General features: G+C 70.3%; 99 protein-coding genes and 1 pseudogene (1 of these 100 running past the window's edge). 47 read left to right on the top strand and 53 right to left on the bottom strand.

The window, feature by feature from the left end; translation table 11 throughout:
- Positions 1-140: 140 nt before the first annotated feature.
- From AB0H43_RS31655 to AB0H43_RS31665, 3 genes are all read right to left on the bottom strand, one after another.
- The gene (locus AB0H43_RS31655; protein WP_360005370.1) at positions 141-1289 is read right to left on the bottom strand and encodes a S53 family peptidase; all 1149 of its coding nucleotides are present in this window, start codon (positions 1287-1289) and stop codon (positions 141-143) included.
- 366 nt (positions 1290-1655) lie between these two features.
- A complete protein-coding gene (locus AB0H43_RS31660) occupies positions 1656-4892 on the bottom strand; it encodes a lamin tail domain-containing protein (RefSeq protein ID WP_360005683.1) in 3237 nt (1078 codons plus the stop codon).
- Positions 4893-5254: 362 nt separating this feature from the next.
- Positions 5255-5794 (bottom strand): histidine phosphatase family protein, encoded by a 540-nt coding sequence (locus AB0H43_RS31665; protein ID WP_360005371.1) that lies wholly within the window; start codon positions 5792-5794, stop codon positions 5255-5257.
- A gap of 46 nt (positions 5795-5840) precedes the next feature.
- Here AB0H43_RS31665 and AB0H43_RS31670 point away from each other — a divergent pair, with 46 nt between their 5' ends.
- A complete protein-coding gene (locus AB0H43_RS31670) occupies positions 5841-6236 on the top strand; it encodes a hypothetical protein (RefSeq protein WP_360005373.1) in 396 nt (131 codons plus the stop codon).
- On the opposite strand, the gene AB0H43_RS31675 is transcribed toward AB0H43_RS31670, so the two are convergent.
- Positions 6233-7033 carry an SPFH domain-containing protein gene (locus AB0H43_RS31675; RefSeq protein ID WP_360005375.1) on the bottom strand — a complete coding sequence of 267 codons (801 nt, stop codon included), beginning with the start codon at positions 7031-7033 and terminating at the stop codon, positions 6233-6235. The two genes, AB0H43_RS31670 and AB0H43_RS31675, sit on opposite strands and share 4 nt — an antisense overlap.
- Positions 7026-8399 carry an NfeD family protein gene (locus AB0H43_RS31680; protein ID WP_360005377.1) on the bottom strand — a complete coding sequence of 458 codons (1374 nt, stop codon included), beginning with the start codon at positions 8397-8399 and terminating at the stop codon, positions 7026-7028. The genes AB0H43_RS31675 and AB0H43_RS31680 overlap by 8 nt, the downstream gene beginning before the upstream one ends.
- Positions 8400-8676: 277 nt before the next feature.
- On the opposite strand from AB0H43_RS31680, the gene pstS reads away from it, so the two are divergent.
- The 5 genes from pstS to AB0H43_RS31705 all read left to right on the top strand — a co-directional run bounded on the left by pstS (position 8677) and on the right by AB0H43_RS31705 (position 13508).
- Positions 8677-9774, top strand: coding sequence for a phosphate ABC transporter substrate-binding protein PstS (gene pstS, locus AB0H43_RS31685; RefSeq protein WP_360005379.1), 1098 nt, complete (start codon positions 8677-8679; stop codon positions 9772-9774).
- 127 nt (positions 9775-9901) lie between these two features.
- Positions 9902-10960, top strand: a complete 1059-nt coding sequence (gene pstC / locus AB0H43_RS31690; RefSeq protein ID WP_360005381.1) for a phosphate ABC transporter permease subunit PstC — start codon at positions 9902-9904, stop codon at positions 10958-10960.
- On the top strand, positions 10957-12030 hold the full coding sequence (gene pstA / locus AB0H43_RS31695) for a phosphate ABC transporter permease PstA (RefSeq protein WP_360005383.1): 1074 nt from the start codon (positions 10957-10959) through the stop codon (positions 12028-12030). The genes pstC and pstA overlap by 4 nt, the downstream gene beginning before the upstream one ends.
- A 32-nt stretch (positions 12031-12062) precedes the next feature.
- Positions 12063-12839, top strand: a complete 777-nt coding sequence (pstB, locus tag AB0H43_RS31700; protein ID WP_360005385.1) for a phosphate ABC transporter ATP-binding protein PstB — start codon at positions 12063-12065, stop codon at positions 12837-12839.
- Between the two features lie 9 nt (positions 12840-12848).
- A complete protein-coding gene (locus AB0H43_RS31705; protein ID WP_360005387.1) occupies positions 12849-13508 on the top strand; it encodes a response regulator transcription factor in 660 nt (219 codons plus the stop codon).
- Between the two features lie 13 nt (positions 13509-13521).
- Here AB0H43_RS31705 and AB0H43_RS31710 read toward each other — a convergent pair whose 3' ends face one another.
- Positions 13522-14373 (bottom strand): NAD(P)H-binding protein, encoded by an 852-nt coding sequence (locus AB0H43_RS31710; protein WP_360005388.1) that lies wholly within the window; start codon positions 14371-14373, stop codon positions 13522-13524.
- A 47-nt stretch (positions 14374-14420) separates the two neighbouring features.
- Between AB0H43_RS31710 and AB0H43_RS31715 the strand changes: the two genes are divergently transcribed.
- Positions 14421-14846 (top strand): helix-turn-helix domain-containing protein, encoded by a 426-nt coding sequence (locus AB0H43_RS31715; protein ID WP_360005390.1) that lies wholly within the window; start codon positions 14421-14423, stop codon positions 14844-14846.
- Here AB0H43_RS31715 and AB0H43_RS31720 read toward each other — a convergent pair.
- Complete coding sequence (locus AB0H43_RS31720; RefSeq protein ID WP_360005392.1) at positions 14836-15606, bottom strand: fused MFS/spermidine synthase; 771 nt, start codon at positions 15604-15606, stop codon at positions 14836-14838. The two genes, AB0H43_RS31715 and AB0H43_RS31720, sit on opposite strands and share 11 nt — an antisense overlap.
- A gap of 39 nt (positions 15607-15645) precedes the next feature.
- Positions 15646-16068, bottom strand: a complete 423-nt coding sequence (locus AB0H43_RS31725) for a DUF350 domain-containing protein (RefSeq protein ID WP_360005393.1) — start codon at positions 16066-16068, stop codon at positions 15646-15648.
- A gap of 116 nt (positions 16069-16184) precedes the next feature.
- On the opposite strand from AB0H43_RS31725, the gene AB0H43_RS31730 reads away from it, so the two are divergent.
- Genes AB0H43_RS31730 through AB0H43_RS31740 form a run of 3 tightly spaced genes read left to right on the top strand, consistent with a single transcriptional unit; the run spans position 16185 to position 18608 of the window.
- Positions 16185-16484: a hypothetical protein gene (locus AB0H43_RS31730; protein WP_360005395.1), complete on the top strand. Its 300-nt coding sequence runs from the start codon at positions 16185-16187 to the stop codon at positions 16482-16484.
- Complete coding sequence (locus AB0H43_RS31735) at positions 16484-17659, top strand: glutathionylspermidine synthase family protein (RefSeq protein ID WP_360005397.1); 1176 nt, start codon at positions 16484-16486, stop codon at positions 17657-17659. The genes AB0H43_RS31730 and AB0H43_RS31735 overlap by 1 nt, the downstream gene beginning before the upstream one ends.
- 58 nt (positions 17660-17717) lie before the next feature.
- Positions 17718-18608 carry a GNAT family N-acetyltransferase gene (locus tag AB0H43_RS31740; RefSeq protein WP_360005398.1) on the top strand — a complete coding sequence of 297 codons (891 nt, stop codon included), beginning with the start codon at positions 17718-17720 and terminating at the stop codon, positions 18606-18608.
- On the opposite strand, the gene AB0H43_RS31745 is transcribed toward AB0H43_RS31740, so the two are convergent.
- Together AB0H43_RS31745 and AB0H43_RS31750 are read right to left on the bottom strand one after the other, a co-directional pair.
- Positions 18603-19232 carry a hypothetical protein gene (locus tag AB0H43_RS31745; protein ID WP_360005400.1) on the bottom strand — a complete coding sequence of 210 codons (630 nt, stop codon included), beginning with the start codon at positions 19230-19232 and terminating at the stop codon, positions 18603-18605. The two genes, AB0H43_RS31740 and AB0H43_RS31745, sit on opposite strands and share 6 nt — an antisense overlap.
- Positions 19233-19377: 145 nt before the next feature.
- Positions 19378-20349, bottom strand: coding sequence for a DMT family transporter (locus tag AB0H43_RS31750; RefSeq protein ID WP_360005402.1), 972 nt, complete (start codon positions 20347-20349; stop codon positions 19378-19380).
- A 72-nt stretch (positions 20350-20421) separates the two neighbouring features.
- Here AB0H43_RS31750 and AB0H43_RS31755 point away from each other — a divergent pair, with 72 nt between their 5' ends.
- From AB0H43_RS31755 to AB0H43_RS31770, 4 genes are all read left to right on the top strand, one after another.
- The gene (locus AB0H43_RS31755) at positions 20422-20988 is read left to right on the top strand and encodes a CGNR zinc finger domain-containing protein (protein ID WP_360005404.1); all 567 of its coding nucleotides are present in this window, start codon (positions 20422-20424) and stop codon (positions 20986-20988) included.
- Between the two features lie 192 nt (positions 20989-21180).
- Complete coding sequence (locus tag AB0H43_RS31760; protein ID WP_360005406.1) at positions 21181-22104, top strand: hypothetical protein; 924 nt, start codon at positions 21181-21183, stop codon at positions 22102-22104.
- 67 nt (positions 22105-22171) lie between these two features.
- Positions 22172-23575: a CHAT domain-containing protein gene (locus AB0H43_RS31765; protein ID WP_360005408.1), complete on the top strand. Its 1404-nt coding sequence runs from the start codon at positions 22172-22174 to the stop codon at positions 23573-23575.
- Complete coding sequence (locus AB0H43_RS31770; protein ID WP_360005410.1) at positions 23556-29453, top strand: tetratricopeptide repeat protein; 5898 nt, start codon at positions 23556-23558, stop codon at positions 29451-29453. The genes AB0H43_RS31765 and AB0H43_RS31770 overlap by 20 nt, the downstream gene beginning before the upstream one ends.
- A gap of 225 nt (positions 29454-29678) precedes the next feature.
- Here the strand turns inward: AB0H43_RS31770 and AB0H43_RS31775 are convergent, their stop codons facing one another.
- Positions 29679-30320, bottom strand: a complete 642-nt coding sequence (locus AB0H43_RS31775) for a GNAT family protein (protein WP_360005412.1) — start codon at positions 30318-30320, stop codon at positions 29679-29681.
- 135 nt (positions 30321-30455) lie between these two features.
- Here AB0H43_RS31775 and AB0H43_RS31780 point away from each other — a divergent pair, with 135 nt between their 5' ends.
- The 3 genes from AB0H43_RS31780 (at position 30456) to AB0H43_RS31790 (ending at position 35860) form a co-directional block, all read left to right on the top strand.
- Positions 30456-31655, top strand: a complete 1200-nt coding sequence (locus AB0H43_RS31780; RefSeq protein ID WP_360005414.1) for an MFS transporter — start codon at positions 30456-30458, stop codon at positions 31653-31655.
- 76 nt (positions 31656-31731) lie between these two features.
- The gene (locus tag AB0H43_RS31785; protein WP_360005416.1) at positions 31732-32316 is read left to right on the top strand and encodes a hypothetical protein; all 585 of its coding nucleotides are present in this window, start codon (positions 31732-31734) and stop codon (positions 32314-32316) included.
- Between the two features lie 52 nt (positions 32317-32368).
- Positions 32369-35860: an ABC transporter ATP-binding protein gene (locus AB0H43_RS31790; protein ID WP_360005418.1), complete on the top strand. Its 3492-nt coding sequence runs from the start codon at positions 32369-32371 to the stop codon at positions 35858-35860.
- A 107-nt stretch (positions 35861-35967) separates the two neighbouring features.
- On the opposite strand, the gene AB0H43_RS31795 is transcribed toward AB0H43_RS31790, so the two are convergent.
- The 3 genes from AB0H43_RS31795 to AB0H43_RS31805 are packed head-to-tail and all read right to left on the bottom strand — an operon-like array spanning position 35968 to position 39056.
- On the bottom strand, positions 35968-37107 hold the full coding sequence (locus AB0H43_RS31795) for a glycosyltransferase (protein ID WP_360005419.1): 1140 nt from the start codon (positions 37105-37107) through the stop codon (positions 35968-35970).
- Positions 37104-38024 carry a UbiA prenyltransferase family protein gene (locus tag AB0H43_RS31800; protein WP_360005421.1) on the bottom strand — a complete coding sequence of 307 codons (921 nt, stop codon included), beginning with the start codon at positions 38022-38024 and terminating at the stop codon, positions 37104-37106. The genes AB0H43_RS31795 and AB0H43_RS31800 overlap by 4 nt, the downstream gene beginning before the upstream one ends.
- Positions 38025-38036: 12 nt before the next feature.
- Complete coding sequence (locus AB0H43_RS31805; RefSeq protein ID WP_360005423.1) at positions 38037-39056, bottom strand: NAD-dependent epimerase/dehydratase family protein; 1020 nt, start codon at positions 39054-39056, stop codon at positions 38037-38039.
- Positions 39057-39141: 85 nt separating this feature from the next.
- Here AB0H43_RS31805 and AB0H43_RS31810 point away from each other — a divergent pair, with 85 nt between their 5' ends.
- The 3 genes from AB0H43_RS31810 to AB0H43_RS31820 all read left to right on the top strand — a co-directional run bounded on the left by AB0H43_RS31810 (position 39142) and on the right by AB0H43_RS31820 (position 42654).
- Positions 39142-40305 (top strand): endonuclease/exonuclease/phosphatase family protein, encoded by a 1164-nt coding sequence (locus AB0H43_RS31810; RefSeq protein WP_360005425.1) that lies wholly within the window; start codon positions 39142-39144, stop codon positions 40303-40305.
- A 5-nt stretch (positions 40306-40310) separates the two neighbouring features.
- On the top strand, positions 40311-41315 hold the full coding sequence (locus AB0H43_RS31815; RefSeq protein ID WP_360005426.1) for a glycosyltransferase: 1005 nt from the start codon (positions 40311-40313) through the stop codon (positions 41313-41315).
- Between the two features lie 106 nt (positions 41316-41421).
- A complete protein-coding gene (locus AB0H43_RS31820; RefSeq protein WP_360005428.1) occupies positions 41422-42654 on the top strand; it encodes a BTAD domain-containing putative transcriptional regulator in 1233 nt (410 codons plus the stop codon).
- A gap of 37 nt (positions 42655-42691) precedes the next feature.
- Here the strand turns inward: AB0H43_RS31820 and AB0H43_RS31825 are convergent, their stop codons facing one another.
- The 11 genes and pseudogenes from AB0H43_RS31825 to AB0H43_RS31875 all read right to left on the bottom strand — a co-directional run bounded on the left by AB0H43_RS31825 (position 42692) and on the right by AB0H43_RS31875 (position 56235).
- Complete coding sequence (locus AB0H43_RS31825) at positions 42692-43597, bottom strand: SDR family NAD(P)-dependent oxidoreductase (protein ID WP_360005430.1); 906 nt, start codon at positions 43595-43597, stop codon at positions 42692-42694.
- A gap of 15 nt (positions 43598-43612) precedes the next feature.
- The gene (locus AB0H43_RS31830; RefSeq protein ID WP_360005432.1) at positions 43613-44623 is read right to left on the bottom strand and encodes a glycosyltransferase family A protein; all 1011 of its coding nucleotides are present in this window, start codon (positions 44621-44623) and stop codon (positions 43613-43615) included.
- 2 nt (positions 44624-44625) lie between these two features.
- Positions 44626-45564 (bottom strand): lysylphosphatidylglycerol synthase domain-containing protein, encoded by a 939-nt coding sequence (locus tag AB0H43_RS31835; protein WP_360005434.1) that lies wholly within the window; start codon positions 45562-45564, stop codon positions 44626-44628.
- Positions 45565-45713: 149 nt separating this feature from the next.
- Positions 45714-46562, bottom strand: a complete 849-nt coding sequence (locus AB0H43_RS31840; RefSeq protein WP_360005436.1) for a peptidoglycan-binding domain-containing protein — start codon at positions 46560-46562, stop codon at positions 45714-45716.
- A gap of 81 nt (positions 46563-46643) precedes the next feature.
- Positions 46644-49118 (bottom strand): polysaccharide lyase family 8 super-sandwich domain-containing protein, encoded by a 2475-nt coding sequence (locus tag AB0H43_RS31845; protein WP_360005438.1) that lies wholly within the window; start codon positions 49116-49118, stop codon positions 46644-46646.
- 119 nt (positions 49119-49237) lie between these two features.
- The gene (locus tag AB0H43_RS31850; RefSeq protein ID WP_360005440.1) at positions 49238-50401 is read right to left on the bottom strand and encodes a threonine synthase; all 1164 of its coding nucleotides are present in this window, start codon (positions 50399-50401) and stop codon (positions 49238-49240) included.
- A gap of 10 nt (positions 50402-50411) precedes the next feature.
- A complete protein-coding gene (locus AB0H43_RS31855; protein WP_360005441.1) occupies positions 50412-52409 on the bottom strand; it encodes a glycogen debranching N-terminal domain-containing protein in 1998 nt (665 codons plus the stop codon).
- 21 nt (positions 52410-52430) lie between these two features.
- Positions 52431-53480: a glucose 1-dehydrogenase gene (locus tag AB0H43_RS31860; RefSeq protein ID WP_360005443.1), complete on the bottom strand. Its 1050-nt coding sequence runs from the start codon at positions 53478-53480 to the stop codon at positions 52431-52433.
- A 260-nt stretch (positions 53481-53740) separates the two neighbouring features.
- Entirely contained in the window at positions 53741-54970 is a 1230-nt protein-coding gene (locus tag AB0H43_RS31865) for a PQQ-binding-like beta-propeller repeat protein (RefSeq protein ID WP_360005685.1), read from the bottom strand.
- A gap of 162 nt (positions 54971-55132) precedes the next feature.
- Positions 55133-55579, bottom strand: a pseudogene (locus tag AB0H43_RS31870) (SigE family RNA polymerase sigma factor); the annotation flags it as partial.
- Positions 55580-55653: 74 nt separating this feature from the next.
- The gene (locus AB0H43_RS31875; RefSeq protein WP_360005445.1) at positions 55654-56235 is read right to left on the bottom strand and encodes a helix-turn-helix domain-containing protein; all 582 of its coding nucleotides are present in this window, start codon (positions 56233-56235) and stop codon (positions 55654-55656) included.
- Positions 56236-56469: 234 nt separating this feature from the next.
- Here AB0H43_RS31875 and AB0H43_RS31880 point away from each other — a divergent pair, with 234 nt between their 5' ends.
- The gene (locus AB0H43_RS31880) at positions 56470-58695 is read left to right on the top strand and encodes an MMPL family transporter (protein ID WP_360005447.1); all 2226 of its coding nucleotides are present in this window, start codon (positions 56470-56472) and stop codon (positions 58693-58695) included.
- Between the two features lie 45 nt (positions 58696-58740).
- Here AB0H43_RS31880 and AB0H43_RS31885 read toward each other — a convergent pair whose 3' ends face one another.
- Positions 58741-59448 (bottom strand): FadR/GntR family transcriptional regulator, encoded by a 708-nt coding sequence (locus tag AB0H43_RS31885; RefSeq protein WP_360005449.1) that lies wholly within the window; start codon positions 59446-59448, stop codon positions 58741-58743.
- Positions 59449-59525: 77 nt separating this feature from the next.
- Here AB0H43_RS31885 and AB0H43_RS31890 point away from each other — a divergent pair, with 77 nt between their 5' ends.
- From AB0H43_RS31890 to AB0H43_RS31905, 4 genes are all read left to right on the top strand, one after another.
- Positions 59526-60248: an SDR family oxidoreductase gene (locus AB0H43_RS31890; RefSeq protein WP_360005451.1), complete on the top strand. Its 723-nt coding sequence runs from the start codon at positions 59526-59528 to the stop codon at positions 60246-60248.
- 20 nt (positions 60249-60268) lie between these two features.
- Positions 60269-61414, top strand: coding sequence for a galactonate dehydratase (gene dgoD / locus AB0H43_RS31895; RefSeq protein WP_360005453.1), 1146 nt, complete (start codon positions 60269-60271; stop codon positions 61412-61414).
- A gap of 210 nt (positions 61415-61624) precedes the next feature.
- Complete coding sequence (locus AB0H43_RS31900) at positions 61625-62908, top strand: cellulose-binding domain-containing protein (protein WP_360005454.1); 1284 nt, start codon at positions 61625-61627, stop codon at positions 62906-62908.
- Positions 62909-62964: 56 nt separating this feature from the next.
- Entirely contained in the window at positions 62965-63366 is a 402-nt protein-coding gene (locus AB0H43_RS31905) for a VOC family protein (protein WP_360005455.1), read from the top strand.
- On the opposite strand, the gene AB0H43_RS31910 is transcribed toward AB0H43_RS31905, so the two are convergent.
- Entirely contained in the window at positions 63367-63954 is a 588-nt protein-coding gene (locus AB0H43_RS31910) for an NADPH-dependent FMN reductase (protein ID WP_360005457.1), read from the bottom strand.
- 246 nt (positions 63955-64200) lie between these two features.
- Here AB0H43_RS31910 and AB0H43_RS31915 point away from each other — a divergent pair, with 246 nt between their 5' ends.
- Together AB0H43_RS31915 and AB0H43_RS31920 are read left to right on the top strand one after the other, a co-directional pair.
- The gene (locus AB0H43_RS31915) at positions 64201-65217 is read left to right on the top strand and encodes an LPXTG cell wall anchor domain-containing protein (RefSeq protein WP_360005458.1); all 1017 of its coding nucleotides are present in this window, start codon (positions 64201-64203) and stop codon (positions 65215-65217) included.
- A gap of 66 nt (positions 65218-65283) precedes the next feature.
- Entirely contained in the window at positions 65284-65748 is a 465-nt protein-coding gene (locus AB0H43_RS31920) for a GNAT family N-acetyltransferase (RefSeq protein ID WP_360005460.1), read from the top strand.
- A 42-nt stretch (positions 65749-65790) separates the two neighbouring features.
- Here AB0H43_RS31920 and katG read toward each other — a convergent pair whose 3' ends face one another.
- Positions 65791-68004 carry a catalase/peroxidase HPI gene (katG, locus tag AB0H43_RS31925; RefSeq protein ID WP_360005462.1) on the bottom strand — a complete coding sequence of 738 codons (2214 nt, stop codon included), beginning with the start codon at positions 68002-68004 and terminating at the stop codon, positions 65791-65793.
- A gap of 188 nt (positions 68005-68192) precedes the next feature.
- The gene (locus AB0H43_RS31930) at positions 68193-69527 is read right to left on the bottom strand and encodes an FAD-binding oxidoreductase (protein WP_360005464.1); all 1335 of its coding nucleotides are present in this window, start codon (positions 69525-69527) and stop codon (positions 68193-68195) included.
- Between the two features lie 162 nt (positions 69528-69689).
- Between AB0H43_RS31930 and AB0H43_RS31935 the strand changes: the two genes are divergently transcribed.
- Both AB0H43_RS31935 and AB0H43_RS31940 read left to right on the top strand, forming a co-directional pair.
- Positions 69690-70733 (top strand): MerR family transcriptional regulator, encoded by a 1044-nt coding sequence (locus AB0H43_RS31935; RefSeq protein WP_360005466.1) that lies wholly within the window; start codon positions 69690-69692, stop codon positions 70731-70733.
- 229 nt (positions 70734-70962) lie between these two features.
- On the top strand, positions 70963-72528 hold the full coding sequence (locus AB0H43_RS31940) for a ricin-type beta-trefoil lectin domain protein (protein ID WP_360005468.1): 1566 nt from the start codon (positions 70963-70965) through the stop codon (positions 72526-72528).
- 72 nt (positions 72529-72600) lie between these two features.
- On the opposite strand, the gene AB0H43_RS31945 is transcribed toward AB0H43_RS31940, so the two are convergent.
- Complete coding sequence (locus tag AB0H43_RS31945) at positions 72601-73410, bottom strand: NAD(P)H-binding protein (protein ID WP_360005470.1); 810 nt, start codon at positions 73408-73410, stop codon at positions 72601-72603.
- 176 nt (positions 73411-73586) lie between these two features.
- Here AB0H43_RS31945 and AB0H43_RS31950 point away from each other — a divergent pair, with 176 nt between their 5' ends.
- The 4 genes from AB0H43_RS31950 to AB0H43_RS31965 all read left to right on the top strand — a co-directional run bounded on the left by AB0H43_RS31950 (position 73587) and on the right by AB0H43_RS31965 (position 75854).
- Positions 73587-74105: a hypothetical protein gene (locus tag AB0H43_RS31950; protein ID WP_360005472.1), complete on the top strand. Its 519-nt coding sequence runs from the start codon at positions 73587-73589 to the stop codon at positions 74103-74105.
- A gap of 86 nt (positions 74106-74191) precedes the next feature.
- On the top strand, positions 74192-74326 hold the full coding sequence (locus AB0H43_RS31955; RefSeq protein WP_360005474.1) for a hypothetical protein: 135 nt from the start codon (positions 74192-74194) through the stop codon (positions 74324-74326).
- Positions 74327-74403: 77 nt separating this feature from the next.
- Positions 74404-75201 carry a histidine kinase gene (locus tag AB0H43_RS31960; protein ID WP_360005476.1) on the top strand — a complete coding sequence of 266 codons (798 nt, stop codon included), beginning with the start codon at positions 74404-74406 and terminating at the stop codon, positions 75199-75201.
- Positions 75198-75854: a response regulator transcription factor gene (locus AB0H43_RS31965; RefSeq protein WP_360005478.1), complete on the top strand. Its 657-nt coding sequence runs from the start codon at positions 75198-75200 to the stop codon at positions 75852-75854. Before AB0H43_RS31960 ends, AB0H43_RS31965 begins: the two co-directional genes overlap by 4 nt.
- A gap of 12 nt (positions 75855-75866) precedes the next feature.
- On the opposite strand, the gene AB0H43_RS31970 is transcribed toward AB0H43_RS31965, so the two are convergent.
- Both AB0H43_RS31970 and AB0H43_RS31975 read right to left on the bottom strand, forming a co-directional pair.
- Positions 75867-78614, bottom strand: a complete 2748-nt coding sequence (locus AB0H43_RS31970; protein ID WP_360005479.1) for an AbfB domain-containing protein — start codon at positions 78612-78614, stop codon at positions 75867-75869.
- 95 nt (positions 78615-78709) lie between these two features.
- Complete coding sequence (locus AB0H43_RS31975) at positions 78710-80707, bottom strand: beta-1,3-glucanase family protein (RefSeq protein WP_360005480.1); 1998 nt, start codon at positions 80705-80707, stop codon at positions 78710-78712.
- A gap of 364 nt (positions 80708-81071) precedes the next feature.
- Here AB0H43_RS31975 and AB0H43_RS31980 point away from each other — a divergent pair, with 364 nt between their 5' ends.
- From AB0H43_RS31980 to AB0H43_RS31995, 4 genes are read left to right on the top strand one after another with little or no spacing between them, the layout of a single operon-like run.
- Entirely contained in the window at positions 81072-82004 is a 933-nt protein-coding gene (locus AB0H43_RS31980) for an ABC transporter ATP-binding protein (protein ID WP_360005481.1), read from the top strand.
- Positions 82001-82735: an ABC transporter permease gene (locus AB0H43_RS31985; protein ID WP_360005483.1), complete on the top strand. Its 735-nt coding sequence runs from the start codon at positions 82001-82003 to the stop codon at positions 82733-82735. The genes AB0H43_RS31980 and AB0H43_RS31985 overlap by 4 nt, the downstream gene beginning before the upstream one ends.
- A 16-nt stretch (positions 82736-82751) precedes the next feature.
- The gene (locus AB0H43_RS31990; RefSeq protein WP_360005485.1) at positions 82752-83828 is read left to right on the top strand and encodes a histidine kinase; all 1077 of its coding nucleotides are present in this window, start codon (positions 82752-82754) and stop codon (positions 83826-83828) included.
- Positions 83825-84430, top strand: a complete 606-nt coding sequence (locus tag AB0H43_RS31995; RefSeq protein ID WP_360005487.1) for a response regulator transcription factor — start codon at positions 83825-83827, stop codon at positions 84428-84430. The genes AB0H43_RS31990 and AB0H43_RS31995 overlap by 4 nt, the downstream gene beginning before the upstream one ends.
- A 70-nt stretch (positions 84431-84500) precedes the next feature.
- Here the strand turns inward: AB0H43_RS31995 and AB0H43_RS32000 are convergent, their stop codons facing one another.
- On the bottom strand, positions 84501-84707 hold the full coding sequence (locus AB0H43_RS32000) for a hypothetical protein (RefSeq protein WP_360005489.1): 207 nt from the start codon (positions 84705-84707) through the stop codon (positions 84501-84503).
- Positions 84708-85139: 432 nt separating this feature from the next.
- Positions 85140-85607 (bottom strand): peptidase inhibitor family I36 protein, encoded by a 468-nt coding sequence (locus AB0H43_RS32005; protein ID WP_360005491.1) that lies wholly within the window; start codon positions 85605-85607, stop codon positions 85140-85142.
- Between the two features lie 395 nt (positions 85608-86002).
- Here AB0H43_RS32005 and AB0H43_RS32010 point away from each other — a divergent pair, with 395 nt between their 5' ends.
- Positions 86003-86539: a sigma-70 family RNA polymerase sigma factor gene (locus tag AB0H43_RS32010; RefSeq protein WP_360005492.1), complete on the top strand. Its 537-nt coding sequence runs from the start codon at positions 86003-86005 to the stop codon at positions 86537-86539.
- Entirely contained in the window at positions 86529-87590 is a 1062-nt protein-coding gene (locus AB0H43_RS32015) for a hypothetical protein (RefSeq protein ID WP_360005494.1), read from the top strand. Before AB0H43_RS32010 ends, AB0H43_RS32015 begins: the two co-directional genes overlap by 11 nt.
- Positions 87591-87604: 14 nt before the next feature.
- Here AB0H43_RS32015 and AB0H43_RS32020 read toward each other — a convergent pair whose 3' ends face one another.
- The 3 genes from AB0H43_RS32020 to AB0H43_RS32030 all read right to left on the bottom strand — a co-directional run bounded on the left by AB0H43_RS32020 (position 87605) and on the right by AB0H43_RS32030 (position 90765).
- A complete protein-coding gene (locus tag AB0H43_RS32020; protein ID WP_360005496.1) occupies positions 87605-88816 on the bottom strand; it encodes a glycosyltransferase in 1212 nt (403 codons plus the stop codon).
- A gap of 388 nt (positions 88817-89204) precedes the next feature.
- Positions 89205-90098, bottom strand: coding sequence for a serine hydrolase domain-containing protein (locus tag AB0H43_RS32025; RefSeq protein WP_360005498.1), 894 nt, complete (start codon positions 90096-90098; stop codon positions 89205-89207).
- A gap of 25 nt (positions 90099-90123) precedes the next feature.
- A complete protein-coding gene (locus tag AB0H43_RS32030) occupies positions 90124-90765 on the bottom strand; it encodes a class I SAM-dependent methyltransferase (RefSeq protein ID WP_360005500.1) in 642 nt (213 codons plus the stop codon).
- Positions 90766-90855: 90 nt separating this feature from the next.
- On the opposite strand from AB0H43_RS32030, the gene AB0H43_RS32035 reads away from it, so the two are divergent.
- Together AB0H43_RS32035 and AB0H43_RS32040 are read left to right on the top strand one after the other, a co-directional pair.
- Positions 90856-91461, top strand: a complete 606-nt coding sequence (locus AB0H43_RS32035; RefSeq protein WP_360005502.1) for an AraC family transcriptional regulator — start codon at positions 90856-90858, stop codon at positions 91459-91461.
- A gap of 122 nt (positions 91462-91583) precedes the next feature.
- Complete coding sequence (locus AB0H43_RS32040) at positions 91584-91970, top strand: RidA family protein (protein WP_360005504.1); 387 nt, start codon at positions 91584-91586, stop codon at positions 91968-91970.
- On the opposite strand, the gene AB0H43_RS32045 is transcribed toward AB0H43_RS32040, so the two are convergent.
- Entirely contained in the window at positions 91971-93143 is a 1173-nt protein-coding gene (locus AB0H43_RS32045; protein WP_360005506.1) for an ROK family protein, read from the bottom strand. It abuts the gene before it with no gap.
- Between the two features lie 157 nt (positions 93144-93300).
- Between AB0H43_RS32045 and AB0H43_RS32050 the strand changes: the two genes are divergently transcribed.
- Positions 93301-94524 (top strand): MFS transporter, encoded by a 1224-nt coding sequence (locus AB0H43_RS32050; RefSeq protein ID WP_360005508.1) that lies wholly within the window; start codon positions 93301-93303, stop codon positions 94522-94524.
- Between the two features lie 66 nt (positions 94525-94590).
- On the opposite strand, the gene AB0H43_RS32055 is transcribed toward AB0H43_RS32050, so the two are convergent.
- The 3 genes from AB0H43_RS32055 to AB0H43_RS32065 are packed head-to-tail and all read right to left on the bottom strand — an operon-like array spanning position 94591 to position 98821.
- The gene (locus AB0H43_RS32055; RefSeq protein WP_360005510.1) at positions 94591-97047 is read right to left on the bottom strand and encodes a hypothetical protein; all 2457 of its coding nucleotides are present in this window, start codon (positions 97045-97047) and stop codon (positions 94591-94593) included.
- A complete protein-coding gene (locus AB0H43_RS32060; protein ID WP_360005512.1) occupies positions 97044-98372 on the bottom strand; it encodes an SWIM zinc finger family protein in 1329 nt (442 codons plus the stop codon). Before AB0H43_RS32060 ends, AB0H43_RS32055 begins: the two co-directional genes overlap by 4 nt.
- Before the next feature lie 53 nt (positions 98373-98425).
- A complete protein-coding gene (locus AB0H43_RS32065; RefSeq protein ID WP_360005514.1) occupies positions 98426-98821 on the bottom strand; it encodes a VOC family protein in 396 nt (131 codons plus the stop codon).
- Between the two features lie 59 nt (positions 98822-98880).
- Between AB0H43_RS32065 and AB0H43_RS32070 the strand changes: the two genes are divergently transcribed.
- From AB0H43_RS32070 to AB0H43_RS32080, 3 genes are all read left to right on the top strand, one after another.
- Positions 98881-99309 carry a MarR family transcriptional regulator gene (locus AB0H43_RS32070; protein WP_360005516.1) on the top strand — a complete coding sequence of 143 codons (429 nt, stop codon included), beginning with the start codon at positions 98881-98883 and terminating at the stop codon, positions 99307-99309.
- 107 nt (positions 99310-99416) lie between these two features.
- A complete protein-coding gene (locus AB0H43_RS32075) occupies positions 99417-100760 on the top strand; it encodes an MFS transporter (RefSeq protein ID WP_360005518.1) in 1344 nt (447 codons plus the stop codon).
- On the top strand, positions 100757-102514 hold the full coding sequence (locus AB0H43_RS32080; RefSeq protein WP_360005520.1) for a sugar-binding domain-containing protein: 1758 nt from the start codon (positions 100757-100759) through the stop codon (positions 102512-102514). Before AB0H43_RS32075 ends, AB0H43_RS32080 begins: the two co-directional genes overlap by 4 nt.
- 59 nt (positions 102515-102573) lie before the next feature.
- On the opposite strand, the gene AB0H43_RS32085 is transcribed toward AB0H43_RS32080, so the two are convergent.
- Positions 102574-103551 carry a DUF2804 domain-containing protein gene (locus tag AB0H43_RS32085; protein WP_360005522.1) on the bottom strand — a complete coding sequence of 326 codons (978 nt, stop codon included), beginning with the start codon at positions 103549-103551 and terminating at the stop codon, positions 102574-102576.
- 175 nt (positions 103552-103726) lie between these two features.
- Here AB0H43_RS32085 and AB0H43_RS32090 point away from each other — a divergent pair, with 175 nt between their 5' ends.
- Entirely contained in the window at positions 103727-104992 is a 1266-nt protein-coding gene (locus tag AB0H43_RS32090) for a phospholipase D-like domain-containing protein (protein ID WP_360005524.1), read from the top strand.
- A gap of 11 nt (positions 104993-105003) precedes the next feature.
- Positions 105004-105282: a hypothetical protein gene (locus AB0H43_RS32095; RefSeq protein WP_360005526.1), complete on the top strand. Its 279-nt coding sequence runs from the start codon at positions 105004-105006 to the stop codon at positions 105280-105282.
- 6 nt (positions 105283-105288) lie between these two features.
- Here AB0H43_RS32095 and AB0H43_RS32100 read toward each other — a convergent pair whose 3' ends face one another.
- The 11 genes from AB0H43_RS32100 to AB0H43_RS32150 all read right to left on the bottom strand — a co-directional run.
- A complete protein-coding gene (locus tag AB0H43_RS32100) occupies positions 105289-105663 on the bottom strand; it encodes an SHOCT domain-containing protein (RefSeq protein ID WP_360005528.1) in 375 nt (124 codons plus the stop codon).
- 11 nt (positions 105664-105674) lie between these two features.
- Complete coding sequence (locus AB0H43_RS32105) at positions 105675-106793, bottom strand: aminopeptidase P family protein (RefSeq protein WP_360005530.1); 1119 nt, start codon at positions 106791-106793, stop codon at positions 105675-105677.
- Positions 106794-106822: 29 nt separating this feature from the next.
- The gene (locus AB0H43_RS32110; protein ID WP_360005532.1) at positions 106823-107110 is read right to left on the bottom strand and encodes an SHOCT domain-containing protein; all 288 of its coding nucleotides are present in this window, start codon (positions 107108-107110) and stop codon (positions 106823-106825) included.
- Positions 107111-107139: 29 nt separating this feature from the next.
- Positions 107140-107568, bottom strand: a complete 429-nt coding sequence (locus AB0H43_RS32115; protein ID WP_360005534.1) for a DUF6325 family protein — start codon at positions 107566-107568, stop codon at positions 107140-107142.
- A 6-nt stretch (positions 107569-107574) separates the two neighbouring features.
- Positions 107575-108939, bottom strand: a complete 1365-nt coding sequence (locus AB0H43_RS32120) for a dipeptidase (protein WP_360005536.1) — start codon at positions 108937-108939, stop codon at positions 107575-107577.
- Positions 108936-109379: a hypothetical protein gene (locus tag AB0H43_RS32125; protein WP_360005538.1), complete on the bottom strand. Its 444-nt coding sequence runs from the start codon at positions 109377-109379 to the stop codon at positions 108936-108938. The genes AB0H43_RS32120 and AB0H43_RS32125 overlap by 4 nt, the downstream gene beginning before the upstream one ends.
- Positions 109376-110839, bottom strand: a complete 1464-nt coding sequence (locus AB0H43_RS32130) for an APC family permease (protein WP_360005540.1) — start codon at positions 110837-110839, stop codon at positions 109376-109378. The genes AB0H43_RS32125 and AB0H43_RS32130 overlap by 4 nt, the downstream gene beginning before the upstream one ends.
- A gap of 63 nt (positions 110840-110902) precedes the next feature.
- Positions 110903-111175 (bottom strand): hypothetical protein, encoded by a 273-nt coding sequence (locus tag AB0H43_RS32135; RefSeq protein ID WP_360005541.1) that lies wholly within the window; start codon positions 111173-111175, stop codon positions 110903-110905.
- Positions 111172-111360 (bottom strand): hypothetical protein, encoded by a 189-nt coding sequence (locus AB0H43_RS32140; protein ID WP_360005543.1) that lies wholly within the window; start codon positions 111358-111360, stop codon positions 111172-111174. The genes AB0H43_RS32135 and AB0H43_RS32140 overlap by 4 nt, the downstream gene beginning before the upstream one ends.
- A gap of 225 nt (positions 111361-111585) precedes the next feature.
- Positions 111586-114135, bottom strand: a complete 2550-nt coding sequence (locus tag AB0H43_RS32145; RefSeq protein ID WP_360005545.1) for a LuxR C-terminal-related transcriptional regulator — start codon at positions 114133-114135, stop codon at positions 111586-111588.
- 126 nt (positions 114136-114261) lie between these two features.
- A protein-coding gene (locus AB0H43_RS32150; protein WP_360005546.1) for an MFS transporter crosses the window boundary here: on the bottom strand, positions 114262-114804 show its final stretch. 966 nt of this gene lie beyond the right edge of the window; the window shows 543 of its 1509 coding nt (coding positions 967-1509); its start codon lies beyond the right edge, outside the window; its stop codon occupies positions 114262-114264.

Consider the following 114804-nt stretch of genomic DNA (forward strand, 5'->3'; position numbering starts at 1 on the left):
CGCTCTTGTAGGGGGTTGTTGGCGACCCTGGGTGTTGTGTCCTACAGGTTGATTGTTATGCTCGGCTGTTTGGGGCGCGGGGGGGGGGGGGGGGGGGGGCGGGGGGCCCCCCCCCCCCCCGCCTGGGGAGGAGTGAGGACTTAGAAGCCGCCGACACCGTTCGGCGTGCCGACGCCGGTCGGGCCGTCCCAGCCGGCACGGGCGTTGCACCACTGCGACGTCGGGCAGCTGCCGTTGCTGCCGGAGGTGACGTCGAAGAAGTTCGCGCTGCCCGCGTGCTGGTACGGGTAGTTCGGCGTCGTGCTCGTGCCGTTGCCGGCCAGGGCGTAGACGCTGGCGATGATCGGGGCGGAGACGCTGGTGCCGCCGAAGATGTACCAGGAGCCGTTGTACATGACCGAGACGCCGGTGTTCGGGTCGGCGACCGCCGAGACGTCGGCCTCGGCCCGCTTGGCGCACCCGGTGTTGAAGGTGGACTGCGCCGACAATGCGGTGTTGTACGCCGAGCAGCCCGAGCCGGCTCCGCTCCACACCGTCTCCGAGCTGCGTACGCCGCCGCTCATGACGAGGTGGGTGCCGCCGACCGCGGTGACGTACTGCGACGTGGCCGGGTAGGACGCGCCGTAGCCGTTGTCACCGGAGCTGGCCGTGATCGGAACGCCCGGGTGGTTGAAGTACGACCCGTACGTCGAGTCGGCCGCGTCGCCGCCGCCCCAGCTGTTGCTGACGACGGTCGCGTGCGTGGCGGCGTAGTTCACCGCGGTGCCGAGGTTGGCGAACGAGTTGGTCTTCGCCTCGACGAGCAGGATCTTGCAGTTCGGGCAGATCGCGGAGGCCATGTCCAGGTCCAGCGAGATCTCCTGGGCCCAGCCGGTGTTACGGCGCGGGTAGCTGGTGCCGCCGGTCTGGTCGACCTTCTTGAAGCAGCCGTTGGCCGTGGTGCACGCCGGCAGGCCGTAGGTCGACCGGTAGGTGGCCAGGTCAGCCTCGGCGGTCGGGTCGTCGTACGCGTCGACGATGGCGATCGTCTGGCTGGACGAGCCCGAGCCGGTCAGGTTGTACGCGGACCGCAGGTCGCTCGGCCCGTAACCGGCCGGCACCGCGGCCGGGGTGACGTCGGTACGCACCCAGGCGTGGCAGGTCGCCGTGCCGGGAGCGGCGGCGGCGCAGACCTTGGCCGACCGGTGGTCGAGGGCGACCGGGGAGGGCGCCGCTTGAGCGGATGGGGAGAGTGCACAGGCGATCGCCGCGGTGAACAGCGACGCCAGCGCCGTACGCATAATGCGCATACAGGGCCTCCGTGAGTTGGGGGATGACGGATTCATATCCGTCGGTCGGATGCCCTGTACAGAGTGATCATCGGGGTGGCCCGTTCGGCTGATGCCTTGTCGCGGTAGCTGCCCTCCGAGCCGTCAGCGGGCCTGGCCATCCGGCCCAATCGGGGGAGGTCGGCGCTGTGTGGTCGTCGCATGCGGGGGGCGACGGAATCCGCAGCGAGATCGGCTCAGACCGTCCTGAAAGGACGAACTGATGACGGAACTGTCATCTGCCTACGGAGGGCTCACAAACAGATCAGGGATCTCGGTCGAATCTTGACCCAAGATTCGACCGAGATCCCTGATCCAGCGCACAAAAGCAGCGTGACGAGCGCAGACTCAGTCGTCGTCGCGGATGGTGCCCACGGCCACCGAGTCGGTGTAGACGACCGAGGGCAGCCCGGTCACGAACAGACCGAGCTTCTCCGTGCCTTCCTTGCGCTTGTCCGCCACGACCGGCACGGTCACCGTCCACGTCGTCTGACCGGCGGCCACGACCGAACACGACAGCACCGGGTCGAAGTCGTTGGACGGCGACGCGGTGATCCCGTACGCCACCGCGCACAGCGGCAGTGGCTGCGACAGCGGCCGGCTGAGCTGGACGGTGAACGTCATCGGCGTACGGTCGCTGCCGGTCCCGGTGCCTTCGGTGATCGTCACGTCGGCGACGGTCAGCCGGGCCCGCGACGCGAACAGCGCCACCTGCGGGTCGTGGTCGCTGACCCCGTGCGCGCCGTCACCGTCGAAGTCGACCGGGTACCCGGCGTTGACGTGCGCCGCCCGCATCTGGATCAGGTCGTCGTAGAGCGGACCGGTGACCCACAGGTGATCGAGGGTCTGCGCCTGTCCTTCGAATTCGTACGAGTACGCCGACGCCGGCACGTCCGCCGCCAGCACCTCCCACAGGTTGTAGAGCCCGGCGTCGTAGAGCGCCTTCAGCTGGTCCGACGGGGTGTCGGAGTCCGACGTCGCGATCGGGTCGTCCGGGCGCGGGAAGACGTTCAGATCGCCGCCGTAGACGACCCGGGCCGCCGGGTCGTCGGCCTGGATGGCCTGCACGATCGCCGCCCCGTACGCGGCCTGCTCGGCCCGCTGGCCGACCCGGGCGTCCGGGGTGGACGAGTAGTGGTTGCTGACCGCCCACAACGTGAAGCCCTCAGCCGACGACGGAGTGGACGAAGGCCGCGCGGCGACGGTGAATCGAGCCACCTGCGGCGCCCGGGTGTAGACGTTCGAGCCGTCCACGCCCGTCGAGGTGTCCACGTCCGACGGCAGCTGTGCGTTCAGCGCCTTCGGGTTGGACGTGTCGGCGTTGTACGCCAGATCCGGAGCGCGGTAGACCACGCCCGGCGTGGACGTCAGCACCGACGCCGGAGCCGCCAGCGACAGCCGGTCGGTGCGGTAGAGGAACGCCGAGGTGATACCGCGCGCGTCGGCCCCGTTCCGGTCGTACGCGGTGTCGTAAGCAGGGCCGCCCGCTGCGGCGATCGCGAGCGCGAGGTCCTGCAGGGTGTCCGGCTTGCCGTCGGCGTTGTTCGTGTCGCCGCACGTCAGCGCGCCGTCAGTGATCGAGCAGATGTCCTGGTCCTCGGCCTCCTGGATGAGCAGCAGGTCGGGGGAGTGCAGGTCACCCGTGATCTGCGCGGCCAGGCCCGACAGGTGGTGCTCGTACGCGGCCTGCGACTCGGGGACGTAGTCGAACGGCGGGCTGACCCCGGGGCAGCCGGAGTTTCCGGTGAAGTCACAGCCGTCGAACGGGTCGTCGCGGTAGTCGTAGAGGTTCTCCACGTTGTAGGTGGCGACCGCGAACTCCTCGTCCCGGTCGGCCGCCCGCGGCGCGGCCAGACCCGCCGGGTCCGGGCCGTCGGTGAACGCGATCGCGTCGGGCTGGATGGAGTACTTCTCGAAGTTGTACATCAGCCCGCCGACCGCGTCGGACTGCACGAGGTCGAAGTCGCTCGCCGGGGGCACCAGCGTCGTGTTGTCGTGGGCGGCGTACTTCACGCCGAGGCTGCCGACGAGGATCCGGTTGCCGTTGCCGTCGTCGAAGAAGTGCAGCGGGTCGTTGTCCATCGGGTGCGCGTCCCGGTAGACCCGGCGGGTGTACGGGTCCGCCCGCGACATCAGCGGGTCGTCCCGGTCGATCAGCCAGATCTCGGAGTCCATGGTGGACCGGAAGACGTCGCGCGCCCCGGTGACGGCGCTCCCGGCGCGTACGCGCAGCTGCTCGCTCTCGTGCCGCTCCCAGAAGCGGTCGGCGGCGGCCGAGTCGGCGGGCGGCCTGGCGTCGGTGACCGCGACCTGGTCGCGGACGTCGACCCCGGAGACGATCTTGCTGACCAGCGAGGCCGAGCTGAGCTGGGTCATGAAGAAGTACTCGGAGACGCGCGCGCGGATCACGACCTCGTCCCCCACGACCGGGACGTAGCCGCCGATCAGCGAGGTGAACGAGCCCATGAACACGAAGATGCCGTCGGAGCTGGTGTCGTCGCCGTCGGTGTCGGTCTTGCGCGACTGCAGGAAGAACCCGTTCTGGTCGGCGCCGGCCGACGTCCGCGCGAGGGTGCGCTGCGTGATCACGCCTCGGATGTCGTAGAGCGTCGAGCTCGTGCCGTTTCCGCTGGCCGGGGCGAAGGGCGAACGGTCCGTGCGCGGGTTCTCCGCGTCGCCGGTCGAGCCCTGGATCTCGCCCACGGTGTACACCTTGGTCACGGTGACGGTGAACGTGCAGGTCGCGGTGGTCCCGCTCGCGTCGGTCGAGGTCACGGTCACCGCGTAGGAACCCGCGGGCACGTCGCTGCTCACCGTGATCGTGGCGCTCGCGCTGCCGCCGACCTCACTGGCCGGGGTCAGACTTGTACGCACAACGCTGCCGGCGGCCGGCGTGGGGTTCACGGCGACGGCCAGGTCGGTGATCTGGTCGTCGGCGTCCACGGCGGTGACGACCCGTTCCCCGCCCTGGCCCTGGCTGACGGTGAGCGTCCCGCCGCAGGACAGCGTCGCGGGCTGGTCGCCGCTGCCGTCCACGGCGTGCGCCCCGAGCCCGTCGAAGGTGTCGGTGGCGTAGCCGGTCCACTGGGCGGCCGGGTCGAACGCGTCGCCGGGGTCGACGTCACCGGCGACGACGGTCGCGTTGCGCCGCAGCGTGTTGTCGGCCGTGCTGGTCAGGCCGGTGCCCCACTCGGTGCCGGGGTCGACGCCGATCTGGCCGATCGAGTCCACCACGGTCGTGCCCTTACGCAGGACGATCGCGTCGTCTCCGTTGTAGAGCGACGCGGTGGTGGTCTGGTCGGCGGTCGCGAGGATCGTCGCCGACGCTGAGGCGGCGGCCAGGACGAACACGTCGCCGTTAGCCACCGTGCCGGTAAGGTTGATCGTCGCGCCGGCGGTCGTCGCGCCGTTGAAGTAGATCTGCACGTTGTACGCGCCGGCGGCCAGGTCGATCGCCGATCCTGTGCCGTTGAAGAATTCGAGGGCCTTGTTGTTCGAACTGCCCTCGACGTATTCCGAGAGGAACAGGTCGGTGGGGGTGGCCGCCTGAGCCGGGGCCGGGATCACGGCCAGGCTCAGCGCTATGGCCGCTCCGGCCGCGGCGCGGCTGAGCAGGGCGCGTCTTGTGCGCACGGGGGGTCCTCCAGTGGACGCGGGGGTAACTTTCAGAATCTAAAGCGACACCGCGGGTGAGTCCAGTGGGGAACAGTCGACGCGTGCGTTTCCTCCGGATGAATCGAACGCGCCCATCGCCTCGATTCGCCCTGGTCACACTGTGGACGCTGCCCTGAAGGCAGCTCAGGCGTTCATGATCGTTGCGCCGGCCAAGCGGTTTCCGGCGGCGAAATGTCCGCTGAAACGACTTGGCTGACGCAATGATCATGCGCAGCCGGGCGCAATGATCATGCGCAGCCGACGCAAAGATCATGCGCAGCCGGCGCCGGTCGTCAGTCGGCGCGGGCGGTGTGAGTCCCCTTCAGCGGGGCCGTCACCCCGGCCCGCCATTCCTCGGGCAGCTCGTGCACCGCGATCCCGCTGGTACGCAGCCCGTCGGAGTCGGCCTGCCCGGCCTGGTCCAGCACGGCGGACAGCTGGGAGATCGTCGGGTTGTGCCCGATCAGCAGGATGGTGTGGTTGCCGGGCTCCTTGGCGGCCGTCGCGATGAGGTCGAGGGCGTCGGCGACTTCACCGTCATACAGTTCCCGTTCGTACTGCACCTTCGGCGCGCCCGCGCCGCCCAGCGCGATCGCCACCGAGTGCCAGGTCTGCCGCGTCCGTCTCGCCGGCGAGCAGAGCACCAGGTCGGGAACGTGTCCGCTGGCCAGCAGCCAGGCTCCGGCCGCGGCGGCGTCGGCGTGACCTCGATCGGTCAGGGGCCGGTCGGTGTCGGCGATCCCGGTGGGGCGATCGGCCTTGGCATGGCGCAGGAGCACGAGCGTGCGGGCGGTCATGCCGCTCAGCTTGCCCCAGCCGAACGGGGTACGCATCCGGAAAACGCCAAATCGACGGCCTTGTCTTGGGAAGATGACCGGTGTGGGGGATCGCACGCTCGCCGTGGTGGTCAAGATCGATCGTATCGAGCCCTGGCTCGACGACGCCTTCCTGGACCTGACCACCCTCTGCGACCTGGGTACGGAGTTGGCCGTGACCGGCAACCGAGCCGGTTACCTGGGTTCGCGGCGGCTGCGTTTCCCCGTCCGCTTCCTGTTTCATCAGGTCGCAGACTGGGAGGTCGACGACCCCGAGGGCATCCGCGGGATGCTGGTCGACGATCTGCGCTTCGAGCCCGACCTCGGCGGCATCGTGCTGACCGGTCCGCTGCCGGGACGGCTCTACGTGCGTACGCCGTGCCGGGTGGTCACCGTGCAGACGTCGGCTTCGCCGCTGCGGCCGCCGTCCTGGCGATGCGTGACACCCCGGCATTTCTAGGCTCCGGACGCGGTGCCGGGTCCGGTGCCGTCGGCCTCCGGTGGTCGGTATACCGCGTCGGCCAGCCGCAGGAGCTCCATCGGCACGGGGAAGATCAAGGTCGAGTTTCGTTCGGCGCTGACCTCGACCATGGTGCCGAGGATGCGCAGCTGCAGGGCGGCAGGGTGGGCGCCGAGCAGTTCAGCCGCCCGGGCAAGGTCTGCGGCGGCCTGGTACTCGCCCTGGGCGTGGATGACCTTGCCGCGACGTTCCCTTTCCGCCTCGGCTTGGATGGCCATCGCCCGGCGCAGGGTGTCGGGCAGTTCGACGTCCTTGATCTCGACGAGGGTGACCTTCACACCCCACGGTTCGGTCACGTCGTCGACGATCCGCCGCAGGCGCTGGTTGATCTCGTCGCGCTTGGTGAGCAGCTCGTCGAGGTCGACCTGGCCCAGGATGCTCCGCAACGTGGTCTGGGCGATCTGGAAGGTGGCGTCCACGAAGTTCTCGATCGCCACGACGGACCGCACCGGATCGATCACGTAAAAGTAGGTGACGGCGTTGACCCGGACCGTCACGTTGTCCCGGGTGATGACGTCCTGCGGCGGGATCTCCTTGACGACGATGCGCAGCGACACTCGGACGACCCGGTCGACGATCGGGATGATGAAGAACAATCCCGGGCCTTTGACGCCGATGACCCGGCCCAGCCGGAAGATCACCCCTCGGTCGTACTCCGGATAGACCTTGACCGCGGCGAAGAAGAGGATCAGTACCACAGCCAGGGCGATGATCCAGGGAATGAGCGCATCAGACATCGGGCTTCTCCTCTGTGACAGAGCCTCGCGACTCGGTTGGCCCGGGCTGCTCCACGGAACCGAGCGGTTCCACGACGAGCGTCAAGCCGTCCACGGCGACCACCCGGACGGGCTGGCCGGCCGGTAAGGGCTCATCGCCCGCCGGTTTGCCGGCCGGGGTGACGGCCCACCACGTCCCCTCCAGGAAGACGTCTCCTTGCGCGGCCACCGTCGCCGTCGCCCCGACCATCGCGGACGCGCCGGTGACGGGGGGAGCTCGCCGGGCGCGCCAGGTCAGCCGGCCCGCGAGCAGGGAGCCGAGCCCGATCACGACGGCGGTGGGGAGGAACACCAGCGGATCGACCCGGACCGAACCCTCGAAAAGGAATGCCCCGGCCAGCGCGAGCGATATCGTGCCGCCCACAGCGAACACGCCGACGCCGGGGGCGTACAGCTCAGCGGCGAACAAAGCGGCCGCGAGGAGCAGCAAGGCCAGCCCGGCGACCGAGACCGGCAGGACACTCAACGCGAAGAAGCCGAGGATCAGCAGAATGACGCCCGTGATGCCGCTGACCGCGTGTCCCGGGTACGCGAACTCGTAGATGAGCGCGAGCGTGCCGAGGGAGAGGAAGAGGAAGGCCAGGTTGGGGTCGGCCAAGAGCTGCAGGAGCTTGCGGGTGAGGCTCATGGTGCTCTCGACCGTGGTCGCGTCGGCGGTGTGCAGGGTCCTCGTCTCGCCGCCGGCCACGGTCACCGTCCGGCCGTGGAGTTTGTTCAGCAGATCGGCCTGATCGGTCGCGATGAGGTCGATCGCGCCGAGTTTCAGCGCTTCGGTCGCCGGCTCCGCCCGGCCCTCCCGGACGGTGTCGACGGCGAAATCGACATCCCGGCCCCGCTGCGTCGCGATCGACTCGGCGTACGCCGCCGCGTCGTTGATCACCTTGTCGGAGGCCTTTTCGCCGGTCTGGGCGTCGATCGGGGTCGCGGCCCCGATGGTGGTGCCGGGGGCCATGGCGGCGATGTTCGCCGAGAACGTGATGATCGCCCCGGCCGAGGCCGCTCGGGCGCCCGACGGGGAGACGTAGACGACCACCGGCACGTGCGCGCCCAGGAATGCCTGGACGACCTCGCGCATCGAGGTGTCGAGGCCGCCGGGGGTGTCGATCTCCACTATCAGCGCCTGATAGTCGCCGCGCTCGGCCTGGTGCACCGCGTCGGCGAGGTGGCCGGCGACAACGGGCGTGATGGCACCGTCGACCCGGGTTACCAGCACACTGTCGGCTGGGCTCGGCGCAGCACGTGCAGCCGCGGCTGACGTGACGAGAGCCGCCATCGTCAGCAGCACGAACAGTGCCGCCGCGAACCCATTGCGCCTGACCGCGACCATGGTCGTCTACCGCCACACGGCCTTCCTCCCTCTGATCCTCCTCCGGCCCGGGAACGCTCACAAGCGGGCATGCATCGCTTGACGTGAACAAAACGGACTAATTTCCGCTGGTCATGTCACCTTCGGCCGTTCACCTGTTCACCCTTCGTTCACCCATGTCGGGGTGACCGGCTACCTGCCGCGCCTACGTTGACCGCAGTCGGAAATCAAAGAACTCCGGCCGGTCCCCGCCCCACCTCGGCGGAGTGCGGTCGGCAACCCCTCGAAAGGGACAGACGTGAAGCTCAAGCGGCACGGCATCCTCGCCGGTGTCATGCTGACCGCGACGCTCGCGCTTGCGGCATGTGGCAGTGACAACAACTCGGGCACTCCGAGCAACACCTCTTCGTCCGCTTCTGGCGACTGCGCCACGGGCAAGCTCACCGCCCAGGGCTCCTCGGCGCAGAAGAACGCCATGGAGCAGTGGGTCAAGGACTACCAGGCCAAGTGCTCCGGCGCGACCGTCGACTACCAGGGCACCAGCTCCGGCGCGGGCATCACCGCGTTCACCGGTGGCCTGGCCGACTTCGCGGGCAGCGACTCGGCCCTCAAGGACGAGGAGCAGCCGAAGGCCGACGCGCGCTGCGCGACCGGCAAGGCGATCCACCTGCCGTTGGTGATCGGCCCGATCGCGATCGTCACCAACGTCCAGGGTGTGAGCGACATCCAGCTGAGCCCCGCCACCCTGGCGGGCATCTTCGCCGGCAAGATCACCACCTGGAACGCGGCGGAGATCAAGGCGGACAACCCGTCGGCGACCCTGCCGGCCACCAAGATCCTGGCGGTGCACCGCAACGAGTCGTCGGGCACCACCGACAACTTCACCAAGTACCTGTCCAAGGCCGCCGCCGACGTGTGGACCTACTCCAACGCCAAGGAGTGGAAGGCCCCGGGCGGCCAGGGTGAGAAGGGCTCGGACGGCGTGAGCGCCGCTGTCAAGAGCAAGGACGGCGCCATCGGCTACGTCGAGTGGTCCTTCGCCGAGGCCAACGGCCTGAACAAGGCGAAGATCAAGAACGCCGCCGGCGAGTACACCGCGCTGACCAGCGAGTCGGCCGGCAAGACCATCGCCGGAGCCGAGGTCAAGGGCACCGGCAACGACCTCAAGCTGTCGATCGACTACAACACCAAGACCGCGGGCGCGTACCCGATCGTCCTGGTGACCTACGAGATCGTCTGCGAGAAGGGCACCGCCGCCGACAAGGTCACGCTGCTGAAGTCCTTCCTCAAGTACGCCGCCGGCGACGGCCAGACCAAGCTCACCCAGCTGGGCTACGCGGCCCTGCCGACCGAGGTCCAGACCAAGGTCCAGGCCTCGATCGCCGCTCTGAGCTGACGCACCACCGCACCACCGCCCGGCGGGAGGTCTCCTCACACCTCCCGCCGGGCACACCGCGTAGCAGGACCGCCCACGAACCGACACCCTCGTCAGGCGCCACCCGAGAGTGATGAGACGAACGACTATGAACCCTCCAACCCTGGGCTCGCACCGGCAGGATCAGCAAGATCCGCAGCCGGGTCCGCCCGAGAAGGCCGCGGTCACCAGCCACCGCGTGTCCGGCGCGCGGGACACCGCCGCGGTGAACCTGGGCCGCCGTCGCCGGTTCGGGGGCGGTGAGGGCGTCTTCCGCTCGCTGTCCACCGGCTCCGGCCTCATGGTGCTCGTCATCATCGCCGCGATCGCGATCTTCCTGATCGCCAAGGCGATCCCGGCGATCCGGACGGACACCGTCAACTTCCTCACCGAGAAGACCTGGTTCCCCGACAGCACGCCGTCGGTGTTCGGCATCGCCGCGCTGGCCTGGGGCACCATCGTCACCGCCGCGATCGCGCTGCTGATCGCCGTGCCGATCGCGCTCGGCATCGCGCTGTGCCTGTCGCACTACGCGCCGCGGCGCGTCGCCACCGCCCTGGGCTTCCTCATCGACCTGCTCGCCGCCGTGCCCAGCATCGTCTTCGGCCTGTGGGGCCGCGAATACCTGGCCGGTCCCGTCAGCGACCTGTCCGAATGGCTGCACAAGTACCTGGGCTTCCTGCCGTTCTTCGCCAGCGAAGGCCCCTACGGCAAATCGCCGCTGCTCGGCTCGATCGTGCTGGCCATCATGGTCCTGCCGATCGTCACCTCGCTGTCGCGCGAAGTCTTCAGCCAGACGCCGAAGATGAACGAGGAAGCCGCGCTGGCCCTCGGCGCGACCAAGTGGGAGATGATCCGCACCGCGGTGCTGCCCTACGGGCGCCCCGGCATCATCGCCTCGGTCATGCTCGGCCTGGGCCGCGCGCTCGGCGAGACCATCGCCCTGGCGATGACGTTGAGCGCGGCCTTCAACGTGTCGTTCGACATCATCGGCGTCGGCGGCAACTCGATCGCGGCCAACATCGCCAACCGTTTCGGCGAGGCGGGCGACACCGGCCGGGGCGCACTGATCGCCTCCGGCCTGGTGCTGTTCACGATCACCCTCGTCGTCAACATGATCGCCCGCGCGATCATCTACCGCCGTCGTGAGTTCCGGAGCGCGCTATGACCACCCTGTCCGCGCCGGTCACGGGCCTGCGGGCCCGCCGGCTCCCGAAGTGGGCGCCCTGGGCGGTCGCCGCCGGCTCCGTGCTGCTCAGCTACCTCATCGTGTACGCCGGCGGCCTGCTCGGCGGCGGCATCGTGCTGACCGCGATCGCGTCCGTCGTGCTGTACCTGCTCCTGCTGTGGCTGGCGGCCCGGCAGGTCGAGGGCGGCCGGGCGGCCCGCAACCGGCTGGCCAGCTCCCTGATCTACTCCGCGTTCATCCTCGCCCTGCTGCCCCTGGTGTCGGTGGCGTGGACGCTGGTCAACAAGGGCGTCGAGCGGCTGGACGGCGACTTCTTCGGCCACTCGATGAACGGCATCACCGCCTTCGACGCCAACGGCGGCGCGTACCACGCGATCATCGGCACCCTGGAGCAGGCCGGCATCGCCACCCTGATCACCGTGCCGCTCGGCGTCGGCGCCGCCATCTACATCGTCGAGTACGGCCGGGGCCGGCTGGCCGCCGCGATCCGGTTCTTCGTCGACGTCATGACCGGCATCCCGTCCATCGTGGCCGGTCTGTTCGTCCTGGCCTTCTGGGTGTACGTGGTGTACCCGCTGTACAGCCCGGACGGCAAGCCGGGCTACTCCGGGCTCGCCGCCTCGCTGGCGCTCAGCGTGCTGATGCTGCCGACGATCACCCGCTCGACCGAGGAGATGCTGCGCCTGGTGCCCGACGCGCTCCGCGAAGGCTCCTATGCCCTGGGCATCCCGAAATGGAAGACGATCATGCGGGTCGTCCTGCCGACCGCGCTGCCCGGCATCGTCACCGGCGTCATGCTGGCCATCGCCCGAGCCTGCGGCGAAACCGCCCCGGTCCTGCTCGTCGCGGGCGGCTTCAACTCGATCAACATGAACCCGTTCGTCGGCAACCAGTCGTCGCTGGCGATCTACATCTGGGACCAGGCCGGCTCGGCCAGCAAGTACGCACCCGCCCGAGCCTGGGCCGCCGCCCTGACCCTGGTCGGTCTCGTACTCGCCCTGACCATCGCGGCGAAGCTGCTGGCCCGCCGTAGCAAGCTCGAGCGCTGAGCGCGCCGACGAGGACTCGAAGGAAAAGGACAATGGCGAAGCGCATCGAAGCGGTCGGGGTGACCGCGTACTACGGACAGTTCAAGGCCATCGAGGACATCACGATGACCATCGAGCCCCGATCGGTCACCGCCCTCATCGGCCCGTCGGGCTGCGGCAAGTCGACCTTCCTGCGATCGATCAACCGCATGCACGAGGTGCTGCCCGGCGCCCGGGTCGAAGGCCGGCTCACCATGGACGGCCAGGACATCTACGACCGGGCCGTCGACGTCACCGCGGTACGCCGCTCGATCGGCATGGTGTTCCAGCGCCCCAACCCGTTCCCCACCATGTCGATCTACGACAACGTGGTCGCCGGGCTGCGCCTGAACGGCCTGCGCAAGAAGAACGCCCTCGACGACGCCTGCGAGAAGGCGCTCAAGCACGCCAACCTGTGGGACGAGGTCAAGAACCGGCTCAACAAGCCGGGCGCAGGCCTGTCCGGCGGTCAGCAGCAGCGCCTGTGCATCGCCCGGACGATCGCCGTCGAACCGCAGGTCGTCCTCATGGACGAGCCGTGCTCCGCGCTCGACCCGATCTCCACCGGCGCCATCGAAGACCTCATCTTCGAGCTGAAGAACGACTACACGATCATCATCGTCACCCACAACATGCAGCAGGCCGCCCGCGTCAGCGACCGCACCGCGTTCTTCTCGATCTCGCAGACCGGCGACCCGGGCCGCCTCATCGAGTACGACGTCACCTCCAAGATCTTCACCAACCCGGGAGAGAAGCGGACCGAGGACTACATCACCGGTCGCTTCGGGTGACCTGTGGTCGTGCTGCTGGTCGCTGATCCCGATCCGGAGGTCGCCTCCCGGGTCGCAGACGAGCTGGGTGATCACGCCATTCGCGCGATCACCTGCTCGGACGGGGCTGAGGCCCTGCTCATCGCCGGTGCCGAGCACCCGGACGCGGTCCTCGCCGCGACCGCGCTGCCCACCATCGGCGGCGCCGCGTTCGTGCGTACGCTCGCGTCGCGGACCGGCATCCCGGTCGTGCTCGGCGTGTCCGACGGCGACGGCCCGGCCGCGGCCGAAGCCCTCGCCGCCGGTGCTGCCGCCTGCGTCGCCCGGCCCTACCGCATCGGCGAACTGCTGCCGATGCTGCTCGCCTTACGCCCCATGCCTGCCGAAGGACCCCTGCTGCAGGTCGGCGAACTGCAACTCGACCCCGGCAGCCTCACCGTGCAGCTACGCGGGCAACCCGTACGCATCCCGATGCGGGAGCTGCGGCTGCTGCAACTGCTGATGTCCAACGCCGACAAGGTGGTGACCCGCGAACAGATCCACGACGCGGTGTGGGGCGGCGTCCAGAACTCCAACACTGTCACCGTGCATGTGCAGCGGCTGCGTCAACGGCTCGGGGACGACCAGCACGACCCGAAAATGATCCTGACCATCCGCGGCGTCGGCTACCGCCTCGTGCCACCGGCCTAGCCGCACCCGCTGGCTAGGGGCGTAGGGCCGCTTGCGGCTGCCCGGCGATGGCGGGCCGGGTCGCCGACGCGGCCGCCACCGCCATCGTCAGCGGATCCTGGACCGGCCGCCCGAGCAGGTCGGCCAGGTCCGGGCCGGGCTCGGCCAGGAAGCCGTGGCGTACGCCGGTCGCGATCGAGGCGATCATCGGCGGCTGGAACGGCAGCAGCTCCGGCAGCCCGAGCAGCCGCCGGCGCAGTTCGCCCAGGTCGATCGTCCGATGCGGCACCCCGAGCCGGTAGGCCACCTGGGCAGCCGTGATGGGCGTACCGACGAGATCGTAGGTGCGACCGGCGTGGCGAGCCGGATCGGCGGCGACGATCGCGGCCGCCTCCGCCAGATCCGCCCGGGTGACCGCCGCCAGCGCCCCGTCCCCGTACGCCGACTCCACCCCGTCGCCCGCCCACATCAGCAGCGCACCGAACAGCTCGGCGTACAAGCCGTTACGCAAGATCGTCCACGGTACGCCGCTCGCCTGGACCAGCCGCTCGGTCGCCCGATGGGCCAAGGCGAACCCGAGGTGGTCCCCGGCGCCGGTCAGGCTGGTGTAGACGAGGTGCTGCACCCGGTCGCGGGCCGCCGCCGCGACTGCCGTCGCGTGCCGGTCGACGACCTGGTCGTCCTCGGCGTACCCGGCGGAGACCAGCACCAGCGTCGCCACTCCCGTCAGGTCCAGTGTGGAAGGATCGTCGAAGTCGACGCGTCGCATCCCAGCACCCGGCGTACGGCTTCCGCCCGTCGCCGCGACGCCACGGGCGTGCAACGCTGCAAGGGTGGCCCGGCCGAGATTCCCGCTCGCCCCGGTCACCAAGATCGTGTCAGTCATGCCCCGATCCTGAGATCCCCGCACACCGGCGACAAGGAGGCAGTTTCATGTCACCCACGCACACCGCGGTAACCACCCTGGTGGCCGACCTCGAACCGTGCGGGCATGAGGACCACCCGGACTGCGGCATCCGCGACGTGCTGGCGCGCCTCGGCGACAAGTGGTCGGTGCTGGTGATCGTCGAACTCGCCGGCGGGCCGCGCCGCTTCCGGGAACTCCAGCGCGCCATCCACGGCATCTCCCAGCGCATGCTCACCCTGTCGGTACGCCGACTGGAGCGCGACGGTCTGGTGGTGCGCACGGTCTACCCGACCGTCCCCGCACAGGTCGATTACCGGCTGACCGATCTCGGCGCGAGCCTGACCCACCTCGTCCGGCAGCTCACCGACTGGTCGGCGGCGCACAAGGAAGTCATCGCCGAAGCCCGCGACGCCTACGACCGCACCCACCCCGGCAACGAGCTCAGCGGTTAGGCATTTCTCCGGCCAGGAACCGGCTCAACTCCTTGCCCCGCTTGACGACGAGGTCATACGGGTCGTCCTCGGGCAGCTCCGTCAGCTGCCGCAGATCCCGGTCCGAGCCCACGAGGAGGAAGTTTCCGCGTACCTGCTCGGCGAAGACGTCCTCCTCCGCGGCGGCCACCACGTCACCGAACGCGTCGCGGACCGCCTGGATCAGGCCGCGCAGGAAGATGAGCGGCCGGCCGTCGATCACGTTGGCGAGGTAGACCCCGCCCGGTGCGAGAGCGGCCGCCGCCAGCTTCACGAACTGGGCGTTCGTCACATGCCGGGGGACCGCCGAACCGGTGAAGACATCCGCGATGATCAGGTCGTATTCCTGCGGCGGAGCAGCCGCCAGCGCGTCCCGGGCGTCGCCGATCGTCACGGTGATCCCCGAGTCCGGATGCAACGGAAGCTTCTCGGCGACCAGATCGGCCAGCAGCGGATCGATCTCGACGACCGTCTGCTCGCTGCCCGGTCGCAGCAGCGACAGACAGCGCGGCAGACTCAGCCCGCCCCCGCCCAGGTGCAGTACGCGCAACGGCCCAGCCGGCAACAGCAGCTCGATCATCTTCAGCGACCGGCGTACGTAGTCGAACGCGATCATCACCGGATCGGCGAGGTTCACGTGCGACTGTGGCATCCCGTTGACGACCAGCGTCCAGGCGTCCGGCTCGTCGGGATCCTCGACGAGTTCGACGACCCCGGTCTCGATGACGTAGACATCCCCCACGCCGCCAGCTTAGGCGGCCGAGCTTGGAAGATCGCCGCGCTAGGAGATCGCGGCGCAGACGATCGCGGCGATCGCCGCGTTGGACGCCGCGCTCACCCACACCGCCGGGTGCGGCTCGGGATCGACGATCATCTCGCCCAGCTTGCCCGGCGTCAGCAGATCGAGCAGCCAGAACGCGCCCGCCATGAGCAGCAGCCCCAGGGTGCCGTAGACGGCGGTCGACACCAGCCCGACCCAGAACTCGGCGTACGTGGTCAAGATCGAGGTGAACGCGATCGCGCCCACCCCGACCAGAGCCGAGGCCAGGAACAGCGCCGCGTTGCGGTTGCGCTCGCTCCAGATCTGGTGGCGCAGCGGCCCTGGCGTCAACCAGTCGACCAGCAGAAACCCGCCGAGCAACAGCAGTACGCCGACCGCGGTGAACGCGACCGAACCGACCAGACCGTCGAGCACATCACTCATGGCGCGGAAGACTAGCTGACCTGCGCAACCCTTGCGGGGGCCGGGTATCGTCGCCGCTCATGACCAACAGCGCGGGGAGGAAGCGCCGCCGCAGACGACGGCGCGGGAAGGTGCAGATGAACGCGCCCACGCCGGTGAAGAACGCCCAGCCGCAGCGGAAGTTCAAGTCCAAGCACGTCGCGTACGGCGTGATCGGCGTCGTCGTGCTGGGTTGCTGCGGCTTCGCCATCTACCGCGACAACCGACGCGACTGTGTCGACCCCAGCACGATGCAGCGCATCGACTCCAGCTACTGCCGCTCCGGCGGGCACGGACGCTGGTACTACGGCGGCCACGGCGGAGGCGGCACCGGCAAGGTCACCGGCGGATCGTTCACGCGCGGCGGCTTCGGCGGGCACTTCGGCGGCGGAAGCTGATGCGCCGAGTCACCACCCAACCCCGGCCGGACTGGCAGCGCATCGTCGAAGAGCAGGGACTGCACTACGCGGTGCTGCCCGACGAGTCCGGCCGGCCCACCGCCTACTGGGACGAGTCGGCGTACTACGAGTTCACCCTGGCCGAGGTCGAGCGGCTGGAAGAGGTCGTCGCCGAGCTGCACCAGATGTGCCTCGACGCGGTCGAGCACGTCGTCGCCACCGCCCGGTACGCCGACTACGGCATCACCGACCCCCGCGTCGTGCAGCTGATCGAGCGGTCCTGGCGGGAGCGCGACCGCGAGATCAGCCTCTACGGCCGGTTCGACCTGCGCTACGACGGCTCCGGCCCGGCGCGGCTGCTGGAGTACAACGCGGACACCCCGACGTCGCTGCTGGAAGCAGCCGGCCCGCAGTGGTTCTGGCTCGAGGACCGGTTTCCCGACGCCGACCAGTGGAACTCGCTGCACGAGCGGCTCGTCGACGTCTGGCGCAAGCACCCGATCTCCGGACCGCTGCACTTCGCGTTCACCACCGCCGACGAGATCGGCGAGGACTACGTCACCGTCAGCTACCTGCAGGAATGCGCGGAGCTGGCCGGGCACCACACCGTCTGCCTGCCCATGGAGGAGATCGGCTGGGACCCCCGCCGCCTCGGCCGGGGCGGCCGCTTCGTCGACGAGCAGGACCGCGAGATCAAGACGATCTTCAAGCTCTACCCGTGGGAGTGGCTGGTCGGCGACCAGTTCGGCGGCCACCTGCTCGACCTCGCGCTGTCCGGTCACGGCCCCCGCTGGGTCGAGCCCGCCTGGAAGATGCTGCTGTCGAACAAAGCGCTGCTCGCCATCCTCTGGGAACGCCACCCCGGGCACCCCAACCTGCTGCCCGCGTACCTCGACGGGCCGCGTGACCTGGTCATTCACGGCTACGTCGCTAAGCCGCTGCTCGGCCGGGAAGGCGCGGGTGTGCAGATCGTCACACCCGGTTTCACCATCGGCGAGGCGGCCGACGGGCCCCAGTGCTACCAAGCCTTCTACGCGCTCCCCGAGTTCGACGGCGTACGGCCGGTGCTGGGCGCGTGGGTGGTCGACGGCGAGCCCGCCGGGCTCGGGATCCGCGAGACGTCCGGCCTGATCACCGACACCGGTGCCAGGTTCGTCCCACATGTCATTCTGTAAATCGGGTTGGCCAAAAATGGTTTCACAGGCCAACGGGCCGACCGCTACGGTGCGTCGCGTGGGCAGCTTGACGATCCGCGAAGTGTCCGCCGATGCCGACTACGAGGCGTGGCGCTCGGTCCGCCTGGCGGTCTACCCCTACGAGCGTACGGCGACGCTGGCGGAGCTGAAGTCGCGTGCCTCCGCGGAACGGCAGCTCTTCGTCGTCGAGCGCGACGGCGTACTCGTCGCCGCGGGTGGCCTGATCCCGTCGAGCATCGGCGGCACCGGCTCGGTCGCACCCTGGGTACTGCCCGAGTACCGGCGGCAGGGCATCGGCGCCGAAGTGCTGGCGTACCTGGTCGGGGAGGCACGCCGCCGGGGCTTCCCGGCCGCCTCCGGCAACGCCGACGACGCCGGGTCGGCCGCTTTCGCCGAGCGCTACGGTTTCGTCGAAGTCGATCGCCAGGTGGAGCAGGTGCGCGCCGTCGGCGACGAACCGGCGCCGGTCGCACCGCTGGGCGTATCCCTGGTGACCGTGGCTGAGCGGCCGGAACTGTGGCGCGAAGCCTATGAGCCGCTGGGTCTGCCCGGGGTCGCGGACATGGCGGTGAGCGCGCCGATGAAGGTGACGCTGCCCGAGTGGGAGGACGAGTGGCTGGGCGAGCCGAGCGCGACGTTCATTGCGATCGACGACGCCACCGGCGACCTGATCGGCACCGCGGGCCTGATCCTCGACGCCGACCAGACCGACCGCGCCGAGAACGCCTTCACGACCGTCCGCCGCGACTGGCGTGGGCGGGGCGTGGCCTCGGCCGTCAAACGCGCGACCCTGCACTGGGCCGCGACCGGAGGTCTGCGCGAGATCTACACCTGGACGCAGCGCGGCAACGCCGACATGCGACGGCTGAACGAGCACCTCGGCTACGTGACCCGGACCATCAGCGTCCGGCTGGAGCAGCCACTATGACGGTGAGTGGATGACCTGGCGCGGTACGCCGGCCTTGGCCGCGCCCGGTCGCCACACCCGCCCGTTGGCGTAGACGATCCGGAACCCCAGGTACGCCGCCAGCGGCGCCCACTGCCGTGACCCGATGCGCAGCTCGGTCGCGTTGTGCCGCTGGCCGGTGGCCAGCACGTCGAGCAGCACCGTCTCGAACGCGGCCGACTCGACCCAGTCGACCTGGCGGGAGAAGCCGCACATGAGCGCCGCCCCGGTCGCGCGCAGGAACGTGTGCAGTTTCGCCTCCGACCCCTGCATCACCGAGCAGCTGCCGAAATAGAGACGCTTGCCCGCGCACTTGCCGGCGAGCTGGTCGGCGATCTCGTCCAGCTCGACGCTGTGCCAGTCGGTCAGGCACAGCCGGCCGGGCTCCCCGTGCATCGCGAAGAAGCCCACCGTGTAGTCCGAGTATTGCCGCAGCGTCCAGCGGTCGAGGAAGTAGGTCAGCTCGTCGGGGGCGGCTACGTCCTTGTGGATGAATCGGATGCCACGATGCCGTTCGAGCAGCTCCAGCGTCGATCGGACCGAGCTGCGGTCCCGCAGGTCGCGATGCCACTGTCCCTCGACGCAGAAGATCCCGCCTTGTGGCATCCGCAGCCCCCTCCCCAGCCGGCCCGATTCAGCGAACCTACCGGCTGGGTCTGACACCGGGGAACCCCTCAGCCCCCGCCCACTTCCCGTTGATCATGGAGTTAACCGTGGTATCGGCGGTGTGCCGCGACCGGAAACTCCATGATCAACGAGGCAGCGCGTCGACGAGGTCGGGCGTGTCGGCGGGTTCGGCGATCGCGGGGGCGGGCGGGGTCCGCTCGCCGAGCCGGACCAGCGCGACACCTGCCACGATCAGTACGCCGCCGAGCAGCTGGACGACGGTCGGCAGCTCATCGAGGATCAGCCAGGCGAACAGCACCGCGAACAGCACCTCGGTGAGCCCGACGAAGGAGGACAGCCGAGCGCCCAGGACGCGGGCGGCCCCGATGCCGGTCACGTACGCGAACGCGGCGGCGATCAGCGACAGCCCCAGGATCGGCACGATCCAGCTGACCACGCGGCCGGCGAAGGTGACGTCGCCGAAGGTCGCGTGCAGCGGCAGTACGCCGACCCCGCCGAGCACCAGCAGGACGACCGAGCCGAGGCCCATCCCGCCGGCGGCGAGCGCGACCGAGGGCAGCTGTTCGTCCACCCGCGCGGAGAGCACGAAGTACGCCGCCAGCCCGACCGCCGCGGCCAGCCCCCACAGCACGCCGACGGCGCTGATGCCGTCGCCGCTGGTCAGGTTGAGCACGAGGACGAGTCCGGCGAGGGCGGCGACCGCCCCGGCGACGGTGAGCCGGGTCGGCCGCTGGCCGTGCACCGCCCACATCCAGAAGACGACCAGGATGATGCCGAGGTACTCCAGCAGCAGCGCGACGCCGATCGGCACGTATTGAACGGCGTTGAAGAAGCAGACCTGGGCGCCGCCGACGGCCAGGATGCCGAACAGGCCGATCGCCCGCAGGTTACGCAGCAGCACGTGGCCTTTGCCGCGCAGCGCGAAGGCGGTCGGCACGGCCAGGACCAGGGCGGCGATGCCCACGCGAGCCGCGACGGCGGCCTCGGACGACCAGCCCGCGTCGATCAGCGACCGGGCGAACGTGCCGGACGTGCCGAAGGTCGCGGCGGAGAGCAGGGCCAGCCCGAGGCCGGCGGTGGTGGCACGCTGTGCCATGTCGACCACCTCTGTAATAACTCAACGTGCGTTACACTCATGACAGTAGGCCTCCACCAGAAATGAGTCAAGATGCTGTTTACTCATGACACGGAAGTGGCGCTCGGCGCCGCCGCCGCCCTGGTGAACACGGTCGACGCCGACGGCGTCAGCGACGAGAAGCTGCCCGACCTGGCCGCCCTCGACGAGTTCTTCGTGGCGTACGGGTGGAGCGGGGGGCGTACGCACACCCAGGCCGAACTGCAGCTCGTGCGGGATCTCCGGCCCCGGCTGCGGCACATGTGGACCCTGGCCATCGACGGGCGGACCGAAGAGTTCGTCGACATCATCAACGCGATGCTCCGCGAGACCAACGCCCTGCCGCAGCTCGTCAAGCACGACAACTGGGACTACCACCTGCACGCGACCCCGTCCGACGCCCCGCTGGCCGACCGGATGGCCGTCGAGGCGGCGATGGCCTTCATCGACGTCGTGCGTTCGGGTGAGCTCAGCCGGCTACGTATCTGCGAATACCAGAACTGCGGCGACGTCTACGTGGACCTGTCGAAGAACCGGTCCAAGCGGTTCTGCGACGGCGGCTGCGGGAACCGGGCGGCCGTCAGCGCGTACCGGGCGCGCAAAGCCGCCGCCCGCTCCTAGCCCGCGCTGCTCCCGAGCTGACGTCCGCGCTGGATCAGGGTTCCGGGCCGAATCTTGACCCAAGATTCGACCGAGAACCCTGATCCAGCGCCGAACCGTTGCGCCCAGGGGTGATCGGTCGGATAGGTGCTAGTCGGAGGGGGACGGCTGCGTCGATACTGGACACTCGCCGATCGATCGAGAATGGTGATCATGACGAGTGACGATCTCGACTTCAGCGCCGATCTCACCGACGACCGAACAGCGGTGCTGCTCGACGCGGCGCGCCGAGTCGACGCCCTGTCCGGTCACCTCGGGGCCAAGGGGGACGCCGACGACGAGTTCGGCGACCTGCTGCGGGCGCTGAACGAGGACTCCGTCGAGTTCGGCTCGTTCCCCGACGTGCTGCCGGTGCCCATTCTCGACCTGCCCAACGCCGACCGCACCTCGGCCGCTTGGCGGGCGGCGCTGGAGGAGGGCTACACCTTCTGGTGGATCCGGCTGCCGATCCTGCTGTTTCCCCGGCGCGGCTGGGGGTTCACCCGGCTGGAGATGCGGGTCGACTTCAACCCGGACGAACCCGATCCGCGCCGCCGGCCGCGTGCCTTCGACATCCTGCCGAACCGGCGGTTCGACACGATCGTGTCGGCGGGTGGCGAATTCCACGTCGGGGTCGGCGCGGACGCGAAACTCGCCGTGAAGGTCCCGACCATCCCCCTGGACGCTCTCGGCGCGCTGGCCGGCGTACCGCTGCCGCTGTCGGCCGGGGCGAAGGCGCAGGCCGACGCCGGGGCCTCCGTCAACGTCGCCCTCGCGCCGGTGCGCTTCCGGATGACGGCGGCCCGCGTCAACCACACCGCTGAAGGGCTGGAGAAGGTGTTCTGGCGACTGGACGGCGCCGAGTTCTTCGCCGAGGACCCGCCGCAACTCGTGATCATCCTCCAGGTGCCCCGGGGTGTGGAGACGGTGCAGATGCGGGCGGTCATGCGGGCGTACCGGCGGTTCACGTTCTTTCCGGCCGGGCTGCAGGCGATGATCCGCGAGCTGCCGTCGGCGCTGCGGGCGTTCTTCACCCAGGGCGCGCCGGTCGGTGACACCCGCAGCTACGACCTGAGCCCCGTGGTGAGGGCGTCATGAGCGGCCATCGGCCGATCATCGGCTGGCTCAGCCTTCATACCAGCGGCGGCCGCCGGTCGGTGATCGCATGACGGACTTGGCGGTCGAGGAGTTCGCCATCCAGGTCGGCGACCGCCGGGTCCAGGCCGAATGGCGGCGGGGCGGCTACCGCCAGTCCGTCGTCGGCGAACTGGAGATCGACGACCTGCGGCGGCGTACCGTCGAGGTGTTCGTGGACCTGTTGCGCAGCAACCGGTTGATCAACGTGCACGAGCTGAAGCTGCTCGGCGAGCACCTGTTCGTGACGCTGTTCGGCTCGCGCCGGGACGACAACGGGCCGGGCGCGTTGCTGCGCCGGGCCATCAAAGGCGACCCGTACGCCGACAACGGCCAGCGCCGCCTGCTGCGTGTCGTGCTGGAGATGGGCGCCGGGGCCGAGCTTCTCGCGTCGTGGCCCTGGGAATACCTCTACGTCCCGCTGGACCGCGAGGATCCCGACACCGGGTTCTTCCTCGGCGAGAGCACCAACTTCATGCTCACCCGCAAGCTTCCGCTGGCGGTGTCCGCCCGCATGATCCAGGTACGCCCACCGCTGCGGGTGCTGTTCGTGGTGCTCGCTCCGGACGACGTGACCGAGACCGACATCGAGTACGAGGCGGTCCTGGAAACCCTGATGGACCTGCGTGACCTCGGCGGTGAGGCCCGGATCGACCTGCGGGTGCTGACTCAGCGGCACGCGCACGACGGGCGGGCGTTCCCGCCGAACGAGGACCTGCCGGTCCAGACGACCTGGCGCTCGTTCCTCAACACCGTCGAGCAGTTCGACCCCCAGGTCGTCCACGTGATCTCGCACGGCCGCTACATCGACGGCGCCGACGGTCGCCCGCGTGGGCAGATGGCCTTCCCGGACGAGAACAACAAGGCGCTCTGGATCGACGACCGCGACCTGGCCAACCAGCTCAGCCTCAGCGCGTCCGGGCTGCGCCTGGTCTTCCTGCAGGCCTGCGAGTCGGCGGCGACGTCGGCCAGCGGCTACCACGTCATCTCCGGGCTGGCCCAGTCGCTGGCCCAGAAGAACATCCCGGCCGTCATCGCGATGCACTACCAGGTCCAACTCCGGCTGGCCAACCAGTTCGCCCGCGCCTTCTACCAGGCCCTGGTCGACCGGCGGCCGATCGAGGTCGCCATGCATCACGCCCGCCGCGAGCTGTATCTCAGCGGCATGATGGGCGAGTCGCAGCAGCGTGCCGGGTTCGGCCTGCCCGTGCTGTATCTGCGCGAATCCGGTCCGCTGCTGACCCCGGCGCTCGTGCCGGTCTCCGCCTCGGCCGGCGGCAGCGGTCCCCGGGTCGCCGAACCGTCCGGACCGCCGGGCGAGTCCCCCGGATCGCAGCAGGGCACCGCCCCGTCATGGGAGCAGCCCGGCCGGCCCGTCGTCGACAACTTCCCGGGAAGCGGAAGGTGGAGCACCGGTGAGCAGTCCCTCGCCTGAGGCGCCGGCCCGTCCCGCCGGCAGCCCGCCCCCGGCGATCGTGCCGATCCTGCTGACCCTGGGCCGGGCATTGACCGAACACGGCCGCCGTGACGAGGCGGTCGAGGCGTTGCGCCGCGCCATCGCCGAGCAGGAGGACAAGCCCGACGAGGTGTTCGCCGCGCTCATCGAGGCCCTCCTCGCCCACGGCGAACGGTCCGAGGCGCTGCGGCTCGCGTTCGACCGGCTCGGCTCTGCCCCGAGCGGGGTGGTCCGCGTTTTGCCCGCCCTCGTTCCGCTGCTGCGCCCGACGCTGCTGCGCCCGCTGGCCGACGTGGTCACCGCCGACTTCTCCAACCTGATCGACGCGGCGCCGGGCGACGGCGCGCTGTCGCCAGAAGGCCGGCGGCGACTGCTCGCCTTCGTCGTACGCGCCCAGCTGACCCTGCCCGACGTCGAGCGGGCCGGGCTGCTGCTCGATCAGGCGGCCGACGTCGTCCAGGAGGACGCCGACCTGCTGACCCTGCTGGGCGAGACCCGGCTGCGGCAACGGGACCTGGACACCGCGCTGACGGCGTTCCTGGCGGCCCGGGAGACCACCCCGGACGCCACGATCGACCTGCAGGTGGCCCACGTCTACGAACAACTCGGCCGTCCGGAGCAAGCGCTGGAGCACATCGCCGCCGCCCTCGCCGGGGGAGTGGACACCGAAGAGCCGTACGCCCTGCGGACCCTGGTGCGGCTGCACCAGCAGGACCCGGACGCCGCCGCGCGCGACTACGACGAAGCCGTACGCCGATCCCCGGACTCGGTCGGGACCGCCCGCGCCGGAGCCTGCCTCTACCTGGCCGCCAACGACTACGACAGCGCCCTGGCCGCCACCGACGCCGGGCTGGCCCGCAATCCCGACGACGCGACCCTGTCGTTCCTGCGCTTTCAATCCATTGTGGAATCGGGCGACCACAGCGACATCGAACGCCGCATCGCCCGGTTCGCTCAGCGGATGGCCCCGGCCGACCTGGCCGAGAACATCGACCGCAGCGCCCGCGTACGCCGCCCCGACGATCCGGCCGTCCACTACTTCCTCGGCGTCCTCTACCAGGCGCTGGGGCAGCCGGCCGACGGACTGCGCGCCGTCGACACCGCGATCGACCTGCTGGGGACGTCGCAGGGCGAATGGCAGGCCCTGGAGCTGCCCGCCCGGCGGCTGCGCGCGCTGATGCTGCGCGACGTGCTGCCCACCGAGGCCGGCGCGGAATACGAGCGGGCGGCGCTGCTCGCCTTCGACTCCGGCGACTCCGAAGCCGCCGCCGAACTCATGGCGACCGCCGACGGGCTGCACGACCTCACCCCCGGCGCCCGGTGGACCTTCGCCGACGCGTTGCAGGTCCTCGCGTACGCCCCGGAGCGGCGCGGCCAGGTCGACCCTGACCGCCTGACCCAGGCCCTCGACGTGTGGCACGAGGCCTACCGCCGGGGACTGCCCACACTGGACTACGCCTGGGCGTACATCTCCCGGGCCCGGATGAGCCTGATGCAGGCCAAGATCGAGACCGAGCGCCTGCCCCGCGTCCTCGAGGCCGTGGTGTGGCTGCAGTGCTACGACACGCTGTTCGCCGGGACGGAGGCGTACTTCGACACCTTCGGCACCGCCTGCTCCCTGCTCGGCGCCTACGGCGTACGAGCTGAGCTGACCTTCGCCGCCGCGCGCCCGCCGATGACCGACCGCTACATCCCCGACGGCAACCTGCTCAGCACCACCGCCGCGAACAGCGGCGACCTGGAGCTGATGGCCTCCGTCGTCGCGGAGGTGGAAAGCCGCGCGCGCCTGGAGCTGTTGCGCGGCGACCACGTCGCCGCGCTGGCCGCCCTGAACGAGGCGACCGGCGAGCAGCGGCAGACCGCCTTCCACCTGTGGCTGCGCGCCATGGTGGAGTGGCAGGCCGGCGACCTCACGGCGCTGGAGCAGACCCTGGCGACCACGCCGGTCCCCGAAGCCTGGGAGGGCATCAGCGTCTGGCTGCACCTGCTCGGCGGCGATCCGCAGCGGGCGCTGCAGCTCGTGGACGGGCTGGACGACGAGCGCAGCTGGAGTTCGGACACCGAGTTCGAGCGCGCGCTGTGCCTGATCGCGCTCGGCGCGCCAAGCGCGGCCGAGGCCGAGGAGACGGCGCTGCGATACGCCCGCACCGACCGATCCTTTGAAGACGTCCACAATCTGCCGCCGCTGGCGGGCATCCTCGGGCTGCGGTATCCGGCCGCCGAGGCCGCGTTCAGCCGGATCGCCGCGGCCGTCGCCGACCGCGACGAGACCTTCTGGCCGCTGACGGCGGAAGCCGACACCGCCTACCTCGCCGCGCTTCCCGCGCCGCCGTGGGCCGAGGTCGCCGCGCAGGCGCTGCGCGCCCGGGTCGCGATCAGCCGGGCCGACTGGGCCGGTGCGACGGCGGCGTTCACCTCCCTCATCCCGCACCTCGACCGCTTCCCCGAGGTGGAGTCCGGCTTCGCCTGGATCACCACCGAACTGCGCGCCACGACCCCGTCCGACGAGCTGCTCGAGCAGGTCGGCGCGGCGGTCGCCGAGATCACCGCTCGGCCCTCGCGGCGCGCGGGCATGTTCCTGCCCGAGATGGACCTGGGCGATCTGCATCTGCTTGCCGGCCGGCCCGACCGCGCCGAGGCCTTCTACCAGGCCCAGCTCACCCGGCCCATCGACGCCGATCAGCGCGGATCGGTGCTGTCCCGGCTGCACCTGCTCGCCGTGGAGGACGGCCGCCCGGAAGCCGAACAGCTGCTCGCGCAGGCTCTCGACGAGTTCCGGCCCGGCGGCGGCCTCAGCTTCGCGATGGTCACCAACAATCTCAATCCACTGGTACGCACAGCGCCGACGTGGCAGCGACTGCTGTCCGCCTGGGCGCCCCCGGACGGGGCGGACGACGGCGAACGATTCCGCCTGCACCTCGTCGGCCGCTACTCGTACGGCCTGATGCTGAAGAACACCGACCAGCCCGCGGCGGCCGAACCGATCCTGCGGGGCGTGCTGGCCGACGAACGCCGGGTGTACGGCCCCGACGCGCCCGACGTCCAGACGACCGGCCACGTCCTCGCCGGCACCCTCGCCGCGCTCGGCCGCTGGGCCGAGGCGGAGGAGCTGTTCCGGGAGGTCGTCGCGACCCGGAAGCGCGTGCTCGGCCCGGCCGACCCGGCGACCCTCAGCTCCGGGCACGAACTGGGCTGGGTGCTGAGCAACGAAGGCCGGCCGGACGCCGCCGAAGAGGTCTACCGCGACGTCCTGGCTCAGAAACGCGAAGCGCTCGGCCTGGCCGACCCGTCCACCCTGGTCACCTGGCACAACCTGGCCGGCGTCCTGGCGAGCCAGGAGCGCTGGCAGGCCTCGCTCGACGAGTACGAGCAAGTCGTCGCCGCCCGCGAAGCCGTCTTCGGGCCCGACGACCCCGTCACCGTCTCCTCGCGGTTCGAGGTGGCCTGGGTGCTCTACAAACTCGGCCGGTACGCCGAATCCGAAGCCGAATACCGGCGGGTGATCGACCACCGGACCGCCCTGCTCGGACCGGACGACCCGGCGACCCTGACGCCTCGCTACGAACTCGGCGAACTCCTCCGCGCCTCCGGCGACACCGAGCGGGCGCTGGCCGAATTCCGGGCGGTCGCCGAAGCCCGTCGCCGGACCCTCGGCGAAGCCGACGCCGCCACGATCAACGCCCGCTACGAGACCGCCGCACTGCTCTACGAGTCCGGTGACTCCGCCGGGGCCGAGGAGATCTATCGGGACGTCCTGGCGATCGAACGGCACAGCCTCGGCGTGGACGACCCGTCCACCCTGGTCACCTGGCACAACCTCGCCGGGGCGATCGCCCGCCAAGGCCGGTGGGCCGAAGCCGAGCAGGAGTTCCAAGGCGTCGCCGAGGCGCGTACGCGGACTCTCGGGCCGGAGCATCCACACACGCTGGCCACCCGGCACGAGATCGCCCGGCTGCGCGGAGAGGTCGGCGACATCGCCGCGGCCGAAGCGGAGTACCGGGAAGTCCTGGCGGCCAAACGCCGAGTCCTCGGCGACGACGATCCGAGCACCCTCATCACCTGGGACAACCTGGCGATGCTGCTGTCCTCGGTCGGCCGGTTCGACGAGGCCGAGGCGACCTTCCGCGAAGTGCTGCCGCTGCACATCCGATCGCGCGGCGAGGACCATGAACGCACCCTCGTCTGCCGCGACGAATGGGGCTGGGCGCTCTACAAGAACCAACGGTTCGACGAAGCCGCCGAGCAGTACCGCATCGTGATCGACCGGCGTACCGCCGTGCTCGGGGCGACCCATCCGGCCACCGTGTCCGCGCGAACCGCGTACGCCGTGATCCGCCGCGACGCCGGTGACCTCGAGACAGCCGAGGCCGAACTGCAGTCGGTGCTGGACGAGCTGACCGGCGTCCATGGCCCGAACCGGCCAGAGGTCGTCGCAGCCCGGTCGACGCTGGCCTGGCTGCTGGTGACCTCCGTGTCGGCCGAGCGGGGCATCGCGCTGCTCACTGACAGCGTCGACGGCCTGCTGACCGAACGCGACCCGGCCGACCCGGAAGTCGTGGCCGCCCGGATCGACCTCGCCGACGCCCTCGTCGAAACCGACCGCGTCGACGACGCCGTGACCCAGTACCAAGCCGCCCTCGCGGCCCAGCGGGACGCGCTCGGCGACGACCATCCCGCCGTGCTGACCACCTGGTCGGCGTACGGCAACCTGCTCACCGAGGCCGAACGGTGGACGGCGGCCGTCCCCGAACTCGACCAGCTCGCCGACGCGTACGCCCGGACCCTCGGCCCGGCCGACGACACCACCCTTGTCGCGCGGCGCAAAGCGGCCTGGGCGCACTACCGGACCGACGACTTCGCCGGGGCGGCGACGGCGTACCGGACGCTGGCCGCCGACGAAGCCGCCGCCCTCGGCGAGCAGCACCCGGCCACCCTCGCCAGCCGCCTCAACGCGGCCGTACTAAGGGGCCGCGCCGGCGACCGGGACGGAGCCATCGACGACCTCCGGGACATCCTGACCTACCGGGACGAGGTACTCGGCTCCGACGACCAGGAGACCCGGTACGCCCGCGACGAACTGGCCTCCATGCTCACCGACGCCGACCGGTACGCCGAAGCCGCGGCCGAACGCCGCAAGCTGCTCGAAGCCGAGATCTCGGCGCTGGGCGAAACCAGCCCGGAGGTCCTCGACACCCGGCGTACCCTCGCCTACCACTACCGGGTGCTCGGCGACTTCGACGCAGCGCTCGCCGAACTGGCCGTGCTCGTCACAGCATCGGACGCGACGACCGGACCGGACTCGCCGAACACCCTGGCCGCCCGCTACAACGTCGCCGAATGCCTGGCCGCCGCCGGCCGGTACGCCGAGGCCGAAGCCGAATTCGAGCAAGTCCTCGCAGGCGAACGAGAGGCGATCGGGCTCGACGACCCCAGCTACTACGTCACCCTCGCCAGCCTCGGCTCGGTCTACCTCGAACTCGACCGGTACGCCGAAGCCGAAGCGGCGTACCGGTCGGTGACCGACAACCGGGCGCGACTGCTCGGCGCAGACCACCCCGCGACCCTCGGCGCCCGCTACCAGCTCGCGGGCTGCCTCGCCGCCCTCGACCGGTACGCCGAAGCCGAAACCGAACTCCGCAGCATCCTCGCGACGCAACGCGACACCCTCGGCGACGACGACCCGGCCGTCTACGTGACCTGGGAAGGACTCGGCGACCTCCTGGTCATCCAAGACCGGGTCGCCGACGCCGCCGACGTCTACCGGCTCGTCCTCGAAGCCCGGACACGGCTCCTCGGCCCGGACGCGCCCGAAACCGTACGCATCCGCGACGAACTCGCCGACCTCGACCTCCCCTGACCGCCCCGCGCCAGGGTTCCGCCGCCGTTCGCGTCGCCGCATCGCTGGGCCGCCGCATCGCTGGGCCGCCGCATCGCTGGGTCGCCGCATCGCTGGGCTGCCGCTCGCGTTATCCCGGATAACGCGGCCTTGCGGCGCCCAATAGGGGACGTTATCCGGGATAACGCGAGGGAGCCGGATAACGCGGGGAGCCGGATGACGCGAGGGAGCCGGATAACGCGATGATCATGCGGCGGAGGACTCCGACGAGACGAAGCGGGCGAGGCGCGCTTCCATGGTGGACCGCACGGCCGGCCATTCCTCGGGCACGACGGAGAACACCGCCGAGTCCCGCAACCGGCCCTTCTCTCCGGGCGCCCACGACTGCGACCAGTTCCGCAGGACGCCCTCGAAGTGCAGCCCGAGCTTCTCCAGGGCCGCCCGGGAACGGGCATTCCGGGCGTCCGTCTTGAGGTCGACGCGCGCGACGTCCCAGGTCTCGAAGGCGTACGCGAACAGCAGCAGTTTCGCCTCGACGTTGATGCCCGTGCCCTGAGCGGACGCGGCCAGCCAGGTGAACCCGACCTCGATGGCGGCCAGCCGGTCGCCGCCCGGCCACAGCCGGGGATCCCAGTACGCCGTGCATCCGACCGCCCGCCCGGTGGCCGTCGACACCTGCGCGAACGGCGCGAGCAGCCCCGAGTCCCGCCGGCCGAGCTGCGCCGCGATGTATTCCGGCACCTCCGACGTGGTAGGCACCCACGTGAAGCCGTACGACGCGCGGTCGACGGTCGCGGCCGCGGCGAGGTCGTCTGCGTGCCGCTGGTCCAACGGCTCCAGCCGGACGAGCCGGCCTTGCAAAGTGGGACTACCAAGATCGAAGCTCACGCTGCTAGTGTGCCTGACGTGACTTCCGGCCCGCACTAGTGACGGCGCGCACCTGACGCCGCCCTCACTCGTGTCTATTTTCCGGGAGTCTTTTCCATGTCCGCCGTTCGTGCGGGCACGTCTTACCGTGCCGTCTTGTCCAGGCCGCGGGTGCTGCGGCTGTTCCTGCCCGCGACCGTGGGCCGTCTCGCGTACGGCATCCTGCCGCTCGCGCTCTTCTTCACCGTCGCCCAGGCCACCGGCTCGCTCGGGTCCGCGGGACTCACCGCCGCGGCCCTCAACCTGACCGTCGTGCTCGGCGGCCCAGGTCGGGCGCGGCTCGTCGACCGGTTCGGCCGCCGCGTCCTGCCTGCTTTGGCCGGCTTGTACGCCGTGAGCACCGCCCTGCTCGTGTGGGCCGCCTCGGCGCACGCGCCCACGCCGATCCTGCTCGCGGCGGCTGCCCTGGTCGGGGCGTGCCCGCCGCCGCTCGGGCCGACGATGCGTACCGTGTGGGCGGATCTGATGCCGGAGGGGCCGCTGCGCCTGCGAGCGCTCAGCCTCGACGCGGTCGTCGAGGAAGTGCTGTTCACGGCGGGTCCGCTGATCACGGGGGTGGCGATCGCGGTCGCCGATCCCCGGATGGCCTTGGCGCTCGCCCTCCTGTTGATGATCATCGGATCGGCCGTCTTCGGCTTCGGCCCCGCCACCTCCCGTACGCCGACCATCGCCGATGCGGCGGACACTCCGGCGGAGACGGGCGCGGGTCTGCTGCGGTCGCCGGGTTTCCGGCCGATGCTGTTCACCCTGGCCGGGCTGTTCGCCGCGCTGGGCCTGGTCGACGTGGCGGTGCCGGTGACGGCTGCGAACGCGGGCACCCCGGCGTCGGCGGGCTGGCTGATGGCCGGGATGTCGGCCGGGAGCGCCGTCGGCGGGCTGCTGTTCGGGCGGCGTACCTGGGCGACGCCGTTCGCCCGGCTGCTGCCGAGGGCGGCCCTGGCGCTGGCGGCGTTGGTCGCCGGGCTGATCCTGCTCAGTCCATTGTGGGTGCTGGCGGTCGGGCTGATCGTGACCGGGCTGCTGCTGTCACCCGGCCTGATCATGGCGTACGCCCTCGCCGACGACCTGGCTCCGGCCGGTGCCCGGACACGGGCGTCGGTCTGGGTCAACACGGCGGGCAACGCGGGCATCACGATGGGGACGGCGGTGGCCGGAGCGTTGGCCGATCACGTGCCCGCCCAGCTCCTGTACGCCGTCGCAGCGCTCGTGCTGCTCGGCACGGCGACCCTGCCGGGTCGCCGCCTCGCCCGCACCGCCGACCCCGGGATCGCCCCTCCGGCCGTCGCGACCTCGTGATCGGACCGTGCACCCGGATGTGCCATGATCATGCGTGACCGCCCTCGACTGTCCACAGTGTGCACAGCATGATCAGGTGCAGACCGTCCGTTCTCTTTACGAGTCGCAGTCCGGCACGTATTCCGGAGTGTCGACCGGGGTGACGAGCGGCGTGGGCTTCGCCGGCGGCCGGGCCGTCCCGGTCGTCGGCCGAACGGTCACCCACACGTCCGGCCGCACCAGCACCCTGCTGGCGGACACGCTGGCACCGCCGCCCGTCCCCGCGATGCCGCCGCAGCGGGGCGGGGTGCTGATCGGATTCGCCCTCGCCGCCCCGGTCCTCGCCGGATGCCTCACCGTCCCGCTGCTCGCCGGCGGGGCCGACCACGCCGTACGCACCGCCGTGATCTTCTGGGCGGCGATCGGCGGCCCGTTCCTCATCGTCGCGGTGGCGCTCATCATCCACCGGATCACCTCCCGGCAGCGGGCGCGGCAGGCGTACAACGCCTACTCGGCGATCTATCCGTCGCAGTCGGCGGTGTGGAACGCCGCCTTCTTCTGCCGCCGGTGCAACCTCGCCTTCCTCCCGCCAGGCGCGCTCGGGGTGCCCGGTCGCCATCAGACGGTCGCCCCCCAGTTCCAATACATGGTCACCGCGGTGGCGGCCCAGCTCCGCGGGTGATCTTGCCTAAAACCGGTTGAGGAGCCGGCCACAGCTCGGCCAAGCTGGGAAGATGCGCCTCTTCCGGGACCTGTGGTCCGCCTCACCCCGTCGGGCCCTGGTCGTGGTGGTGCTGGTGGCGCTGGGCGCTGCCGGGCAGGCCGTGGGCGCCGCCATCGCCGGTCCCGTGCTGCTTTACCGGTCGGGTGTCCTGTTCACCCTGCTCGCGGTCGCCCTCGTGCTCGCGGTGCTCAGCGATCTGGTGATCAGCCTGCTCATGGCCCGATTGACGGCGGACTGGTCGGCCCGCGTACGCCGGCAGCTGTGCCAGGTGGCGTTCGGGCAGGATCTGCCCACCTTGGAAGGCACTCCGGTCGGTGAGCTGCTCGACCGCATCGACAGCGATGTGAACCAGGTCGCGTCGTCGGTCCGGGGGCAGGGCATCCGTATCGGGCAGGGTGTGGCGGTCGCCGTGCTGTCCGTCGTGATCTCGGTGTTCGTGTGGTGGCCGGCCGGTCTGGCGATGGTGCTCGTGTCGGCCTTCGTCGTCTGGAAGTTGCGCAAACCCGCCCAGAAGATCACTCCGGCGCGGATGGCGGAGGAGGAGGCCTGGTCGGATCTGGCCGCCGTGATGGAGGAGTCCATTCACGGGCAGGACGACGTGCGGACCACATTGGCCCGCCCGTACGTGATGCGGCTGTTCGCCCGGCGGGCCAAGGTCGTCCTCGAACGTGGTCGCCGAGTGTGGCGGGGGACCGCCGAGATGACCGCCATCGCCGCGATCACCACCCGGGTCTGCATCGCCCTGGTGGTCCTCGGCGGCGTGTGGGCGCTGGCCGGCGACCGGGTCGACAGTGCCCGGCTGACCGCGATCTGGCTGCTCGCCCTGGCCTTCGGCGGCACGGTCGAGCACGTCAGCCGGATGGTGCCCGAACTCCAGTACGCGCTCGGCGCGTGGAACCGTGTCGTGCTGCTGCGCGAATCGGCGCAGGAGCCGGTGGGCGGGCAGCCGCCGACCGCGGGCCACCTGGAAGTACGCGACCTGACCTTCCGGTACGCGCACGGCGACGACCGTCCGCCCGCGTTGCACGACGTGAACCTGACCTTCGCCCCGGGCCGGTCGTACGCGCTCATCGGGCGTACCGGGTCGGGCAAGTCGACCCTGGCCAAGGTGCTCACCCGGGCGGTCGCGCTGCCCCGGGGCACGGTGCTGCTGTCCGGGACGGATCTGCTCGACCTCGACGTCGAACAGCTGCGCCGCTGGATCGCCGTGGTGCCGCAGCGCACCGACATCCTCGCCGGGACGCTGGCGGAGAACATCGCCTTGTTCGACCCCGAGCTGCTGCCTCACGCCGGTGACGCCATCCGGCAGCTCGAACTGCAGGACTGGGTGACCGACCTGCCGGACGGGCTGGAGACCCGCCTCGGTGACGGCGGTTACGTGCTGTCGGCCGGGCAGGAGCAGCTGGTCGCGTTCGCCCGCATCCTCGTCCGTGATCCGCAGGTCGTCATCCTCGACGAGGCCACCGCCCGCCTCGACCCGGTGACCGAGGGCCGGGTGCAACGGGCGACCGAACGCCTGCTGCGCGACCGGATCGGCATCGTCATCGCGCATCGGCTGTCCTCGGTGCGGCACTGCGACGAGGTCGTCATTCTCGCCGACGGGGTGGTCGTCGAGGCGGGCCCGCTGCAGGAGTCGGCGCGCTTCGCCGAGCTGCTCGCGACCAGCATCGAGGCCGCCTCCGAGTCCGTCGCGGCCGCCGCGCACAGCACCGCAGGCACCGGCGGTGGGGTCGCGCTCGCCGAGCGGCCGGAGCCCGCCATCGTGGCGGCCGTCCCGGCCGAGCCGGTCAAACGGGAGGCGAAGACCGATCCGCCGCCGCTGCCCAAGCAGCCCAAGGCGCGTACGCTCGGCCAGATCGTCCGGCTGACGGTCAACGATCCCAAGTTCGGCCTGACGTCGCTGGCCATCTTCATGGCGATGATCGTGTTCGGCCTCGACGGCTCGGCGCTGCCGTGGCTGTGGAGCGACCTCGTGGACGGCGACGGCGGCCTGCTCTGGCCGGCCGTCGGCATCGTCTCGGCGTTGCTGCTGACCGCCCCGATGCCCTACGTCGTGAACCGCTGGTATCCCGAGTGGTGGGTCCGGCAGATGCTGCGGATCAGCCAGCGTCTGGTGTACGGGCAGACCGGCCCGCGCCGGGTCAGCAACCACACCCCGGCCGAGGTCGTCGCGCAGGCGGGCGACACCGAACGCGTCGTGTTCCTCGCGGACAACGTGGTCGACCAGTGGATCTCGCTGACGACGGTCGCCGCGATGACGCTGATCTCCGGGTCGTTGGTCCCCGGCGCGTTCTTCCTCGGCACGATGGTGTTCAGCGGACTCGCGGCGACCCTGTTCGGACCGAAGCTGGCCAGCTCGGCCAAGAACACGGTCGCGGCGCGGGCGGCCTTCGCCACCGCGCTCGTGTCGTCGCTCACCGCTGCGCGTACCGTCAAGTTGGCGGGCGCGACCCGGCCGGTCCTGGACCATCTCGCGCGGCTGGACACGGCGCGCAGCGATCGTCAGCGGCGGGAGATCGCCGTGCAGGTCTGGGCCCGCTCGACCCCGGCGATCCTGAGTGGACTGTTGCCGATCGGCGCGTGGGCGATGTATCTGGGTGGATCGCTGTCCTCGGGTGCGACCCTCGTCGCGGTGTCCACACTGGGCTCGGCCCGGTGGTTCGCGTGGACGACGGCCTCCCTGATCTCGTCGCTGCCCTCGGCCCGGGTGTGGACCAAGCGGACGGTGTCGATGGCCGGCATCGGCGACTACACCAAGGCGGTCGACGGCGTCGACCTGTCGGCGGGCACCGCGCCCGCCCCGGAACCGGCGCCCCGTACGCCGCTGCAGCGCCTGGAGTTGTCCCGGTTCACGGCGGTGCACGAGGACGGCACGATCGCGGTGCACGACGTCGATCTGACGGTCGACCGGGGCGAACTCGTCCTCGTCGTCGGCCCGGTCGGCTCCGGCAAGTCGTCGCTGCTGCGGGCGCTGGCCGGCATCGTGCACCACACCGGCGTCCTGCGGTGGAACGGTGAGCCGATCACGCGGCCGGAGCTGTTCCTGCGACCCAACCAGGTCGGCTATGTGGCGCAGCTACCGCGCGTCCTGTCCGGGTCGGTCGCCGACAACATCCAGCTCGGCCACGACCTGGAAGCGCAGGCGGCGGTCACCACCGCGCAGCTGGATCACGACCTGGCATCGGCCGGGCTCGGGCTGATCATCGGGCACAAGGGCACGCGCCTGTCCGGCGGTCAGCTGCAGCGGCTGGCGCTGGCCCGCGCGCTCGCTCCGCGTACGGAGCTGCTCGTCGCCGACGACGTCTCCTCGGCGTTGGACGTGACCACCGAACTCGCCCTGTGGCGGGCGCTCCGCGACCGGGGCATCACGGTGATCGGCTCGACGTCGAAGCGGGCGGCGCTGGCGCAGGCGGACAAGGTCGTCGTGATCATCGACGGGGCAGTCCGCGCGCGGGGTTCGTGGGCGCACCTCGAACGCTCGTGGGGCCACCTCGCCGGCTAGCCCTCTTCGCATGATCATTGCGTCAGCCATGCTGTATCAACGGACATTTCGCAGAGCGAAACAGCATGGCTGGCGCAATGATCACGGCGCGGGCGCCGGCGGAGTGATCACGGCGCGGGAGCGGGCGCGGGAGCAGCCGCGACCGAGTCGAACAGGGCCGCGTACCGGTCGAGGCAGCCCGCCAGCCCGAACAGGTCCCGCGCCCGCGAAGCGCCCTCAGCGCGCCGCGACGAAGGCCAGGTCAGCACATCGAGCAGTGCGGTCAGCAGATGCGAGGGCGACCGTGGTGGCACCACGAGCCCCATCCCGGTGGCGACGACGGGATACCGGCCGCCGGGCAGGTCGGTGGTGACCGATGGTACGCCGCACATCATCGCCTCGGCTTGTGCGATTCCGAAGGACTCCGCGACCGAGGGCAGGGCGAAGGCGTCGATCGAGGCGTAGAAGTCGGCGATCTGCTGCCCTCGGAGCAGGCCGAGGATGCGGATGCGGGGATCGCGGTCGGCAGCCGCCCGGATGCGGTCGATCACCGAGGTCCCGGCGACGGTCAGGTAGTCGCCGCCGATGAGCAAGCGGGCCTCCGGATCGCCGATCTGATCGAACGCCGAAAGCAGGTACTCCAGGCCTTTGTCGGCGACGATCCGGCCGAGGAAGCCGATGTGCGGCCCGCCGGTCTCCCGATAGGAGGGTCGCCCGCCGGACCGGTCGAGACATGGCGCCGAGATCGCCTCCCGCCGGGCCGTCTCCAGCACCGGCCACAGCTGCGAATGGGCCGCCTGGTCGTCACTGTTGACGACGACCGCCGCCGAGCGGCGTAGGGCGTACCGGGCGGAGACGGCCACGGCGGCGGTGGCGGCCCGCGCCACGAGCCCCGGTGGCAGCCACAGATCGATGTGGTACGTCGACACGATCGGCGTCGGCAGGCGAGTGGCGATCAGTCCCGCCTCCAGCATCGGCAGGTGCAGGTGCAGCACCCGGGATCGGCGGGCGATCCGGCGTACGGTCGCCGGGAAGGACGGGCTGACCAGCCCCCGGTTGATCGTCGCGGTCACCGGAGTCCGGTACACGTCCACACCGGACAATACTTCGCGCGGCGGCGAGGACGGGTCGTGCTGCGCCGCGACGACGGCGACCCGCCGGCCCCGGGCGGCGAGCCCTTCGGCGACGACCCGAGCGACCTCGGTCAGCCCACTGACATAGGGCGTGTAGTAGTTCACGGCGACGCAGACGTCGTAGTCGAGAGTCACAGCGCGCTCGCGAGCAGGACGGCGGCCAGCGAGGCGGCCCAAAGCCCGGCGCCGGCCCGCATCGGCCCGTCCCGGACGAGGTCGACGACCGGGTCGCCGCCGGACCGGTCGACCATCACCATCTGGAGGTAGCGGTAGATCGTGAAGGTGGCGAACGGGAACGTCACGACCGTCGCGATCGCCCCGTACGGCGAGGCCAGCCCCCACAGGAAGGCGACGTAACCGGCGAGCGCCACGACGAGGTTGACCACGACCACGTGATCCAGGAACGGCACCGAGTACGCCGACAGCGCCGACCGGTGCGCGTCGCCGACCACCGCCAGCTCGTGCCGCCGCTTGCCCAGCGACAACGCCACGCAGGCGCAGTAGACGCAGATCAGCAGGAACGGGCCGACGGGCAGCCCGGCCGCGATCGTCCCGGCGAGCGCGCGCAGGACGAATCCGGCCGCCACCACGGAGACGTCGACGAGCGGCTGGTGCTTCAACGCCAGGCTGTACCAGACGTTGACCGCGACGTACGCCCCGACGACCCCCGCCACCACCAAGGGCAGCAGCGTCAGCAGAGCCGTGGTGACGACGGCGAGCACGACCAGCAGGAAGGTCGCCGCCCGGACGGTCACCCGGCCGCTGGCCAGCGCCCGCAGGCGTTTCACCGGATGCAGCCGATCGGCTTCCCGGTCCCGGAGATCGTTCAGCACGTACACGGTGGACGAGGCCGCCAGGAACGCGGCCAGCGTCAGGCCGAGCGGTGCCGCATGCGTGGCCGTGATCAGTGGCGCGGTGATCAGGGGAGCGGCCACCACGGGGGCGCCCTTGATCCAGTGCCGGGGCCGCAGCAGGGACAGCAGCGGCCGCCAGCGGAACCGAACGGGTGGTTCGAGCGCCGTGGACGCCGGGCTCTCCAGGGTCTGCACCATGAGCCGCTCCTCTTAGAACAACGCCTTCGCCAGCCGGAGGGCGCCCTGCCGCCAGGGGTCTCGATGGGTGGTCCCCGTCGCGCGGCGGCCGGCTCCGGCCGTGCCACGCCACCAGGCGTACGTCTTGAGCAGCGCCTCGGAGTTGCTCACCCGGGGCACGAAGCCGAGCTGATCGACCGCCTTGTCGATCGAGACGTACGAGTCCCGCCGAAGCTTGTGCACCAGCCGCGCGTACACCGGCGAGAGATGAAGCGCCGCGAGCGCCCGCAGGACCGCCACGGCCGGGCCGACCGGCACGGTGACCACGCGGCGACCGTGACCGGCCGCGTCCAGCACCGCCTGGAAGTCCTCGCGCAACGTGCCGAACCGTGCCGCGCCGATGTTGAACGTGTCGTCCACAACGGACTCCGGCCGCTCGCAGACCAGCCGCACGGCGACGCACAGGTCGTCCACGTCGAGCATCTGCGTGCGGACGTTCCCCCCGCCGAGCAGCGGAAAGTGACGGCCCTCGTCGGCCCACTCGAACAGCATCGAGAACAGGCCAAGCCGTTCCGGGCCGAGGAAGGTCTTGGGGCGCAGGATCGGCGTGCACAGCCCTTCGGCTCGCGCGCGCAGCACGATCAGTTCGGCTTCGAGCTTGGCCGCCGAGTAGGCGTCCACCGGCCGGCACGGATAGTCCTCCGGCGTCGGGCAGAGCTGGGGCAGACCGTAGACGGCGGTCGAGGAGATGTGCACCAGCCGCCCGACCCCGGCCCGCTGCGCCGCCGCGACGACGGACGCCGTACCGTCCACGTCGACCGAGCGGATCTCGGCCGAACGGTTGCTCGGCAACGCGGCCGCCGAATGGATCACGATGTCGGCCTGCCGGAACGCCCGCTCCATCGCCTCGGTGTCGCGAACATCGGCGTGGACGAAGTCGGCGCCCACGGTCAACGGCCGGATGTCCACACCGGTCCAGCTGACCCCGGGCCACGGCCGCGACAGCAAGGCCGTGCCCAGCATCCCGGCCGCGCCGGTGACAACGATCCGCACCCGTCCGACGGTAATGATCGATCTTTGCCGCGTTCTTGTCCGCGAGGGCAAGCTTCCGGCAAGGTGCGCCCGCGAAACTGGGCTCGTGCCTAGCTTTGTGGTCGCTCCCGTCGAGAAACCGGCGGCGTCCGCGCTTCCGCCGCGTCCGCGACGTTCTTGGCGGGTACGCCTGACGGGGCTGGTCTGCGTCGGCTGGCTGGTGTTCGTGGTGGCCCACCGCGTGCTGAGCGGCCGGGCGTACTGGTGGGGGCCGGCGGATCTCGCGCCCCCGTTCGTCTTCGCGGCCGTCCCGATCCTGCTGATCCTGCTCGCGGCGGTCACTCGGCGACGGCTGCTCATCGCCGTGGCACTGTGCGGCCTGATCCTCGGCTACGACTACGCGGGGATCAACGCGGCGACCCTGTGGCATTCGCGTCCCGCCGCCGGGCCGGGCGCGATCACCCTGGTCACCTGGAACACGGAGTACTGGGATCAGGACCTCGAACCCGGCGGCCCGCACCCGACCGGAGCCTTCTACAAGTTCCTGCGGTCCCTCGACGCCGACGTCTACCTCCTGCAGGAGTACGCCCACGTCGACCTCACCCGCGCCGACACGTTCTCGCAGGCGCTGGCGATCGACCAGACCGACCTGCTCCGGCAATGGTTCCCCGGCTACGAGATCGTCCTCGCCGGACGGGATCTGACGCTGAGCCGGCTGCCCGTCGTCGGCCATCACTGGCTCGACTCGATACCTTGGATGCCGGAGGATTTGCGTCCCGTACCGCCGGGGCTGGCCGACCGCCCGCTGTTCTACCAGTCCCAGACGCTGCGTACGGACATCGTGGTGGGCGGGCACGTCGTCTCGTTCTACAACTCGCACATCTACCAGCCGCCGCAGCGCATTTTCCGGCTGCGCTCCGATCCCGACAAGAGCATGTTCGCGATCGACCGGTTCAACTTCGAGATCCGCCGGGCGAGCTACCGGGCGCTCGCCGAGGACATCACCGCGAATCCGAACCGTGTCGTGCTCGGTGGTGACTTCAACACCTCGCCCGCGATGAATCTGCTGCAGACGCTGCCGGACCGGCTCGTCGACCAGTCCCCGGCGCTGGGCTCGCTCTACCCGGCGACCTGGCCGGTCGGCTCGGCGAAGTGGCGGCTGGACTGGCTGTTCACCACGGCCGACGTCGACGTGTCCGCGTACGACCTGCTCGACCCGAAGGGCTTCTCGGACCACAAGGCCCAGCGCGTCGTGCTGTCGGCCGGGTGAACCCGATGCCGCCGCTGGTCTCTGTCATCGTGCCCTGCCACAACAGCCGCAAGACCCTCGCGTTGTGCGTCGAGGCCGCGCTGACCCAGACGTACGCCGAGATCGAGGTGATCGTCGTGGACGACGCGAGCACCGACGACTCGGCCGCGATCGCCGAAGGACTCGGCGCGACCGTGGTGCGGATGCCGGTCAACGGGGGAGCCGGGCTAGCTCGCAACCGGGGCATGGCCGCCGCCCGCGGTGACATCCTGTTCTTCGCCGACTCCGACGTCGCGCTCGCCCCGGACGCCGTCGAGCAGGCCGTACGCATGTTCGCCGAGCACCCCGAGTACGCCGCGGTCTGGGGCGTCTACGGCGACCGCCCGCTCGTCGACGACGGCATCGTGGAACGCGTACAGGTGCTCACCGGACACTATCGGCAGTCCCGGCTCGACGTCGTCCACACCGGACATTTCGCGGTCGGCGCCCTGCGCCGGGAGGTCGTCGACCGCCTCGGCGGCTTCGACGAGCGCCTGGTCGGGCAGTGGACGAACGAGGACCACGAGTTCGGGCTGCGGATCGCCGAGAATTTCCCGGTCGGCCGGGCGGTCCACGTCGTCGGCTTCCACGACGACGACGATCGCGTCACCTCGGTGGTACGCAAACGGTTCGGCCGGGCGGTGTCCCTGATTCCGCTCGTCCTCAAACAACGCGGCCTCAAGCCGGAGCGGGAGGCGTTGCACCGGCCGGCCGAGCTGGCCGCCATCGGGCTGACCGGGCTCGGCGTACTGCTGGCCCTGGTCTGGCCGGTCCTCGGATTGCTGGCCACGGTGGGTCTCGTCGCGTTCCTGTGGACGATCCGCGGCATGCTCGGCTTCGTGCGTACGGCGGCGGGATTGCGCGTCGCGACGGCCGCCGCCGCGCTCACCTTCGTCTACGGATTCGCCGTCGGTCTCGGCGGTCTGACCGGCGCACTCCGGTACGCCGTCGACCCGTCTTTTCGGCGGCGATACCAGACTGTATCGATGTAGTGACAGGTCTTCCGTCCACATAAGGCGGACGGATAAAGTCGAACGGTCATGGGAACGCTCCCAACGGCGGGGGCCGCCGAGATCGACGTGTCTTCGGGGGGAGCACATGCGGATCAGACTGCTGGGTTCGATCGAGGTGGAGTCGGGCGGCCGCCCGCTGGACGCGGGCCCGCTGCAGCGCCGGGCTGTCCTCGCGGCACTCGCGATGGACGCGGGCAGCCCCGTCGGCCTCGACGCGTTGGTGGAACGCGTCTGGGGCGCCGATCCGCCGGAGGCCCCCCGCAGCGCCCTCTACGCGCACATCGCCCGGCTCCGCCGCCTGTTCGCCGACCACGGCGTACGCCTGATCAAACAGGTCGACGGCTACGTGCTCGACCTCGACCGCGACCACGTCGACGTCCACCGGATCAGCCGGCTGCTCGAGGCGTACCGGGCCGATCCAACGCGGATCGTCGTCCTGCGCGAGGCGATGGACCTGTGGCGAGGACGGCCGCTGGCCCAGCTGACCGGGTTCTGGGCGGCCAAGGTACGCCGAGGCGTCGAATCCCAGCTCGTCGGAGTCGCCAGCGCCTGGGCCGCCGAGGAACTGCGCCGAGGCAACGCCGAGACGGTCGCCGACCGGCTCGCCCCGATCGTCGAGTCCCATCCGCTGGCCGAACCCGTCGTCGCCCAGCACATGTGGGCGTTGTGCGCGCTCGGCCGCACCTCCGAGGCGCTGCAGTGCTACGCCGTCGTGCGTACGCAGATCGCCGAGCAGCTCGGCGTCGAACCGGGCGCGGAGCTACGCGACCTGCACGTGGCGGTACTGCGCGGCGAAGTCAGCGCGCCGGTTCGGCTTCCGGCGTACCGTCAGCTCTTCTATGACGACGCCGAGCTGCGCGACCTGGGGCAGCTGATGCTGCTGGCCGGGCGGCTGGAGACCATGATGGCCTGCGTCTACGCGATGATCCTGGACGACGACGGCCCGGCGCCGGCCCGCTATCTCGGCGGACCGGCGCGGCTGTCGGCGGCCGGGCGCACCGCGGCGGACCGGCTGCGCGACGAGGGTCATCACGATCTGGCCGAAGAGCTGGCCCTGTGGAGCAAGGCGTGCGACGAGGCCCGGGAGGACGGCCGCCAGGCGGTGCACGTCGTCGCCGGGGAGCCTCTTGAGCGAGCCACCAGGAGTGCAGTAGCGCACGGACCGGCCGCGCGATGGTGGCGCACCGCCGCCGAGCTGTCCGCTGTGGACGACGGAACCGTCCCCCAGCGGCACAACCGGCTCGTGGAGCGGATCGTCGAGGGCTACGCCCTCGGGGACCGGATCGCCGCCCGCTACGAGGCGACCTCGCCGGCTTGAACGCTCGAGCCGGGAGTGAGGGCGAAGAGCCGGCTCATCATTTCGCGATGTCGACGCCGGTCAGCTCGGCCGACAGCGCCCACAGACGGACGGCCTGATCCCGGTCGCCCGGAGTGTCGAAGCGCCGCACGACCTCGCACGCCTTGAGGTACGCACCCCCGTCGCCGGCCAGTTCCGGTGAGGTCGCCGCCCACACCGGGGTCGCCGCGCCCTGCTCGGTCGAGCGGAATTCGGGTAGCAGCGCGTTGCCCTCGGCGTCGATCCAGCCGGCGTCCACCATCTCCTGCGTGGTCAGATGCCGCTGCAACGGCGTCAGGATGTAGCCGGGGTTGACCGAGAAGGCGCGTACGCCGGACGCCTGGCCCAGCACGTCGAGTTGCGCGGCGAACAACGCGTTGGCGAACTTCGACTGCGCGTACGCCGCCCACCGGTCGTAGCCGTTCTCGAACTGGACGTCGTCCCAGTTGAGCGTGGCGTCCGGGCTGACGCCGGAGGAGGTGACCACAACGCGCGCACCGCCGTCGGCGGACAGCGCCGGGAAGAGCCGGTTCACCAGGGCGTAGTGACCGAGGTGGTTGATCGCGAAGTGACCCTCCCACCCGGGTCCGACCCGGGTCTCCGCCAGCGCCATCACCCCGGCGTTGGCGAGCAGCAGATCGATGCCGCGACCGGACTTGGCGAACCGTTCGGCGAACGCCTCCACGCTGCCCAGGTCGGCCAGGTCCAGCTCGTCGACCTCGACCCCCGGTACGCCCGCCAGCGCCTCGGCCGCCGACGCCGGGCGCTTCGCGGGCACCACGACGGTCGCTCCGGCCGCCGCGAGCGCCTTGGTCGTGGCGAGCCCGAGCCCGGAGTAGCCGCCGGTGACGACTGCGAGCTTGCCGGTCAGGTCGACACCGGCCAGGACGTCGCTCGCGGTGCTGTCGATGGTGAAGGTGGTCATGGCGAACCTTTCGGGTCAGGCGGGGGTTCCGACGCGGTAGAGCCGCCGCGTCATGCGCGGGAAGAGCAGGCCCTGCAGGATTCCGACTCCGGCGGCGACGGCGGAGGTCAGCGTCACCAGCATATGCAGGACGGTGAACTGGAGTCCGAAAAGGACGCCATGATTCCGGAACGCGTACGCGTAAGTGCGGCCGTCGAGCGCGATCGAGATTCCGGCGAGCACCGGGCACGCGAGCAGGGCGACCGGCCCGAACACGATCGGCAGGAGCACCGCGGCGATCGCGGCCAGGAGGAACGCGCTGCCCAGCGCCCGGTTGCCCGAACCGGCTCCGCCCGGCAGCGCCCGCAACCGCACCCAGTTCGGCGCGCCCAGCCGCGTACGCTGAAAGACCTTCGTGAGCATCACGCGCAACGTGCCGTCGTGGTCGTGCCGGCCCTGGACGGCCGACGTCGCCAGCACGACGTACTTGGCGTTGAGCCGGAAGCCGTAGTCCTGCTCCTCGGTCCACCGCAGCCGGTCGTTGAACGGGCCGACCTCCCGGAAGACCGCCGTCCGGATCGCGAACAGGGCCGAGTGCAGGCCCGGGATCGGCCCGTCGATCTCGGTGAACCAGACGAACTGCTGGATCGCCCGGTACCGCTTGACCAGGCTGTCCGGGAACATCGGCTCGGCCTGGTACATGCCGCAGACCGCGCCGAGCCGGTCGTCGGCCAGCAGCTGCTCGACGGCGTTCGCGACCGCGTCGGGGGCCAGGGCGACATCGGAGTCGACGAAGAACAGCACCTCACCGGCGGCCCGCTCGGCGCCGCGATTGCGGGCCGTCGAGACTCCGGCGTTCACGTCCGTCTCCAGCACGGTCACGCCGAGGCGGCTCGCGATCGCCACCGAGTCGTCCGTGCTGGCGTCGTCGGCCACGATGATCTCGATGTTCGGATAGGTCTGCCGTTGCACGGCCGCGACGCATTCGCCGAGCGTACGACCGTAGTTGTAGTTGGGAATGATCACCGAGACCAGCGGCGCCGTCATGATTAGGAACGTACCGGCACGGCCTTGCTCGAATCTTGGCTCTGCTTCTGCAGGGTCACCGCCACCCCGTAGGCGACCAGAGCGGTGAGCAGTTCGCTGAGGATGACGATCAACCGGCTCGACAGGGCCACCACGCTGGCGACCGGCAGCGGAAGACTCACGCCGAGCGCGGCCAGCAGCAGGACTTCGCGTACGCCGATCCCTTCGGGCGCGAAGACGGCGAACATCCCGGCGACGGTCGCCAGGCCGAACGCGCCAACGCACAGCAGGAGCGAGCCGACCGGGTTCGCGCCGACCGCGACGGCGATCAACCAGAGCTGGAGCCCGGCGGCGAGCCACGACAGCAGTTGCGTGACCAGCGCCGGGCGTACGCCGTCGGGGTTGACCTCCGGAGCGGGCCGCCGCAGCACCCGTGCGGCCACCGTGGCAGCCGTGCTCAGCAGGCTCGGCCGGATCAGCGCCGCCACGATCGGTAACGCCGCCAGGATCAGCCAGCCTGCCGACGCGCCCAGCAATTCCGGCCCGGCCAGCAGGCCGATGGTCGCACCGGTGAGCACCCCGATCACCAGCGTCAGCACCCAGGCCGAAGCCATCCGCGCCGCCGGTACGCCGAGCGTACGGCCCATGCGCAGGTTCACGACGAGGCTGAAGACCTTGCCGGGCAGGTACTTCGCGAACTGGCCGGCGAAGTACAGCCGAGTGGCGTCCATAGTGGTCAGCTCGTGCCCGGCCGCCCGCAGGGTCTGCCGCCACGACGTCATCGCGGCGAGCAACGCGACCGCGTTGGCCAGCAGCGCCAGAACGCCCATCGTCACGACGAAGCCGGCCGGCCGGCCGTCGAGCGTCGTCCGCAGCACCGACCAGTCCTGGCCGCGGAGCACCCAGGCGATCGCGGCGATCGTCGCCACCGCGAATGCCGCGGTCACTATCCGGCGCCTCATGCCCGCACGCTAACCGCGGCCCTCTTGGCGCCTTCTTGCCCGCCCGCTCGCCGCGCCACCCCGTTTCGCGTGATCATCGCGTCAGCCATGCTGCTTCGCGAAGCGATTTGTCCGCTCAAACAGCATGGCTGACGCAATGATCATGGTGCTCAGAGGGAGCGCTTGTACTGCTCCCACCAGGTGAACGGCATCCGGTACGCCGACGGAGTGTCGTCGGCGGCGTGGTTGGCCAGCCCGTTCTTGCCGATGTAGTAGTCGTAGATCTGGTCGCGGGCCGTCGGCGCCATGTCCGGGTCCAGCACCGCCGCCGCGTGGATGTGGTACGGCCAGTCGCCCTGGGACGGGTTGCGCAGCCAGGCCGCGAAGCCGACCGTACGCAGCGCCTTCACCGTCTGCCAGCGCTGCGTGGTCGTCAGGTTCGTCACCGAGATGTCGACCACGCCGCCGCCGTCGTGCGTACCGGCCGACGAGGGGTTCGTCGAGGTGTAGGAGCCCTGCGACAGGGTGATCGACCACGACAGCAGCGAATCCGCCTTGGCCAGCATGTTCTTCGTCCGGGTGTTCACCCGCTCGCCGCCGTAGCTGTCCGTCGTCGAACCGGTCGACACGGCCCGGCTGACGGTGAAGCGGTTGGTGCCGAGCGTCGTCAGCGACGTCGGGCCGGGAATGCCGTTCGCGTTGATCCCCGTGTAGCCGAGCGACCGCTGGTAGGCGGCGTACGCGGAGACCGTGGAGGTGCCGTAGTGGCCGTCGACCAGGCTGGAGGACAGGAAACCCTTGGCGCTCAAGGCCTTCTCGACCTCCAGCACGTGCGCGTAGGCGTTCGGGGTCAGGCCCTCGTCGGGCTTGGGCGGGTCGAGCTCGGCCGCCAGGAGCACCAGCTCCATGTCGACGGCGGGCAGGGCGGACGCCCGGTCGGCCAGGACGGCCGAGCCGGCCACCGCCGCGACGGCGGTGGCCGCGCCGCGGGAGAGGATCCAACGTCGGGTGAGGGTCATGCCTACCTCCATCAAGTGGCGGCCGTATTGAGGCCTTGATGGAGAGTGTCAGCAATCGTCTACAGATGGCCTACAGTTTCGCTACTGGTCCGCGCGCAGCCGGGCCGTGAAGCTCCGGCCGTACGCGTGCCGCGTGGCGACCTCGATCCGAGTCCCGCCGGCGACCGGACGGATCCGCATTCCCTCGGCGCTTTCGACCGCCCGCAGGGTGCGACCGTGGATCGTCACGGTGACCGTGTCCCGCTTGGTCGTCGGGTCGGCCACGGCGACGGTCACGTGTTGACGCGTGGTCTGGACGAGGACCGACGCGGGCCCGTCGACGACGAGCCGCTCGGCGTGATGGTCGCCCGGCGTGAAGCTGTTGACCGCCACCAGGCCCAGCCCCGAGTGCTTCACGGCTTGCGTCTGCGGCGTGTTCGCCAGGATCGTCAGGCGGCAGTCCTCGTACGCGGCCAGCGCCTCGGCCGACGCGTTCGGCACGATGGCGTACGCGTACGCGGCGGCCTCGGCCCCGGCGGGCTCGGTGACCCCCAGCGTGAACACCTGCTTGGTCACCTTCGTGTCCGGGTTGCCGGTACGCACCACCCGGCGGCTCGCGGTGACCGACGTGTTCGACGGCGCCGGGCGCGTACCGGCGAGGAAGCGGTAGCCGACCGCGGTGTTCTGCGTGTCGTTGGCGTACCGGAGCCAGCGGTCGCCCTCCGTCAGACTGACCACATCGGACGGAGATGCGATCCGGCTGTCGAACGTCGTCGTGACCGCCCGCCCGGAGTCGCGTACGCCCGCCGCCAGCACGACGATCTCGTCGTCGAACAGGAACCACGACTTCGTCGCCTCGGCGTTCCGGTACGCCACGAAGTCACCGGGCAGCTCACCGGCCTGCTGGGCGGCGTACGCCGCGTCGTCGCCGAGCACCAGCCCGGCCGCGCCGTAGGCGCCGAGCACCGCTCCGCCGGAGTGCTCGTTGGTGCAGACCGGGAAGTAGACGTAGGTGTTCTGCGACTCCGAGGACGAGGTGAAGCCCAGCGCCGGGTTGTCGTACCAGAGCGTCCCGTACAGCTCCGGGATGGTCCGCCGGGCCTCCTCGGGCGCGGTCACCCCGGCGAGCCGGTACGGCGACACCGTCGTGTAGTAGTCCACCCCGAACGTCTGCGTGTGATCCTGACCGGCGAGGTAGAGGTAGTGCGCCCCGGCTCCCTGGAACCAGGGCATCAGGTTCTCGCCGCTCATGTACTCGTACGCCGAGATCCGCTCCGAGCTGCGGGCCAGCGCGAAGGCGTACCCGGGACGGCGGTGCACCACCCGGTCCATCGCGTTGAACGCCACGCTCCGGCTCGCCGGGTTCAGGTCGGCCGCCGGGATCGCCGCGTCCGCCATGATGTCGGCGTACCGGCTGATGCTCACCGGCGAGACGAACGACGTGGGCGTGAGCGTCGCGCGCGAGCTTTGGCGGATGTGCTTGATGTAGCTCTTCAGGGCGACCGCGTCGGCGCTGTAGCCGCTGAGATCCACGATGGCCTCGACGATGATCGCGACGTCCGCGTAGCCGGTGGTGGTCCGCGAGACCGCCCGCCCCTTGACGATCTCCATGAGGTAGCCCTCGAAGATCAGCGGAGCGAAGCCGTCGACCACCCAGCGCTGCACGACGGGAACCACCGTGTCGGTGGACGCGTAGCTCGTGCCGTCGAGCACCTTGATCGTCTGCACCGCCCGGGTGAGCAGGCCCTTGCCATACGAGCCGGTGTACGCCACCGAGGCGTGCTGCAGGAACGACCCGTCGGCGTAGTACCCGTCGGTGACCCCGTGCTGGAGGTTGTACGGGTCGACCGTCGCGAACACCGTGAGCTGGTCGGCGACCGCCTTGGCCAGTCGCGCGTCGTCCCGCAGGAGGGCCGCCTGGAGGATGCGGTTGGCGGTGATGTCGGCGAGGTTCGCGCCGGTGTGGAAGCGCGAGTCCAGATCGACGTCGCCGTTCTTGCCGTTGCGCAGGTACGCGTCCATGCTGGCGACGTAGGCGGTCACCAGGTCGGCCGGGGCGACGTCGGCGAGCAGCGCCAGCGTACGCGTGACGTCGGTGGAGATGCCGATCTCCCAGTTGAACCAGTTTCCGTAGTAGCCCTTGCTCTGGTCGCCGTAGTAGTTCTCGTGGAGCCAGCGCAGCTTCTCCAGGACCCGGGCCTGGATCGCCGAGTCGCCGTTGAGCGCGCCGCCGGGGACCCGGGTCGCGAGGGCGATCTCATACAGGTGCTGGCTGGTGCTCTTCAGATTCGGGTCGCTCGTGCCCAGCGGCAGACCCTTGAACAACTCGCCCGAACCGGCGGTGTCCAGCGCCTGCAGCCACGTACGCGCCGTCGCCTCGATCGCCGCCAGCTTGCCGGCGACCTCCGGCCGGGCGTTGCTCTCCGGCGTACCGGCCAGCATCGCCACCGTGTTGGCGATCAGCCGGTCCTGGTCACCGGGTGCGGCCTGCGCCTTCCCCGCACGGATCTGGCCCGCCACGGTGAGCAGGGCGGCTGCGGGCACTGTGGACAGAAGGGCGCGGCGCGAGATCGACATGTGAAGACCTTACCGGCACGACACTCGGCCTGTGAAGCCTTAACCGAGAGCGCTGGATCAGGGTTCGCGGTCGAATCTTGGCCCAAGATTCGACCCGGATCCCTGATCCAGTGCCGCAGTCACAGGTCGAGGGGGTACTTGACGCCCGCACCGGTGTTGAGCAGCACCACCTCGTCGTCGGCGTCGAGCCAGCCGCGGTCGCGCAGCAGCCGCGCGGCGGTCAGACAGGCCGCGCCCTCGGGGCAGAGCATGAGCCCCTCCAGCCGCCCGAACTCCCGCAGATCCGCCAGCATGTCGGCGTCGTCGACGGCGATCGCGGTGCCGTTGCTCTCGGCGATCGCGTCGAGGATCAGCTCGTCGCCCAGCGGCTTGGGCACGTTGATCCCGAAGGCCACAGTGGACGCGTCGGGCCACGCCTCGACCTGGCGAAGTCCCGCGTCGTACGCCTTCACCACCGGCGCGCAGCCGGTCGACTGCACCGCCACCAGCCGGGGCAGCTCACCGGAGAGCCAGCCGAGCGTACGCAGTTCGAGCAGCGCCTTGTGGATGCCGATGAGCCCCACGCCGCCCCCGGTCGGATACAGGATCACGTCCGGCGTACGCCAGCCCAACTGCTCGGCGATCTCCAGCCCCATCGTCTTCTTGCCCTCGATGCGGTAGGGCTCCTTGAGCGTGGACACGTCGAAGATCGCCCCGTCCGCGTCGGCGATCAGGGACGCGACGAGTCGCCCGGCGTCGCTGATCACGCCCTCGACCAGATGCAGATCCGCCCCGGCGACCAGGCACTCCTGCCGGGTGATGACCGGAGCGCCGAAGGGCATGGCGATCGTCGTGGCGAGCCCGGCACGGGCGGCGTACGTCGCCCAGGCCGCGCCCGCGTTGCCGTTGGTCGGCATCGCCACATGCCGGATGCCCAGCTCCCGCGCCCGGGATACGCCCACCGCCGCGCCCCGCGCCTTGAACGCGCCCGTCGGCAGCAGGCCCTCGTCCTTGACCAGCAGCCGATTCAGCCCGATCTCGGCACCGTAGCGATCGGCGGACCACAGCGGCGTCCAGCCCTCGCCCAGCGTCGTGACGTGCTCGGCCGACCGCACCGGCAGCAGCTCCCGATACCGCCACAAGTCCGCACCGCGCCGCTCGACGGCGGCGGGATCCACCGCGTTCGCGATCGCGGGCAGGTCGTAGCGGGCGAGCAGGGGAGAGCCGCAGGAACACAGGTTCTGCGGCCGGTCGGCGTCGAGCTCGGCGCCGCAACGGGGACACTCCAGGTGACTCAGGAACATGCTTCTAGTCCTACACGCCGGCGTCGGCCTTCCCCCACGCGCCCGGTATGCCGCGCAGCATCAGCCGTCCGCAGCGCGACGGCAGATGCGGGTCGGCGGTCAGCCGTTCCCCGTCCGGCTCCAGGCCGAGCAGCGTACGCAGCAGCATGAGCGGCGTCCCGGCAGCCCAGGCCTGCGGCGAGCACGCCGACGGGTACGCGATCGGGATCTCCGTCAGCTCCCGGGCCGTCCCGATCAGCGCCTCCGGCAGGCGGAACCCGGACAGTGCCGCGGCCGTCAGCATCGCCTCCGAGATGACGGCCGCCTCCTCGCGGAAGCCGTACCGGGCGAGCCCGGCGGCGACGATGGCGTTGTCGTGCGGCCACACCGACCCGTTGTGATACTCCATCGGGTTGTACGCGGTCAGCCCGTCGGCCAGGGTGCGTACGCCCCAGCCGGAGAACATCGCCGGACCCATCAGATGCTCCACCACCGACGCGGCGTGCTCCGGCGGAACGATCCCGCTCCACAACAGGTGCCCGATGTTGGAGGTGAGCGTCGGCACCGGGCGCTTCTGCCCGTCCAGGGCCAGCGCGTAGAACCCCTCGTCCGGCAGCCAGAAGGCGTCGACGAAACGGTCCCGCAGCAGCCGTGCCTCCGCTTCGAGCGACTCGGCGAGCGCCGGATCGTTCCAGCACTCCCGGGCCAGCCGGGCCGCCCGCAGCCGGGCGTCGTAGGCGTACCCCTGGATCTCGCAGGTGGCCCGGGGCAGCGTCGCGAGCGTCCCGTCGGGGTGGACGATCGCGTTCCACGAGTCCTTCCAGCACTGGTTGGCCAGACCCTGCTCGGCATTGCGGGTGGCGTACTCGATGAACAGGTCGCCGTCGGAGTCGCCGAACTCCCGCATCCACTGGATCGCCGCGCGGGCGTGCGGTTCCAGATCGCAGGCGGTCGCGCTGTCCCCGGTCCACCGGTGGTACTCGTCGAGCACGATCAGGAACAGCGGTGTGCTGTCGGCGCTGCCGTAGTAGGGCGACTGCGGTCGCTGGCCGAAGTAGGTCAGCTCGCCGTGCCGCAGCTCGTGCAGGATCTTGCCCGGTTCGGCGTCGCGGACGTCGTCCATCATGGACGCCTGCTGGGCGGCGAGCGCCTTCAACGTCGTCCGGCACAGCTCCGGCGCGTACGGGAGGGTCTGGTAGCCCACGATCAGGCTGTCCCGGCCGAACAACGCCATGAACCACGGCAGCCCGGCGGCCGGCAGCGAGGCGTCCGGCACGGTGTCCGGATAGAACCGCAACGCCGCCAGGTCGATCAGACTGCGCCGGTAGGTGTGCACCAGGTCGTCCCAGTCGGTGTCCAGCTCCGGCGCCTGGGCGAGCCAGTCCTCCATGCTGATCGGCATCTGCGGCCGATGGTCGAGGTGCGGAACGGGCCGGATCGCGGCGGTCGCCACCGAGATCTCGATCTCCGTACTCCACGTCTGCGTCGGGGACAGCTCCAAGGCGTACGACATGGACTGCTCGGTGAACCGCGCGCCCGGCGCCTTGATGCGGGTCTCGCGCCGGAACTCGCCGCGCTCGTAGCCGAGCACGACCGCGCCGCTCTCGATGCGCCGATAGTGCCGCCCGGTCTTGCCCTGCTTGTCCTTGACCTCGAAGATGTCGGCGAAGTCGGCGTCGAACAGCAGCGACAGTTCGAGGACCGCGGGCCGCGAGCCGTGGTTGGTCACCGCGAGCTGCTCCTGTACGCCTTCGCCGACGTGCCGGCGGCGCAGCACCGACAGCGACGGGTTCAGGTAGACGGTGCCGGTCGGCTGCTGAAGGTAGAACACGGCCTCGTCGTACTCGACGGGCTGGCCCGACAGCGAGGCCAGCGGGCGTCCGTTCAGCCGCAGCTCCCAGCGCGACAGGTGGCGCATGTCCCGGAAGAACAAGCCGCCCGGCAGGTCGTAGTTGGGGGCCACGTCGCCGCGTTCGTCGCTGACCATGAACGTGCGGCCTTGGAGGATGTTGATCTGACGGTCGGGCATGGGCGCCTCCCCGGGGGAATGTCAGGAAATGTCGATCACGTGCTTGATGCCGTTCGGATCGGGTTCGAACGCGTGGGCGTAGTCCTGCAGCGAACTGCGTGAGGTGAGAAGCGACTCCAGCCAGCTCCGGTCGGCCTGGGTGAGGGCGTCCGCGGCCTGCTGGAAGTGGCTGAGGTTGGCGTTGACCGAGCCGACGACCACGTCGTTCTCCAGCACCATCGACCGGTTCGCGCCGCCTATGTCGACACTGATCTTGCGACCGGCCACCGAGACGCCGGTCAGGCAGACGATGCCGTACTCCGCGGTGCCGCTGATCGCGTCGATGACCAGGGAGGACACCCCGGTCGCCTCGATGATGACGTCCGGGTTCAGCCGTCCGGTCAGCTGATCCATCGCCTCGCTGTGGTAGGTCGCGCCGAGCGCCCGCACCGCTTCCGGCTTCGGGCCGTCGGTGACGATGTCCAGCACGTGGACGTCGAGCCCACGCTGCACGCCGAGCAACGCGGCGAGCAACCCGATCGGTCCGGCACCCGTGATCAGCGCGGTCTTCGGCTCGTACCAGGCTCGGCCGCCGATCCGGTCGATCTGTTCCCACGCTTTGGCCACGACCGAGGTCGGTTCCATGAGTACGCCGGCCTCACCCAGCTCCGTGGGCAGCTTCACGGCGTACTCCGCCTCGACCGTCCAGCGCTCGCTGGCGTAGCCGTGGATCTCCTTGATCCCGCGCTCGGTGTACTCGCCGTTACGGCACATGTCGAACTGGCCCCGGGCGCAGGCGCCGCACGGCTTCGGATCCGGCCGCCGCACCACCCCGACGACCAGGTCGCCTTCGGCGAATCCCGACCCGGCCGGAGCCGTGCGTACGCGGCCCAGCGACTCGTGGCCGAGGATGAGACGGTTCTGCCCGGCCGGCGCCCAGCCGTACTCGGCGGCGGCGATCTCCCGGTCGGTGCCGCAGACGCCCACGGCGACCGCGTCCACGAGCAGGTCACCCGGGCCCGGCTCAGGCTCGGGCATCTCGCTGAGTTCCAGCGAATCGGCTTGTCCGGGTCGGACGGTCAACGCCAGCATCGTCGCCCTTTCTGTCGTCTCCTTTCCATCCTGCCTGCTACCCACCCATTTGACCGGCAAAACGCAAGATCGCCCCCGTGGGGTGGTCCCCGCGTTATCCGGGATAACGTCCCCTTCGCCCGCGCCCCAGGGGACGTTATCCCGGATAACGCGAGCAGGACCGCGAGCAGGACCGCGCGCAGGAACGCGAGCAGGACCGCGAGCAGGACCGCGAGCAGGAACGCGAGCAGGACCGCGCGCAGGTCGCGCTGCGAATCCGGTCAGCGCGCGATCGAGTACAGCACCAGTTCGCCGCCGACCACCGCGACCAGCGCGGAGCCCTCCGCAGCGAGCTGCCCTGGCCGCACTCCCAGCGCTCCGAGCGACCGCTGTCGCAACGTCCCGACCGGTACGCCGGACAGCCGGACCGAGGTGTCGCCGGTCCACTCGCAGACGAGGAAGTTTCCGGCGTCCAGCCGCAACACCCGGCTGCTCTGGGCGGTCCGCAGCACCTCCCGCCCGTCCGAGTCGAGCAGGATCACCGGACCGTCGCCCACGGGCGCGACCCGCAGCGTCAGCCCGACCGGGTCCAGGAGGGCCGCGTCCGGCACGGAGACGGTCCATTTCGTCCGGCCGTCGTGGAGCGCGACGACGTTGCGCCCCCCGGACTCGGTCGCGTCGATCAGGCAGACGTCGTCGAGGTCGCACGGCGCCACCGCGGTCACCCCGCCGCCGGTGAACACGCGTACCAGCGACCCGTCGTCGAGGTGGAGCCGGTACAACTCGCGTGCACTGCGGATGTAGATGTCGCCGTGGTAGGCCAGGAAGCCGTCGTTGGGCGGGATCCCATGCCAGACGCGTCCGGTCGGGACACCGGTCGCGGCGGCGTACTCGGTGATGGTGCCCTGCCCGTCCGCGACGTACATCTTGCCGTCACTGTTGCCCATCTCCGGCACGCCGACGCCGAGGTCCGACCGTGCCAGATCGCCCGGAGCGCCCATGCCGAAGACCCGCTGCGCAAGCGCGCTCACCTGCCAGCGCGTCTCGCCGGTCCGCAAGTCGATCCCGGCGATCGTTCCCGGACGCGCACCCGGGAACACCGCGACCCCAGGGAAGAGCTGGACGGCGTCGGGCTCCACGGAACCGTTGAAGTGCCAGCGCTGCTCGCCCGTCGCCGGGTCGATCATCCACGCCGTCGTCTGCCAGCCGCTGCTGGTCGCCGCGCCGGCCAGGACGAGAATCGCGTCCGGCGTGGCCAGGATCCGTGGCGTCACGCCGTCCGCGCCCCCGGCGAGCGGCGGCAACGTGACCGGCGGCCAAGCCGGAGTGCCGTCCGCCAGGCTCATCGACAGCACCGTCACTCCCGTCCCCGACAGGTCGATCGCGTAGGCACGGCCGTTGACGATCGCGACCTCCGGAAACGCCAGGCCGTCGAGCGGCATCGAGCCCACCCGGCGCAGGGTCGAGAACTCCATCGGGCTGCCCGTGGGATTGACCGTGGGTGGCGGCATCGTGCGGTTCCGGCCCAGGACCGCCGTCGCCAGCACGATCACCGCGATCACCACCAGGCCCGCGGCGGTCACCGTCGCCGCCACCTTGGTACGCCGTCGGCGGCGGCCGATCTCCGCGACGTCGTCGGCGGAGCCCACGGGGACCTGAGCCAGCTCCGCCTTGAGGACCGTCGCGAGGTTGTCCCGGCCCCGCGACAGCCACGACTTGACCGTCCCTTCGCTGACCCCCAACTCGGTCGCGATCTCGGCCACCGAGACGTCGAGCAGATAGTGCAGCGCGAGCGCCTGCCGTTGCCGCTCCGGCAGCTTCTTCAGCGCGGCCACGACGAGCATGGTGTCCTCGGAGGGCGGTGGCACCGCAGCCGGCTGCTCGACCGGGGCGTTGCGGCGTACGCGTAAATGGCGCCACCAGTCGAAGACGAGCCGGGAGACCACGAGCCGCAGCCACGCCTCGGCGTCGTCGTAGCCGCTGAGCCGCCGCCAGCGCTGCCAGGCGCGGATGTACGCCTCCTGCACGACGTCCTGCGCCTGGGCGAGGTCACCGGTCAACCCGTACGCGTACCGCAGCGTCCGGGGCGAGGTCACCCGGTAGAACTCCGCGAAATCCACTGCTACCGCCCGTGCTCGTGGGGATGGGTCGCCTGGGACACGGCCAGGCCCCCGTCACGGGTTGCAGTGTGCGGTCAGGAACGTCGGGCGCGCAGCCCCAGGATCCGGCGGCCGGTGGCGAGCAGCTGCTCACGCATCGCGTCGTCGTCGAACCGTTGCAGCACAGGGGAGGACGCGGCGGCGGCGATCCCGGCGAGGGCGACCGTGGCGGCGACCTCCGAGGCCGGCGAGTCGTCGGCCATCAGCAGCTCGCCCGGCTGCTGCAGCAGCTCGGCGATGTCCGGGTGGCTCTGCAGGGCGCTGGTGATGCCCGGGTCGGTGCCGATCATCCCGATGAGGCGGCGGTGCTTGACCGTCAGGTCGACGAAGCCGCGCAGCATCGTGTCCGCCCGGCTCGACGGCGTCCGTTGCGCCTGGGCGGTCTCGATGATGGTGCGCAGCTCCTCCATGGCGGGCTGGATCACCGCGGTGAGGATGTCGTCGCGCGTCTTGAAGTGGTGGTAGATGGCGGCCTTCGTCACACCGAGATGGTCGGCGATCATCTGCAGCGACGTGCCGGCGAAGCTGTACAGGGCGAACAGCCGGCACGCCTCGTCCAGCAGACGTTGCCGGGTGCGCTCCTGACCCCGCGGTCCGGCCTCGGCCAATCCCGTCACGGCGTCCTCCCTACCAGCTCAACAACTCTAAGGACGCTGAATGCCTTCCGTCAAAGCTAGCCGATCGGCAAGTGTGCCAGCTAGCCGATCGGCAAGGTGTGACCTTGCCGATCGGCTTGTCGCTGCCTTGCCGATCGGCTAGTTTGAGGAGCAGAGGCGAGCGCCTTTCACCCACCGTGAACTGCGTGTTTCGTCGCGATGACGGCTGCCTACCTCTCATATTGGAGTGCTCCAATGGCAACGTTCCTCTATCGAATCGGCCGATTCGCGTACGCCCGACGGTGGCTCGTCCTGGCGATCTGGGTGGTGTTCCTCGCCGTCGCGGGCGCCGGCGCCGCCCTCTTCTCCGGCAAGACGAGTAACGACTTCAGCATTCCGGGCACCGAATCGCAGCAGGCCATCGACCAGCTCAGCGAGCGTTTCCCCGAAGCACACGCCGGTGGGGCCAGCGCCCGGGTCGTCTTCGTCGCACCGGAAGGCAAGACGATCGTCGACCCCTCGGTGCAGAGCGCAGTCTCCGCCGTGGTGGCCGCGCTGAAGGAAGCCCCGCAGGTGGCGAACGTGGCCGACCCGTACACCGCGAAGACGATCTCCCCGGAACACCCGCGGTACGCCTTCGCCCAGGTCACCTACGGCGTACAGGGCATGGCGCTGACCGACTCCGACCGGGAGGCGCTGTTCGACGCCGCCCAGCTCGGCCGCGATCAAGGCCTGACTGTCGAGGTGGGCGGCGACGCCCTGCGGGCCAACCCGGAGACCGGCATCGTCGAGGTGCTCGGCATCGTCATCGCCGCCGTCGTGCTCGTCGTCACGCTGGGCTCGCTCATCGCGGCCGGACTGCCCCTGCTGACCGCGCTCACCGGGATCGGCGTCGGCATCTCCGGCATCGCCCTGGCGGCCCGCTGGTTCGACATCAACTCCAACAGCCTGATCCTCGCGCTGATGCTCGGTCTCGCCGTCGGCATCGACTACTCGCTGTTCATCGTCTCCCGCTTCCGGCACGAACTGCTGGTACGCAAGAACGGACCGGAAGCCGCCGGCCGGGCGGTCGGCACGGCCGGATCCGCCGTCGTCTTCGCCGGCCTGACCGTGATCATCGCGTTGGCCGCGCTCTCCGTCGTCGGCATCCCGCTGCTGCGCAGCATGGGCCTGGCGGCCGCCGCCACCGTCGCCGTTTCGGTGCTGGTCGCGATCACGCTGCTCCCGGCGCTGCTCGGGTTCACCGGCACCCGGCTCATCCGCGGGCGCCTGTTCGGCCGGCGTACGCCGGACCCGGAGGCCGACGAGGCCGGTCCCACCCCGATGGGCGAACGCTGGGCGAAGTTCATCGTGCGCTTCCGGGTGCCCGCGCTCGTGCTGGCCGTCGCCGGACTGGCCGCGCTCGCCATCCCCGCCGCCGGACTGCGACTCGGGCTGCCCGACGACGGCATGCAAGCCACGTCGACCACCCAGCGCAAGGCGTACGACTTGATGACCGAGGGCTTCGGGCCGGGCTTCAACGGTCCGCTGCTGATCGTGGCCGACCTGCCCGCGGGCGGCGACCCGCAGACCGCTGGCCAGGCCCTGGCCGGCGCGCTGATGAAGCTGGACAACGTCCTGTACGCCCAGCCGACCGGCGGCAGCGCCGAGGCCCACACCGCGCTCGTGACGGTCATCCCGAAGACCGGACCGAACGACGAGAAGACAGCCGACCTGGTGACCGCGATCCGTGACCAGGCCGACGACCTCAAGGCGGCCACCGGCGCGACCGTGTCGGTGACCGGCCAGACGGCGCTCGCGATCGACGTGTCGGCCCAGCTCGGCGCGGCCCTCGTGCCCTACCTGTGCGTGGTCGTCGGACTGGCGTTCCTGCTGCTCCTGCTCGTCTTCCGCTCCGTGCTCGTGCCGCTGACCGCGACCCTCGGCTTCCTGCTGAGCGTGGCGGCGACCTTCGGCGCGGTCGTGGCGGTCTTCCAGTGGGGCTGGCTGAGCAGCGTCTTCGGAGTCGAGGAGACCGGCCCGATCATGAGTATGCTGCCCGTGCTGCTGATCGGCATCCTCTTCGGACTCGCCATGGACTACCAGGTCTTCCTCGTGACCCGGATGCGGGAGGACTACGTCCACGGCGCGTCGGCCCGATCGGCCATCGTGACCGGCTTCCGGCACGGCGCCCGGGTCGTCACGGCCGCCGCCATCATCATGATCAGCGTCTTCGGCGGGTTCGTCTTCTCCGGCGAGACCCTCATCCAGTCCATCGGCTTCGCCCTGGCGTTCGGTGTGCTGGTGGACGCGTTCGTGGTCCGGATGACCGTCATCCCGGCGCTGATGTCGCTGCTGGGCAAGGCGGCGTGGTGGCTGCCGCGCTGGCTGGACAAGATCCTGCCCAACGTGGACGTCGAAGGCGAAAAGCTCGCCGCCGTGGCCGACTCGTCGGCCGAACCGGCGTCGTCGACGCCGGCCTCCCTAGCTCGCCACCGCTAACCCCCTGTCCGCACGATCATGAACCTGGCGAAGGCGGGGGAGCGGTCAGGGCTGCCGGGCGGCGGCCACCTCGGCCCGGGCGGCCTCGATGAGAGCATGCGCGATCGCGGCCGCCCCGTCGCCGTCCTGTGACTCGATCGCGGCCACGAGCCGGCGGTGGCTGTCGACGACGGCCGGGTCGACCTGGTCGGGCAGCGTACGCAGGTCTTCCCGGGCGGTCAGGAAGGCGGCGAACGGTTCGGTGAAGTGGCGGAACATCGCATTGCCGGAGGCGGCCAGCAGGGTCGTGTGGAAGGCGACGTCCGCCGTGGTGAACGCGGTGTGATCGCGGGCCGCTGCGGCGGCTGCCATCGCGTCGCACGCCTGCTGTAACTCGGCCACTTGCTGGGCGGTGGCGTACGCCGCGCATCGGCGAGCGGCGTGCACCTCGACGGCGGTCCGCAGGTCGCTGAGTTCGTCGAGCTGACGAGAGCCGTCCGGGCCGGCGACCCGCCAGCGGATGACGTCGCGGTCGAGGAGGTTCCACTGCCGCATCGGCAGGACTCGCGTACCGACTTTGGGTCGCGGCCGGACCATGCCCTTGGCCTCCAGCGCCCGGAGCGCTTCGCGCACGACCGGGCGGGAGGCGCCGAACCGCTCGGTCAGCTCCTCCGGGACGATGCGCGCGCCGGCGGCCAGTTCGCCGGAGGCGATCATGCGGCCCAGCCGGTCGACGAGGTAACCGTGCAGGCCGCGAGTGGCGTCCGAGGTCACTGTCCCTCCCTTGACGTGGTCGGCCTCAGCTCGTAGGTTCGGCAATCGCCATACAGTATGACTATTGGAGGAACGCCATGCTCGCGGGGGAGGTCGTCGTCGTGACCGGCGGTGCGCAGGGCATCGGCGCCGCGATCGCCGCGGCGGCTGAGCGGCACGGCGCGCGCGTGGGGGTCATCGACCTCCACCCCACGACCGATTGGTACGCAGTCCAGGCGGACGTCAGCGACGCGAAGGCGGTCGACGAAGCCTTCCGGGCTCTGACGGCTGAGCTGGGTCCGGTGACGGTGCTGGTGAACAACGCCGGGCGGAACGCGTACTTCGATCCGGTCACGATGACCGAGGATCAGTGGGAGACCGTCTTCGCCGTCGACCTCAAGTCGGCGTGGCTGTGCGCCAAAGCCGTGCTGCCGCCGATGATCGCCGCCCGCAAGGGCTCCATCGTCAACATCTCGTCGCTGCACTCCTCGCTGACCAGCCGGGGCATGTTCCCGTACGCCGCGGCCAAGTCCGGCCTCGTGGGCTTGACGCGCAGCCTCGCCCTGGAGGTCGCCGAACACGGCGTACGCGTCAACGCGGTGAGCCCCGGCTATGTGCGTACGCCCCTGGTGCAGGACTTCTTCGACCGCTCGCCCGATCCGGAGCTGGAGCGCAGGGTCCTGGACGCGCAGCCGCTGGGCCGGATCGGCACCCCCGAGGAGGTCGCCGACGTGGTCTGCTTCCTCGCCTCCCCGTACGCGTCCTATGTGACCGGAGCGAACTGGGCCGTCGACGGCGGCCTCGGCGCCCGCTTCGCCTGAGCTTTCCCCTCGGAGTAACCGTGAAGATCATTTCGCTGGAGACGTTCCTCGTCGCCCCCCGCTGGCTGTTCTGCCGGATCGAGACAGACACGGGCATCGTCGGCTGGGGCGAGCCGGTCGTCGAGGGCCGGGCCGCCACCGTCCGAGCGGCGGTGCACGAGTTCGAATCGCTGCTGATCGGCCGGGATCCGCTGCGCATCGAGGACCTGTGGCAGGTCATGACGAAGGGCACCTTCTACCGGGGTGGGCCGGTGTTGTCGAGCGCGGTGGCCGGGATCGACCAGGCGCTGTGGGACATCGCGGGGAAGTATCGGAACGCGCCGGTGCACGAGCTGCTGGGCGGTCCGGTCCGCGACCGGATCCGCATGTACGGCTGGGTCGGCGGCGACTCGCCGTCGGAGGTCACCGACGCCGTCCAGCGGCAGGTCGACGCCGGACTGACTGCGATCAAGATGAACGTCGCCGGGCAGGTGGCGCCGCTGGCTTCCGCACAGGACGTCGCCGACGCCGTCGCCCGGGCCGAGGCTGCCCGGGCGGTGCTCGGACCCGACCGCGATCTCGCCATCGACTTCCACGGCCGGGCCACCAAGGCGACCGCGCGGCGACTGATCCAGGCGCTCGAACCGGTGGTGCCGATGTTCGTCGAGGAGCCGCTGGTCCCCGAACACGGGCACCTGCTCGGCGACTTGTGCCGGTCCACGGCGGTGCCCATCGCGACCGGCGAACGGCTCTACTCGCGGACCGACTTCCTCCCCGTGCTGCAGGCCGGCATCGCGGTGGCGCAGCCGGATCTGTCGCACGCCGGGGGCATCTCCGAGTCCCGCCGGATCGCGACGCTGGCCGAGACGTTCGGCGTACTGGTGGCGCCGCACTGCCCGCTCGGGCCGATCGCGCTGGCCGCCTGCCTTCAAGTCGACCTGGCGACGCCGAATTTCCTCATCCAGGAGCAGAGCCTAGGCATCCACTACAACGTCGGCCGGGATCTGCTCGACTACCTGGTCGACCCGGACGTCTTCACTTTCCGGGACGGTCACCTGCTGCCGCCGACCGGGCCGGGCCTCGGCATCACGGTGGACGAGGACGCCGTACGCCGGGCGGACGAGATCGGGCACGACTGGCAGTCGCCCGTGTGGCGGCACGCCGACGGCGCGTACGCCGAGTGGTGACCACCCTGGATCAGGGTTCTCGGTCGAATCATGCGCCATGATTCGACCGAGAACCCTGATCCAGCGCGAAAAGGCGCCTTGTGGGAACGCTCCCAGAGCTTCTATCATCCACAGTGCTCATTGCGTGTCGTGAGACGCCGGGTATCTCGCCCACGTGTATCACCCGTTCGCGCGCAGCTTCTGCGCCAGAAACCGCCTCGGGAGTCACACGTGCCCATCACCAGACGGCGCTTCATCGCGCCCACCCTCGTCCTCACGGCCGGCGTCACCCTGATCGCGTGGGGTCTGACGACGCCGGTCGCGCAGGCCGCCGCCACCGGCTGCCAGGTCACCTACACTGTCCCGTCACAGTGGGCGGGCGGGTTCACCGCCAACGTCGAGATCAAGAACCTCGGCGACCCGATCAGCGCCTGGAATCTCAAGTGGACGTTCCCCGCCACCGGGCAGGCCGTCGCCCAGGGCTGGAACGCCACGTACGCCCAGACCGGTCTCCAGGTCACGGCAACGAACCTTAGCTACAACGGCGGCGTCGCCACCAATGGAGTCACCGCGATCGGCTTCAACGGGGCGTGGACGGCAGCCAACCCGATCCCGACCGGCTTCACGCTCAACGGCGTGGCCTGCACCGGCAGCACCACGACCGCCGCACCGACGGCGACGGCGACCGCGTCGCCCTCGCCCACGAGGACCGTGTCCCCGTCGGCCAGCCCCAGCGCGAGTACGAGCCCGAGTCCCAGCACCACGGTCAGCCCGACGGGCTGGAATCCGCCGTCGAATCTCGTGCAACCGCTCAACGAGGTCTGGGCGCACTACGAGTCCACCTACAACTCGCTTTACACCTTCCGCAACTACGGCTGGGATCAGGTCTTCGCCGGGGGCGGGCAGATCAACTACTGCGTACGCTGGGATTCCACCGCGCACGTGACGGCGGCGCTGCGAGACCAGATCCACGCCGCGCTGGCTCGGCAGTTCAAGAAGTGGATGGACGTCATGGTCGGCCACAACGGCTGGCCGTACGCCACCGTGCCGGTGAAGGTGGTCGGCTGGGCCGTTCGCGACCGCGCCCAACTGGAGTGGACCGACACGTCGGTCGACATCTACGTCAACAACATCCGCGAGAACGCGCCGCAGTGCTCCGAGCCGTGCGGCCGCTTCTTCCACCAGGACGGCAACTATTCGGGCTGCACCGGCGGCGCGTCGCACCACTACGACATGTCGTTGTGGCTGACCGCCGGGATGACCGGGGGCGCCGGCGGCGACTGGGGGCAGCGGATCGGCAGCGAATACTTCACGGGCAACCTGAACACCGACAACATCCACATCTTGCTGCACGAGATGGGGCACACGTTCGGCCTGGACGACTTCTACGACTGGACGCCGACCGGCCAGTGCTGCTTCATCATGAACGCGGGCAGCGCCACCTCCATCACCGAGTTCGACAAGTGGATGTTCCGCGACTGGTGGCGGCACCTGAAGAGCCGCTACGGCTACTGAGTGGCCGACGGCCCGGGTCGGCTGCGACCCGGGCCACGCTCCGGCAAGATGAGGCCATGCGCGGACGTATCCAGGACGACGGTTCCACCCCACGGGACCAGCGGCACGACTACTGGGGCGTGGTGCTCGACAGCCCGGACGCCAAGGCGCTCGCCCGGTTCTACGCCGACCTGCTCGGCTGGGAACTCGGCGCCGAGGGCCGGACGATCATCCCGCCCGACAGCGTCGGCTACATCGCCTTCCAGGACTCCCCGGAGTACGTGCGGCCCGCCTGGCCGCCCGCCGAGGGGCGCCAGCAGCAGATGCTCCACCTGGACTTCGAGGTCGAAGACCTGGCGGCCGCGGTGGGTCACGCCGTCGAGCTCGGCGCGACGCCCGCGCATTTCCAGCCTCAGGACGAGGTCCGGGTCATGCTCGACCCGGACGGTCACCCGTTCTGCCTCTATGCCAACGGCTGATCAGGCTGCGGGAACTCCGGCTTCGCGGGGCAGCACCGTGAGCACGCGCATGATGTGCTCGCGAAATTCCGACATGTACGCCGAAAGGAAGCTCGCGGTGCCCGGATCGGTGACCGCGCCGTCGCCGGGGAACAGTTCCGGCGTGTATTGGATGTACGCCTCCGGCGCGGTCATCTGCCGGGCGTTGCAGAAGGAGAGCACGCCCCGAAGGCTCTGCTGAGCCAGCGCCGTCCCGATCTGCCCGATGCTGGCCCCGATGACGGCGGCCGGGATGTGGTCGAACGCGTTCTGACCCCACGGCCGCGACGCCCAGTCGATCGCGTTCTTCAGCGCCCCGGGGATCGACCGGTTGTACTCCGGAGTCACGAACAGCAGTGCCTGGGACCGGTGGATCGCCTCCTTCAGCTCGACCGCCTCCGGCGGGTACGCCGTGTCGAAGTCTCGGTTGTACAGCGGCAGGTTCCCGATCGGGATCTCGGTGAACTCGAGGTCGTCCGGCGCGAGCCGGATCAGCGCCTTGGACAGTTCACGGTTGATCGAGGTCGACGAGAGGCTGCCGACGAAATATCCAACCTTGTACGTGGCCATGCCCCCTTTCTACCGTGGATGACCTGCTCAAACGGTAGGTTCGCCAACTCGGGCGACCGTGACACGGGGCCGTGACGGACATCGTCCGGAGAGCGCATCAAGATCGCGATTCGGACATGATCTTCCACCCATCGGTTGACCTGGGAAAACGTTCGTCGGTGAGGTATGGCGGCGGCAGCCGATGCCGCCTCCTCGTCGACCTGGTTACGGTGCGCTGGCATTGTCGATCACCCTCGGAGAGCATTCGTGTCAGCAGGACGTTTCAGCCCCTATATCCGCCGAGTGGGCATTCCGCTCGTCCTCGCGGTCGTCGGGACGGTCACCCTCGGTGTCGGCGTCTTCGCCGCGACGATCAAGGACGATCACCTCAACACCACCGCCGCCGAATTCAGCGAGCACGCGTGTGACGGCTTCGGCGATCGGACGTCGTCGCAGGACGGCTGGCACTTCATCGTGCCAGACGGTGGGGAGAAGGCCGAGTTCACGAACCTGACGTTCACCTTCTCGACCGCGGACGGCAACGTCACGGGCACGATCGTGAGCAAGGACGCGGCGCACCCGACGGTCGGTGCGGGCTGGAAGGGCTGGCTCGACAAGGCCGGCAACGGTTCCAAGGCGCTGTACAAGCACGCGTACCTCGTGACGACGGCCGGTTGGCGGCTCACCGCCGCCAGTGCGGACATCGTGCCGAGTGACGTCCAGACGTTCAACCTGAGCCACACCTGCCCCGGTACGCCGGTCACGCCGTCGCCGAGCGCCTCGCCGTCGGTGTCGCCGAGCGCGTCGACGAGCCCGTCGCCGGAGGTGTCGGAGTCGCCGAGCGCGTCCACCAGCCCGTCGCCGGAGGTGTCGGAGAGCCCGAGCGCGTCGACGAGCCCGTCGCCGGAGGTGTCGGAGAGCCCGAGCGCCTCGACCAGCCCGTCGCCCGAGGTGTCCGAGTCGCCGAGCGTGAGCCCGTCGCCGGAGGTGTCCGAGAGCCCGTCGGCGTCGGAGAGCCCGAGCACCAGCCCGTCGCCGGAGGCGTCGGAGAGCCCGAGCACCAGCCCGTCGCCGGAGACCTCGCAGAGCCCGTCGACCAGCCCGTCGCCGGAGGCGTCCGAGAGCACCAGCCCGACCGCGTCGCCCTCGCCGACGACGATCGAGATGCTGCCCACCACCGGTAGCTCGTTCGGCTCGATCCTCATCGTCGCCGGTTCGCTGCTGCTGCTGGGCGGCGGCCTGATGATGGTCGCGACCCGCCGCCGGCTGGTCGAAATCGAGTAAGCCTCGCTGAATCACCAGAGGCGCCGGACGGCAATCCGTCCGGCGCCTCTGCCTATCATGATCGACATGTCGTTCCCGGTCGCCGTCCGCCCCGCCGAAGCCGCCGACGAGCCGCGCTGGCGGGAGCTGTGGGACGCCTACACCCGGTTCTACGAGCGGGAACCAGTCGAGGCGATCACCCGCCAGACCTGGTCGCGCATCCTCGACCCGGCCGGATCGGTGTCCGCGATCGTCGCCGAGCGGCCGGGCGAGGGCGTCATCGGCATCGCGAACTACCTGCTGCAGGACAGCACCTCGGCGTTGGCGCCCGGCTGCTACCTGCAGGACCTCTTTGTCGATCCGGCCGTCCGCGGCGGCGGTGTCGGCCGGGCTCTCATCGACTGGCTGTGGCAGGAGACCCGCGTACGCGGCTGGTCGTCGCTGTCCTGGCAGACCCGCGAGACCAACTATCGGGCCCGGATGCTCTACGACAGCTACACCCAGCACAGCGGATTCCTGCGGTATGTCCTGCGCAATCCGCGTACGAAATGAGTCCAGGCCGACCCGTGCGGGCCGGCCTGGACTCGGGGTTTGTCAGGCGAGGTCGAACCGGTCGAGGTTCATGACCTTGACCCACGCGTCGACGAAGTCGCCGACGAACTTCTCCCGGGCGTCGTCGCTGGCGTAGACCTCGGCCACCGCGCGCAGCTCGGAGTTCGAGCCGAACACCAGGTCGGCCCGGCTGCCGGTCCACTTGACCTGGCCGGCGGCGTCGCGGGCCTCGTAGGTGAGGTCGTCACCGGTGGGCGTCCACTCCGTGCCCAGGTCGAGGAGGTTGACGAAGAAGTCGTTCGTCAGGACTCCGGGCGTGGTGGTGAGGACGCCGAGCGAGGAGTTGCCGTAGTTCGCCCCGAGTACCCGCAGGCCGCCGACGAGTACGGTCAGCTCCGGCGCGCTCAGGGTGAGCAGGTTCGCCTTGTCGACCAGCAGGAATTCGGCGGGGAGCCGGTGGCCCTTGCCGAGGTAGTTACGGAAACCGTCCACCGTGGGCTCGAGCGCCGCGAACGACTCGACGTCGGTCTGCTCGGCCGTGGCGTCGACCCGGCCGGGCGTGAACGGCACCTCGATCTCGTGACCGGCGGCCTTCGCCGCCTGCTCGACACCCACCGAGCCGCCGAGGACGATCAGGTCGGCCAGCGAGACCTTCTTCGTGCCCTGGGCGTTGAACCGCTGCTGCACGCCCTCGAGCGCGCTCAGGACGACGGCCAGCTCGTCGGGCTCGTTGACCTCCCAGCCGCTCTGCGGCTGCAGGCGAAGCCGGGCACCGTTGGCGCCACCGCGCTTGTCGCTGCCCCGGAACGTCGAAGCGGACGCCCACGCGGTCTTGACGAGCTGGGCGACGGACAGCCCCGAGCCGGCGATCTGCCGCTTGAGCTCGGCGACGTCGTTCGCGTCGATCTGCTCGTAGTCGGCGGCCGGCAACGGGTCCTGCCAGATCAGCACCTCGGACGGGACCTCAGGGCCGAGGTAACGCACGACCGGGCCCATGTCGCGGTGGGTCAGCTTGAACCAGGCGCGGGCGAACGCGTCCGCGAACTGCTCCGGGTTCTCCAGGAAACGCCGCGAGATCTGCTCGTAGACCGGGTCGAACCGCAGCGACAGGTCGGTCGTCAGCATCGTCGGGCGGTGCTTCTTGGCCGGGTCGTACGCGTCCGGGATGATCTCGGCGGAGTTCTTCGCGACCCACTGGTGCGCACCGGCCGGGCTCTGCGCCGGCTCCCACTCGTAGCCGAACAGGATCTCGAAGAAGCTGTTGCTCCACTGTGTCGGCGAGGTGGTCCAGGTGACCTCGAGACCGCTCGTGATCGTGTCCGGGCCCTTGCCGGTGCCGTAGGTGCTCTTCCAGCCGAGGCCCTGCGCCTCCAGCGGCGCGGCCTCCGGCTCGGCGCCCACGTGGTCGGCCGGGCCGGCGCCGTGGGTCTTGCCGAAGGTGTGACCACCGGCGATGAGCGCGACGGTCTCCTCGTCGTTCATCGCCATGCGGCGGAACGTCTCACGGATGTCCCGCGCGGCGGCGATCGGGTCCGGGTTGCCGTTAGGCCCCTCCGGGTTGACGTAGATCAGGCCCATCTGGACGGCGGCCAGCGGGTTCTCCAGCTCGCGCTCGCCACTGTAGCGGGCGTCGCCGAGCCAGGTGGTCTCCGGGCCCCAGTAGACGTCCTCGTCGGGCTCCCACACGTCGGCGCGGCCACCGGCGAAGCCGAAGGTCTTGAAGCCCATGGACTCCAGCGCCACGTTGCCGGTCAGGATCATCAGGTCGGCCCAGGAGATCGCCTGGCCGTACTTCTTCTTGACCGGCCACAGCAGGCGGCGCGCCTTGTCCAGGTTGCCGTTGTCCGGCCAGCTGTTCAGCGGGGCGAAGCGCTGCTGCCCGGCGCCGGCGCCGCCACGGCCGTCGCTGATCCGGTAGGTGCCGGCGCTGTGCCAGGCCATGCGGACCATGAACGGGCCGTAGTGCCCGAAGTCGGCCGGCCACCAGTCCTGCGAGGTCGTCAGGACCTCGGCGATGTCACGCTTGACCGCGGCGAGGTCGAGGGACTGGAACGCCGCGGCGTAGTCGAACGCCACCCCGAGCGGATTGGCCACGGCCGGGTTCTTGGCGAGGATCTTCAGGTTGAGCTGGTTCGGCCACCAGCCGCGGTTGCCGCCACCCTGAGTCGGATGCGGCGCCCGTCCGTGCGCGACCGGGCAGCGGGACTCGGCCCCGGCCTCGGCGTCGTGGACTACGGCGTCGTGGTTGTCTGACATCGGATTCCTTCCGGGCTCACCTGTGGGTAATCACCCGCAGTCTGGTCCGTTTTCTGGAATCAGTCAAGAAAATGGGCGTCAGGTCACCCCAGACTCGGGGATGGGCGCGTCATCCGGGATATCGCGGCCTCCGTGGGAATGTGAGGCCGCGATATCCCGGATAAACGCAAGAGGGCGAAGGGGACGAGCTAGGCGGGCCGGACGTTGTGGTTGCCGCTGAAGAGGTTGCCCGGGTCGTACTGCCGCTTGACCGCCGCCAGCCGATCATAGGTAGCGGCCGGGTAGACCGCCGCGACGTCCGCCTCGGTGGCGGTGGCGAGGAAGTTGGCGTACGCCCCGCTGACGTGCGGCGCGAGCCGTCCCCACAACGCGTCGAGCCCCGGCCGGGCGCCGTCCACGACCGGTTTCGGCCCGGCGACGGTGGTCAGCACCATCAGCTCCGCCGAGCGATGGGCGTACGCCGTCGCGTCGGCCGGCACCTCGGCGACCGCGCCGCCGAGACTGCGTACGGCGAGGAACGGCGGCCGCTCGGAGGCGCCCACCTCGGCCAGCGTCCGCAGGACCGTCGGCACGGAAGCCTGCTCGACGAAGCCGCTTCGGGTGAACAGTGCGATGCCGGGCGGCGGGGCGATGCCGTCCACGAGCACATCCGCGTACGCCGTCAACGCCACCTCGTCGGCGAGCACGGTGCCCAGCCGCCGGATCGGGTCGATCGCCTGGGCGGCCAGATCGGCGTCGTCACCGTCGAACGCGACCCGGACCTCGACCGGCGCGGCGTTGCCGCCCGCGAACGGGTTGGCCAGCTCGACGATCGAGGTCAGTTCGGCCGGCGCGGTACGCAGATACTCCGCCCAGCCTTGAAGGACGGCTTCCGCCTCCGCGGCGGGGAAGGAGATCCGGCCGAAGAAGACGTCGGTCGTCGGATGCGCCGCGAACTCGAAGGCGGTGACGATGCCGAAGTTGCCGCCGCCGCCCCGGATCGCCCAGAACAGGTCCGGATCGTCCGCCTCCGTTGTGCGTACAACTCGGCCGTCGGCGGTGACCACCTCGGCCGCGACCAGGGCGTCGAGGGCGAGCCCGTGCTTGCGGACCTTCCACCCGATGCCGCCGGAGAGCGTCAGCCCGCCGACGCCGACGCTGCGGGTGTCCCCGGAGGAGATCGCCAGGCGGTGCGGGGCGAGCGCGGTCGCGACCTGGCCCCAGGTCGCGCCGCCGCCGATTCGCACGACATGGCCGTCGAGGACCTCGACCTCGGCGAGCGGGCTGAGGTCGACGACCACACCGCCCTCGTTCGTGCCGAACCCGGCGAAGGCGTGGCCGCCACCGCGCACGGCCAGCGGGAGGACCGCCGAGGTGGCGAACGCGACGGCCGCCTGCACGTCGGCGACGGTCTTGGGCCGCAGGACGTACGCCGGGCTGCCGACGACCAGGACCGACCGGCTGGCGGCCGCGTAGTCGGCGTTGTCGGGCTCGATGATGTCGCCGCTGAAGTCGCGGCGCAGAATGTCCAGCTCATTGCTCATACCCTCCCGACGAGACAGCGCGGCGAGATGTGACATCGGCGGCTGTGACGCGCGTCTCCCACCACCCCACGGGCCGATTACGCTGGACCTTCACCTTGGGTCAAGCCCCACCATGGGTCTGCCGGGCCGCCGGTCCGGCGCGACGAGGGAGGCGGACGAACGGTGCTCACGATCGGCGAGTTCTCGCGCGCCGTGCGGCTGTCACCACGGGCGCTGCGGCTCTACGACAAGCTCGGGCTGCTGCCGCCCGAGGTGGTCGACGCCGAGACGGGCTACCGGTACTACCACCCCGAGCAGCTCGACCGCGGGCGGTTGATCGCCTGGCTGCGCCGGCTCGGCATGCCGCTGGACCTGATCCGCGTGGTCTGCGACGCGACGCCCACCGCGGCCGCGAAGGAGATCGAACGCTATCGGGACGTCATCGCGTCCGAAGCGGCCACCCGGGACCGGCTCGCCTCGTTCCTCGTCGACCACTTCTCCGGAAGGGCCGAACCCATGCCGACCCCACTGACCATCCGGTACGCCGCGCGCACGGAGCCCGGCGTCGGACGTGACACCAACGAAGACACCGCGTACGCCGACGACCGGCTGCTCGCCGTGGCGGACGGCATGCGCGGCGCGGCCGGCGACCGGGCCAGCGCCGCCGCCGTCGGCGCATTGCGCGACTTGCCCACCGGTGACCTCCTCCCGGCGCTCGCCGAGGCGATCGATCGGGCGCAGGCGCGGCTCGTCGAGATCGCCGCGGACGACCCGTCCGGTCAGGCCGTCACCACGCTGACCGCGCTGGCCTGGTCGGGCTCCCAGCTGGGCCTGGCGCACATCGGCGACACCCGGGTCTACCTGCTGCGGGACGGACAGCTGTTCCAGCTCACCCACGACCACAGCTATGTGCAGTCCCTGGTCGACAGCGGCCGGCTGACCGACGACGAGGCGATGGCGCATCCGCAGCGCGCTCAGCTGATCCGTGCGCTCACCAACGAGGGCGCGGCGGAGCCGGATCTGAGCGTACGCGAGGCTCGGGCGGGCGACCGCTATCTGCTGTGCACCGACGGGCTGTTCGCCGTGGTGGACAAGGACGCCATCCGGGCTTCACTGGGCCGGTCCGTGGCGGTCGGCGACGTCGTGGACGACCTCATCGCCCAGGCGTACGCCGCCGGCGCTCCCGACAACGTCGCGTGCGTGGTCGCGGAGGTCGTCGCGGCCTGACCCGCTCGCGCTGGTTTCCCGCCGGATCAGGGTTCTCCGTCGAATCGTGGGCCAAGATTCGACGGAGAACCCTGATCCAACCCCGGGGAGGGCGGCAGCCGACGTCCACATATGTGGGCGCATGTCCATGCGTTGACGAATGAGCCCCTGGGTGGCAATCTGGGTCGGCCGATCTGTTCGGACGCCTTCCTAATTGATGAGGCGCTATCTCCTGTGAAGGGAGCACGCCATGCCCACCCTCTCCCGCCTGCTGGCCGCGCTCGCCCTCGCCGCGGCGGTGACCGTCACCGGCGGCCAGCTGACCCCGACGGCCGCGGCGGCGGTCACCGGCACCGGCCCGATCACCGGAATCGGCGGCAAGTGCGTCGACGTGGCGGCGGCGAACTCCGCCAACGGAACCCAGGTCCAGCTCTACACCTGCAACGGCACCAACGCTCAGCAGTGGGTGGTCGGCGCCGACGGCACCATCCAAGCCCTCGGCAAGTGCCTCACCGCTGCCGCAGCCGGAACGGCCAACGGCACCAAGGTCCAGATCTACGACTGCGCCGGCGGGAACTCCCAGAAGTGGAATCAGACCGGGACCGCGCTCGTGAACGCCGGATCGGGCACCTGCCTCGACGCCACCGGGCAGAGTTCGGCCGACGGGACCGCGCTGCAGATCTGGTCGTGCAGCGGCAACGCCAACCAGCAGTGGACGCTGCCCGGGACTTCGGCCGGGTTCGTCCACCCTGGAGTACTGGTGAGCCGGGCACAGCTCGACTTCGTCAAGGGCAAGGTGCGGGCCGGCGCGCAGCCGTGGACCACGGCGTACAACGCGATGCTGGCCAGCCGGTACGCGTCGTTGTCGCGTACGCCGGCGCCGAGGTCGGTCGTCGAATGCGGCTCCTACTCGAACCCCAACTACGGGTGCACCGACGAGCGGGAGGACGCCATCGCGGCGTACACCGACGCACTGGCCTGGTACATCAGCGGCAACTCCGCGTACGCGCAGAAGGCGATCCAGCTCATGGACGCCTGGTCGGCGGTGATCACCGATCACACGAACTCCAACGCCCCGCTCCAGACCGGCTGGGCCGGTTCCGTGTGGCCCCGCGCCGCCGAGATCATCAAGTACACCTACTCGTCGTGGCCCAACTCCGGCCGGTTCGCCACGATGCTTCGCACGGTGTACCTGCCCGAGGTGCGCAACGGCTCCAACAGCAACGGCAACTGGGAACTGTCCATGATGGAGGCTGCCGTCGGCATCTCCGTCTTCCTCGACGACCGCACCAGCTACAACGCCGCGGTCACCCGCTACCTGAACCGCGTGCACGCGTACGTCTATCTGACGAGCGACGGCTCGCTGCCCTACACCGTCCCCGGCAGCGGGCTCGACACCAGCAGCGAGATCATCGGCTACTGGCAGGGCCAGTCCACCTTCGTCACCGGGCTGACCCAGGAGACCTGCCGCGACTTCACCCACACCGGCTACGGCATCTCGGCGATCTCGCACGTCGCGGAGACCTCGCGCATCCAGGGCCAAGACCTCTACCCCCAGGTGGGGGAGCGGTTGCGCCAGGCGCTCGGCTTCCAGTCCACCTACCAGCGCGGCGCGGCGGTGCCGTCGTGGCTCTGCGGCGGCTCGCTGAAACTCGGCCTCGGCCCGATCACCGAAGTCGGCTACAACGCCATGCACAACCGGCTCGGTTACGGCATGACCAACACCGAGGCGCTCACCCTCCAGCAACGCCCGGCTGGGACCAACAACCTGTTCGTCGCCTGGGAGACCCTCACGCACGGAGACAATCCAGCATGATCAGCTGATACGCACAGCGCAGCGCGCGAAGCCGGGACACGGCGACCGCCGCGTCCCGGCTTCGATGAATGCTCAGCCGAAGGCCGGAGCGTTCTCCGCGCACCACTGCGCGAAGGCCCGAGCGGGCTTGCCCGTGACGTCCTCCACGGTGGAGACGACGGTGTAGCCGACCTCCGGCGTGTTGCCGTACGCCCAGATCAGGAAGTCGATGATGTCGGCGGCCAGCCCGTCGGCCGCCCACTTCTCCCGCGCCTGCGCCTCGGTCAGCTCGACGAGATCGATCTCGCGCCCGATCGCCTTGCTCAGGATCTCGACCTTCTCCGGAACGGTCAGCACCTCCGGGCCGGTGACCGTGTAGGTCTGCCCGCCGTGACCGTCCTCGGTCAGCGCGGCGACCGCGACGGCGGCGATGTCTGCCTCGTGCACCATCGCGCTGCGCCGGTCGATGAACGGCTCGCTGATCACGCCCGCCTGCACCGCGGGGATCCAGCTGAAGGTGTTGCCCATGAACTCGACCGGCTGCACCACCGTCCAGGCCAGGTCGCTGTCGTGCAACGCCTGCTCGACGCCGGACTCGTCCTTGCCGCCGAGCACGGTCACTCGCTTGACCCCGGCCCGGGTCGCCAGTTCGACGATCTGCGGACCGGTCGTGAGCGGCTGGTAGCCGCCGCCGTCGAAGCTGATCAGGTGCATGGCCTCGACGCCGTCGAACGCGTCGGCGAGGGTGCTGGGGTCGGTCAGGTTGCCGACGACCATCTCCGCACCGGGCAACACGGCCTCAGGATTGCGGGTCAGTGCCCGTACCGAGTGTCCCTGCGAAACGAGCTGGGCGACGATCTGGCGGCCGACGGTGCCGGTGGATCCGGCGATCAGGATTCTCATGCCGCTCACGCTAGAAGGCCATTAGGAACACTTCATTCCTATTGCCGGGAGATCGCAGAGAATCTCGCAGCGACCTCTGCCACGCAGTTTGCGGTGGCCCGCAACCTCGTTGCCGCCGCGTACCGGAGTCGGCCAGGGTCGGCGAGGCAAGCACATCGGCGAACGGAGAAACCCGCATGCTTCGACGGAACCTCGCGCGCCTGCTCCTGACGGCGGCCGTGACGCTCGGCATCTCGGCGGCGGCCGGCGTTCCGGCCTCGGCGCACAAGGTCTACGGCAGCTGGAGCGACAACGACCAGCTCTGCGCGGTGAGCACCTGCGTCAACACCGGCAACCTGGTACGCCTGTGGCAGACCATCCTCTACGCGGAGAAGCTTCTCCCGCAGGCGGACATCGACGGTGAGTTCGGCTCGCAGTCGGCGAACGCGACGATCAACTGGCAGAAGCAGTACAACAGCAACCGCCCGGCCGGGGCGCCCACCATCGACGTGGATGGCTGGGTCGGCTCGCAGAGCTGGAACGGCGCCGAGCGCCGCCTGAAGTACGAGACCTATGACGCGACCTACGACTACTACAACTACGCGGGCGTCACCGGCGAGCGAGTCGTGAACCTCCGCAAGAACAAGTCGACGGGCGAATGGTTCTTCCAGAAGCCCCTGAACATGACCTGGTACGACACTTCGCACGGCAGCTGACCACGTCTCTCCGGCGGGCGTCTCCATCGAGGATCTCCACCGCCGGGTGGTCCTCGCGGAGCCGTCCGCTTCCTACCGTTGCCGCCATGACAGAGAAGGAAGGCAACGGGGTGAACGGCAAATCGGTGGTCGGGCTCGCGGTCGTGGGATTGATCGCGCTGCTGGTATTCGTGGGCTACCGCCTGCTCGTGATGGAATTGATCACGAATCTGCGGCACTGACCACGGCGAGGAGACGTCCACTCGATGAGTACGCGTTCGGTGCTGGCGGCGTATCGGCCGTCATCCTGACGGTCGCCGTGGCGGTGCTCGGTTCGGCGGCGCTCGGCCAGTGGCTGCGGGACCGCCCGATCGCCGATCTCGGGTCCGACGCGGCGGTGGTGCTCGTCGTCGTGGTGCTCGGACTCGTCCGGCGCGACTACCGGGTCAAGGCCGAGCACGCCCGGCTGCTCCTCGAACAGGCGGAGGAGGCTCGCCGCGAGCATGCTCGGGCGGCGGCGCTGGACGAGCGTACGCGGATCGCCCGGGAGCTGCACGACGTCCTGGCGCACAGCCTGGGGTCGCTGGCCATTCAGCTGGAGGTCGCCGACGCGCTGTTGACCAAGCACTCCGATGTGGACGGTGCGCTGGCCCGCGTACGCCGGGCCCGGCGGCTGGCGATCGACGGGCTCGCCGAGGCACGTATCGCAGTGGCGGCGCTTCGTGAGGACGTGCCGCCGCTCGCGGATGCACTCGAACGTCTGGCTGCCGAGCACTCCGGCGGCGGGGCGAACCCGGTGTCGCTCACCGTGTCCGGCGTCGCCCGGCCGCCGGGAGCGGACGCGTCGGTCGCGTTGCTCGGCGTCGCCCGCGAGGCCCTGACCAACGCGGGCAAGCACGCGCCGGGCGCGAAGGTGTTCGTGACGCTCGATCATCTCGACACGACCATCCAGCTGACCGTACGCAACGAGCCCGTGGTGGTCTCCCGGGCCGACGGCGGCGGCCCGAGCGGTTACGGCCTGACCGGCATGGCCGAACGCGTGGCACTGGCGGGCGGGCGGCTCACGGCCGGGCCCGGGGACAGCGGCTGGCAGGTCACGGCGGAGGTCCCGGGATGAGCACCGATCCGCTACGCGTCGTCGTCGCCGACGACCAGCACCTGGTCCGGGAGGGGCTGGTCGCGTTGCTCGGCCTGCTCGACGGGATCACCGTCGTCGGCGAGGCGGCCGACGGCGATGCGGTGCTCACCCTGCTGGCATCGGTCACGGCCGACGTCGTGCTGATGGACCTGCGCATGCCCGGAGTCGACGGGGTGGAGGCCACCCGCCGGATCGCCCGGGACCATCCGGAGGTGGCGGTGATCGTCTTGACGACGTACGCCGACGACGAGTCCATCGCCACGGCCTTGCGCGCGGGCGCTCGCAGTTATCTCACGAAGAACGCCAACCGCGCCCAGATCGCCGCCGCGCTCGTGGCGACCGCCCAGGGCCAGGCCACCTTCGATACCGTGGTGTCGCAGCGGCTCGTCAGCGGATTCGGCTCGCCGACCCCCGCCGCAGAGTGGGCCAATCCGGATCGTCTCACCGCACGCGAGGTCGAGGTGCTGCGGTTGATGGCGTCGGGCACCGCCAACGCCGACATCGCCGCGGCTCTCTACATCGGAGAGAGCACGGTCAAGACCCACGTGAACAACATCTTCGCCAAGATCGGCGCCCGAGATCGTGGCGATGCCACGCGGTACGCGTACCGCCACGGTCTCATCGCGTCGTAGCCCACAGGCCGGTCAACTCCAGGCTGTCGCGGGATGCCAGGTGACGTCAGCGGCATAACTCGACGCGGCGTCGTAAGGCGAGTTGGGTCCACCCTCCGCGGCGAGCCACACCTCGGAGGCGTAATGCCGGATCGCCCGGGTGGCGATGTTGTAGGAGGTCAGCGTCACGTCGGTACCGGCGAGCCGGCCCGGCTGGGCGCAGAAGGTGGCGTCCTGGGCGAAGGTCGCCGTGCCGTCGTTGGCGTCCTTGCGTACGCGGAACTGAGAGTGCCGCAGGAAGTGGCCCGGGAAGTTGCGGGACTCGAACGAGTAGCAGCTGGAGTCGGCCAGGCCGTGGCGTACGACGAAGGTCGCGTCCGCCTTGAGCGTCGCGTCGCTCGCCGCCGTCACGACCTCGGTGTAGCCGAGGCTGTCGCGGTGCCGCAGATAGCGGTTCGTGCAGCAGGCGGTCACCACCTGAAGCGAGACCGCCTGGTCGACGGCGAGTGACGCGGCGCTGCGCCACCACGGCGAGACGACCTGCCAGGTCGTGTCCGCCGCCCACGCCGTCGTGCTGTCGAAGCTGTTCGGGCCGCCGTTCGCGGCGATGTAGACCTCCGCGTTGATGTGCCGCAGGAACCGGCCCGGGAAGTTCTTCGACTCGAAGGACACGCCTTGCGCCGTGTGCCCCGTACGCACGCAGAACGTGGCGTCCTGCGCGAACAGCGCCGAGCCGTCGTTGGCCGCCCGCTGCACCCGGTACGCCGCGTGCCGCAGGTACTGCCCGGGATAGCCGCGTGCCTCGAAGGAGTAGCAGGCCGAGTCGGCCAGCCCGGCCCGCAGCCAGTAGGTCGTGTCCCGTTTGGTGGCGTCGTCGCTGCCACTGGTGACGGGAACCGTTACGCCGAGCGGATTCGGCCGCAGGTAGCGATCGGTGCAGCACGAGGTGGTGGCGCCGAGCGACACGAGCGTGTTGAGCCGTAGCCCACCCGCCGCCGCCTGCACCGCCAGGTTCGCCGTGCGTACCTGGGCGGCGTCCATCTTCAGCACCTGCCGGTCGTAGGTGTAGAACCCGTTGCGCTCGTTCTCCACATCGGTCGGCTCCGTATAGATCGACGCCGACAGTCCGCGGGAGAAGATCAATCCCTGCAACGTGTCGGTGACTTCGGCGTACCGCTTGGTGAGCGTGGCCGAGTCCGGCGTCATCTCGTAGCTGAACCCGGCGCCCGGCTGCCACTCGTGGCCCGGGACGATGAGCCCGAGGCCGCCGAACTCGCCGAGTTCGGCGACCCGGGTGGCGCTGGGCGGCTGGGTCTGGCCGGGGCCGACGTAGATGTGGTCGTCGATCGCGTCGCCGTTGCCGCCGTCGAAGCCGCAGCAGTTGGAGCCGGAGTTGTTGTCCACCAACCGCGTCGGGTCCCAGCTCTTGACCAGGTCGGCGATGCGCGCCGGATCGTATTCGCCCCAGCCCTCGTTGAACGGCTGCCACTGCACGATCGAGGTGATCCCGCGCAGCTGGTCCACCATGCGGTGCAGTTCGCTCTCGAAGTTGGCGCGGTCCGACGTGGACGGATTCGTGCCCGTACGCATGGACGGCATGTCCTGCCACACCATGAGCCCGAGGCGGTCGGCCCAGTAGTACCAGCGCGCCGGTTCGACCTTGATGTGCTTGCGTACCGTGTTGAATCCGAGGTTCTTCTGCTGTTGGAGGTCGAAGGCCAGCGCGGCGTCGGTGGGCGCGGTGTAGATTCCGTCCGGCCAGTAGCCCTGGTCCAGGGTGCCGATCTGGAAGACGAACCGGCCGTTGAGCACCGGCCGCAGGAAGCCGTTGACGACCGCCTTCGCGATGGACCGCATGCCGAAGTAGCCGCCGACGACGTCACCGCCGCCCGTGCCGGTGAGCGTGACGCGCAGGTCGTAGAGGAACGGGTCGTCCGGGCTCCACAGCCGCGCGGTGGGCACCGGAATACGCACGTGCGCGCCGGGTGTGCCGGTGGCGCTGCCGACGACCACGCCGCCGCTGAGCACTTCGGCCAGTACGCCTTGCGCCGTCCCGCCGGCCGTCTGCACCACCAGGTCCAGCTGCCCGGCGACGACGTCGGGCGTGGTGTCGAGCCGGGTGACGTGGGCGGCGGCGGTCGGCTCCAGCCAGACGCTCTGCCAGATGCCGGAGGCGGCCGTGTAGAAGATGCCGCTCGGGCTCAGGCGCTGCTTGCCCAGCGGGATGCCGGCCGCGTCGACGGGAGAGTGGACGCCCACGATGATCTCGTTGGTCCCGCCGGTCAGTGCGTTGGTGATGTCGAGGGCGAACGAGTCGTACCCGCCGGTGTGGCCGCCGACCGACTGGCCGTTGACCCAGACGGCGGCCTGCCAGGTGACCGCGCCGAAGTTCAGCTGCACGCGGCGGCCGGACCAGCCGGACGGCACGGTGAAGGTACGCCGGTACCACATGTAGTTCTCGTGCCGCATGATCCCGGACAGCGCCGACTCCACCGGGTACGGAACGAGGATCGCCTCGCCCAGCGTCTGCCCGACGGGCGGGTTGGTCAGCCCGGTCGCGTGGGCGAACTGCCACTGTCCGTTGAGGCTCTGCCAGTCCGGCCGGGTGAGCTGGGGCCGGGGATACTCCGGCAGCGGATTGGTCAGCGACACCTGGCTGGTCCACGGTGTGCTGAGCGGCGGAGTCTTCGGCACGTACGCACCGTGCGCGGGTATCGCTCCAATGAGGACGGTCGCGGCGGCGAGGATCATGGCCGAGCCGGCGCGGAGGAGTCTGGTCACGATGACGCTCCCGGGGTGATGAGCCGCGACTGCGACGCTGCGCAGGTATCAGCGAGGGGGAGACCTGCGCAGCGTCACAGTCAGGGGAGTGAAGCTCAGGAGAGGGGGAACTTCTGGGCGCCGCTGCCGTTGCAGTCCCAGATCTGCAACCGGGTCCCGTTGGCGGTGTTACCGCTGGGCGAGTCCAGGCACCGGCCCGACTGCGGGTTCTTCAACGACCCGTCCGCCTGCTGCTGCCACACCTGCGCCCCCGTGCCGTTGCAGTCGTACAACTGCACCAGCACCCCGTTGCCCGTCCCACCGGCCACCACATCCAGACACCGGCCCAACGTCCGCAACGCACCACCCGACAACCGCAGCCAATGCTGATCCACCGCGCCCGCCTGACAATCCCACAACTGCACCGCGGCGTTGTTCACCCCGACATCGTCACCGGCGACATCGACACACTTGCCACCCGGACCCACGATCGGCCCACCACCGTTCACCGCGAACTTCTGCGCCGCCGAGCCGTTACAGTCCCAGATCTGCAACCGCGTCCCGTTCGCCGTACTGCCACTGGGCGAATCCAGACACCGCCCCGACTGCGGATTACGCAACGACCCATCGGCCTGCTGCACCCACTTCTGCCCGCCGACACCATTGCAATCCCACAACTGCACCTGCGTACCCTGCCCCGTGCCGTTGCCCACGATGTCCAGACACCGGCCCAACGTCGACAACGACAGATCCGCGTTATGCCGCCAATGCTGATCCACCGCCGCAGCCTGACAATCCCACAGATCCACCGCCGTGCCCGCACCACCGCTGTCATCACCGATCACATCCACACACTTGCCACCCGGCCCCGAAACCGTCCCCGACCCCGCCGGAATCGACCCACCGCCACCGCCACCGCCGCCGGTGAACGGGCTCAGGATGATGCTCGCCGATCGGGGATCGCCGTCGTTGACGAGTGACTCGAAGTTGCCGACGTCGTCGAACGGGAAGGCGTACGCCTTGCCGTCGGTCATGTTCGCGTGAATGATCTTGGCGTACTGGTTGGTCGGGCTGTTCTGGTAGAACTGGGCCGCGTTGGTGCTCGGCTGGGTGTCGATCGTGCCGAGCGTGCCCCGGTTGAGGGCGGCGCATAGCGTACGCGCGATCGGGCCGACGACGAGATCGTTGGGGGCGTTGAGGTTCCCGGCGCAGCCCCACACGTCGGCGCTGGAGGGCCGGTTGAACGACGCCACCTGCGCGCCGGACGAGTTGGTGAAGGTCATCACCGTCCCGCTTGTACGCCCGAAGTACTTGGTGTTCGGCTGATCGGCGAACGGGACGACGGTCAGCGTCTTCGAGGCGTACGCCCCCCACGCGGACGAGATGTAGCCGTCCAGATAGGTCGTGCTGAACAGGCCGGCCCCGGCGGCCTTGCCCGGCGCCAGGACGCGCAGCACGGTCCCGTCCGAGCGGGTGTAGACGGTGCCCGCCCAGCCGGACTGGCCGCGGATGCCGTTGATGACCGTGTCCCGGCCGTTCGCCACGAGGTCACCCGTCCGCTTCGTCACGCCGGAGCTGCCGGTGACGGTGACCGCGTGGGGGATGGCGAACATGTCGACCTGCGAGCTGTTGAGCCAGAGCCCGGCGTCGTTGTAGGTGAACTCGCTCCAGTCGAACAGGATGTTCTGGTTCGCGTCGCCGGCCGCCCAGGGCGCGGGCTGGACGAGCCCGTCGGGGGTCAGGAAGAACTGAAGCTTCTGGCCGAAGGAGAAGTACACCCGGCCGGAGAAGCCGCGCGGGAACCGGATCGTGGTGCTGCCGCCGTTGCCCGGCCCGCCGATCGACACGTCGGGGGCGGGACTGGGCGGGATCTGCCCACCGCTCCACGCGGTGAACGTGCCGCCGGAGTTGACGTAGCCGAGCCGGCCGGACGACAGCTGCACGCCGATCACGTAGAGATAGGTGGCGTCGCCGCGGCCGGTGCTGTTGGTGACCGTGACCGGGAGCAGGTCGGGTCCGATGGCCTGAGCGGGCGCGGCGACGGCGGCCAGCGCCAGGGGAACGGCCAGGGCGGTCGCCGCGAGTGCACCGGCGACCCTTGTCCAGGTACGCATGAAGCCCTCTCCATCCATGACGATCTACTGAGAGCGCTCTCGCATCTCTGCGTACCAGGGCCGACGCTGGAGGAGAGCGCTCTCAGGCTACGGCGCGGCAATCGCGCCCGTCAATAGACTGTCAGCGATCCTTACAGTGCCGCCGCCGACTGGGCGCCGGATCAGGGATCCAGGTCGAATCATGGGACAAGATTCGACCGAGAACCCTGATCCAGCGCCGACATGGGCGAGCCGCCGACACGGGCGAGCCGGCGACATGGGCGAGCCGGCGACATGGGCGAGCGGCGCGGGCATGACAGATGTCATGGGGAAGCCGTGACAGTGCTCAGGTCCGAAGAGCACGCGGGCTGCATACCGTCCGGGCATGACGAACACCGTGACGGCCGATCCGGTGGTGACCGCCCCGGCGGTCCGCCTGACCGGCCTCGTGAAGCGGTACGGCAGCACGGTCGCGGTCGACGGGGTAGACCTGGAGATCGCGGCGGGGGAGGTGCTGGCGCTACTGGGCCCGAACGGCGCGGGCAAGTCCACGACCATCGACATGATGCTGGGGCTGATCGCACCCGACGCCGGGCAGGCCCGGTTGTTCGGCCGCAGCCCCCGGGAGGCCGTGGTGGCCGGGCAGGTCGGGGCCATGCTGCAGACCGGGGCGCTGCGCGACGGGCTGACCGTCCGGGAGACCGTGGCCGAGATCGCCGCGCTGCATCGGCGGCCGGGGCGCGTACCGGAGGTGCTGGCCGGGGCCGGGTTGACCGAGCTGGCCGGTCGGCGCTGCGCGAAGTTGTCGGGCGGCGAGCGGCAACGCGTACGCTTCGCGATCGCACTCGTCTCCCGGCCGGAGCTGATCGTGCTGGACGAGCCGACCGCCGGGATGGACGTGGAGGCGCGCCGCGAATTCTGGGCGTCGATGCGGGCGTACAGCGACACCGGTCGCACCGTCGTCTTCGCCACGCACTATCTGGAGGAGGCCCAGTCGTTCGCCGACCGGGTGGTGCTGCTGCGGCAGGGCCGGGTGATCGCGGACGGGACCGTGGCGCAGATCCGAGCGGCGGCCGGCGGCCGGACCATTCAGGCGGTCGTCCCCGGTGCGGACCTCGCCGAGCTGCGACGGCTGCCCGGAGTCGACCACGCCGACGTACGCGACGACCGCGTGACACTGCGGTGCGGCGACTCCGACCAAGCTCTGCGTACGCTGCTCGACCGGCATCGGGACGCGTACGACGTCGAGGTGACCGCGGCCGGTCTCGAAGACGCGTTCCTGACCCTCACTGAGAAGCCGGCGGAGGAGACCCGATGAACGCCCGTTACCTGCTGCTGGAAGCCCGCGCGGTGCTGCGCGACATCCGGTTCCTCGTCTTCACCGTCGCCATGCCGGCCGTGCTGTTCCTCGTCTTCGACGGGCTGTTCGGCGGTCAGGCGTTCGGCAACGGCACCCAGGCCTCGCCCGCGCTCATGGTCAGCATGGCCGGTTACGGGGCGATGGGCGCGGCCCTGTCGACCGGGCTCACCATCGCCGTCGAACGCGGCAGCGGCTGGCTGCGGCAACTACGCCTGACCCCGCTCAGCGGCTCCGGCTACCTGACCGCGAAGACCACGTTGTCGATGCTGGTCGCGTTGCCACCGGTGCTGCTCGTCTCGGCGCTCGGCGCGACGGTCGGCGACGTCGGTCTCACCGGCCCGCAATGGCTCGGGGTGACGCTCGGCCTCTGGCTCGCGGTGCTGCCGTTCGGCGTACTGGGGGTCGCGCTCGGCCAACTGTCCACATCGTCCAACGCGCAGGCGATGGGCGGCGCGCTGATGAGCCTCCTGGGATTGACCGGCGGCATGTGGATCCCGGCCGAGATCGTGCCGGACTGGATGCGCCACGTCATGCAGGCCACGCCCGGCTTCTGGCTGCGCGAGTTCGGGCTGTCCGCGTTCAGCCCGGTCGCGTCGCGAACCACCGGACTGCTGGTGCTCGCCGGGTGGACCGTCGCCGCCGCGGTGGTGGCCGTCACCCGCTTCCGGGCCGACGTCGCCCGCGCCTGACCACTACCGTGAGCGCGTGGACGGAGCCAGGGGACTGGGCATGGGACGCCGCTGGGGCATCGCGATCGGGGTGTTCTTCACCGTCATGCTGATCCCCGTCGGCGTCGACACCTGGCATTCGCCGCCAGGTCCGCGCCGGGTCGCCGCGCTGGTGCTGCTCATCGCGTACGCGCTGGTCTATCTGATCACGCCCACGGCCCTGTGGCGGCGCGGCGTGCTCGCCAAGCTCGCGGCCGTGGCGGGCCTGATGGCCCTGGTCACGGGTTATGTCACGATCCGCGGCCTGTCCTGGTTGCCCATCATCGGGTACGCCTTCGCCGTGGCCGCGGTGCTCCTGCCGATCGTCTGGGCGGCCGGGATCGCCGCGGTCGTGCTGTCCACCGCCGCGGTCGCGACCGTCGCCGTCCCGGATTCCTCGTGGGAGCCATGGACGGCGCTGCTCATCATCGTGGTGGATCTGCTGCTCGTCGGGATGCTGATGGCCTCGAACAAGGCGTTGTTCGCGGCGCGCCACGAGCTGGCTACTCGCGCGGTCACCGACGAGCGCACCCGGGTCGCCCGCGATCTGCACGACGTCCTCGGGCATACGCTGACGACATTGACGGTCAAGTCGGCGCTGGCACAACGCCTGCTCGGCACGGGTCGACCGGACCAGGCCGGGCAGGAACTCGCCGACATCGAACGCCTCTCGCGGCAGGCCCTGGTCGAGCTGCGGGCCACCGTCTCCGGCCACCGGCAGGTGTCGCTGGACGCCGAACTGGCCGGTGCCCGGATCGCCCTGGCCGCCGGGCAGATCGGCGTACGCGTGACCGGGGACCCGGCCGCCGTCCCCGCTCACCTGCGGGAGCCGCTGGCGTACGTCGTCCGCGAGGGAGTCACCAACGTCTTGCGGCACAGCAACGCCACCACCTGCCGGATCGACATCACCCCGGAGTCGGTCGAGATCACCGACGACGGCAGCAGCGGAGCGGCCGAACCCGGGAACGGGCTGACCGGGCTGCGGCATCGGCTGGCCGCCGTCGGCGGTGAGCTGAGCACCGGACCGGCCGACGGCGGCGGCTTCCGGCTCCGCGTCCAGTTCGGAGCGGCATGATCAAGCTGCTGCTCGCCGACGACCAGGCGCTCGTCCGGGGTGCGCTGGCCACCATGCTCAACCTCGAAGCCGACCTCCACGTGGTCGCCGAGGTCGGCGAGGCGGCCGAGATCGTGGCGGCGGCACGGCGTACGGCACCCGACGTCGCCTTGATCGACGTGCAGATGCCCGGAGTGGACGGGCTGACCGCCGCGGCCGAACTGCACCGGCTGCTCCCGGCGATCCGCATCGTCATCTGCACGACCTTCGGCCGTCCCGGCTACCTCGCCCGAGCCATGGCGGCCGGCGCGTCGGCCTTCGTCGTCAAGGACGCGCCACCGGCGTACCTGGTCGACACGATCCGCCGAGTCCACTCGGGACTGCGCGTGGTCGACCCCGGGCTGGCCGCCGAATCGCTCGCCGCCGGGGCCAGCACGCTCACGCCCCGCGAACGCGACGTCCTCAGCGCGGCGGCGACCGGGGCGACCGTCGGCGACATCGCCCGCCGGCTGCACCTGTCCACCGGCACGGTACGCAATCACCTGTCCGCCGCGATCGGCAAGACCGGGGCGCGCACCTCCGCCGAGGCGGCGCGGATCGCCGAGTCCAACGGCTGGCTCTGACCACACCGGTGCTTCCCGGCGGTCAGAAGCCGGACGGCGGTGCGCACCGCCGTCCGGGGAGTCAGATCGCCTAGTCGGCGACGTAATGGTTGAACGCCGCCGTGGCCAGCGACGCGATCACTCCGGTCAGCACGGGGTCGCCCGTTCGGTGCCACGCCCAGGCCGCCACGGTGGCGGAGGCGAGGCTGATGGTGAGCCGGCGGGTGCTGATGGTCGGGCGGAGACGAGTTGGCTCACCGACGATCTGGCCATGCCGTATACGGTCCGTTACCGTCACCGTACGGTTCCTTTCTGGTTGGTGAGACTGCAAAAGGAATCGAGGCGGCGTCCGAGGTGCAACTCGGGCGCCGTCGTCTTGCGTACGGGAAGATCCAGGTGGATGTCCCAACGCAGGATCGTGCAACGTCCGCCGGACCGTGGTCAATGGACGGATGTCGTGGCGAGATCGCCCGGTGCCGCATTCGCCGCCGCGCGGTGTCCGCCCGCGCGGATTCCTGCCGCCTTGCATAGGTACACGCAGGCTTCGTTTCCGCACGTCGACCCGGCACACATGATCCAATATCGGCTCGGACACATCGATAAAGGACATGTGATACAAACGTGACCCGGCGCCTGTCATTGGCCGATCGGTCCACCGGGGATGGCTGATCGGTGGAGCGGGAGCCCTGGGGCGGCTGCCGCGAACAGCCGCCCCAGGAAAGGGGGAAAGTCAGCAGGTACGCATCACGTAATCGGCGATGTTCGGATAAGCCACCTTGGCCAACCCGCGGAATCCCGTGCCGACCGCGAACAGGACCACGCTCGGATTGGCCCGATCGAGGTAGGCCACCGAGCCTGTCGTCAGGTTGTAGTAGGTGGATTCGACGCGGTTGCGCCAGCCCCAGTCGCCGAGATCCTGGAATCCGCAGTCGGAGAGCCGGCCGCGAGGATAGCCGTAGTTGATCTCGTCGTAGAAGCAGAACCAGCCGTTGGGGCAGTCCGCCGTGAGGCCGGCCGTGACGCTGGGCTGGAAGCTGACGACGAAGCGGCCGCCGTCGTAGGCGACCTCGGTCGCGTTGATCCGTACGCCGCCCGGTGCGGCGGCGAGCTGGGCGGCGATCTGTTGTTGCACGGTCGGCGAGGCCGTCGCCGCCGAGGGCACGGCCAAGGCCGGTGGGAAGCTCAGGAGCAGAGTCATCGCCAGGCGGCTCCCGAAGCGCAATGGGATATGCATCGTGTGCCTCCACACAAGACGCGACGAAACAGGTGAGATCCGTGCGCGCGCGGTACGCGAGGACTGGCCAGGGCCTCGCCACTGATCACCGGGTGACGGCTGAATCACCCACGGCAACCATCTGGCGATGGTAGAGCGCGGGATGCCGCGGGTCTGACACGTCGGCCAGAAAACGACAGGAATGAATACGTGAGGCCGACAGTCACGCAGAGTCGGATGCCGTGCACACAACGAGTAGCGAAAGTGTCGACCATGCGTCAGTGCCGGACACTGTCGGCGCGCAGTGTCAGACAACGGCGTTTTCGGCTGTGTCCTAGGTGGAGGCACTCCCGCCGACACCGCGACTCAACGGAGCGTCCGTGACCAGCCCCTCCGCCGACGAGGACGAGACATGGCAATCCCTGCACCGGCAACTCTCCCGGATCGCAGTCCGCCGGCTGCCGACCGGCCTGCGCGGCCGAGCCGACGACCTCGTCCAGGAGCTGTTCGTCTGGGCGTTCGCCGAACATCCCGGAAAGACTCCGGCCGAGCTGGCCGCCCTGCTGACGGCGCATCTCAGGTACCGCGTGATTGACGAGGTGAACAGAGTGAAGGCGGAGCCACGTCTGCTGGAGCCCGGGGAGGCGCTGCCGGATCGGAGCGACGACGAGCTGCGCTATGACGAGCAGCTGAACGAAGCTCAGCGCGAGTGGCTGGCACTGCACTTCCACACGTTGCCGCACCGCGAACGCAGTGTCCTGGAGCTGACCGTGCAGCAGAAGCTGACCGGCCCGGAGGTGGCGAGCCTGCTGGGGCTCAGCCGCGAGAACGTCTATCAGATCAAATCCCGGACCATCAAGCGGCTGGAACGTCTGGACCCGCCCGCCCTGGACGCAGGAGACCGAGATGAACCCTGATGAGCGGGTGACCCGGCTCCTCGAACTGCACGACCCCGCGCGCGACTACCAGCCGCCGCCGATCGACCTCGCCGCACTGCGGGCGCGTGCGGCGGCCGGCGACTACCGGCGTCCCACCCTGCGCCGCCGGGTACGCGTACGGCTCTTCCTGATGTGGAATCGGCGGCCGTCCGGCGGGCCCGTCCGCCGGACGGCTGTGGTCGTCGCGATCATCGGTACGCTGCTCGCCGTCTTCTCCCCGGGCGCGACGGCCAAGCCGACCACGCCCGCCCTCAACAAGGCGTTCCTCAGCCGGATCGACGACCCCGGTTCGGCGGTGTTGCTGCGGTTGATCGCGAGTCTGTCGCCCATCGGTGTCGCACCGGTGCGACCCGTGACGTATCTGCGGCAGCAAGAATGGGCGATAGACACCACTGCCACGACGTACGCCGAAGCGGCCCAGGTCATCGCCCATGACGTGCAGACCTGGCGTACGCCGGACCAGGCCGGCCGCCTCTGCCGGGTCGTCCTGCCCAGCCAGCCGGCGGGGACCGAACGGGCCGAGCGCACCGCGGCGGTGGACGCCCCGGCGCCGTGTGGCGACCGGGAGACGCCCAACACCCTCAACGTCCCTTTCAGCTATCCCGACGGAGAACCCGTCATCTCGCCGGCGGTAGACACCGATCAGCTCACCGCACAATTCGCGTCCGATCAGCCCATCCGCCAAGGCGACCAGTTCCTGCTGCGGGCGGTCGTGCACGCCTTCCAGTACTACGCGCTCATGCCCGTACAGCGAGCGGCGGCGTTGAGCGTGCTCGCCACGGTCGCGACCCTTCGTTACCGCGGGCCGACCGTCGACCGGGCCGGACGTCCCGGGCAGGCGTTCACCGTCACCAGCGGACCGGGCGAGGGGCAGACCACCGACCTGATCGTCGTCGACCCGGTCACGGGACGGATCCTGGATCACGAGGAGATCGCCCTGACCGCCGGGTCGCGGAGCCTGACGAGGGTTCCAGCGGTCGTCAGCTACACGTTGCTGCTGGCGGCGACCACAGTGGAGGCGGTTCCCTGACCCGGCTCCGGCTTTCAGAACCGGCCGTCGAGGATCAGCTTCGCCGCCACCGTCGTCCCGTCGGCCCGGATCGTGCCGCCGACCGCCTTGGCCCGCTCCTGGGTCTGCGGCGCGAGCGCGATCGCGAGCGCGGCCGACAGGGACTCGAAGGTGGGTGTCGGACCGTCGTGTGCCACGCCGATGCCCAGCTCCGCGACGCGACCGGCCCACAGCGGCTGGTCGGCGAACTGCGGCACCACCACCTGCGGTACGCCCGCCCGGGTGGCGGCCGTCGTCGTCCCGGCCCCGCCATGGTGGACGATCGCCGCGACCTGCGGAAACAGCGCCTGGTGATTGATGTCGCCGACGGCGAGGCAGTCGTCCTGATCGTCGATCGCGGCCAGATCGGCCCAGCCCTTGGCGAGCAGCACGCGACGGCCCTGTGAGCGTACGGCGTCGACGACGATCCGGGCGAGACCGGGCGTTGAGTGCATCGCCATGCTGCCGAAGCCCACATACACCGGTGGCGCGCCGGCCTCCAGGAACGCCGTCACCTCGGCCGGCAGCGGGCGCTCGTCCGGCAGGAACCACGCCCCCGTCTGCACGAGATCCACGTCGGTCAGCTCCGCCCACGGGCACAGGATCGGATCGGCCGCCAGCAACGCCCGCTCGCCGAAGACGTAGTCGCGGATGTTCGCCACCGGCGGCAGGCCGATCGCCGCCCGGTGGCTGTTCTCCGCCTCGCCGTACAAGGCGTACACGAGGTCGGCGTCGCGCTGCCAGAGCGCCTCGAGGTCGTTCTCGTCGACCTCCGGCGCATTTCCCGGGCGCCGGCCGGGCTTGAAGTGCTGCGACGGCAACCCGTACACATGGAAGGCGGCGAGCAGGTAGCGCAGGCCGAGCTGGTCGGCCACCGAACGCGCGCCCGAAGGCATCAGCCCCGTCGCCACCATCGCGTCGCAGCCTTGGGCGACCCGGCCGAGCGTCTCGAACCGGGCGGCCACCAGCTTCGCGGCGAGGACGAACGCGTCGTCGGGCGTCGGCGGCCGCTCACGCGCGACGACCGACTTCACCGTGGGGCCGAGCGGGATGAGGTCCAGGCCCACCCGGGCCAGCAACTCCACGAACTCCTCGTCCGGAGCGGCGCAGAAGCGCACCTCCGCGCCCAGGTCCTTGAGCCGGACCGCCAGCCCGGCCAGCGGCTCGATGTCTCCACGCGATCCCCAGGTCGTCAATACCACGCGCATGTAGCGAATCCCCCAATTCGGCAGGTAATGGCCTCGGTCGATCATTGTGCGCGATGACCCGGGTCTTGCCGCAAGCCCCCACCTGCGGTATACGTTAAAAGTGGCAGGGAGATGTTTCTCCTTGCCATCACTGGTTTCAGCCATTTCGGCCCGCGGGGCCACCCCGACCACACCTTCGCGAGTCACGTACTCGGTGCGTACCCGCTGATCAAGCTGGAGATCGGCGATGGCCGAGCGGGCCGACGTCTCGTCGGTGACGCGGACGAGGGCCGCCTTGAGCTTGTCCTCAGTCGGCAGCAGAGGCGCGGCCTGCGCGGGATTGGTGATGGGCGTGTTCGCCGGGCAGGCGACTGCCAGCCGTCGCGTCCCCTGGCATGAGCGTTCCTACTCAGCTTCCGGCGAGTAGCCGGTGGACCAGGTCGTGGAGGATCGGCAGCGGATCGGTGGACTCCTCGTTGGCGAGGATCGCGATGCTCGCACGCTGCTCGGGAAACCACACCGACAGCGTCTGGAAGCCGGGATTGTCGCCGGGATGCAGGTACGCCGCCTTGCCGTAGACCGTGCCCGTGTAGAGCCCGTACCCGTAGGACTCGGTGGTGATCCCGTCCTCGTCGGTGATCATCGGAACGTGCCCGGCCGCCAGCTCGTGCACGCCCGGCAGGGCGGAGGTGTGGAGCCGGGTGACGAAGTCGGCCAGGCCGGCGGCGGTCGCCCAGACGTCCCTGGTCCCGGGCAGACTCGTGAGATCGTTCGTCGGGACCGGTCGCCCGTCCCGATGACCTTGCGCGATGGTCCGGCCCACGGGCGGATCGCCGGCCGTGATCGCCGTCGCTCCCAGGGGGGCGAAGACGTGAGCGTTGAGGTACTGCGCATAGGGCTGCCCGGTGGCCACTTCGAGGACCCGACCGGCGATCGCGTACCCGGGACTGCTGTAGTGCCACGCGGTGCCGGGCTCGGCGATCAACGGCGCCTGTTCCATCAGCCGCAGCCGTTCCTCGACCGGCATCGCGACGTCGATGTCGAATCCGGGTACGCCCGGCTGCCAGTGCGCGACCCCGGCGGTGTGCGAGAGCAGGTGATGCAGGGTCACCCGGCTGTCCACAGTGGGTAGCCAGCCGGCGACCGGCGCGTGAAGGTCGAGTCCGGCCTCGAGGATCGCGGCGGCGCAGATGTGCTTGCCGACCGAGGCCAGCCGGTACCAGGTCGTGCCGGTCCCCGGTGTCTCGAAGAGCACGTCGCCGTCGACGGTCACCGCGGCGGCGCCTTGAAAATCCAGTCCCATCACCAGCACGGTACGGACTGACGCCTTACGGGGTGGGGCGGGCCTCACCGAGGACCCAGTCGCCGCCGTCCCGGCGGATCGTGCACTCCCAGCCCAGCTCGCGCAGCCGGGCGGTCAGCTCGGCGGGTTCGAGGAAGTGCTTGACCACCCGGAACGTGCTCCCGTCGGTGAGTCGCCGCTCGACCACGCCATCGTGCACATAGGACTCCTTGCCCTGTTCGTCGACGTGTTCGTCGAGGAACAGGACCCGTCCGCCGTCGGCCAGCATGGGGCGCAGCGAGTCCCAGAACGGCCCGAACCGGTCCGGCGGGACATGCGACAGCCAGGCCGAGAAGAAGATGAGGTCGAACCGGCTCTCCGGCGTCCAGGTGAAGATGTCGGCCACGAGGAAGGTCACGTTCGCCGCCGTGACCCGCTTACGGGCGATGGCGAGGGCTTCGGGTGCCGAGTCCACCGCCGTCAGCGAATCGGCGTACGCGGCCAGCGCCTCCGTCCACAAACCAGTGCCGCAGGCGAGTTCCAGCACCCGCCCGGCCGGACGCATCTCCGCGACCAGCCGCGCGATCCGTGGCCGTGCCACCGCGAGATCCCCGTACGCCGTCGCGTCGTACTCGGTCGCCCGGCGCCGGTAGTAGTCGACCTGCTCCGCCAGAACGTCGTCGGTCATCCCGCCATCGTAGATCGCCGGCTCGCCGCAGGCCGCTGTCGCCGGATTGGCTCTCGACCCGGCCCGCCCGCCACGACCAGAGTGCAGGTCATGCAGGTAGCCGTGGTCACCTTCGACGGGTTCAACGAACTCGACAGTTTCATCGCCTCCGCGCTGATCAACCGCTGCCGCAAACGCGGTCTGGAAGCCTTCATCACCACGCCGACCCCGGTCGTCACGTCGATGAACGGAGTCGAGGTCGCCGGCCAGCGGCCGATGGAGTTCGTGACCGAGGCCGAAGTCGTCCTGATCGGCAGTGGCATCAAGACCCGCGACGTCGTCGCCGACGACCAGCTGATCTCCCGGCTCCCGCTCGACCCGGCCCGCCAGCTGATCGGCTCCCAATGCTCGGGCGCGCTGGTGCTGGCCCGCCTCGGGCTGCTGGGCGACATGCCGGCCTGCACCGACATGATCAGCCGCCCGTACGTCGAGGCGTGCGGCGTGACCGTGCTCGACACGCCGTTCCACGCCGAAGGCAACATCGCCACCGCGGGCGGCTGCCTCGCGTCGCAGTACCTCGCCGCGTGGGTGCTCGACCGGACGCTCGGCGAAGACGCCGTCCGGGACGTCATCGGATACGTGGCCCCCGTCGGCGAGAACGACGAGACGGTCGAGCGCGCCCTCCACGCCGTCCGCCAACCGGTTCAAGCACTGTAAAGGCCGTCCGCTGAGACTGCCTGATCGTCGAGGCGCTCGGATCGAAGCTCCACGCAGCTGCTGAACTAGAGAGCGCAGGGAGCGCGGGGAGCGCGGGAAACCGCGGAAGGTAGCGTGCGGGCATGACCGAGCGACGCGCGATTCTCAGCGGTTCCACCTTCGAGGAGCAGATCGGCTACGCCCGCGCGGTGGTCGTCGGGGACTCGATCTACGTTTCCGGGACCACCGGGTTCGACTACGCCACGATGAGCATTTCCGACGATGTGGTGGAGCAGGCCGAGCAGTGTCTGCGCAACATCGGGGCGGCGCTCGCGGAGGCAGGCAGTTCGTTCGCCGATGTGGTCCGCGTGCGTTATCTGTTGCCGGACCCGGCGGACTTCGAGCCTTGCTGGCCGGTGCTGCGTCGCCATTTCCTCGGCGTACGCCCGGCGGCCACGATGCTGGTGTGTGGGCTCGCCGATCCGCGGATGAAGATCGAGATCGAGGTCGACGCGCGCCGCCTGCCCTGATCAGCGGCGGGCTCGGCGGTCCTGTTCGTCGCGGATCAGCGCCACCGCGCCTAGGAGATCGGCGTGGCCGCCGAGTGCGCCGGGGACGATGTGGACGGCGGCTGCCGTCGTCGGGGCGGCGTATCGGACGACTTGCTCGGCCAGCCCGTCGATGAGGTAGGTCCCGGCCGGCCCGAGGCTGCCGTCGATCACGATGGCGTCCGGGTTGAGCATGGTGCACAGGTCGGCGAGTGGTCGGCCGATGACGCGCCCGACGTCGCCGAGGACGCGGCGCAGTCCGACGTCGCCGTCGGCGGCCAGACTCAGCATCGTCTCGAAGGTCAGCGGTTCGGGGTGGGCTGGGGCGAGCACCCGGGTGAGCCCGGGGCCGATCTCGTCGATGAGGCAGCCTCGGCCGCCGCAGGCGCACAGCACCCCGTCGTCGCGGATCTGGATGTGGGCGAGTTCCCCGGCGAAGCCGTTCGCGCCCCGGTGCAGGCGTCCGTTGATGATGAGCCCGGCGCCGATGCTGCGGGGGCCGAGTTTGAGATATACGACGGTGTCCAGCCCTTGCCCGGCGCCGAAGGCGTACTCCCCGAGTGCGCCCAGGTTCGCGTCGTTCTCGACGACGGTGGGCGTACCGGTGCGGCGGGTCAGCGCCCGGCCCGGGTCGTCGCGCAGCCAGGGCACGTACTGGCCGGTCGGGCCGCCGGTCGGGCGTACCGGCATGCCGACGCCGCGCTGGTAGGGCGCCGGCACGCCGAGCACCAGGCTGGTCAGTCCAGCGACGGGAAGCTTCGCCTCGCCGGCGGCTTCACGCAGCATCGCGACACCGGGATCCAGGAGCCCGTCGATCTCCTGCTGCGAGGTCATCGGTGCGACGCGTTCGGCGACCACGTCTCCGAGCAGGGTGGTGATCGCGACTCGCAGCAGTCCGGTCGACCAGACGAGGACGCCGACGGCGGGTGGCGGTCCCGCCAACGCCAGCGTCCGCGCGGGTCGCCCGGCACCACCGGCGGGCGACGGTTCGCTCTCGACCACCAGTCCGCGGGCGATCAGGTCGTCGACGAGCCCGGCGACGGTCGCCTTCGGCAGGTCGAGCCGGCGGCTGAGGTCGCTGCGCCGCAGGCGTTCGGTGTGCGACAGCTCGGTCAGGATGCGGCGGTGGCTGGGGCGCAGCGAGAGGTCGTCCACGTCGCCGATCGTAGCGCTGTTCGGCCGGATCTGATCGAATGGGTCGACTCAGGATTGGCCGACGAACCGAGCAGATCCGGTGTGCCCCAAGACATATGGTCAGGCGGTGCCGACAACGAGCCCTCGAGCCGATTCGATCGAATCCGAACTAATTGAGGTGGAGCCGCCGCGCGGAGGCGTCCGCACGGCGGTGGGCGCGCTGCGCGAACCGGTCTTCCGCTGGTGGTTCTTCAGCCAGGTGCTGTCCGCCTCCGGCGGCATGACCCAGGCGGTCGCCCTGTCCTGGCTGGTGCTGCATCTGACCGCCCGCCCGGTGGACCTCGGCGTGCTCGGCGCGATCACCTGGGCGCCGGTGCTGTTCGGCGGGGCGTTCGCGGGGGCCGTGCTGGACCGGGTCGACACGCGCCGCACGCTGATCGTCACGCAGACGGCCTACGTCGGGCTCGGGCTCGCGCAGGCGGTCCTGGTCGCGACCGGCTCCATGCAAATGTGGATCTTGTACGCCACGGCGGCGCTGACCGGTGTGGTGACGGCGTTCGACGGCCCGGCACGGCAGGTGTACGTCCTGGAACTCGTCGGCCGGCAGCGTCTGGTCAGCGCGGTCAGCCTGCACGAAGTGGTGCTCAACTCGTCGCGGGTGATCGGCCCGGCGGTGGGCGGGCTTATCCTGGCGACGGCCGGGCTCGCCTGGTGCTTCGTCCTCAACGCCCTGACCTTCGTGCCGGTGCTCCTCGTGCTGACGCTGGCGCATCGGCGTACGCGGGATGCGGTGGACCGGGTCGCGCCGTCCCGGGGCGGGGGTGGTGCGAGGGAAGGGATCCGGCAGGTGTGGCGCAGCCCGGTCCTGCGATCGTGCGTACTGGTGGCGATCGCGGGCGGGACGTTGTTCAACCTCGGTGTCGCGCTGCCCGTCCTCGTCACCGACACGTTCCACCTGGGCGGCGCCGGATACGGGCTGATGATGGCGGCCTTCGGGCTCGGCGCCATTCCCGGGGCGCTGGTGGCGGCCGGGACCGGTGGACCGAGCGGGATTCGCGTACGCGTCCTGGCGGTGCTGTCCGGCGTGACCGTCCTGCTCACGGCGGCCTCGCCACGCGCCGAACTGGCCTTCGCCGGCATCGCCGTCGCCGGGTTCCTGTCGATCTGGCTGATCTCTGTGGCGAACACCCTCGTCCAGTTGCGGGCCGATCCGGCGATGCGGGGCCGCATCATGGGCGTCTGGACGATGGCCCTGCCCGGGACGGTTCCCTTCACCGGCCTGCTCAGCGCGGCGGTCAGCCAAGGACTCGGCGCGCGGGCCGGCTTCGGCTTCGCCGGCGTGGTGCTGACCGGGGTCGCCCTGGTGACGTGGCGGGCGCTCGCCGACCGACGGATTGCCTGAGCGTGGTGTCCTCGTCCCCTGCCCGACCGACCCACCGGGCAGGGGACGAGTGCTTGTGGGTATCCCTTACGAGACACCGGCCAGCGCGTCGCGCAAGCCTTTGGCCGCCTTGGCGTACTGGCTGCCGCCGCCCCGATCGGCCACCGCGTCGAGGCCCTCGATCCGATCCCGGCGGCCGAGCGTACGCGCGCACCGTTCGGCGAGCTGCAGGAGATCGGCGGTGCCCACCCGCGTCTTGGGCAGTGCGAGGAGAGCGGGCAGGGCACCGACAGCGATCTCGTACGCCGTGCCGACCGCACCGGCTTCGGCCGTGTCACGCAGCGCGGTGGCGGCCCGGGACAGGACGAGCGAGCCGGCCGCCACACAGTCGCCGAGATGACGCCCGGTAGCCCGCCAATCCACGTCGGCGCCGAAGCCGAGCAGCGCGTCGACCGCGGCGACCCGTTCGGCGGCGTCGGGAGCGGTCATGCCGTAGACGAGGGCGAGCTGGGTCGCCGGTCCCGTCGGCCCTTGATTCTCGGCCAGCAGCGGCAGGATCTGCGCCGCCTCACTGCTGTCACCGCGTTCGGCGGACATCGCCAGCTGCGCCAGAGACCACGCCGCGACGACCTCACGATGCGACGGGAGCGCCGCAGTCCACAGTGGCGCACCCGAGCCCGGGATCCACGGGGAACCTTGGGGCTTCTTGTGTCTGGGCAACGAGAACAACGCCGTCACGACGGGATTCGCGTTCGCCGGAGGCTCCATCGTGACGGCCACCCGCCGGTCCGGCAGCAGGCCGTACCACTGATAACGGCCGCCCTTGCCCTCCTGGGCGTACGCGACGACCACCGGGTCGACGTGCCCGGCGCGGAGCTGCTCGGCGAACGCCTGCCCGGCCGGGCTCGCGAGCCGATCCGCCCGGCGCCGTACGCCGTCGCCCGGGTCGGTCCGGGGCAGCCGCAACAATGCCTGCACGAGATCGGCGCGCCACGGCTGCCAACCGTCCCGTTCGGCCTGCTCCAACCGATCGAGGAGAACCTCGGGATCGAGATGGCCGTTACGCTGCGTCGGCGTCGCCACGAGCCGGGGGACCGGGCTGCGGCGGAGATAGCGCGCGATCGTGGCCAGGCGGATCTCCAGCAACGCGGACGGCGAACGCTCCGGGTCCGCCAGCGGTTTGGCGATGGCGTGGTCGGCCCGCAGCTCGGCGAAGGCCTCCATGAGCCACATCGAGCGGCGCTCCGGCGGTTCGAGGAGGTCGCACACCACCGTGCCGAGCTGTTTCCAGTAACCAGGTGCCCATTGGGCGACCAGATGCGGCCGGTTCAGCTCGATGATCGGGCCGATCGCCGCCGCGAGACCCGCCCGATCCCGGCCGTACAGCTCGACCATGGCCGCCAGGACTCGTTCCAGCGTGACGCTGGAACGATCGCCGCTCATGATCGCCGACAGTTCCTCGGCGACCTCGGCTGGAGTGGTGAGCGGCGGCGGCATCTCCGGCACCGTCGGCGCGACCGGTGGCGCGAGCGGCAGCAGCTCCGGCGTCGCCGGGAGGTCGAGCGACGCCAGGAGATCCGTGCTCCGCGCCGGATGGCGCTTGGCCGCCTTGCGTACCCAGCTGATCTGGGTCTTGATCAGGCCTTTCTCCTTGCGCCGCACGATGACCGCGGTGACGTCGAGCAGCGTGTCGACCTCCAGGAGCCCGGCCTCGTCGGCCTGGCGCAGGCTGCGTTGTGCGAGCCCGGCGACGGTGCCGAGGTCGGCGTCGGCGAGCCCGGCGTAGTCGGCGATCCGGGCGCTGATCTCCTCCGGCGTCACCCGGAGCTCGTCGTGCAGGGTCACGAAGGGCCGCAGGTCGCCGGGCCGTCCGCCGCGCAGCAACCGGGCCAGGCACCCGTTGACCAGCATCGCGCGGATCTTCGGGTCGTCCCCGGCGAGTCGCAGCAGGGCGTGGTTGAACCCCGCGCCGCGGAAGGTGGACTGAAGTTCGCGGCCCATCGTGTCGTCCTCGAACAGCATCGGCAGCAGCAGGGAAGCGTAGTGACCGGTGGTGATCGCGTCGTGCGGGTCCGTCTCCGACCGGATCCAGGCGATCCAGCCCCGCGCGAAACCCGCCGTGACCGGCGGTGCGATGCCGGCCAGCCCGGCGATCGCGTCGACCAGCAGCCACTCGTCCACATCGGCGAGCGCCGAGGTCTGCGCCCACAGCTGAGCCAGCTCGCCCAGCCACGGCACGTCGCGCTGACCGAGTAGGCCGACGGCCATCCGCCGGGGGATCAATCGGCGCTCCCAGCGCAGACTGCCGCGGTTGAGCGCCGTCATCGCGCGCTTCGCGGTCGGGGCACACCCGAGGAACGCCAGGCCCGCGACGGCCGCGTACCCGCCGCGCCAGTCCCGCAATTCCTCCTTCGTGTACGCGACCACGGCGGGAAACGCCGCCTTGCGTTCCTTCTCCGACAACTTCTTCAGAAAGGCGTACGCCAACTCGGTGGACCGCTTGTCGATCGCGCGGGCGAGGTCGGCCGGCACCTCAGCCGTCATGCCGCGACCTCGTCCAGCGCGCCCACGCTGATCAGCGCCGCCAACTGGTGTTTGCACGGTCCCCGGCCACCCCGGTATTTGCCCCACCATGCGCAGGTGCAGCCGGCCGGTCGGCCGTCGGCCATCCGCACCTGGTAGGTGGTCTCGCCGCTGAGCACCTCGACGCGGTCGGCGGACGGCCGGACGGCGCCCGCTTCGATCAGCGCCCGGGCACCGGCCAGGCGAGGGTTGAGCCGGGCGGCGGCATCCGTCCCGAACGGCATCACGCGATGGAAGTACGCGCCTTCGGTCACGTCGAACCCGACCCGTCCCGCCGTCCCGAGCAGCGTCAGCGCCGCGCGTACGCGGTCGGCCGGGAGACCGCACGCCGACGTGAGGCCGTCGACGTCGATGACCGGATCCCAGGCCAGCATCGCGCTCACCAGATCGGCGTCGTCGGCGGTCTGGTCTCCGGTCAACTGGGTCAGCACGGCCCCTTCGCCGGAGAACCCGCGCGAGACCTCCGGCGACAACGTCAGCAGCAGGCGTACGGTCGGGGTCTCCAGCAGCCAGGCACTGGCCAGCGGAGGACTGGCCGGACCGGCGGGCGGGCCGAAGACGGTCAACGTGGTCGCGTGCCGCAGCAGCCCGCGCAACGTCGCGAGCCGGCCGCCGCCGGAGACGCAGACCGCCCCGGCGACCGGGCGAGACGTCAGCCGGAGCGAGCGCCCGGCCGGGACCACCCACATCGCCTTGCGGTCATTGGGCAGCCGACGCAGGAAGTCGGCGGCCTCGGCCGCCCCGATCGTCGCCCGCGGCTCCATGCCGGCGGCGATGACCGCCACCTCGGCGAAGCCGCGCAACCATCGGCCCGGCAACGGAACCTTCCGCTCGACCCGAGTGCCGTCCATCGTGGAAACCGTCACATCGTCCGGCCCGACCGCGAGATGCAACGGATCCAGCCCGGCGATCCGGGAAAGACTCAACCGCAACGGATTGTTGACATCCACATTGGTCGTCCCGTGGCCGGGCGCTTGGCCGTCGAGCCCGGCGGGCAGGACGTCCATCCGGGCGTACACGCCGCAGCAGCCGCTGAACGACTCGAAGCGCAGCATGTCCCGGCTGCCGGTGACGACCGGGTCCAGGCTCGCCCGCGCGGTCGGCTGGTAGTACCGCGTTCGGGCCACGTCGGCCACCGCGAGCAGGCCCAGCGCCACCGGCTGAGGGGTGGTGACGAAGCCCTCGAAGAATCTCGGGTTCGCCGCGTCCCCGCCGGACGTCTGCAGTTGCAGACCGGTGCCGGACAGCTCCGACGGCCGGGCGTAGGCGTAGCTCGCAACGGACATGCGGGGAAGATAGCGGAGACCGCCGACAAACTCGGGGGCCTCCGGGATCTGTCCTAGTAGGACTGCAGCTCGATCAGGACTCCGCCGGGCGCGCGCAGGTGCGCCGTACGCAGATTCGGCCCCCACTGCGGCCGATCAGTCGGCGACGCGACCACGGATGCGCCGTGCTCGACGCACGTCTTGGCGCCCGCGTCCACGTCGGCGACACGGCAGACGAGCATGACCGCATTCTCCGGTCGGGCCGGGGCGTCGACGCCGACGGCGGCCGCCATCAGCTTGGCGTCGAACATCGAGAGCAGGCCCTGTCCGTCGACGTCCCAGCTGGCGTACGGGCCGGACGGGCCGCCGGCGGCCAGCTCCGCCCCGGCCAGTTCGGGCAGGACGGCGGCGTAGAAGGCGTATGCCGTGGCGAAATCGGCGACCAGAAGGCGGGGGTGCAAGGCGTCCATCGCTTCTCCAAAATTAGTGGGTGCGCACCCACTATAGGCCATGGCCTAGTATTGGTGCCATGGAGAAACCGCCGACCCTGCTGGGCATCGACGCGTACCTGCTGTCGCAGAGTGGCAAGGCCGGCCGGAATCGCGTGGCCGACCGGCTGGCGGCATACGGATTGCGGCTGTGGCACTTCGCCGTGCTCGCCGCGCTCGCCGACTTCGGCCCGCACTCCCAGCGCGACCTGAGTCTCCGGCTCTCCGTCGATGTCAGCGACATGGCCAAGGTGATCGATCAGCTCGCCGCGGACTCGCGAATCGACCGCGTACGCGACGAGGCGGACCGCCGCCGGGTGCTGGTCAGCCTGAACGATCGTGGGCGGGACCTGCTCGCGGCGCTTCGGCGCGACGCCGCCGAGGTGGACCGCGAACTGCTGTCGGGGTTGACCGCGGCGGAGCGCAAGCAGCTGCACGCGCTGCTGCTCAAGGTGATGCCCCAGGTGTAGCGCGGTCCTCCAGGGCGCCTTGCGACGATCAACTCCGGGGTCGCGTATGTAGAATCCGCTTCACGTTCGGGTCGCCCGGCCCGGTTCGACCCCTACGGAGGCAGGTCGTGACTGTTCCCGCGGCCACCGAAGCCGCCGCGACGCCGGCGGTCGCCGGCACCGCGGACCGGCTCGGCTCGCGCGTCTGGACCTCCCTGGTCCTGCTCGGATTCGTCGGGCAGCTGGCCTGGACCGTCGAGAACATGTACCTCAACCTGTTCGTCCACGACACCGTGTCCGGCGACCCCAACGCCATCGCGACCATGGTCGCGGCGAGCGCGGTGGCGGCGACCGTCGCCACACTGGTGATCGGGGCGATCTCCGACCGCCGGGGCCGCCGCCGGGTGTTCATCTCCGCCGGGTACCTGGCCTGGGGCGTCACCACCGCCGGCTTCGGCCTGATCACGGTCGGCGGGATCGGCGACGTGATCCCCGGCGGCGACGCGGTGCTGCTGGCCGTGATCGCCGTGATCGCCTTGGACTGCCTGATGTCGTTCATCGGGTCCGGGGCCAACGACGCCGCGTTCCAGGCCTGGGTCACCGACGTGACGCGACCGGCGAACCGGGGCCGGGTGGAGTCGGTCCTCGCGGTCATGCCGCTGGTCGCGATGCTGGTCGTCTTCGGCGGGTTCGACGGCCTGACCCGGGCCGGGCACTGGCGTACGTTCTTCCTGATCATCGGCGGGATGATCACGCTGATCGGCGTGGCCTCCTGGTTCCTCGTCCGCGACCAGCCGACCCCGGTACGCCGGGAGACCGGACTGCTCAGCTCACTGCTGCACGGGCTGCGCCCCTCCGCCCTACGAGCCAACCCGGGGCTCTATCTGGCGCTGTCGGCGTGGTGCGTGTGGGGCGTGTCGACGCAGGTCATCCTGCCCTACCTCATCATCTACATTCAGCGATACCTCGACATCGACGGGTACGCCCTGGTGCTCGCCGTCGTGCTCATCGGCTCGTCCGTCGTCAGCATCGTCGCGGGCCGGTTCATCGACCGGATCGGCCGCATCCGCTTCCTGGTGCCCGCCGTCGCCGTCTACGGAGCCGGGCTGCTCGCCATGTACTTCGCGCGCGGCACCCTCGCGGTGATCCTGGCCGGACTGGTCATGATGTCGGGCTTCATGCTCGTGCTGGCGCCCATCGGCGCCCTCGTCCGGGACTATTCGCCGCCGGATCGGGCCGGGCATGTGCAGGGCCTGCGCATGATCTTCGCCATCATGGTGCCGATGATCGCCGGTCCGTTTCTCGGTGCCGCCGTCATCAGCAACGCGGGGGAGACCTACACCGACCTCGGCGTGGTCAAGCAGGTCCCGACTCCGGTGATCTTCCTGGCCGCGCTAGCGGTGCTGGCCCTCATCGTCCTGCCGATCGTGGCGCTGCGCCGCCGCCACCAGCCTCCGCAGGTCCAGGCATGACGGAGTTGCTGACGCCGTGGGGGGAGAACCTCGACCCCGACAACGTGCTGACCGAATATCCGCGCCCGCAGTTGGTCCGTGACAGGTACCTGAACCTCAACGGCCAGTGGGCGTACGCCATCACCGACGGCGGCATCGCCGAGGGTGAACCAGCGGCGTACGACGGGGTGATCCTGGTGCCGTTCTCGCCGGAGACGCCGTTGTCGGGCGTCGGCCGGCAGCTGGGACCGGATCAGACCCTGTGGTACCGGCGAACGCTGCGGCTGCCGGACGGGTTCCGGCCCGGTCCGGCAACCCGTGTCCTGCTGCACTTCGGGGCGGTCGACCAGACCTGCGAGGTCTTCCTCAACGGCATCGCCGTCGGCGGTCACGTCGGCGGCTACCTGCCCTTCCATTGCGACCTTACCGGCGCGCTCACCGACGGCGACAACACCCTGGTCGTGGCGGTACGCGACCGCACCGACACCGGTCACCACTCGCGGGGCAAGCAACGTACGCGCCGCGGCGGGATCTGGTACAGCCCGCAGTCCGGCATCTGGCAGACCGTCTGGGCGGAATGCGTACCGGAGACGCATGTGCGGCGGCTGACTCTGACGCCCCGGCTGGATCAGGACTGCGTCGAGGTGACGGTGCACACCGACCCCGACGCTCCACACGCGACAGTGCAGATCCTCGACGGGGACGTCGTGGTCGGCACCGCGACGGCCGCGCCGAACCGTCCGGTGTGCGTACCCCTGCCTGATGCGCGGAGATGGAGTCCCGAGGACCCGCATCTCTACGACGTGAGCGTGACCCTCGGAGACGACGCGGTCCGCAGCTATGTCGGCATGCGCTCGTTCGGCGTGGGCCCCGGCCCGGACGGTACGCCGCGCCTGCTGCTCAACGGCGAGCCCTATTTCCACGCCGGGATCCTGGACCAGGGCTACTGGTCGGACGGGTGGTACACCGCGCCGTCAGACGAGGCGCTGGTCCACGACATCGCGACGATGAAGCGCCTCGGGTTCACCATGCTGCGCAAGCACATCAAGGTCGAGCCTGCCCGCTGGTACTACCACTGCGACCGGCTCGGCATGCTGGTGTGGCAGGACATGGTCAACGGCGGCGGCCGGTACCGGCCGCTGGTGGTGACGGCGCCCGCGGTGACGCCGTTGCGCCTGTCCGATCGGCATCATGGCTGGTTCGGCCGCGCGGACGCCGAGGGGCGCGAGCAGTTCCGCACCGAGCTGCGCGAGATGATCGAGCACCTGCGCAACGTCGTCAGCATCGCGGTCTGGGTGCCGTTCAACGAGGGCTGGGGCCAGTTCGACGCCGCCCGGATCGCCGCCGAGGTGACCGCGCTGGACCCGACCCGAACCGTCGACCACGCGAGCGGCTGGCACGACCAGGGCGCGGGAGATCTCCGCAGCCTGCACGTGTACTTCCGGCCCTTCCGCGTCCCGCGCCGCGGGCGTGATCGCCGCGTGCTGGTCCTGTCGGAGTACGGCGGCTACAGCCTGCCCGTCGCCGGGCACACCACGACCCCGCGAGAGTTCGGCTACAAACGGTTCGACGACCCCGAGGCGTTCGGCGCGGCCTTCCGGCGGCTGCACATCGAGCAGATCGTTCCAGCCGTCGGCCGGGGTCTCAGCGCGACCGTCTACACCCAGCTCTCGGATGTGGAAGACGAGGTGAACGGGCTGCTGACCTACGATCGGCGCGTCCTCAAGGTCGCCGAGGACCTCGTACTGGAGGTCAACCGGCACCTCCGCGTCTGACCCTCGCGCGGTGACCGCTCGCTGGGCGGACCAGCCGTTGTGGGCTGCCTGGGTGCGGGCTACCAGCGGTTGTGGGCCTCCTCGGCCCAGCCGACGAGCCCGTCCAGGCTGACCCGGCTGCCGTCGTCGGTCAGCGCCCAGCCGCTGAAGGTGCCGAAACACTGGTGCGTCTCGTTCGCGACGACGGCGAGATTCGTCTTGGCGACCTTCTCGTGGAACGGATGGAAATCGGCGCGTACCCGATCGCCGGTGATCTGCCAGGGACGCAGCCAGTCCGACCGGTCGTAGGTCCAGCGCAGCTCTTCGCCGATCTTGTGCAGGCGGCCGTCGACGAACAGGCCGTTCTCGGTGACCCCGGTCCCGTCGGTCCACTTCCCGCCGAGCTGGATCGCCCGGCCGTCGGCGGCGCCGGCCGCCCAGTTCCAGGTGATCGAGTAGGGCCACTTGCCGCGCCCGTGGTCCAGGACCGCGAACGCGCCCGCGCCGATCTCGTGCGTACGCCCGTGGAGGACCAGCATGCCGTGGACCGGCCGGCCGAGATCCTTGACGGTGTACTGGAACCGCCGGTCGCTCCACGGCACGACGACCCCGAGCGACTCGTGCCCCTCGGGCAGCGGGATCTCGACGTCCAGCCGGACGTCCCGGGCGGTCGCGTGGATCGTCGTGCCGTCCGGGCGCTGCGTGATCGCGATCGACAGCCCGCCGCCTTCGGCTGACGCCGTGCCCTCGCCGCTGCGCGGTGGCATGACGACGCCCCGAGCCAGCGGCACGACGGCGTCCGTGGTGGTCTCGCGGCCGGTCGCCCGGTCCAGCACGTAGACCCCGTGCACGCCGGCGTAGTCGATCGACGAGGCGACCAGGCCGATGATGTGCTCCGGCGTGACGATGCCCCAGTACTCCCAGCGCTTGGCCCGGCCCCAGCCCCGCAGGTTGGCCGTGTGCAGCGGACGCCGGGTCCAGCCCACGGCGGCGCGGTTGAGCCGGCCGTCGGGCCGGCACAGCTCCACGGGGGAGGTCAGCTCGGGCTCGTGAGTCATGCGCGCACGATATCGCCTCATGATCGAGGAGACCGGCCGGGACCAGCGGGATTCGCCGCGGTCGCGGACGCCGTCCGCCACGTGTACGCGCAATGTACAGCGAGACATTGCCATGCGTAATGGCTGTCCCTAGGGTCGCGTCGTGATCGGCGCCGCCGATTCAGGGGAGGAGACCATGAAACTTCGGCGATTCTCGGCCTGGCTGACGACGTTCGGCCTGGCCCTGGCCCTCGCACCGGTGACCGCCGAACCGGCGGCCGCCGCGTACGCCCCCGTGACGCACCCGGTGTTCAACAACCCGTACAGCTCGGCCTCCACCGCCGTCTACGACGAGGTGGTCCGGCTCGTCGACGGCGCGGACGTGGGGTCGATCGTGCGGGTGGCCATCTTCGAGGCCCGCAGCACGGCCATCGGGGCGGCATTGCAGCGGGCGATCGCCCGCGGGGTGGACGTCCGCGTCGTGCACGGTTCCAACACCGGCCCGGAAGGCGGGTCCGACGACTGGACCTACGACTTCCTGCCGGCCCGCAACGACAGCAACGCCGACGCCTCCTGGCACGTCGCCTGCGGGAACGCGCCGGGGTCGGCCTGCGTCGGCACCGGGATCATGCACAACAAGTTCATGACCATCACCTCGGTCGGCGGCGTACGGAACGTGGTGCTGATCAGCTCGCAGAACTGGTGGGGCAGCAGTCCCTACTGGGAGAACGCCATGGTCATCGTCGACAACGCCGGCCTCTACGGCAAGTTCAACGCGTACTTCTCCGACCTGGCGCTCAAGCACAAGAACGAGGACTACTACAACTCCGCCGACGGCAAGCCGGTCTCCTACAACGCCGACGGGACGGAGGCGGCCAGCGGCTACGGCGCGTTCCGCAACTACTTCAGCCCGATCGCCGACGGCAAGGACAACCCCGTCCTGGACATGCTGTCGCGCGCCGACTGCACGGTCCGGGACCTGCCTGACAGCCTCGGCCACAACGGGCGGACCCTCATCCGGGTGGCGATGAACGGCTTCACCCGCTCCGACATCGCCCGGATGCTGGCGTCGCTGGACTCCGAGGGCTGCGTCGTGCAGCTCATCTACCACGTACGCACCGACGGGCTGAACTCCGGCGTCGTCAACGCGCTGCGCTGCTCGGGCGTCCAGCGGTGGTGGAAGCCGACCGGCACCGACCTGCCCCGCAGCGTGCATTCGAAGTGGTTCGCGATCTCCGGCAAGCTCAAATCCGGGGCGTACGAGGAGATCGTCTACACCGGGTCGCTGAACTGGAGCTCCCCGGCGATCTACGACAACGACGAGTCGCTGCTGCGCATCTCGGGCGCCAAGACGTTCCAGGCGTACTTCGACAACTTCTCCGACATCGTGCACACGCCGGAAGCCACGTCGACAACCTCCGACGACTGGCGTACGTCGAGGGAGCCGGGCGGCACCTGCTGACCGCCGCCGGGGTGTCCCAGCGCTGGGACACCCCGGCAGTCGCCGAACCAGCGAGCGAGGAGTTCACCGCGCTCTGGGCGGAGCACGAGGTCGCCGTACGCCGCGACAGCCGGGTGCGTGTGCTGCACCCGGCTGTCGGGCCGATCGAGTTCGACTACGAGCTACTCCAGACTCAGTCGGCCGATCAGCGGCTTCGGCTGTTCACGCCGCCGCCCGGCTCTCGGAGCGTGGACACGCTCGACCTGCTGCGCGTGGTCGGCCCGGAGACCGCCCATCGCCGCCACCGCTGACGGCCGTCAGGCGGTCAGCCCCATGGCCCGCCGCTTGAGCGTGGCGTACTCAGCATCGTCGATCTTGCCGTCGTCGTGGAGTTTGCTGAGGCGTTCGATCTCGTCCGCGGTGGAGTGGACCGCCGCCTCCGGGGCGCGAGACCCCATCATGCCCATCGATCGCAGCTCGTCCTCGGTCGGCTTCGGCCGGGCGATCAGGTAGACCAGCGCGCCGAGGAAGGGCAGGATCACGACGAACGCGATCCACCCGGCCTTGCCCCAGCCGGACAGGTCCTTGCGCCGGAACACGTCGGCGAAGACCGCGATGAACATCCAGATGAACATGAACCAGAAGAAGAATACGAGCATCGACCACAGAACGTCGCCGAAGTCCATCGTCATCGACCTCTTTCCTACTCGACGACCTGCAACTCGTGGCTGGTCGTGTTCAATCGCCGGCCGCCGGACTCGGTGACGGTGACGATGTCCTCCAGGCGTACGCCGAACCGGCCGCGCAGGTAGATCCCCGGCTCGATGGAGAAGCACATGCCGGGCACGAGACCCTGCCGCTCCCCTTCGACCATGTACGGCGGTTCGTGCGTGGTGACGCCGATCCCATGCCCGGTGCGGTGGATGAAGTATTCGCCGTACCCGGCCGCGACGATCACCTCGCGGGCGGCGCGGTCGATGTCCTGGCAGGCGACTCCGGGGCGGACCGCCTCGAAGGCGGTCTGCTGCGCCTCCCGGACGATCGCGTGGACCCGGGTCGCCTCGGGATCGACGTCGGGTCCGACATGGACGGTACGCGTCGTGTCCGACCCGTAGCCGGCCATGAGCCCGCCGAAGTCGAGGACGACGGTGTCCCCGACGCCGATGATCCGATCGCCGGCCTCGTGATGCGGGTTCGCGCCGTTCGGGCCGGAGCCCACCACGGTGAAGTCCACTTGTTCGTGGCCGTGTTCCCGCAACAGCGCGGCCAGGTCGGCGGCGACCTCGGTCTCGGCCCGCCCGGCGAACCGCGTCTTGATGATCTCGCCGTACGCCTGATCGGCGGCCGCCCCCGCCGCGGCCAGCCGGTCGAGTTCGTGGCCGTCCTTGACCGCCCGCAGCATCGGCAGCGCGGTGGTGATCGCCGCCAAACCGATTGCTGGACGTGCCGTCAGCAGCCCCAGCACGTGCAGCGCCCAGGCCGAGTCCGACACGCACAAGCGGCCCTCATCGGGTAGGAGAGCGGAGGCGGTCGCGTACGGGTCGGTGGCGTCCGACCAGTCCCGGAAGTCCATTTCGCCCGCGGCCGGAGCGGCCTGCGCGTCGGGGACCTCCAGTTTCGGCACGACCAGCTGCGGCCGCCGGCCGGGCCGCAGGACGAGGACCGTCAGGCGTTCGGTGATGGCGGTCGGCTGGTAGCCCGTCAGCCACACCAGGTCGGGACCCGGCGTGACCAGCACGCCGTCGAACCCGGCGGCCTGCGCCTCGTCAGCGGCCCGGCGCATCCGGGCGGCGTAGTCGTCGGCGGTGAACTGGGCGGACATCAGCGGTGCTCTCCCTTCGTCGGTGTCGGTCAACCGGCGAGAATGCGCTGCTTCTGCTGCTCGAACTCGGAATCGGTGAGCACGCCCTGAGCCTTGAGCTCACCGAGCGTCTTGAGCTGCTCCAGCTTGTCCGGAGCGGCGGCCGGCGGTGGCTGCTGCTGAGCCTGCGCCGCGGCCTCCTGCTGGGCGTACTCGTACTGCTGCTGTTGCTCCTGCGCGGCCCACCGGCCGGCCTGCCGGCGCGACACCCGGTTGGAGACGGCCGTGGCCGTCCCGGCGACGACCGCGGTGCGGGCGACTCCTCGAAGCAGTCCCATGATGTCTTCCTTTCGACGGAACGGATCGGTCAGGCGGCGGCTTCGGCCGCGGCGAGCAACGCCTGGACCGGGATGCGCCCGGACGCGACCATCTGCGCGCCGCCCCGGCGCCAGGCCATGGCCAGCGGCGCGGCCCAGGTGTTCTCGTAGACGATGATTCCGGCGGCGTTGCCCGGCTCGATGACGTCGGCCGCCTCGCGAAGCTCGTCGTCGCCGAGCAGACCCGAGGACGCGCCTTCGAACACCGCGAACTCGGCGGCGCCCTCGGCGTCGAGGTCCTCGATCTTCAGCGCGCTGATGGTGCCGTCCGCGTCCCTGCGCAGGAAGGCCAGGTCGAGTACGCGGATGACGCCCCGCTCGACGAGATCCAGCAGCAGCGGAATGCCTTCGCCGGTCATCCGGTTCCCCGGGAACTCGATCACGAGGTAGTCGACCGGTCCCATGGTCTCGACATCCATACTTCTCTACTCCTTCGTGGTTGCGGCGGACGCGAAGCGTTGCAGGAACAAGGCTTCGGCGAGCGCCATGTCGGCTATCTCCTGGGGATGCACGCTTTCGTTCGGCGCGTGCATCAGGGTCTGGGGTTCTTCGACGCCCATGAGGATGATCTCCGCACCAGGGCACGCGGCGGCGAACACGTTGCACAGTGGAATGGATCCGCCCTGGCCCAGCATGGTCATCGGCTGCCCGAAGGCGTCGGCCATCGCCTCCCGGAGCGCCGCGTACGCCGGGCCACCGGTCGCGGCGCGGAACGGTGCGCCGGAGGCCTCGGGCGCCACGCTCACGCGTACGCCCCACGGTGCGGACGCCGTCAGATGGTCGGTCAGCGCCGTCAGCGCCTTGGCCGGATCCGTCCCCGGCGGGATACGCAGGTTCAGGCGGGCGGCCGCGTGCGGTTGCAGTGCCGCCGCTGATCCGATCACGGGCGGGCAGTCGATGCCGAGGATCGACACGGCCGGCCGCGCCCACAGCATGTCGGAGACCGAGCCGGTGCCGAGCAGGCCGGCTCCGTCGAGCACGCCGGCGTCGGCGCGGAACCGGTCGTCCGGATACGGCTCGCCGTCCCAGAGCTGGGTGTTGTCCAGCCCGGCGATGGTGGTGTCGCCGTGCTCGTCGCGCAACGTGCTCAGGAGGCGTACGAGGGCGGCGAGCGCGTCCGGAGCCGGTCCGCCGAACATTCCGGAGTGGACCTCGGTACGCAGCGACTCGACTGTCACCACGACGTTCACCAGCCCGCGCAGGCTCACCGTCGCGGCCGGGCGGCCGACCGCCGCGTTGCCGGTGTCGCAGACGAGGATGGCGTCGGCGGCGAACAGCTCGGCGTTCGGCGGCACGAACTCCTCGAGTCCGCCGGTGCCCTGCTCCTCCGACCCCTCGACGATCAGCTTCAGGTTGACCGGCAGCTGATCCCCGAGCGCCCGCAGCGCGGTCAAGTGCATGACGATGTTGCCCTTGCAGTCGGCGGCCCCGCGGCCGTACCACCGCCCGTCGTCGCCTTCGGTCAAGGTGAACGGCGGCGTACGCCACGCCTGCTCGTCCAGCGGCGGCTGCACGTCGTAGTGCGCGTACAGCAGCACCGTCGGCGCGGACGGGTCGCCGCTGGGCCGGGTGCCGTAGACGGCGTCGCTGCCGTCGGCCGTGGTGACCAGCCGGGCGTCGGCGAACCCCTCGGCGCGGAAAGCCTCCAGGACCCAGGCGGCGGCCTTGGCGCACTCCTCCGGCGGGAACTGCCGCGCGTCGGCCACCGATCGCATCGCCACCAGGCCGGCCAGGTCGGCCTTCGCCTGCGGCATCAACGCCTGGATTCGGTCTCTCAGCTGCTCGGTCATCGCTTCACCACGTCGTCGAACTTGAGGCTGTCGGCGTACTGCTGGAAGTCCGGCAGCTTGTCCGGGCAGTAGACCTTCATGATCGCGAGCTGGCCGCGTACCGCCAGGCTGTCGCTGATGACCGGGCGCGCACCGGGACCGCCGGCGCCGTTGGTCATCATGGCGTTGAGCGTGGCCTTGCGCAGCGCGCTGGCCGGGTCGGCGCAGACCGCGCCGCCGTCCTCGCCGAGGACCGTGACGATCTGGTCCTTGCTCGGAGCGGTGTATCCCGCGGCCGTGATGTCGCTGATCAGCTGGTCCGCCTTGGCGTTCGCCGACGCTGAGGCCTTGGCCGTGCGGAACACGCCCAGTGCCACGATCGCGAGGATCAGGAAGATCGCGCCCAGCAGGACGTAGGTGATCCAGCGTTTCGAGCGGTCGCTCATGTCGACGGTGGTCATGACACCGGCACCTCCTCGGCCTCGGCGGTCTTCCACGACGGCTTGCGCAACTTGTAGAACAGGTACGGCACGAGCAGGCCCAGGCCGAGCGCGCCGCCGCCGACGATCAACAGGTAGACCCCGGAGTTGCCGGACTCGAACTGCGACGGCGGGATGAAGCCCACGAGCAGCGCGGCCAGCGAGGCGGCGAACCCGACGCCGCACAGGCCGACGAGCATCGGCGCCCGGTAGCCGCGCGGGTGGTCCGGCTGGGTGCGGCGCAGGCGGATCGCGGCGAGGAACATCAGCAGGTACATGATCAGGTAGACCTGCGTGGTGATCACGGAGAAGATCCAGTACGCGCTGGAGACGTCCGGGATGAACGCGTAGAGCAGCGCGATGACCGTCGTGATCACGCCCTGGGTCACCAGGATGTTCTGCTGTACGCCGAACTTGTTGAGCCGTTGCAGGAACGGCGGCAGGTAGCCCTCCTGCCGGGAGATCATCAGCAGTCCCTTGCTCGGCCCGGCGAGCCAGGTCAGCATGCCGCCCAGCGACGCGGTGACGAGCATGATGCCGATCACCGGCGTCATCCACTGCGCTCCGAAATGGGCGAAGACCGCGTCGAAGGCCTGCATGACCCCCGCGGTCAGCGACAGCTGCTCAGCCGGGACGACCCAGCTGATGGCCAGCGCCGGCAGGATGAAGATGGCCAGGACCAGGCCCATCGCCATGAACATGGCGCGCGGGAACTCGCGCCCGGGGTTCTTCAGCGACGAGACGTGGACCGCGTTCATCTCCATGCCCGAGTAGGACAGGAAGTTGTTGACGATCAGCACGAGGCTGGCCAGGCCGGTCCAGGCCGGCAGCAGGTGCGCGGCGTCCATCGGGGCGGCCGACTCGTTGCCCTGGCCGAGGAAGATCGCGCACAGGGTCAGCAGGATCGCGCCCGGGATCAGCGTGCCGATGGTGAGCCCGGCGCTCGCGAGCCCGGCGACACCCTTGGTGCCGCGCGAGGAGATCCAGACGCCGGACCAGTAGCAGACCATGATGACGGCGGCGGTCCACAGCCCGTTCGACGCCAGCGCCGGGTTGAACACGTACGCCAACGTGCTGGCCACATAACCGAGCAGGCTCGGGTAGTAGAAGATCGTCATGGCGAACTGGCACCAGACGGCGAGGAAGCCCAGTGGCTTGGACAGGCCCTGGCTGACCCAGTTGTAGACGCCGCCGGTCCAGCCCGACGCGAGTTCGGCCGAGACCAGGGAGGTCGGCAGCAGGAACACGACAGCAGGAAGCAGGTAGAGGAAGACGCAGGCGAGGCCGTACATCGCCATCGTCGGCGCTGCCCGGAGACTGGCCACCGAACTGGTGGTCATCAGGGCAAGCGCCACCCACGTGATGTACGCCTTCGCCGGCGCCCGCGTCACCGCCGCTGATTTCCCGGCGGTCGGCCTGGCCGGCACATCCATCGCACTCATCTGACAACCCCCGTGACACGTGCGGCAGGACCGTCCGCCGCGAGGAATCGCGTAACGCTGTGATCACTCTCGGCTATCTGCCGGGGGCGGATCATCACCCGGCCCGGGTAGGTTTTGGGCGCGTACGCCTGTCGGCGCCGGCCGGCGGAAGCGGACGGCACGGGCGGAGTGCTCGGTCTGCTCCAGCCGCCGCAGCAGCCGGCACAGGGCATCCGCGTCGGCGGCGGTCACCCGCAGGACCGTGACCAGCCGGAAGCCGGCGATCGGCGTACCTGAGACCGCCTCGCGCAGCAGCGGCCCGACTCGGCCGGACACGGTGACCTCCACGGCGGTCATGCGCCCGTGTCGTCGGTCGTGCGTACCTCGACCAGGTCCAGTCCGAGCGCCTGAAGCTGATCGAGCAGGCCGTACAGGGCGGACTGATCCAGGTCGGGACCGTAGAGCACGGTCCGGATCTCGGGCGGCCCGACGGTCAGCCCGGGCAGCTCGGCCAACAGGCGATCGTCGACGGAGCCGCTCACGTGAATCTCATAGCAACGGTTCGGCACGGCGCACCTCCCTCGGCCTCAGCCTGAGGTCGGCGCCGGGTGCCGCGCCTCACCCGCCGGGGGTACTTCCCGCCGGGCTCGTCGGACTCCTCGGTCGCTTGGCGCTGGATCAGGGATCCCGGTCGAATCTTGCACCAAGATTCGACCCGGATCCCTGATCCAGCCCTGGGGTCGGGGGTCGGCGGGGATCGGCCGGGTTCAGAGGAGGCGCAGTTCGCGGGCGCGTTCGACGGCTTGACGCCGGTTGGTGACCGCCAGCTTGCGGTAGACCGCCTTCAAATGCGACTTGACCGTGTTGACCGACACGAACATGCACTCGCCGATCTCGATGTTGCCGCGCATCGTGGGCAGATAGCGGAGCACGGTCAGCTCCCGCTCCGTCAGCTCCTCCAGCAGCGCCGGTGCGGACGAGGCGTCCACCAGCAGGTCGATGCGCCCCGACCGGGACTTCGACGGCGTACGCAGGAAGGGCAGTCGCAGCCGTTCGGGCGCGGCTAAATCCATCGCATGGCGGCGGGCGTCCTCGGCAGCCGTCTCGTCGTGCCGGTGATCCTGAACGGCCGCCTGGACGAGCCAGGCCTCGACGGCGGCGACCGACGTCGGCTCCTCCGCCAGGATCGGCTGCAGGAGTTCCTCAGCCTGCCGGGTCCGGCCGAGTCCCAGTTCCGCTTGAGCCAATCGGATCTGCTCGGCGGGGAGCAGGTCGTCGGCTCGGCCCCGCAACTGTTCGGCGACCGTGGCGTAGTCCTGTTCGGCCAGGCGGGCGTCGGCGTCGACGAGGTCCATCCAGTGGCGCAGCAACGGCGTACCGGTCTGGGTCTCCGCCGCCTCGGCGCGCAGCCGGGCGACCGACGCGGCGGCCTTCGCCCGGGAATCGTTGGCCAGCAACAACTCCGCCTCGGTCAGGCGTACGGCGAGGTGGGCACGATGGTCCATCATGGACTCGCTGGCCGCCAGGCCCAGCACCACATGCCGGGCGGCCTCGTCGAACTCGGCCTGCTGCAGGCTGACCTGGGCCAGCGCGAGGTGCGCGGTGGGGGTGTCGCCGACCTCCCGCAGCGCCGACTCCGCCCGGTGCCGTGCGGATTCCAGATCGCCGTTACGGGCGTCGAGCACCGCGAGGTGGCTCAGGCAGAACGTGCGGACGGCCTCCAGCCGCTGGCGTTTCGCGCTCGCCGCAGCCGCCCGCAGCTGCCGCTGCGACTCCGCGGTCTGCCCGGTCCACATCAGCTCCACGCCGAGGTGGGTCTGCGCGATCGGCTCGTACCGGGCCGCGGCCGGCGTACGGGCCGACGTCGCTTCACCGAGGCGGCGGACAAGGCCCCGCACCTCGGCGACATCGCCCGCGCCACCGGTCCGCAGCACGGACGACGTCATGCCGAGCAGCCTCAGGGCCGTCTGCCCGGCCTCGGCGACGTCCGCGGGCAACCCGCGCAGATGTCGGCCGGTCGCGTCGATGTCCGCGCTGAGCGAGGCGGCGTCCCGCTCGTACGCGTGCCGGGCGGCGTCGTGCAGCGCTTCGACCAGGGGATCGCCGACGCGTCCGGCGGTCTCGCGCAACGCGGCCATGGCGGCGTCGCCCTGCCCGGCCAGGATCTCGGGGATCGTCATGGTCAGCAGCACCCGGACGCTCACCTCGGGATCCCGGGACAGCAGTGCATGCCGGGTCGCCTCGGCGACGTCCCCGGCCGCGGCGTACCAGGCGGCCGCCCGGCCGTGCTGATGGTCGCGCAACGCGCCGTCCTCCAGCGACAGCTGGTGGTAGAGCATCTCGCGCAGCAACGGGTGGTACGCGTACTCGCCGCCGTTGCTCGTCGCCCGGATCATGAGCTCGTCCTCGCGGGCGAGCCGGGTCAGCAGCCCGTCGGTGGCGCCGCCGCCGAGCGCCTCCGCCAGCGATCCGGTCAGTCGTTCGGCGACACTGGTACGCAGCAGGAAGCGGCGTACCGGGTCGGGCACGCGGCTGAGCACCTCACCGGTGAGGTACTCCATGACGGTGCGTTCGTCGCCGGTGAACCGCGCGATTCCCTGATCGACCGCCTCGGGCTCCAGCGACATCGCCGCCAGGCGCAGGCCGACCGCCCAGCCGTCGGTGCGGTCGAGCAGCGCGCGTACCTGCGGTTCGGACAGCCGTAGGTCGTACTGGGCGAACAGCCGGGTGACCTCGCCCGGATCGAAGGCGAGGTCGCGGGCGCGTACTTCGGACAGCTCACCGCGCAGCCGCCACCGATGCAGCCGCATCGCCGGATCCGCTCGGCTGACCAGGACGACCTGGAGCTGGGGCGGGGCGTGCTCGATCAGCTCGCGGAGCTGTTCCAGGACGCCGACGTCCCGCAGGTGATGCAGGTCGTCCACGACCAGGATGGTCGGCGAGCCGATCATCGTGACGGTGCGCCGCAGCCGATCGAGTTCGGCCTTGCCGGCTCGGGTGACGGGCGGCGGCCCGGCGGTGTTGGCGAGGTCTCCGCCGACGGTCTCCGGTGACACGACGGCGCTGAGCAGCGCGTGCCGGGTCTGCCACCAGACGTGGGCGGGGGTGGCGTCGCGGGTGACGGTGACCCAGGCGATGCGCTCGCCGAAGCCGCGGCGCTTGCACCACTCCGCCACGGCGGTGGTCTTGCCGCTGCCGGCCCCGGCCGTCACCAGCAGTACGCGGGCGTGCCGCAGGCGGGCCGACAACAAGTCCCGCACTCGGGGTCGCTCGATGGGAGAGGGCGACTCGGGAATGCGCGACGACCAGGCGTCCATCGCGCTCACCCCCAGTTTTCGCGGTCACTCGCAGAGCGCCGGATCCCTCGCTGCCGACCTCGTCAGAATAGGTCCGGCCGGTGGTGCTGCGGGCCGGTTCAGCCGCAGTTCAGGGCCCTCGCCGGGCTAGGCGGCCGGGACTTCGGCGCCGGAACGGGACGACTGGGCACGAGCCGCCGGGGCGTGCAGCGTGTGCGTTGTGCCCGCCGCCGCGGTGGCGTAGTCCAGCGGTCGCGGCTTGCCCGGGCGAAGCCGCCCGATCAGCAGGGCCACGAGGACGCCCAGGACGCACCAGATTGCCATGGCGATCGCCGTACGCGAGACGCCGGCCGCGAGCGCGCTGGCGGTGGAGTCACCGGCCGCTACCCGGTGAGCCGCGACGCCGGCGTAGATGGAGGCGACGATCGCCGTCATGACCGAGGCGCCGACGTAGCGGGCCATGTTGGACACGCCGGACGCCGCTCCCACCTCGTCCGGCGAGACGACGGCGGTGGAGATGGACGAGGCCGGGCCGTTCTGGAGGCTCATGCCGACGGCCGACGCCACCAACGGGATGACGAACGCGGCGTATTTCCAGGTGTCGTCGACGAACGCGAGCCAGACGAACGCCACCGTCATGATGACGAACCCGGAGACGATCGTCGTCCGCGCCCCGATCTTGCCCACGAT

The organism is Hamadaea sp. NPDC050747, from assembly GCF_040654195.1.
In the GTDB taxonomy this organism is placed as follows: Bacteria; Actinomycetota; Actinomycetes; order Mycobacteriales; family Micromonosporaceae; genus Hamadaea.

Bases quoted from the DNA above. Each gene is read 5' to 3' on its own strand.
- AB0H43_RS31655 (WP_360005370.1), bottom strand. From the start codon at position 1,289: ATGCGCATTATGCGTACGGCGCTGGCGTCGCTGTTCACCGCGGCGATC.
- AB0H43_RS31665 (WP_360005371.1), bottom strand. From the start codon at position 5,794: ATGCGTACCCCGTTCGGCTGGGGCAAGCTGAGCGGCATGACCGCCCGC.
- AB0H43_RS31675 (WP_360005375.1), bottom strand. From the start codon at position 7,033: ATGTCTGATGCGCTCATTCCCTGGATCATCGCCCTGGCTGTGGTACTG.
- AB0H43_RS31680 (WP_360005377.1), bottom strand. From the start codon at position 8,399: ATGGTCGCGGTCAGGCGCAATGGGTTCGCGGCGGCACTGTTCGTGCTG.
- pstC (WP_360005381.1), top strand. From the start codon at position 9,902: ATGAACCCTCCAACCCTGGGCTCGCACCGGCAGGATCAGCAAGATCCG.
- pstA (WP_360005383.1), top strand. From the start codon at position 10,957: ATGACCACCCTGTCCGCGCCGGTCACGGGCCTGCGGGCCCGCCGGCTC.
- pstB (WP_360005385.1), top strand. From the start codon at position 12,063: ATGGCGAAGCGCATCGAAGCGGTCGGGGTGACCGCGTACTACGGACAG.
- AB0H43_RS31710 (WP_360005388.1), bottom strand. From the start codon at position 14,373: ATGACTGACACGATCTTGGTGACCGGGGCGAGCGGGAATCTCGGCCGG.
- AB0H43_RS31715 (WP_360005390.1), top strand. From the start codon at position 14,421: ATGTCACCCACGCACACCGCGGTAACCACCCTGGTGGCCGACCTCGAA.
- AB0H43_RS31725 (WP_360005393.1), bottom strand. From the start codon at position 16,068: ATGAGTGATGTGCTCGACGGTCTGGTCGGTTCGGTCGCGTTCACCGCG.
- AB0H43_RS31730 (WP_360005395.1), top strand. From the start codon at position 16,185: ATGAACGCGCCCACGCCGGTGAAGAACGCCCAGCCGCAGCGGAAGTTC.
- AB0H43_RS31735 (WP_360005397.1), top strand. From the start codon at position 16,484: ATGCGCCGAGTCACCACCCAACCCCGGCCGGACTGGCAGCGCATCGTC.
- AB0H43_RS31745 (WP_360005400.1), bottom strand. From the start codon at position 19,232: ATGCCACAAGGCGGGATCTTCTGCGTCGAGGGACAGTGGCATCGCGAC.
- AB0H43_RS31750 (WP_360005402.1), bottom strand. From the start codon at position 20,349: ATGGCACAGCGTGCCACCACCGCCGGCCTCGGGCTGGCCCTGCTCTCC.
- AB0H43_RS31755 (WP_360005404.1), top strand. From the start codon at position 20,422: ATGCTGTTTACTCATGACACGGAAGTGGCGCTCGGCGCCGCCGCCGCC.
- AB0H43_RS31760 (WP_360005406.1), top strand. From the start codon at position 21,181: ATGACGAGTGACGATCTCGACTTCAGCGCCGATCTCACCGACGACCGA.
- AB0H43_RS31765 (WP_360005408.1), top strand. From the start codon at position 22,172: ATGACGGACTTGGCGGTCGAGGAGTTCGCCATCCAGGTCGGCGACCGC.
- AB0H43_RS31790 (WP_360005418.1), top strand. From the start codon at position 32,369: ATGCGCCTCTTCCGGGACCTGTGGTCCGCCTCACCCCGTCGGGCCCTG.
- AB0H43_RS31800 (WP_360005421.1), bottom strand. From the start codon at position 38,024: ATGGTGCAGACCCTGGAGAGCCCGGCGTCCACGGCGCTCGAACCACCC.
- AB0H43_RS31815 (WP_360005426.1), top strand. From the start codon at position 40,311: ATGCCGCCGCTGGTCTCTGTCATCGTGCCCTGCCACAACAGCCGCAAG.
- AB0H43_RS31820 (WP_360005428.1), top strand. From the start codon at position 41,422: ATGCGGATCAGACTGCTGGGTTCGATCGAGGTGGAGTCGGGCGGCCGC.
- AB0H43_RS31825 (WP_360005430.1), bottom strand. From the start codon at position 43,597: ATGACCACCTTCACCATCGACAGCACCGCGAGCGACGTCCTGGCCGGT.
- AB0H43_RS31830 (WP_360005432.1), bottom strand. From the start codon at position 44,623: ATGACGGCGCCGCTGGTCTCGGTGATCATTCCCAACTACAACTACGGT.
- AB0H43_RS31835 (WP_360005434.1), bottom strand. From the start codon at position 45,564: ATGAGGCGCCGGATAGTGACCGCGGCATTCGCGGTGGCGACGATCGCC.
- AB0H43_RS31840 (WP_360005436.1), bottom strand. From the start codon at position 46,562: ATGACCCTCACCCGACGTTGGATCCTCTCCCGCGGCGCGGCCACCGCC.
- AB0H43_RS31845 (WP_360005438.1), bottom strand. From the start codon at position 49,118: ATGTCGATCTCGCGCCGCGCCCTTCTGTCCACAGTGCCCGCAGCCGCC.
- AB0H43_RS31850 (WP_360005440.1), bottom strand. From the start codon at position 50,401: ATGTTCCTGAGTCACCTGGAGTGTCCCCGTTGCGGCGCCGAGCTCGAC.
- AB0H43_RS31855 (WP_360005441.1), bottom strand. From the start codon at position 52,409: ATGCCCGACCGTCAGATCAACATCCTCCAAGGCCGCACGTTCATGGTC.
- AB0H43_RS31860 (WP_360005443.1), bottom strand. From the start codon at position 53,480: ATGCTGGCGTTGACCGTCCGACCCGGACAAGCCGATTCGCTGGAACTC.
- AB0H43_RS31865 (WP_360005685.1), bottom strand. From the start codon at position 54,970: ATGCCGCCACCCACGGTCAATCCCACGGGCAGCCCGATGGAGTTCTCG.
- AB0H43_RS31880 (WP_360005447.1), top strand. From the start codon at position 56,470: ATGGCAACGTTCCTCTATCGAATCGGCCGATTCGCGTACGCCCGACGG.
- AB0H43_RS31890 (WP_360005451.1), top strand. From the start codon at position 59,526: ATGCTCGCGGGGGAGGTCGTCGTCGTGACCGGCGGTGCGCAGGGCATC.
- AB0H43_RS31905 (WP_360005455.1), top strand. From the start codon at position 62,965: ATGCGCGGACGTATCCAGGACGACGGTTCCACCCCACGGGACCAGCGG.
- AB0H43_RS31910 (WP_360005457.1), bottom strand. From the start codon at position 63,954: ATGGCCACGTACAAGGTTGGATATTTCGTCGGCAGCCTCTCGTCGACC.
- AB0H43_RS31920 (WP_360005460.1), top strand. From the start codon at position 65,284: ATGTCGTTCCCGGTCGCCGTCCGCCCCGCCGAAGCCGCCGACGAGCCG.
- katG (WP_360005462.1), bottom strand. From the start codon at position 68,004: ATGTCAGACAACCACGACGCCGTAGTCCACGACGCCGAGGCCGGGGCC.
- AB0H43_RS31930 (WP_360005464.1), bottom strand. From the start codon at position 69,527: ATGAGCAATGAGCTGGACATTCTGCGCCGCGACTTCAGCGGCGACATC.
- AB0H43_RS31940 (WP_360005468.1), top strand. From the start codon at position 70,963: ATGCCCACCCTCTCCCGCCTGCTGGCCGCGCTCGCCCTCGCCGCGGCG.
- AB0H43_RS31945 (WP_360005470.1), bottom strand. From the start codon at position 73,410: ATGAGAATCCTGATCGCCGGATCCACCGGCACCGTCGGCCGCCAGATC.
- AB0H43_RS31950 (WP_360005472.1), top strand. From the start codon at position 73,587: ATGCTTCGACGGAACCTCGCGCGCCTGCTCCTGACGGCGGCCGTGACG.
- AB0H43_RS31955 (WP_360005474.1), top strand. From the start codon at position 74,192: ATGACAGAGAAGGAAGGCAACGGGGTGAACGGCAAATCGGTGGTCGGG.
- AB0H43_RS31965 (WP_360005478.1), top strand. From the start codon at position 75,198: ATGAGCACCGATCCGCTACGCGTCGTCGTCGCCGACGACCAGCACCTG.
- AB0H43_RS31975 (WP_360005480.1), bottom strand. From the start codon at position 80,707: ATGCGTACCTGGACAAGGGTCGCCGGTGCACTCGCGGCGACCGCCCTG.
- AB0H43_RS31980 (WP_360005481.1), top strand. From the start codon at position 81,072: ATGACGAACACCGTGACGGCCGATCCGGTGGTGACCGCCCCGGCGGTC.
- AB0H43_RS31985 (WP_360005483.1), top strand. From the start codon at position 82,001: ATGAACGCCCGTTACCTGCTGCTGGAAGCCCGCGCGGTGCTGCGCGAC.
- AB0H43_RS31995 (WP_360005487.1), top strand. From the start codon at position 83,825: ATGATCAAGCTGCTGCTCGCCGACGACCAGGCGCTCGTCCGGGGTGCG.
- AB0H43_RS32005 (WP_360005491.1), bottom strand. From the start codon at position 85,607: ATGACTCTGCTCCTGAGCTTCCCACCGGCCTTGGCCGTGCCCTCGGCG.
- AB0H43_RS32015 (WP_360005494.1), top strand. From the start codon at position 86,529: ATGAACCCTGATGAGCGGGTGACCCGGCTCCTCGAACTGCACGACCCC.
- AB0H43_RS32020 (WP_360005496.1), bottom strand. From the start codon at position 88,816: ATGCGCGTGGTATTGACGACCTGGGGATCGCGTGGAGACATCGAGCCG.
- AB0H43_RS32025 (WP_360005498.1), bottom strand. From the start codon at position 90,098: ATGGGACTGGATTTTCAAGGCGCCGCCGCGGTGACCGTCGACGGCGAC.
- AB0H43_RS32030 (WP_360005500.1), bottom strand. From the start codon at position 90,765: ATGACCGACGACGTTCTGGCGGAGCAGGTCGACTACTACCGGCGCCGG.
- AB0H43_RS32035 (WP_360005502.1), top strand. From the start codon at position 90,856: ATGCAGGTAGCCGTGGTCACCTTCGACGGGTTCAACGAACTCGACAGT.
- AB0H43_RS32040 (WP_360005504.1), top strand. From the start codon at position 91,584: ATGACCGAGCGACGCGCGATTCTCAGCGGTTCCACCTTCGAGGAGCAG.
- AB0H43_RS32055 (WP_360005510.1), bottom strand. From the start codon at position 97,047: ATGACGGCTGAGGTGCCGGCCGACCTCGCCCGCGCGATCGACAAGCGG.
- AB0H43_RS32060 (WP_360005512.1), bottom strand. From the start codon at position 98,372: ATGTCCGTTGCGAGCTACGCCTACGCCCGGCCGTCGGAGCTGTCCGGC.
- AB0H43_RS32065 (WP_360005514.1), bottom strand. From the start codon at position 98,821: ATGGACGCCTTGCACCCCCGCCTTCTGGTCGCCGATTTCGCCACGGCA.
- AB0H43_RS32070 (WP_360005516.1), top strand. From the start codon at position 98,881: ATGGAGAAACCGCCGACCCTGCTGGGCATCGACGCGTACCTGCTGTCG.
- AB0H43_RS32080 (WP_360005520.1), top strand. From the start codon at position 100,757: ATGACGGAGTTGCTGACGCCGTGGGGGGAGAACCTCGACCCCGACAAC.
- AB0H43_RS32085 (WP_360005522.1), bottom strand. From the start codon at position 103,551: ATGACTCACGAGCCCGAGCTGACCTCCCCCGTGGAGCTGTGCCGGCCC.
- AB0H43_RS32090 (WP_360005524.1), top strand. From the start codon at position 103,727: ATGAAACTTCGGCGATTCTCGGCCTGGCTGACGACGTTCGGCCTGGCC.
- AB0H43_RS32100 (WP_360005528.1), bottom strand. From the start codon at position 105,663: ATGACGATGGACTTCGGCGACGTTCTGTGGTCGATGCTCGTATTCTTC.
- AB0H43_RS32105 (WP_360005530.1), bottom strand. From the start codon at position 106,793: ATGTCCGCCCAGTTCACCGCCGACGACTACGCCGCCCGGATGCGCCGG.
- AB0H43_RS32110 (WP_360005532.1), bottom strand. From the start codon at position 107,110: ATGGGACTGCTTCGAGGAGTCGCCCGCACCGCGGTCGTCGCCGGGACG.
- AB0H43_RS32115 (WP_360005534.1), bottom strand. From the start codon at position 107,568: ATGGATGTCGAGACCATGGGACCGGTCGACTACCTCGTGATCGAGTTC.
- AB0H43_RS32120 (WP_360005536.1), bottom strand. From the start codon at position 108,939: ATGACCGAGCAGCTGAGAGACCGAATCCAGGCGTTGATGCCGCAGGCG.
- AB0H43_RS32125 (WP_360005538.1), bottom strand. From the start codon at position 109,379: ATGACCACCGTCGACATGAGCGACCGCTCGAAACGCTGGATCACCTAC.
- AB0H43_RS32130 (WP_360005540.1), bottom strand. From the start codon at position 110,839: ATGAGTGCGATGGATGTGCCGGCCAGGCCGACCGCCGGGAAATCAGCG.
- AB0H43_RS32135 (WP_360005541.1), bottom strand. From the start codon at position 111,175: ATGACCGCCGTGGAGGTCACCGTGTCCGGCCGAGTCGGGCCGCTGCTG.
- AB0H43_RS32145 (WP_360005545.1), bottom strand. From the start codon at position 114,135: ATGGACGCCTGGTCGTCGCGCATTCCCGAGTCGCCCTCTCCCATCGAG.